This window comes from Enterobacter sp. ku-bf2, assembly GCF_001742765.1.
GTDB lineage: Bacteria > Pseudomonadota > Gammaproteobacteria > Enterobacterales > Enterobacteriaceae > Enterobacter > Enterobacter quasiroggenkampii.
Genome location: NZ_MDVW01000019.1, coordinates 57,672 through 172,178, shown reverse-complemented (window position 1 = coordinate 172,178; position 114,507 = coordinate 57,672). Strand labels below are relative to the sequence as shown.

108 protein-coding genes, 1 other RNA gene and 1 pseudogene (2 of these 110 running past the window's edge) are annotated in these 114,507 nt (G+C 56.4%); 38 read left to right on the top strand and 72 right to left on the bottom strand.

Annotation, left to right across the window (positions count from 1 at the left end; genetic code table 11):
• Positions 1-227, top strand: the final stretch of a protein-coding gene (locus BFG58_RS18125; RefSeq protein ID WP_069720245.1) for a GNAT family N-acetyltransferase. The gene continues 484 nt to the left of window position 1, outside the view; 227 of the gene's 711 nt are visible here — the last part of the coding sequence; its start codon lies off the left edge, out of view; the stop codon is at positions 225-227.
• Here BFG58_RS18125 and ykgO read toward each other — a convergent pair.
• On the bottom strand, positions 224-364 hold the full coding sequence (gene ykgO, locus BFG58_RS18120; RefSeq protein WP_003859006.1) for a type B 50S ribosomal protein L36: 141 nt from the start codon (positions 362-364) through the stop codon (positions 224-226). The genes BFG58_RS18125 and ykgO overlap by 4 nt on opposite strands.
• 2 nt (positions 365-366) lie before the next feature.
• Positions 367-627, bottom strand: coding sequence for a type B 50S ribosomal protein L31 (locus tag BFG58_RS18115; protein WP_006176933.1), 261 nt, complete (start codon positions 625-627; stop codon positions 367-369).
• A gap of 219 nt (positions 628-846) precedes the next feature.
• Here BFG58_RS18115 and BFG58_RS18110 point away from each other — a divergent pair, with 219 nt between their 5' ends.
• Entirely contained in the window at positions 847-2,412 is a 1,566-nt protein-coding gene (locus BFG58_RS18110; RefSeq protein WP_069720244.1) for an EAL domain-containing protein, read from the top strand.
• Here the strand turns inward: BFG58_RS18110 and BFG58_RS18105 are convergent.
• On the bottom strand, positions 2,405-2,677 hold the full coding sequence (locus tag BFG58_RS18105; RefSeq protein ID WP_024906840.1) for a metal/formaldehyde-sensitive transcriptional repressor: 273 nt from the start codon (positions 2,675-2,677) through the stop codon (positions 2,405-2,407). The genes BFG58_RS18110 and BFG58_RS18105 overlap by 8 nt on opposite strands.
• Before the next feature lie 133 nt (positions 2,678-2,810).
• On the opposite strand from BFG58_RS18105, the gene BFG58_RS18100 reads away from it, so the two are divergent.
• Positions 2,811-3,632: a nickel/cobalt efflux protein RcnA gene (locus BFG58_RS18100; protein WP_069720243.1), complete on the top strand. Its 822-nt coding sequence runs from the start codon at positions 2,811-2,813 to the stop codon at positions 3,630-3,632.
• Between the two features lie 39 nt (positions 3,633-3,671).
• Here BFG58_RS18100 and BFG58_RS18095 read toward each other — a convergent pair whose 3' ends face one another.
• The 3 genes from BFG58_RS18095 to BFG58_RS18085 all read right to left on the bottom strand — a co-directional run bounded on the left by BFG58_RS18095 (position 3,672) and on the right by BFG58_RS18085 (position 8,624).
• Entirely contained in the window at positions 3,672-6,761 is a 3,090-nt protein-coding gene (locus BFG58_RS18095) for a beta-galactosidase (protein WP_069720242.1), read from the bottom strand.
• A 102-nt stretch (positions 6,762-6,863) separates the two neighbouring features.
• Positions 6,864-7,934 (bottom strand): LacI family DNA-binding transcriptional regulator, encoded by a 1,071-nt coding sequence (locus BFG58_RS18090; protein ID WP_069720241.1) that lies wholly within the window; start codon positions 7,932-7,934, stop codon positions 6,864-6,866.
• A 78-nt stretch (positions 7,935-8,012) separates the two neighbouring features.
• Entirely contained in the window at positions 8,013-8,624 is a 612-nt protein-coding gene (locus BFG58_RS18085) for a YitT family protein (RefSeq protein WP_069720240.1), read from the bottom strand.
• Between the two features lie 85 nt (positions 8,625-8,709).
• Here BFG58_RS18085 and BFG58_RS18080 point away from each other — a divergent pair, with 85 nt between their 5' ends.
• Positions 8,710-10,131 carry a PLP-dependent aminotransferase family protein gene (locus BFG58_RS18080; RefSeq protein WP_069720239.1) on the top strand — a complete coding sequence of 474 codons (1,422 nt, stop codon included), beginning with the start codon at positions 8,710-8,712 and terminating at the stop codon, positions 10,129-10,131.
• Positions 10,132-10,215: 84 nt separating this feature from the next.
• Here the strand turns inward: BFG58_RS18080 and BFG58_RS18075 are convergent, their stop codons facing one another.
• From BFG58_RS18075 to ffs, 3 genes are all read right to left on the bottom strand, one after another.
• Positions 10,216-10,431: a hypothetical protein gene (locus BFG58_RS18075; RefSeq protein ID WP_008503298.1), complete on the bottom strand. Its 216-nt coding sequence runs from the start codon at positions 10,429-10,431 to the stop codon at positions 10,216-10,218.
• The gene (locus BFG58_RS18070; RefSeq protein ID WP_023310587.1) at positions 10,428-10,679 is read right to left on the bottom strand and encodes a hypothetical protein; all 252 of its coding nucleotides are present in this window, start codon (positions 10,677-10,679) and stop codon (positions 10,428-10,430) included. The genes BFG58_RS18075 and BFG58_RS18070 overlap by 4 nt, the downstream gene beginning before the upstream one ends.
• A gap of 262 nt (positions 10,680-10,941) precedes the next feature.
• Positions 10,942-11,038, bottom strand: an RNA gene (gene ffs / locus BFG58_RS18065) — signal recognition particle sRNA small type.
• An 84-nt stretch (positions 11,039-11,122) separates the two neighbouring features.
• Between ffs and BFG58_RS18060 the strand changes: the two are divergent.
• Positions 11,123-11,520: pseudogene (locus tag BFG58_RS18060) on the top strand (MGMT family protein).
• 30 nt (positions 11,521-11,550) lie between these two features.
• Here the strand turns inward: BFG58_RS18060 and BFG58_RS18055 are convergent.
• On the bottom strand, positions 11,551-12,078 hold the full coding sequence (locus tag BFG58_RS18055) for a YbaY family lipoprotein (RefSeq protein ID WP_045909766.1): 528 nt from the start codon (positions 12,076-12,078) through the stop codon (positions 11,551-11,553).
• Between the two features lie 203 nt (positions 12,079-12,281).
• Between BFG58_RS18055 and tesB the strand changes: the two genes are divergently transcribed.
• Positions 12,282-13,142 carry an acyl-CoA thioesterase II gene (gene tesB / locus BFG58_RS18050; protein ID WP_023293157.1) on the top strand — a complete coding sequence of 287 codons (861 nt, stop codon included), beginning with the start codon at positions 12,282-12,284 and terminating at the stop codon, positions 13,140-13,142.
• A 95-nt stretch (positions 13,143-13,237) separates the two neighbouring features.
• Here the strand turns inward: tesB and amtB are convergent, their stop codons facing one another.
• The 5 genes from amtB to BFG58_RS18025 all read right to left on the bottom strand — a co-directional run bounded on the left by amtB (position 13,238) and on the right by BFG58_RS18025 (position 19,158).
• Positions 13,238-14,527, bottom strand: coding sequence for an ammonium transporter AmtB (amtB, locus tag BFG58_RS18045; RefSeq protein WP_047074530.1), 1,290 nt, complete (start codon positions 14,525-14,527; stop codon positions 13,238-13,240).
• A gap of 35 nt (positions 14,528-14,562) precedes the next feature.
• Complete coding sequence (glnK, locus tag BFG58_RS18040; RefSeq protein WP_008503304.1) at positions 14,563-14,901, bottom strand: P-II family nitrogen regulator; 339 nt, start codon at positions 14,899-14,901, stop codon at positions 14,563-14,565.
• Between the two features lie 221 nt (positions 14,902-15,122).
• Positions 15,123-16,904 (bottom strand): SmdB family multidrug efflux ABC transporter permease/ATP-binding protein, encoded by a 1,782-nt coding sequence (locus BFG58_RS18035; protein WP_069720238.1) that lies wholly within the window; start codon positions 16,902-16,904, stop codon positions 15,123-15,125.
• Positions 16,897-18,669 (bottom strand): SmdA family multidrug ABC transporter permease/ATP-binding protein, encoded by a 1,773-nt coding sequence (locus BFG58_RS18030; protein WP_069720237.1) that lies wholly within the window; start codon positions 18,667-18,669, stop codon positions 16,897-16,899. Before BFG58_RS18030 ends, BFG58_RS18035 begins: the two co-directional genes overlap by 8 nt.
• Positions 18,670-18,699: 30 nt before the next feature.
• Positions 18,700-19,158 (bottom strand): Lrp/AsnC family transcriptional regulator, encoded by a 459-nt coding sequence (locus BFG58_RS18025; protein ID WP_008503307.1) that lies wholly within the window; start codon positions 19,156-19,158, stop codon positions 18,700-18,702.
• 115 nt (positions 19,159-19,273) lie between these two features.
• Here BFG58_RS18025 and BFG58_RS18020 point away from each other — a divergent pair, with 115 nt between their 5' ends.
• Positions 19,274-20,320 carry a PLP-dependent cysteine synthase family protein gene (locus BFG58_RS18020; RefSeq protein ID WP_048030096.1) on the top strand — a complete coding sequence of 349 codons (1,047 nt, stop codon included), beginning with the start codon at positions 19,274-19,276 and terminating at the stop codon, positions 20,318-20,320.
• A gap of 42 nt (positions 20,321-20,362) precedes the next feature.
• Here the strand turns inward: BFG58_RS18020 and cof are convergent, their stop codons facing one another.
• On the bottom strand, positions 20,363-21,181 hold the full coding sequence (cof, locus tag BFG58_RS18015; protein ID WP_024906827.1) for an HMP-PP phosphatase: 819 nt from the start codon (positions 21,179-21,181) through the stop codon (positions 20,363-20,365).
• A gap of 101 nt (positions 21,182-21,282) precedes the next feature.
• Here cof and BFG58_RS18010 point away from each other — a divergent pair, with 101 nt between their 5' ends.
• Together BFG58_RS18010 and queC are read left to right on the top strand one after the other, a co-directional pair.
• On the top strand, positions 21,283-22,983 hold the full coding sequence (locus BFG58_RS18010; protein WP_069720236.1) for an SgrR family transcriptional regulator: 1,701 nt from the start codon (positions 21,283-21,285) through the stop codon (positions 22,981-22,983).
• 66 nt (positions 22,984-23,049) lie between these two features.
• A complete protein-coding gene (gene queC, locus BFG58_RS18005; RefSeq protein ID WP_008503311.1) occupies positions 23,050-23,745 on the top strand; it encodes a 7-cyano-7-deazaguanine synthase QueC in 696 nt (231 codons plus the stop codon).
• 2 nt (positions 23,746-23,747) lie between these two features.
• On the opposite strand, the gene BFG58_RS18000 is transcribed toward queC, so the two are convergent.
• The 11 genes from BFG58_RS18000 to bolA all read right to left on the bottom strand — a co-directional run bounded on the left by BFG58_RS18000 (position 23,748) and on the right by bolA (position 34,827).
• Positions 23,748-24,077 carry an addiction module antidote protein gene (locus tag BFG58_RS18000; protein WP_028012165.1) on the bottom strand — a complete coding sequence of 110 codons (330 nt, stop codon included), beginning with the start codon at positions 24,075-24,077 and terminating at the stop codon, positions 23,748-23,750.
• Positions 24,064-24,417, bottom strand: a complete 354-nt coding sequence (locus BFG58_RS17995; protein WP_069720235.1) for a type II toxin-antitoxin system RelE/ParE family toxin — start codon at positions 24,415-24,417, stop codon at positions 24,064-24,066. The genes BFG58_RS18000 and BFG58_RS17995 overlap by 14 nt, the downstream gene beginning before the upstream one ends.
• Before the next feature lie 47 nt (positions 24,418-24,464).
• The gene (locus BFG58_RS17990; RefSeq protein ID WP_069720234.1) at positions 24,465-24,863 is read right to left on the bottom strand and encodes a YbgC/FadM family acyl-CoA thioesterase; all 399 of its coding nucleotides are present in this window, start codon (positions 24,861-24,863) and stop codon (positions 24,465-24,467) included.
• A 99-nt stretch (positions 24,864-24,962) separates the two neighbouring features.
• On the bottom strand, positions 24,963-25,343 hold the full coding sequence (locus BFG58_RS17985) for a helix-hairpin-helix domain-containing protein (RefSeq protein WP_069720233.1): 381 nt from the start codon (positions 25,341-25,343) through the stop codon (positions 24,963-24,965).
• A 148-nt stretch (positions 25,344-25,491) separates the two neighbouring features.
• Positions 25,492-27,363 carry a peptidylprolyl isomerase gene (ppiD, locus tag BFG58_RS17980; RefSeq protein WP_069720232.1) on the bottom strand — a complete coding sequence of 624 codons (1,872 nt, stop codon included), beginning with the start codon at positions 27,361-27,363 and terminating at the stop codon, positions 25,492-25,494.
• Positions 27,364-27,575: 212 nt separating this feature from the next.
• Positions 27,576-27,848, bottom strand: coding sequence for a nucleoid-associated protein HU-beta (gene hupB / locus BFG58_RS17975; protein ID WP_002444653.1), 273 nt, complete (start codon positions 27,846-27,848; stop codon positions 27,576-27,578).
• A 210-nt stretch (positions 27,849-28,058) separates the two neighbouring features.
• Positions 28,059-30,413, bottom strand: a complete 2,355-nt coding sequence (lon, locus tag BFG58_RS17970) for an endopeptidase La (RefSeq protein WP_023334706.1) — start codon at positions 30,411-30,413, stop codon at positions 28,059-28,061.
• A gap of 182 nt (positions 30,414-30,595) precedes the next feature.
• The gene (gene clpX / locus BFG58_RS17965; protein WP_045909778.1) at positions 30,596-31,870 is read right to left on the bottom strand and encodes an ATP-dependent protease ATP-binding subunit ClpX; all 1,275 of its coding nucleotides are present in this window, start codon (positions 31,868-31,870) and stop codon (positions 30,596-30,598) included.
• A gap of 126 nt (positions 31,871-31,996) precedes the next feature.
• Entirely contained in the window at positions 31,997-32,620 is a 624-nt protein-coding gene (clpP, locus tag BFG58_RS17960) for an ATP-dependent Clp endopeptidase proteolytic subunit ClpP (RefSeq protein ID WP_008503317.1), read from the bottom strand.
• A gap of 260 nt (positions 32,621-32,880) precedes the next feature.
• Positions 32,881-34,179: a trigger factor gene (gene tig / locus BFG58_RS17955; protein ID WP_008503318.1), complete on the bottom strand. Its 1,299-nt coding sequence runs from the start codon at positions 34,177-34,179 to the stop codon at positions 32,881-32,883.
• A gap of 330 nt (positions 34,180-34,509) precedes the next feature.
• Positions 34,510-34,827: a transcriptional regulator BolA gene (gene bolA / locus BFG58_RS17950; RefSeq protein ID WP_021241655.1), complete on the bottom strand. Its 318-nt coding sequence runs from the start codon at positions 34,825-34,827 to the stop codon at positions 34,510-34,512.
• A gap of 305 nt (positions 34,828-35,132) precedes the next feature.
• Here bolA and BFG58_RS17945 point away from each other — a divergent pair, with 305 nt between their 5' ends.
• The 8 genes from BFG58_RS17945 to BFG58_RS17910 all read left to right on the top strand — a co-directional run bounded on the left by BFG58_RS17945 (position 35,133) and on the right by BFG58_RS17910 (position 44,008).
• The gene (locus BFG58_RS17945) at positions 35,133-35,711 is read left to right on the top strand and encodes a lipoprotein (protein ID WP_028017643.1); all 579 of its coding nucleotides are present in this window, start codon (positions 35,133-35,135) and stop codon (positions 35,709-35,711) included.
• 46 nt (positions 35,712-35,757) lie between these two features.
• Complete coding sequence (ampG, locus tag BFG58_RS17940; protein ID WP_048030090.1) at positions 35,758-37,233, top strand: muropeptide MFS transporter AmpG; 1,476 nt, start codon at positions 35,758-35,760, stop codon at positions 37,231-37,233.
• A 479-nt stretch (positions 37,234-37,712) separates the two neighbouring features.
• Entirely contained in the window at positions 37,713-38,660 is a 948-nt protein-coding gene (cyoA, locus tag BFG58_RS17935; protein WP_008503322.1) for a cytochrome o ubiquinol oxidase subunit II, read from the top strand.
• A gap of 16 nt (positions 38,661-38,676) precedes the next feature.
• Entirely contained in the window at positions 38,677-40,668 is a 1,992-nt protein-coding gene (gene cyoB / locus BFG58_RS17930) for a cytochrome o ubiquinol oxidase subunit I (RefSeq protein WP_014168864.1), read from the top strand.
• Positions 40,658-41,272: a cytochrome o ubiquinol oxidase subunit III gene (locus BFG58_RS17925; RefSeq protein ID WP_008503324.1), complete on the top strand. Its 615-nt coding sequence runs from the start codon at positions 40,658-40,660 to the stop codon at positions 41,270-41,272. The genes cyoB and BFG58_RS17925 overlap by 11 nt, the downstream gene beginning before the upstream one ends.
• A complete protein-coding gene (locus BFG58_RS17920) occupies positions 41,272-41,598 on the top strand; it encodes a cytochrome o ubiquinol oxidase subunit IV (protein WP_006176899.1) in 327 nt (108 codons plus the stop codon). The genes BFG58_RS17925 and BFG58_RS17920 overlap by 1 nt, the downstream gene beginning before the upstream one ends.
• An 11-nt stretch (positions 41,599-41,609) precedes the next feature.
• A complete protein-coding gene (cyoE, locus tag BFG58_RS17915) occupies positions 41,610-42,497 on the top strand; it encodes a heme o synthase (RefSeq protein WP_013095848.1) in 888 nt (295 codons plus the stop codon).
• A 149-nt stretch (positions 42,498-42,646) separates the two neighbouring features.
• A complete protein-coding gene (locus tag BFG58_RS17910; RefSeq protein WP_069720231.1) occupies positions 42,647-44,008 on the top strand; it encodes an MFS transporter in 1,362 nt (453 codons plus the stop codon).
• Between the two features lie 31 nt (positions 44,009-44,039).
• Here the strand turns inward: BFG58_RS17910 and BFG58_RS17905 are convergent, their stop codons facing one another.
• Entirely contained in the window at positions 44,040-44,531 is a 492-nt protein-coding gene (locus BFG58_RS17905; protein ID WP_023334701.1) for a YajQ family cyclic di-GMP-binding protein, read from the bottom strand.
• A 121-nt stretch (positions 44,532-44,652) separates the two neighbouring features.
• Here BFG58_RS17905 and panE point away from each other — a divergent pair, with 121 nt between their 5' ends.
• Positions 44,653-45,564, top strand: coding sequence for a 2-dehydropantoate 2-reductase (gene panE / locus BFG58_RS17900; protein WP_023616113.1), 912 nt, complete (start codon positions 44,653-44,655; stop codon positions 45,562-45,564).
• Positions 45,527-46,120, top strand: coding sequence for a protein deglycase YajL (yajL, locus tag BFG58_RS17895; protein ID WP_069720230.1), 594 nt, complete (start codon positions 45,527-45,529; stop codon positions 46,118-46,120). Before panE ends, yajL begins: the two co-directional genes overlap by 38 nt.
• A gap of 120 nt (positions 46,121-46,240) precedes the next feature.
• On the opposite strand, the gene thiI is transcribed toward yajL, so the two are convergent.
• Positions 46,241-47,689: a tRNA uracil 4-sulfurtransferase ThiI gene (gene thiI, locus BFG58_RS17890; protein WP_048030084.1), complete on the bottom strand. Its 1,449-nt coding sequence runs from the start codon at positions 47,687-47,689 to the stop codon at positions 46,241-46,243.
• Positions 47,690-47,880: 191 nt separating this feature from the next.
• Between thiI and xseB the strand changes: the two genes are divergently transcribed.
• From xseB to BFG58_RS17870, 4 genes are all read left to right on the top strand, one after another.
• Positions 47,881-48,123 (top strand): exodeoxyribonuclease VII small subunit, encoded by a 243-nt coding sequence (xseB, locus tag BFG58_RS17885; protein WP_045909783.1) that lies wholly within the window; start codon positions 47,881-47,883, stop codon positions 48,121-48,123.
• On the top strand, positions 48,124-49,023 hold the full coding sequence (ispA, locus tag BFG58_RS17880; protein WP_045909784.1) for a (2E,6E)-farnesyl diphosphate synthase: 900 nt from the start codon (positions 48,124-48,126) through the stop codon (positions 49,021-49,023).
• Positions 49,024-49,047: 24 nt separating this feature from the next.
• Positions 49,048-50,910 (top strand): 1-deoxy-D-xylulose-5-phosphate synthase, encoded by a 1,863-nt coding sequence (gene dxs, locus BFG58_RS17875; protein ID WP_048030083.1) that lies wholly within the window; start codon positions 49,048-49,050, stop codon positions 50,908-50,910.
• Between the two features lie 61 nt (positions 50,911-50,971).
• Positions 50,972-51,946 (top strand): aldo/keto reductase, encoded by a 975-nt coding sequence (locus BFG58_RS17870; protein ID WP_045909786.1) that lies wholly within the window; start codon positions 50,972-50,974, stop codon positions 51,944-51,946.
• Between the two features lie 62 nt (positions 51,947-52,008).
• Here the strand turns inward: BFG58_RS17870 and thiL are convergent, their stop codons facing one another.
• From thiL to nrdR, 5 genes are all read right to left on the bottom strand, one after another.
• Complete coding sequence (gene thiL / locus BFG58_RS17865) at positions 52,009-52,980, bottom strand: thiamine-phosphate kinase (RefSeq protein ID WP_069720229.1); 972 nt, start codon at positions 52,978-52,980, stop codon at positions 52,009-52,011.
• Positions 52,981-53,057: 77 nt separating this feature from the next.
• Complete coding sequence (gene nusB, locus BFG58_RS17860) at positions 53,058-53,477, bottom strand: transcription antitermination factor NusB (RefSeq protein WP_006809908.1); 420 nt, start codon at positions 53,475-53,477, stop codon at positions 53,058-53,060.
• Positions 53,478-53,498: 21 nt separating this feature from the next.
• Positions 53,499-53,969: a 6,7-dimethyl-8-ribityllumazine synthase gene (ribE, locus tag BFG58_RS17855; RefSeq protein ID WP_069720228.1), complete on the bottom strand. Its 471-nt coding sequence runs from the start codon at positions 53,967-53,969 to the stop codon at positions 53,499-53,501.
• Positions 53,970-54,056: 87 nt separating this feature from the next.
• Positions 54,057-55,160, bottom strand: coding sequence for a bifunctional diaminohydroxyphosphoribosylaminopyrimidine deaminase/5-amino-6-(5-phosphoribosylamino)uracil reductase RibD (gene ribD, locus BFG58_RS17850; RefSeq protein WP_069720227.1), 1,104 nt, complete (start codon positions 55,158-55,160; stop codon positions 54,057-54,059).
• 4 nt (positions 55,161-55,164) lie between these two features.
• A complete protein-coding gene (gene nrdR / locus BFG58_RS17845; RefSeq protein WP_008503337.1) occupies positions 55,165-55,614 on the bottom strand; it encodes a transcriptional regulator NrdR in 450 nt (149 codons plus the stop codon).
• Positions 55,615-55,766: 152 nt separating this feature from the next.
• Between nrdR and BFG58_RS17840 the strand changes: the two genes are divergently transcribed.
• Positions 55,767-56,306, top strand: coding sequence for a DUF3251 domain-containing protein (locus tag BFG58_RS17840; RefSeq protein WP_045909789.1), 540 nt, complete (start codon positions 55,767-55,769; stop codon positions 56,304-56,306).
• 270 nt (positions 56,307-56,576) lie between these two features.
• Positions 56,577-57,455, top strand: coding sequence for a nucleoside-specific channel-forming protein Tsx (locus tag BFG58_RS17835; protein WP_025912622.1), 879 nt, complete (start codon positions 56,577-56,579; stop codon positions 57,453-57,455).
• 88 nt (positions 57,456-57,543) lie between these two features.
• Here the strand turns inward: BFG58_RS17835 and BFG58_RS17830 are convergent, their stop codons facing one another.
• The 7 genes from BFG58_RS17830 to queA form a co-directional block, all read right to left on the bottom strand.
• Complete coding sequence (locus BFG58_RS17830) at positions 57,544-58,224, bottom strand: YafY family protein (protein ID WP_032646151.1); 681 nt, start codon at positions 58,222-58,224, stop codon at positions 57,544-57,546.
• A gap of 14 nt (positions 58,225-58,238) precedes the next feature.
• The gene (locus BFG58_RS17825) at positions 58,239-58,604 is read right to left on the bottom strand and encodes a VOC family protein (protein WP_008503341.1); all 366 of its coding nucleotides are present in this window, start codon (positions 58,602-58,604) and stop codon (positions 58,239-58,241) included.
• Between the two features lie 142 nt (positions 58,605-58,746).
• Entirely contained in the window at positions 58,747-59,718 is a 972-nt protein-coding gene (gene secF, locus BFG58_RS17820; RefSeq protein WP_008503342.1) for a protein translocase subunit SecF, read from the bottom strand.
• A 10-nt stretch (positions 59,719-59,728) separates the two neighbouring features.
• Positions 59,729-61,576 carry a protein translocase subunit SecD gene (gene secD / locus BFG58_RS17815; RefSeq protein WP_021241665.1) on the bottom strand — a complete coding sequence of 616 codons (1,848 nt, stop codon included), beginning with the start codon at positions 61,574-61,576 and terminating at the stop codon, positions 59,729-59,731.
• A 27-nt stretch (positions 61,577-61,603) separates the two neighbouring features.
• Positions 61,604-61,936 carry a preprotein translocase subunit YajC gene (gene yajC, locus BFG58_RS17810; protein ID WP_003859109.1) on the bottom strand — a complete coding sequence of 111 codons (333 nt, stop codon included), beginning with the start codon at positions 61,934-61,936 and terminating at the stop codon, positions 61,604-61,606.
• 22 nt (positions 61,937-61,958) lie between these two features.
• On the bottom strand, positions 61,959-63,086 hold the full coding sequence (tgt, locus tag BFG58_RS17805) for a tRNA guanosine(34) transglycosylase Tgt (RefSeq protein WP_003859110.1): 1,128 nt from the start codon (positions 63,084-63,086) through the stop codon (positions 61,959-61,961).
• Positions 63,087-63,139: 53 nt separating this feature from the next.
• Positions 63,140-64,210: a tRNA preQ1(34) S-adenosylmethionine ribosyltransferase-isomerase QueA gene (queA, locus tag BFG58_RS17800; RefSeq protein WP_069720226.1), complete on the bottom strand. Its 1,071-nt coding sequence runs from the start codon at positions 64,208-64,210 to the stop codon at positions 63,140-63,142.
• A gap of 92 nt (positions 64,211-64,302) precedes the next feature.
• Between queA and acpH the strand changes: the two genes are divergently transcribed.
• Positions 64,303-64,884, top strand: a complete 582-nt coding sequence (gene acpH, locus BFG58_RS17795; protein ID WP_069720225.1) for an ACP phosphodiesterase — start codon at positions 64,303-64,305, stop codon at positions 64,882-64,884.
• 127 nt (positions 64,885-65,011) lie between these two features.
• A complete protein-coding gene (locus BFG58_RS17790; protein WP_008503347.1) occupies positions 65,012-65,614 on the top strand; it encodes a peroxiredoxin in 603 nt (200 codons plus the stop codon).
• Between the two features lie 43 nt (positions 65,615-65,657).
• On the opposite strand, the gene BFG58_RS17785 is transcribed toward BFG58_RS17790, so the two are convergent.
• From BFG58_RS17785 to phoB, 7 genes are all read right to left on the bottom strand, one after another.
• Positions 65,658-67,043: a DUF3999 domain-containing protein gene (locus BFG58_RS17785; RefSeq protein ID WP_069720224.1), complete on the bottom strand. Its 1,386-nt coding sequence runs from the start codon at positions 67,041-67,043 to the stop codon at positions 65,658-65,660.
• Complete coding sequence (locus tag BFG58_RS17780; RefSeq protein WP_069720223.1) at positions 67,040-69,655, bottom strand: DUF2339 domain-containing protein; 2,616 nt, start codon at positions 69,653-69,655, stop codon at positions 67,040-67,042. Before BFG58_RS17780 ends, BFG58_RS17785 begins: the two co-directional genes overlap by 4 nt.
• Positions 69,656-69,741: 86 nt before the next feature.
• On the bottom strand, positions 69,742-71,559 hold the full coding sequence (malZ, locus tag BFG58_RS17775) for a maltodextrin glucosidase (protein WP_069720222.1): 1,818 nt from the start codon (positions 71,557-71,559) through the stop codon (positions 69,742-69,744).
• A 162-nt stretch (positions 71,560-71,721) separates the two neighbouring features.
• Positions 71,722-73,095 (bottom strand): proline-specific permease ProY, encoded by a 1,374-nt coding sequence (gene proY, locus BFG58_RS17770; RefSeq protein WP_008503261.1) that lies wholly within the window; start codon positions 73,093-73,095, stop codon positions 71,722-71,724.
• Between the two features lie 80 nt (positions 73,096-73,175).
• A complete protein-coding gene (brnQ, locus tag BFG58_RS17765) occupies positions 73,176-74,495 on the bottom strand; it encodes a branched-chain amino acid transporter carrier protein BrnQ (protein ID WP_045909798.1) in 1,320 nt (439 codons plus the stop codon).
• Between the two features lie 409 nt (positions 74,496-74,904).
• Positions 74,905-76,200, bottom strand: coding sequence for a phosphate regulon sensor histidine kinase PhoR (gene phoR / locus BFG58_RS17760; RefSeq protein WP_045909799.1), 1,296 nt, complete (start codon positions 76,198-76,200; stop codon positions 74,905-74,907).
• A 21-nt stretch (positions 76,201-76,221) separates the two neighbouring features.
• Complete coding sequence (gene phoB, locus BFG58_RS17755; RefSeq protein WP_008503265.1) at positions 76,222-76,911, bottom strand: phosphate response regulator transcription factor PhoB; 690 nt, start codon at positions 76,909-76,911, stop codon at positions 76,222-76,224.
• A gap of 187 nt (positions 76,912-77,098) precedes the next feature.
• On the opposite strand from phoB, the gene sbcD reads away from it, so the two are divergent.
• A complete protein-coding gene (sbcD, locus tag BFG58_RS17750) occupies positions 77,099-78,304 on the top strand; it encodes an exonuclease subunit SbcD (protein WP_048225858.1) in 1,206 nt (401 codons plus the stop codon).
• The gene (gene sbcC / locus BFG58_RS17745; RefSeq protein ID WP_069720221.1) at positions 78,301-81,432 is read left to right on the top strand and encodes an exonuclease subunit SbcC; all 3,132 of its coding nucleotides are present in this window, start codon (positions 78,301-78,303) and stop codon (positions 81,430-81,432) included. The genes sbcD and sbcC overlap by 4 nt, the downstream gene beginning before the upstream one ends.
• Positions 81,433-81,530: 98 nt before the next feature.
• On the opposite strand, the gene mak is transcribed toward sbcC, so the two are convergent.
• Complete coding sequence (gene mak, locus BFG58_RS17740) at positions 81,531-82,436, bottom strand: fructokinase (protein WP_069720220.1); 906 nt, start codon at positions 82,434-82,436, stop codon at positions 81,531-81,533.
• A gap of 123 nt (positions 82,437-82,559) precedes the next feature.
• Between mak and rdgC the strand changes: the two genes are divergently transcribed.
• Complete coding sequence (gene rdgC / locus BFG58_RS17735; protein ID WP_023310540.1) at positions 82,560-83,474, top strand: recombination-associated protein RdgC; 915 nt, start codon at positions 82,560-82,562, stop codon at positions 83,472-83,474.
• Positions 83,475-83,522: 48 nt separating this feature from the next.
• Here rdgC and ppnP read toward each other — a convergent pair whose 3' ends face one another.
• From ppnP to BFG58_RS17710, 5 genes are all read right to left on the bottom strand, one after another.
• Positions 83,523-83,810: a pyrimidine/purine nucleoside phosphorylase gene (ppnP, locus tag BFG58_RS17730; protein WP_008503270.1), complete on the bottom strand. Its 288-nt coding sequence runs from the start codon at positions 83,808-83,810 to the stop codon at positions 83,523-83,525.
• Between the two features lie 71 nt (positions 83,811-83,881).
• Positions 83,882-84,559, bottom strand: a complete 678-nt coding sequence (locus BFG58_RS17725) for an AroM family protein (RefSeq protein WP_008503271.1) — start codon at positions 84,557-84,559, stop codon at positions 83,882-83,884.
• Between the two features lie 237 nt (positions 84,560-84,796).
• Positions 84,797-84,988, bottom strand: coding sequence for a protein YaiA (yaiA, locus tag BFG58_RS17720; RefSeq protein WP_023334675.1), 192 nt, complete (start codon positions 84,986-84,988; stop codon positions 84,797-84,799).
• A gap of 44 nt (positions 84,989-85,032) precedes the next feature.
• Positions 85,033-85,557 (bottom strand): shikimate kinase AroL, encoded by a 525-nt coding sequence (gene aroL, locus BFG58_RS17715; RefSeq protein ID WP_048225851.1) that lies wholly within the window; start codon positions 85,555-85,557, stop codon positions 85,033-85,035.
• A gap of 144 nt (positions 85,558-85,701) precedes the next feature.
• A complete protein-coding gene (locus BFG58_RS17710) occupies positions 85,702-86,160 on the bottom strand; it encodes a YaiI/YqxD family protein (RefSeq protein WP_069720219.1) in 459 nt (152 codons plus the stop codon).
• Between the two features lie 97 nt (positions 86,161-86,257).
• Between BFG58_RS17710 and proC the strand changes: the two genes are divergently transcribed.
• A complete protein-coding gene (gene proC / locus BFG58_RS17705) occupies positions 86,258-87,067 on the top strand; it encodes a pyrroline-5-carboxylate reductase (protein ID WP_032656527.1) in 810 nt (269 codons plus the stop codon).
• Between the two features lie 16 nt (positions 87,068-87,083).
• Here proC and adrA read toward each other — a convergent pair whose 3' ends face one another.
• The 6 genes from adrA to BFG58_RS17675 all read right to left on the bottom strand — a co-directional run bounded on the left by adrA (position 87,084) and on the right by BFG58_RS17675 (position 92,752).
• Positions 87,084-88,187 carry a diguanylate cyclase AdrA gene (adrA, locus tag BFG58_RS17700; protein ID WP_069720218.1) on the bottom strand — a complete coding sequence of 368 codons (1,104 nt, stop codon included), beginning with the start codon at positions 88,185-88,187 and terminating at the stop codon, positions 87,084-87,086.
• Positions 88,188-88,289: 102 nt separating this feature from the next.
• A complete protein-coding gene (gene psiF / locus BFG58_RS17695) occupies positions 88,290-88,610 on the bottom strand; it encodes a phosphate starvation-inducible protein PsiF (protein WP_047347312.1) in 321 nt (106 codons plus the stop codon).
• Between the two features lie 90 nt (positions 88,611-88,700).
• The gene (gene phoA, locus BFG58_RS17690; protein WP_045909807.1) at positions 88,701-90,116 is read right to left on the bottom strand and encodes an alkaline phosphatase; all 1,416 of its coding nucleotides are present in this window, start codon (positions 90,114-90,116) and stop codon (positions 88,701-88,703) included.
• A 99-nt stretch (positions 90,117-90,215) separates the two neighbouring features.
• Positions 90,216-90,476 (bottom strand): anti-adapter protein IraP, encoded by a 261-nt coding sequence (iraP, locus tag BFG58_RS17685; RefSeq protein ID WP_023293178.1) that lies wholly within the window; start codon positions 90,474-90,476, stop codon positions 90,216-90,218.
• A 209-nt stretch (positions 90,477-90,685) separates the two neighbouring features.
• Complete coding sequence (locus BFG58_RS17680) at positions 90,686-91,900, bottom strand: multidrug efflux MFS transporter (protein ID WP_039263891.1); 1,215 nt, start codon at positions 91,898-91,900, stop codon at positions 90,686-90,688.
• A gap of 168 nt (positions 91,901-92,068) precedes the next feature.
• Positions 92,069-92,752, bottom strand: a complete 684-nt coding sequence (locus BFG58_RS17675) for an extensin family protein (protein WP_069720217.1) — start codon at positions 92,750-92,752, stop codon at positions 92,069-92,071.
• Positions 92,753-92,855: 103 nt separating this feature from the next.
• On the opposite strand from BFG58_RS17675, the gene ddlA reads away from it, so the two are divergent.
• On the top strand, positions 92,856-93,956 hold the full coding sequence (gene ddlA / locus BFG58_RS17670) for a D-alanine--D-alanine ligase (RefSeq protein ID WP_032674239.1): 1,101 nt from the start codon (positions 92,856-92,858) through the stop codon (positions 93,954-93,956).
• On the opposite strand, the gene BFG58_RS17665 is transcribed toward ddlA, so the two are convergent.
• Positions 93,953-94,189: a DUF2754 domain-containing protein gene (locus BFG58_RS17665; RefSeq protein WP_032656524.1), complete on the bottom strand. Its 237-nt coding sequence runs from the start codon at positions 94,187-94,189 to the stop codon at positions 93,953-93,955. The two genes, ddlA and BFG58_RS17665, sit on opposite strands and share 4 nt — an antisense overlap.
• A 247-nt stretch (positions 94,190-94,436) precedes the next feature.
• Between BFG58_RS17665 and BFG58_RS17660 the strand changes: the two genes are divergently transcribed.
• Positions 94,437-94,736, top strand: a complete 300-nt coding sequence (locus BFG58_RS17660) for a DUF2755 family protein (protein ID WP_008503287.1) — start codon at positions 94,437-94,439, stop codon at positions 94,734-94,736.
• Here BFG58_RS17660 and BFG58_RS17655 read toward each other — a convergent pair.
• The 3 genes from BFG58_RS17655 to BFG58_RS17645 all read right to left on the bottom strand — a co-directional run bounded on the left by BFG58_RS17655 (position 94,733) and on the right by BFG58_RS17645 (position 97,713).
• Entirely contained in the window at positions 94,733-95,830 is a 1,098-nt protein-coding gene (locus BFG58_RS17655; protein ID WP_045909811.1) for a DUF1615 domain-containing protein, read from the bottom strand. The two genes, BFG58_RS17660 and BFG58_RS17655, sit on opposite strands and share 4 nt — an antisense overlap.
• Positions 95,831-95,844: 14 nt before the next feature.
• Positions 95,845-97,065 (bottom strand): peptide antibiotic transporter SbmA, encoded by a 1,221-nt coding sequence (gene sbmA, locus BFG58_RS17650; RefSeq protein ID WP_025912609.1) that lies wholly within the window; start codon positions 97,063-97,065, stop codon positions 95,845-95,847.
• Positions 97,066-97,179: 114 nt separating this feature from the next.
• Entirely contained in the window at positions 97,180-97,713 is a 534-nt protein-coding gene (locus BFG58_RS17645; protein ID WP_069720216.1) for an isochorismatase family protein, read from the bottom strand.
• A gap of 204 nt (positions 97,714-97,917) precedes the next feature.
• Between BFG58_RS17645 and ampH the strand changes: the two genes are divergently transcribed.
• Positions 97,918-99,078 (top strand): D-alanyl-D-alanine-carboxypeptidase/endopeptidase AmpH, encoded by a 1,161-nt coding sequence (gene ampH, locus BFG58_RS17640; protein WP_032638396.1) that lies wholly within the window; start codon positions 97,918-97,920, stop codon positions 99,076-99,078.
• A gap of 2 nt (positions 99,079-99,080) precedes the next feature.
• On the opposite strand, the gene BFG58_RS17635 is transcribed toward ampH, so the two are convergent.
• Together BFG58_RS17635 and BFG58_RS17630 are read right to left on the bottom strand one after the other, a co-directional pair.
• The gene (locus tag BFG58_RS17635) at positions 99,081-99,704 is read right to left on the bottom strand and encodes a helix-turn-helix domain-containing protein (RefSeq protein WP_045909814.1); all 624 of its coding nucleotides are present in this window, start codon (positions 99,702-99,704) and stop codon (positions 99,081-99,083) included.
• Between the two features lie 95 nt (positions 99,705-99,799).
• Positions 99,800-102,574 (bottom strand): autotransporter outer membrane beta-barrel domain-containing protein, encoded by a 2,775-nt coding sequence (locus BFG58_RS17630; protein ID WP_069720215.1) that lies wholly within the window; start codon positions 102,572-102,574, stop codon positions 99,800-99,802.
• A gap of 452 nt (positions 102,575-103,026) precedes the next feature.
• Here BFG58_RS17630 and hemB point away from each other — a divergent pair, with 452 nt between their 5' ends.
• On the top strand, positions 103,027-104,001 hold the full coding sequence (gene hemB, locus BFG58_RS17625) for a porphobilinogen synthase (protein WP_045909816.1): 975 nt from the start codon (positions 103,027-103,029) through the stop codon (positions 103,999-104,001).
• A 127-nt stretch (positions 104,002-104,128) separates the two neighbouring features.
• Positions 104,129-105,829, top strand: coding sequence for a lysophospholipid acyltransferase family protein (locus tag BFG58_RS17620; protein WP_069720214.1), 1,701 nt, complete (start codon positions 104,129-104,131; stop codon positions 105,827-105,829).
• A 105-nt stretch (positions 105,830-105,934) separates the two neighbouring features.
• Here the strand turns inward: BFG58_RS17620 and tauD are convergent, their stop codons facing one another.
• The 6 genes from tauD to mmuP all read right to left on the bottom strand — a co-directional run bounded on the left by tauD (position 105,935) and on the right by mmuP (position 111,870).
• Positions 105,935-106,783, bottom strand: a complete 849-nt coding sequence (tauD, locus tag BFG58_RS17615; RefSeq protein ID WP_045909818.1) for a taurine dioxygenase — start codon at positions 106,781-106,783, stop codon at positions 105,935-105,937.
• Positions 106,780-107,607 carry a taurine ABC transporter permease TauC gene (gene tauC, locus BFG58_RS17610; RefSeq protein WP_048225831.1) on the bottom strand — a complete coding sequence of 276 codons (828 nt, stop codon included), beginning with the start codon at positions 107,605-107,607 and terminating at the stop codon, positions 106,780-106,782. The genes tauD and tauC overlap by 4 nt, the downstream gene beginning before the upstream one ends.
• On the bottom strand, positions 107,604-108,371 hold the full coding sequence (tauB, locus tag BFG58_RS17605) for a taurine ABC transporter ATP-binding subunit (RefSeq protein ID WP_069720213.1): 768 nt from the start codon (positions 108,369-108,371) through the stop codon (positions 107,604-107,606). The genes tauC and tauB overlap by 4 nt, the downstream gene beginning before the upstream one ends.
• Positions 108,372-108,381: 10 nt before the next feature.
• Positions 108,382-109,344: a taurine ABC transporter substrate-binding protein gene (tauA, locus tag BFG58_RS17600; RefSeq protein ID WP_001018397.1), complete on the bottom strand. Its 963-nt coding sequence runs from the start codon at positions 109,342-109,344 to the stop codon at positions 108,382-108,384.
• A 206-nt stretch (positions 109,345-109,550) separates the two neighbouring features.
• Entirely contained in the window at positions 109,551-110,483 is a 933-nt protein-coding gene (mmuM, locus tag BFG58_RS17595) for a homocysteine S-methyltransferase (RefSeq protein ID WP_069720212.1), read from the bottom strand.
• A complete protein-coding gene (gene mmuP / locus BFG58_RS17590; RefSeq protein ID WP_008503244.1) occupies positions 110,470-111,870 on the bottom strand; it encodes an S-methylmethionine permease in 1,401 nt (466 codons plus the stop codon). The genes mmuM and mmuP overlap by 14 nt, the downstream gene beginning before the upstream one ends.
• Before the next feature lie 363 nt (positions 111,871-112,233).
• On the opposite strand from mmuP, the gene BFG58_RS17585 reads away from it, so the two are divergent.
• Positions 112,234-113,343 (top strand): AI-2E family transporter, encoded by a 1,110-nt coding sequence (locus tag BFG58_RS17585; RefSeq protein ID WP_048030055.1) that lies wholly within the window; start codon positions 112,234-112,236, stop codon positions 113,341-113,343.
• A 119-nt stretch (positions 113,344-113,462) separates the two neighbouring features.
• Positions 113,463-114,507: the 5' portion of a diguanylate cyclase gene (locus BFG58_RS17580; RefSeq protein WP_069720211.1), read on the top strand. It continues 740 nt past the right edge of the window; the window shows 1,045 of its 1,785 coding nt (coding positions 1-1,045); its start codon is at positions 113,463-113,465; the stop codon falls past the right edge of the window.

Sequence of the window (114,507 nt, the reverse complement as noted above, 5' to 3'; positions counted from 1 at the left end):
AACCTTCCCGCAAGGCCGCCCTGCGTCTGGGTTTTCAGTTTGAGGGGCGTTTTCGTCAGGCGCTGGTGATAAAAGGCCATAACCGGGATACCGACTGGTTTTCGATTCTCGATAAAGAGTGGCCGACGCTGGCGAACGCCTTTGAAAGCTGGCTTGCCACCGACAATTTTACTGCCGATGGCAAACAGAAAAGATCCCTGGAAAGCTGGCGAGAAACGCGCGTTTAGCGTCTTTTTTTACGTCCCTGAACCGCCTTAAAGCGCGGATTGGATTTGCAAATCACGTACAAGCGTCCCTTGCGTTTGACTATCTGGCAATCCGGGTGACGCTGTTTTGCACTGCGCAATGAGTTAAGTACCTGCATGGTTAGCCCCGCTTCGCATTGAGAAATCCACCAAAACGCTTGCGGAAGCGCGCTGCGCTACCGTCCGTGGAGAACGTTTTCTGCTTACCGGTATAAAACGGGTGCGATTTTGAAGAAACCTCGATGGTGATATACGGATACGTTTCACCGTCGAGTTCAATTTCGCGGTCGGTCTTAATGGTTGAGCCCACTTTGAAGTATTCATTCGCGCTGGTGTCATGGAAGACCACGGTGCGATAGGCGGGATGGATATTGGGTTTCATCGTCAATCCTTTATGTTTTGTTATAACATAACAAAATAATATCCAGGCCAGATTCAAAAAACAACCCCTCCCCTCTGACGATATTTTCTGGTTTACCTGAGATAAAATGAAAACCAGGCCACCCACGTGCTATAACTATATCATTTCGCGGTAAAATCTTTCTCTTCAGGCAGGGAACTCAGTGCTCAGGAACGGGTATACGAGGAAGGACACGACAGCATGAAAACCCGACATCTGGTCAGTCTGGTGACTGGCGTACTCATCTTTTCCGTGCTGGTCCCCATTTGCCTGAGCATCTGGCTGGCCCATCGCCAGGCGGAAGATAAATTTGTCGATGCGCTGGAAAACTATGCCTCACGCGTGCTGATACGCACCGACAAGGTCGTGGATCAGGCGAAAGAAGCGCTTAATCATCTGCAGGCCTTTGAGGGCGTGCCGTGCAGCCCGTTGCAGTTAAGAGAGATGCGACGGGTCGCTTTCTCGTGGCGATACGTTCAGGAAGTGATTTATATCGACAACCTCAGGCCGCTCTGCTCCTCTCTTGAGCAAACCAGCCATGCCGCCCCTTTCCCCCCGCCGATGCGCATTACCGAAGACGGTTACAGCGCATGGCTGACCACGCAAAACGATCTTGGGTTTCATCGCTACATGGCCGTGCTGGGGCAAGGTCATTACCTTGTCCTGGTCGATCCGGCCTCACTGGTGGATGTCATCCCTTTCGGCGAGATAGCGATTGATGCTGCCCTGGTAGGAAGCACAACACACCGTATCTTCGCCAGCAGCAATACACTCGATCCGCATATCCGTGACATGATCAAAGGTCAGGAGATGACCAGCATACAGTACGACGGTTCAATGTACGTTATGAAGCCTGTACCTGAACTGGGGTTTACCGTTGTCGCATGGGCTACGCTCAAACCGCTGGCGGAAACCTGGCACCGGCAGCTGCTTTTATGGCTGCCCTTCGGCGTCCTGATAAGCCTGCTTGCCGCGCTCTTTGTCCTGCGGATACTGCGTCGCATCCAGTCGCCGCGCAACCGCCTGCTTGACGCCATTAACAGCCGCGATTTTGTGGTTCACTATCAGCCCATCGTGGCGCTGTGTAGCGGAAAAATTGTCGGCGCAGAAGCGTTGACGCGCTGGCCGCAGCCGGACGGAAGCAGCCTCTCGCCTGATATTTTTATTCCCCTTGCTGAGCAAACCGGGCTTATCTCCCAGCTGACGCAGCTCGTTATCGAAAAAGTGTTCGAGGATATGGGCAACTGGCTGCACCTTCACCCCGATCAGCATATCTCCATCAACCTCGCGCCCGCCGATTTGACCTCCGGCACGCTGCCGCCGCTGCTGAGTCACTTGCTGAACAAATGGAAGGTCCATCCGGGCCAAATCGCCCTTGAGGTCACCGAGCGCGGCTTTGCCGATCCCAAAATCAGCGCGCCGGCTATCGCCGCATTCCGCCGTTCGGGGCACCCTGTCTATATAGATGATTTTGGTACGGGCTATTCCAGCCTGAGCTATCTGCAGGATCTGGATGTCGACACGCTAAAAATTGATAAATCGTTCGTGGATGCGCTGGAGTACAAAAACGTGACGCCACACATTATTGAAATGGCGAAGTCGCTGAAGCTGGCGATGGTTGCGGAAGGCGTCGAGACCGCCGGGCAGCTCGCCTGGCTGCACCAGCACGGCGTGCAGTACGGACAGGGCTGGTACTACAGCAAAGCGCTGCCGAAAATGGAATTTATCCTTTGGGCAGAGAACAACCTCGGCACGCACGCTACTTAAGATAGGATTTGATCACCTGCAGCACCACGCCAAGATCGGCTTCACGCTGCGCTTCTTCAGGTTCTTTCACCACATGATCGGTTAAATGCCCTTCGATCACCTGCATCATCATGCCGTTGACCGCCCCGCGGATCGCCGCCAGCTGCTGTAACACCTCGGCGCATTCGTGATCGCTGTTCAGCATTTTCTCCAGAGCGTTGCTCTGCCCCTGAATTTTCTTCAGCCGAGTCAGTAACATTTTCTTGTCGCGAACGGTATGTGACATCTCTCTATCCCTTATTTTTGGCTTTTAAAGCATAACACGCTCTACTCCCCCTGAGTATTTTTCTACTGGGGGGTAGTATTACCCTACTGGGGGGGAGTAGTATTTGCAGACATTTTCCACGCCGGAATCCCCCATGACCGATTTTGCTTCACTTCTGCAGCAGGGTAATGCCTGGCTGTTTGTTCCCAGCGCCATCCTGCTTGGCGCGCTGCATGGCCTGGAACCGGGCCACTCAAAGACCATGATGGCCGCCTTTATCGTGGCTATCCGCGGTACGCTGAAACAGGCGGTCCTGCTCGGCCTGGCGGCCACGCTTTCCCATACGGCAGTGGTCTGGATCATCGCTATGGCGGGTTTATGGTTTGGGCGGGGATGGGATGCGCATACGTCTGAACCCTGGTTCCAGCTGATCTCAGGGGTATTGATCGTTGCGATCGCCCTGTGGATGGCATGGCGAACCTGGAAAGAGAGCCAGCCACACGATCATCATCACGACCATGATCATCACCACCACCATGATCATGACCATCATCATGAACATCACCACCACGAACACCCGCTGGTTGAAGAAGAGTGGCAGGACACCCACCAGCGCGCGCACGCGCAGGATATCAACCGCCGCTTTAGCGGACAAAACGTCACCACCGGACAGATCGTCATGTTTGGCCTGACCGGCGGGCTTATCCCCTGCCCGGCATCCATCACCGTTCTGCTGATCTGCCTGCAGCTGAAGCATTTTGCCCTCGGCGCGACGCTGGTGTTCAGCTTCAGTATTGGTCTGGCGTTAACCCTGGTGGCTTCCGGTGCGATTGCCGCCTTAAGCCTCAAGCACGCGACAAAACGCTGGCCCGGGTTTAACGAGCTTTCCCGTAAAGCGCCGTGGATTTCCGCTGCGCTGATTACCGTAGTAGGAATTTATATGAGCCTGCACGGTCTGAGCGGCATTCTGGCGTAAGCCTGCGGCCACGCCCTGTGGCCGCATCTCAATGATCCGTTAAGGATTTTGCTGCCAGCTAAAGGTGTAGCGAAGCTGGCGCGTCTGCAGAATGAATTCCGGTGAAACGCTGGGGCTCCAGGAGTCGTCGCCGCCCACGCCCATATGGAAAGCATCGAGGTTGAGCCAGCACCCCGGCTCTTCCCGCAGCAGATGGTGATGGGTTGTCTCGCGCAGCTGCTGCTGGCTGTAGCGGCTCACCGAGAAATGGAACCGGCCATGTACCTGATGCGTTCCCAGCACCAGCTCCCGCGTATCACAGCGCAAACCATTTTCCGTCGGGAAGATATACGGCGTGTGCATCTCCGCCAGGGGTAATGTCCAGCGTCCCTGCTGTGCCGCCAGCGTTCTGTCCGGGTAGTTTTCATGCGGCCCCAGCCCCAGCCAGGACACGTTTTCCGGCGTTTCGGCGAGATGAACGCTCAGGCCAATACGTGCGGGTTCCGGGATATCGGACGCAATATCCACCTGAATATCGCCGTGCAGCCTCCCGTGGTCATCCACCCGCCAGACTTTACGGCTCAGGAACAGCGTTTTGCCATGATACTCCCCGACGTGAAGGGTATTGACCACGACTTCGCCCGCATGCTGCTCTGCCTCACAGTACAGAACGCGTGAGGTGAAATTGTACATGCCCGCCGCTTTCCAGCGTTCAACCCAGGCATTCGGATCGATCCTCGTCGCTTCACTCACGCCAATATCATTGTCCAGCGGCGCACGGCTGACGTTATCCGTCAGAGGTGACATCAGCGTTTCCACGCCATTTCGCCACCATTGGGTCAGGTTTCCGGATGCACGATCGAACTGCCAGCGCTGTTGACCATGCGCGATCGCCAGGATGCGGTCGTTTTGCGTCAAAACCGGCGGCTCGCCCGCAGAGGCTGGCGGTGCGACAAACAGCGGAGACGGAAGCGGCCACTGCTCCCACGCGCAGCGATGGTCAGCCGGTGACCACGGCGTTGCACGCGGCTGGCGCACTTCAACATTCAGCCAGACTTCCCCCGGTTCGGCTTTCAATTCCGGCAGAGCGATCTCCAGACGCTGAGCGCCTTCAGGGGCTATCGCCAGCATCACCTCGCCCGAAGCCAGTACCTTCCCATCCCGGGCAACCGTCCAGCTCAGCACTTCGTTATCGGTGTGGCGGAACAGGTAGCCGCTTTGCACCTCAATCACCAGCGGAGAGGTGCTGACCCGCGTAAAGGTGAAGAACTGCTGCGCGCGCTGCGCCTCGTACAGCGCCGGGTGCGGCGTGCGATCGGGGAAGACCAGCCCATTCAGGCAGAACTGTCGGTCGTTTGGCTTATCGCCAAAGTCCCCGCCGTATGCCCAGAACGAATTGCCCTCTTCATCTTGCTTCGTCAGAGCCTGATCGACCCAGTCCCAGACAAATCCCCCCTGCAGGCGAGGGTGGCTGCGAAACGCCTGCCAGTATTTCGCGAACCCGCCGAAGCTGTTCCCCATCGCGTGGGCGTATTCGCAGAGGATCAGCGGGCGTGTTTCATCCGGCATGCCGATCCATTTCTTGATTGACCATTTAGGCACCGCCGGGAAGGGTTGATCCTGATCGACCCGGGCATACATCGGACAGACAATATCAGTCGCCGCCGTGTTCGCGCCGCCACCTTCATACTGCACCGGACGCGTCGGATCCGTGGATTTCACCCAGCGGTACAGCGCGTCGTGGTTTGCACCGTGCCCGGACTCATTGCCCAGCGACCAGATGATAATTGAGGGATGATTACGATCGCGCTGCACCATACGGGTCACGCGCTCGCTCATGGCGGGCAGCCAGCGCGGATCGTCAGCAAGGCGGCTCATCGGCACCATGCCGTGGGTTTCGATATTGGCTTCGTCAACAACGTACAGCCCATAGCGGTCGCAAAGCCGGTACCACAGCGGATGATTCGGGTAATGCGAGCAGCGCACGGCGTTGAAGTTGTGCTGCTTCATGATCTCGATATCGCGACGCATCGTCGCTTCGTCCATCACCTGGCCGTTTTCCGGATGATGCTCGTGCCGGTTAACCCCGCGGATCAACAGCGGTTTACCGTTGAGCTTCAGCAGGCCGTTGCTGATTTCAATCCGGCGGAAGCCGACATCGCAGGCCTCCGTCTCCAGCACGTTGCCCTGCGCATCCAAAAGCGCGATCGTCAGGCGATAGAGTTCCGGGGTTTCTGCACTCCATAACGCCGGGGCTGTAACCGGGATCGCCGCCGTTAACCGCTCGGCCCAGTTGCCGCGCTCGTCCACAATGGCAGAGCCTGGCCGTTGGGTAGTGCTGCCACAGCGTTCACCGTTGCGCCACAGCGTTATCGCCACGTCGCACTCCGCGTAGTCAGCGCCTGTCAACGCGACCTCAACTTTCAGCACCGCGCGGTCCAGCTCCGCATTCAGATCGGTGACCACATGATAATCCGCAATGTGCGTCTCCGGCTTATGCAGCAGGGAGACATCACGGAAAATGCCGCTCATGCGCCACATGTCCTGATCTTCCAGATAGCTGCCGTCGCACCAGCGCAAGACCATGACCGCCAGGCGGTTCTGCCCTGGGCGTAATGCCGCCGAGAGGTCAAACTCGGCGGGCAATCGACTGTCCTGGGAATAGCCTATCCACTGCCCGTTGCACCACAGATGGAACGCCGAGTTCACGCCATCAAAAATAATTCGGGTTTGCCCGCTCTGAAGCCAGGCGTCATCCACGTCGAATGTGAGCGAGTAACAACATGTCGGGTTTTCCTGCGGTACAAAAGGCGGGTTAACGGGGATCGGATAGGTGACATTGGTATAGATGGGCGTATCGAACCCCTGCATCTGCCAGTTCGACGGCACGGGCATCGCGACGACATCAGCGCAATCTTCGGTGACCCATGCCTGAGGAACCCGCTCGGGAGCAGAAAAGTAGCTAAACCGCCAGATCCCGTTGAGGGAGCGCCTGCTGAGGGATCCAGCGTCATCCCTGGCGGAAGATTCATTACGCCAACTGTGCAACGGCGCGTGTGCGGGCAGGCGGTTCCACTGGGTAACGCCGGGGTTTTCCCAGTCCCGACGGGCCAGGATGTCGCTGAGGGTCAGCGAAGGTGTATGAGACATATCAACCTCTTTGCGAAGCGCTCACAATTTTGGTTAACATGCCCTGGCACTCTGCGACGGTAAAGCGTTCGATCGCAGGGTAGCGAGTCCGATCACAAAGTTTTATTTGCGGGCAAGCTGCTCGGCCAGAAGTGCCAGACTTCTGAGCTGCTGCGCCAGATCCTCGCGTTCGGCCTGCTGCGGCGCGCGGCGCGCGCTGGAATGCCGGGTAACCAGCGCCACCGGCAGCTGAACCTGCCAGCACGTCTCGCCTTCGGTGGGGGCCAGCAGCCACTCCACGCTGCGCTCACCCGCCTCGCGAAATGCCTGGCGAATGGTCGTCAGCGGCGGGGAAAACCAGGCGCTGTCAGCCGTATCGTCGAACCCGACCACCGACATCTGACCTGGAATCGCGATCCCCTTTTCAGCACAGGCGCGCATCACCCCGAGCGCCATTTGATCGTTCGCCACCAGAATGGCATCCGGCACTGCGCTACCCGACAGCAGCACATGCCCTTTCTCATAACCGCTGGCCGCGCTCCAGTCTCCATAAGCCACCGCAGCGGCGTCATGCCCCGCGCGGGCCAGAGCCGCTTTCCATCCTGCCAGACGCGCCCGAGCAGAGACCGAGCTTTCCGGCCCGCTCAGCAGGGCAATATGCTGATGCCCCAGCGAAAGCAGGTGCTCAACGCCCAGATGCGCCCCCTGCCCGGCGTTAAACACGAGGCTGTTTACCTGTGCTGAAGGCGAGACATCAAGGAACAGCACCGGAACAGGTGATGCCAGCGCCCTGAGCGCTTCGGCGTCAGGATCGTCGAGCGGCACATTCACCAGCAGCGCGTCCACCCGCTGCGCCAGTAGCGCCTGAAGCGCGGCCTGACACTGCTGCGGTTGCTCGACCATGGAGATAAGGACGCTCGCCCCCTGTTCCGCCGCGCGGGATTTTACCGCCGACACAATTTGCGAGGGCGCATGCAGGGCCAGATCGGTGGTGATGAGTCCCAGCGTGCGGGTGCGTTTACCCGCCAGCTGCTGTGCCCGCAGGTTAGGCACGTAGTGCAGCTCCGCCATCGCCTGCTGCACCTTTTCCCGCGTGCGGGCAGAGACATGCTCCGCGTCGTTAATGACGCGGGAGACGGTCTGATAAGAAACCCCCGCAAGGAGGGCGACATCATAGAGAGTGATCGCTTTCATGCATTGTGGCATCGCGTGAGTCGTGGCCCATTATTGTGGCACAGCGACGCCGTTAAAGCATGTGAGCGCTTCGCAAAATTAGACAACCCGCTCCGGCTGCGCGATTTCAGCAACGCGCGGCTTCTGTCGGAACCAGGGCAGACAGAGCTGGATAAGTGGGCCAATGGTCAGGGCATACACGACCGTTCCCACCCCAAACGTGCCGCCAAGCACGCACCCAATCAGCAGGACGGACACCTCAATGGAGGTACGCACGCTGCGAATGGACCACCCCAGCGGGGCATGAATGCCGGTCATCAGGCCGTCGCGTGGGCCAGGACCAAAACCTGCGCCAATGTACATGCTGGTCGCAATCGCGTTCATCACGATGCCCGACACCAGGAAAGCGATGCGAACAGGTAACGAATCCAGTTCCGGAATAAGCGCCATGCTGGCGTCCGCCGCCAGACCGATACAAATCACGTTGCTGATGGTGCCCAGGCCCGGCATCTGGCGCAGGGGGATCCACAGCAGCAGCACCGCAGCACCGGTTAAAATGATCACCGTCCCGATGGTCATCCCCAGCTGTAACCCCACCCCAAGGTGAAAAACATCCCAGGGATCGACACCCAAATCGGAACGAATAAACATCGCGGTGGACAGGCCATACAGTCCTAAACCGACATAGAGTTGTAGCAGACGACGTACCATTTTTATCTTCTCCAGTGAACCAGCTTTCATCCTGACCTAAAATGGCACTATGATTAATGTCCAGTTTTCAAATAGTGGACTGCATATGTCGTCACGTCGCTTCGGAAGCCAGTCGCTGGTACGCCTTTTAGGCCACTGGCAGCAAACCTCATCCCGCACGCCGCTCTGGCGACAGCTGGCCGATGCGCTGCGCCTGTTAATTCTTGATGGACGTCTGGCACTGAATACACGGCTACCGGGAGAGCGCGAGCTGGCCACGGCGCTGGACGTAAGCCGGACTACCATCAGCAGCGCCCTCGCCCATCTGCGCGAGGAGGGATATCTTGAGAGCCGCCACGGCAGCGGGTCACGCGTGATCCTCCCGGATACGCGCGCCGTTCCCACGCTTTCCGCAGCGAGTGCCGCACTGGATCTCTCCACTGCCGCTCTCAATGCCGGGCCGGAGATCCACCAGGCGTATACCCATGCGCTCACGGCCATTGCGCAGCACCTCTCGCTGACGGGCTACGATCAGCTAGGACTGCCAACGCTGCGGGAGGCCATCGCTGCGCGTTATACCGCGCGGGGCCTTCCCACCCGCGCGGACGAAGTGATGGTGGTCAATGGCGCCGTCAGCGGCTTCGCGCTGGTCCTGCGGATGATGACCGGGCCCGGGGATCGCGTCGTGGTCGATCACCCCACCTATCCGCTGGCGATTGCCGCCATTCAGGGCGCGCAGTGTCGGCCCGTGGGGGTGTCGCTGCCGGAAACGGGCTGGGATACGGATGGCTTCGCCGCCACGCTTGCCCAAACCGCGCCGCGCCTGGCGTATCTGATGCCTGATTTTCATAACCCCACCGGGCGCTGTATGGATATTGCGACGCGCCAGGCCATTACCGATATTGCTGCGCAAACCCGTACGGCGCTGGTGGTGGATGAAACGATGGTGGATCTCTGGTTTGACGCTCCTCCTCCGCCCCCGCTGGCCTCCTTTAACCCGCAGGCCACCGTCATCACCTTAGGCTCCGCCGGAAAAAGTTTCTGGGGCGGGCTGCGTCTCGGCTGGATCCGCGCCTCCTCGCGCACGATCGCCACGCTTGCCCAAACGCGAGATACCCTCGATTTAGGTTCGCCACTGCTGGAACAGCTGGCGGCGCTGTGGCTCATCAACAACAGCGAGAGGTTTCTACCCGCCCGCCGCAAAATGCTGGCGGAACGACGCAATCGATGCGGTGAACTGCTGCGTGAACATTTCCCGGACTGGAAATTCCATGAAGCGGAAGGCGGGCTCTCTTACTGGATCGAGCTACCGGGCATGCTGGCGACACAGCTTGCCGCGCGGGCTGAGATTCTGGGGATTAATCTGGGAACCGGTACGCGGTTTGGCTTAACGGGCGCGTTTGACCGCTATTTGCGGATGCCCTTCTCGCTCGAACCAACAGAGCTTGAACAGGCGCTGCTGAGGATTAAACCGTTATGGCTCGCCCTGAATAAAAACGTGCCAGCCGTTAAACGCAGCGTGATTTAATATTAAAAGTTTGAAGCCGATCATAAAAAAAATAAAAACTGCTGACTGTCACGGATACAGTCAGCAGTTTTCACCCATCCGGAATTAATGCTGAGCAGGAATAGGAAAACCTTTCAGTGAAATAACGAAATTTTCACCGTCTTTCTTTATTTTTGCGCCAGTATCACACCAGTCAGACGCAATACGAAAGAACTCATCACTTCCGACATTCCAGCCAAGACGTACATGCTTCACGTAGCCTGAACGCAACAGATCGCAGGCCTCTTTGTAGTCACTGGCAGTTGACAGTTGTTGTTTCATTTTCTCTTCTTCAGAAGTTTACGTAGAGCCTTGATTTCTTTAGGAGTAAATGGAGAAACACTCTCTTCTTCCGTATGCTGATTATCAATATCCTCTTCCGATACTCCCGCCTCTTCTACTGCTTCGAACGCCAGCAGCAGCAGTTTCTCTGTCGTCACGCTTAAGTTCTCGTTATTCACTTCCGCATAGTGGCGAAGCCTTTCTTTTAGCGCGTCATCAATCTTAACGTTTAATACCGCTGTAGCCATGTTTGTCACTTCCCTTCGGAATAAGTACTTTATTTAATACACGAAGTTAACAATGTTATCCAGATATATATTTTTTTGAGTTATGCCAGAAAATAGACGGCCAATGATAAAATGCCCGACTATTATTACAGGTTTATGACAATAATATTTCAGCACGATGAAATATATATTACACGATATAGGCATAATATTATTGTGGGATAGCCGTCAAAAGTGAGAGGTGAAAGCAGGAAGATTTTATGAGGGCGGAAATGGGTGGGGGCCCTGCCAGCTACATCCCGGCACACACGTCGTCTGCCCTGGCTGCTTCCTTCCGGACCTGACCTGGTGAACAGAGTAGCGTTGCGGGAGAACCAACAGAGCCCCCATTGAGAGCGTTGATAACCAACGCGCTGGCGCATTATCCCTGTGCGAAGGCCCAATTGCAAGCCGCCAGGAACCGGATGCTGGTTTCTTGCGCAAACAGGCGCAGCAATCATGACGATCTTCGTTTACCATGGCTCTCCAGAAACTCCCCACAGGTGAAGGTATGGACGAGCACGACTCCTTTCCACAGCGCGTATGGCAAATCGTGGCTTCAATCCCGGAGGGCTATGTCACCACCTATGGTGATGTGGCGCGCCTGGCCGGTTCCCCGCGCGCGGCGCGACAGGTTGGAGGCGTCCTGAAACGGCTGCCGGAAGGCAGTACGTTGCCCTGGCATCGGGTAGTGAACCGTCATGGCGTCATCTCACTCACAGGGCCGGATCTCCAGCGTCAGCGTCAGGCGTTACTTTCAGAGGGGGTGCAGGTGTCAGGGTCGGGTCAGATCGATTTGCAGAAGTACCGATGGGTGTATTAACCCCCCTCCCGAAGGAGAGGGGGATACCCATTACATCTGAGTGGGTGGGGTTGGCAGGGACGGCTGATTGGTCTGCGGTGCGATCGGCACTTCGGTCTGCTGCACAGGCACCAGGTTCAGGTCGATTTTGGTCCCACCGTTATTAATCGCTTCCTGGACCGTATCGGTAATAAACACCAGCTTACCGTTGATGGTGACCGCTGCGCTCAGCAGAATACGGGCATTAGGCTGCACGTCCGACGGGTTATACGGCAACACGAAGCTAAACGGCGCCTGCTTGCCTTCAGTACGGACGGCACGCTGAGCCACGACTTTCGACGGCGCGTCGGCCAGGGAAGCATCAGACAGCGTCACCGTTAATACCGCATCCGGCGGCAACGCAACTTTCTGTTTAATCCAGATGGTACCGGAAACGTTAGGCTGCTGAATGGACTGCTGCGAAAGGGTATTAATCCCGTTCGGGTCAGCTGCTGGCACTGGCACCTGGGCGCTCTTACCGGCACAGGCGGACAACGCCACCGCAATCGCTACACCACTTAGCATAGGCACGAGTTTCATTGAAGTCTCCTTATCATCAATGCACCAGCGGGATCGATCCCATCCGATGTCGTTTCAATCACATAACGTAGTTAAGTGTGGCACAACTCACTGATTAATGCCTGAAATCATCCCGATATTCAGATTATTCTACCCATCGGACCACTTTCATTTCTGCGTTATACTCTGCCTATCTTTCGCTACGGCGTTTATTGAGGACAACTATGAGTCAGGCACTGAACAATCTGCTGACATTACTGAATCTGGAAAAAATTGAGGAAGGACTCTTTCGCGGACAGAGCGAAGATTTAGGCTTACGCCAGGTCTTCGGTGGGCAAGTCGTTGGACAAGCGCTGTACGCTGCAAAGGAGACTGTCCCGGCAGACCGTCTGGTGCATTCATTCCACAGCTACTTCTTACGCCCTGGCGATAGCGCGAAACCCATCGTGTATGACGTTGAAGTTCTGCGAGACGGTAACAGCTTCAGCGCGCGCCGCGTCGCGGCCATTCAGAACGGTAAGCCGATCTTTTACATGACCGCCTCCTTCCAGGCGCCAGAGCCGGGTTATGAGCATCAGAAAGTCATGCCCCCTGCCCCCTCGCCGGACGATCTCAAATCGGAAACGGATATCGCTCGCGCCCTGGCGCATCTGCTGCCGCCGCAGGTCAAAGAGAAGTTTCTCTGCGATAAGCCGCTTGAGATCCGCCCCGTCGAATTCCACAACCCAATGAAGGGCCACACCGCCGAGCCAAAGCGTCAGGTGTGGATCCGTGCCAACGGCACCGTGCCGGAAGATTTCCGCGTCCATCAGTATCTGCTGGGCTATGCGTCTGACTTCAACTTCCTGCCGGTGGCGCTGCAGCCGCACGGCGTCGGCTTCCTCGAAAAAGGGATGCAGGTCGCGACGATCGATCACTCGATGTGGTTCCACCGTCCCTTCAACATGAATGAGTGGCTGCTCTACAGCGTGGAGAGTACGTCGGCATCCAGCGCCCGCGGGTTTGTGCGTGGGGAGTTTTATACTCAGGACGGCGTGCTGGTCGCTTCAACGGTGCAGGAAGGGGTGATGCGTAACAGAGGTTGATGTAAAAAGCCCGGTGGCGCGACGCTTACCGGGCCTACGTTTTGTGCTGTTGTAGGCCGGGTAAGGCGAAGCCGCCACCCGGCAAGACACTCAGATCATGCGTTATACGCATTCTCGCCGTGGCTGTTCACATCCAGACCTTCGCGTTCCTGCTCTTCCGGTACGCGCAGACCGACCGTCATGTCCGCCAGCTTGTAGCCGATGAATGCGACAACCGCAGACCACACCACGGTGATAGCAATACTTTCCAGCTGCACCAGCACCTGATGAACCATAGTGACGCCTTCTGCGTAGCCCACACCACCGAGCGATTTCGCCGCGAAGATACCGGTCATGATACAGCCGACAATCCCGCACACGCCGTGAACGCCAAATACATCGCAAGGGTCATCCACGCGCAGCAGACGTTTCAGTGCGGTCACGCCCCACAGACCCGCCAGACCGGACACCAGACCGACCAGCAGCGCACCGCCTACGCCGACATAACCACACGCAGGTGTAATACCGACCAGACCCGCAATCGCCCCCGAGCAGGCACCCAGCAGGGAAGGTTTACCGCGCACCGCCCACTCGCCAAATACCCAGGAGAGGATTGCACCCGCCGTGGCCACCACGGTGTTCACGAAGGCCAGCGCGGCAATTTCGTTCGCGGCACTGGCTGAGCCGGCGTTGAAGCCAAACCAGCCAAAGTAGAGGATCGCGGTACCGGTAAAGACCATCGGCAGGTTGTGCGGTTTGAACGCTTCTTTACCGAAGCCCACGCGTTTGCCAATCAGGTATGCGCCCACCAGACCCGCGACCGCGGCGTTAATGTGAACAACGGTACCGCCCGCGAAGTCCAGCGCGCCGTGCGTCGCCAGCAGACCGCCACCCCAGACCATGTGCGCAATCGGCACATAGGAGAGCGTCAGCCAGACCACCACGAAGATCAGGACCGCAGAGAAACGAATACGCTCAGCGAGCGCGCCCACAATCAGCCCGACGGTAATGCAGGCGAAGGAGCCCTGGAACGCCACGTGAATATACTGATAGAAGCTGCCCATCAGCGCGGTCAGTTCAATGTTTTTCAGCATCACCCAGTCGAAGTTACCAAAGAACGCGTTGCCCGTGCCGAACGCCAGCGAGTATCCGTAAACCACCCACAGCACGCAGACCAGTGCGAACGTCACGGCAACCTGCGTCAGCATGGAGAGAACGTTTTTGCCACGGATCAGGCCGCCGTAGAACAGCGCAATGCCCGGAATGGACATGAACAGCACCAGCGCGGTGCTGATCATCATAAAGGCGTTATCGGCTTTGTCGGCCACCGCAGGGGCAGCAGCCAGCGCCAGGCCCGGCAGCAGCGCCAGCGAACCCAGACCCGTTTTAAGTGTTGCTATCTTCATTTTCTCGATCCCTATCACTGTGTGCCAGGCGTTAATTACAGAGCCGCTTCGTCAGATTCGCCGGTACGGATGCGAATGACGCGCTGCAGTTCGGCAACGAAAATTTTGCCGTCGCCAATTTTGCCGGTGTAGGCCGCTTTGCTAATGACATCAATGACTTCATCAAGCTGATCGTCAGCAATCGCGACATCAATTTTTACTTTTGGCAGAAAGTTAACGCTGTATTCCGCCCCGCGATAAAGCTCGGCATGACCCTTCTGACGACCAAAGCCTTTCACTTCGGTGACAGTCAGTCCCTGAATACCCATTGAAGACAATGCTTCACGCACGTCTTCGAGTTTGAATGGTTTGATTACAACCGTAACCAGCTTCATAGATCCCCTCCAGTCAGAATTCGGTAATGGCCGCAGCTTACGCGGAAGGTATTGCAAGGGATGTGCCAGAAATGAAAACGGGAGGGAATCGCGGTGTGATGTGCGTTACACGGTCCTGATAAATGAACCGGTAAAAAAAAAACGCACCATGCCGGTGCAGGGTGCGTTTCAGTTTTGCACCAACAGGAATGACTGTTAGCGCGGCGCCTCATTTTAGTGCATCAGGCGCTAAGCGACTCTTCATCACGCACGCTGGCGGCCAGCTCTTCGCCCGCCAGCTGCAGCTGGTACATCTGCCAGTAGCGCCCTTTTGCTTCCAGCAGCTCGCGGTGCGTACCGCGCTCCACGGCCTGTCCGCGATGCAGCACCAGAATAGTGTCCGCGTCGACGATGGTGGAAAGACGGTGGGCAATAACCACCAGCGTCGTATGGTCGCGTACGGCGGCCAGCGCCTGCTGAATCGCCTGCTCGGTACCGGAATCTATGCTGGCCGTGGCTTCGTCAAGAATCAGCACCTGCGGCGTTTCAATCAGGACGCGCGCCAGCGCCAGGAGCTGTTTTTGCCCCACGGAGAGATTGTTGCCCTGCTCGCCCAGCTTCGTGTTGATCCCGTCGCTGAACCCACGCGCCAGCTCTGCCAGCTGCACCGTTTCCAGTACCGCCCAAACCTGCTCCTCCGAATAGTCCCGTCCCAGGGTTACGTTGGCAAAGATGGTATCGGCCAGTACGACCGGATCCTGCTGCACCATCGCAACGCCTTTGCGTAACACCGTGTGGCTAAGAGACGCGAGCGGGCGTCCATCGAGGCGGATTTCGCCTTGCGTGACCGGGTAGTAGCCCATCAACAGGCTGGCGAGCGTGCTTTTACCGCTGCCGGTATGACCCACCAGCGCGACGAAACCGCGCGACGGAACGTCAAGCGTGATGTCCTGCAACACCAGACGGTCTTCACGATAGGCAAACGAGACGTTATCAAAGGCGATAGTCCCGCTTTGCAGAGGTCGCTCATCATTGCCGTAGGCCTGACGCGGCCTGTCCATCAGCTCAAAGACGCGCTCACCGGCGACGACCGCCTGTTGCAGCATCGATTGCTGCGTAGTGAGCTCGATCAGCGGCTCGTTGAGGCGTCCCAGATAGCTAATAAAAGCGTACAGCACGCCCACCTCAATCGTACCGTTTGAGCTCAGGCCAAAGAGCATCAGCAGCCCACACAGCACCAGCGCTGAGAACAGGCTCAGCAGCGGTCGCAGCAGGAAACCGTCCAGGCGCAGCGTCTGCATACGCGCCATATAGTGTGAACGGCTGGCTTCGCCCATGCGCTCGCCAAAGCGCGCCTGCTGGCGGAACTGCTGGATGACGCTCATGCCGTTAATCACTTCGTTGAAGCCATCGTTGATGTCGGCCAGATAGGCGCGAACCCGACGCACAATCGGCGTGCTGTAACGCTGGTAAATCACCATGACGATCAGCACCGCCGGGAAGATGGTGATCGCCACCAGCGCCATGCGCCAGTCGAGGCTGAACATCGCCACCAGCATCGCGCCAATCAGCGCCGCGCTGCGTAATACCGTCGCAACCACGGTGACGTACAGATCGCGGATCACCTCGGTATCGTTGGTTACGCGCGAAATCACCTGCCCGACCGGCTGGATATCAAACTCGCTGAGCGGCTGGCGAAGCGCCGCGTCCATGACATCGGTACGCAGCTGCTGAACGACGCCCACGGCGGCCCGGTTAAACAGCAGCGACTGAGCATAATGCAATCCTGCCGCCGTCAGCTGTAAGCCAACGTAGGCCACGCCTAACCCCGCCACCAGCCCGAGCGGCAGGTAGCTTTTTGCGACCATATTATCGATGAAGTAGCTGATGAGCAGCGGACCGCTCACCTCAGCAATTGCCGCAATCCAGAGCAAAAGCACGGCAACCGAGAGCGGTTTACGCCACGGTGAGCCGTAGGCCAGCAGACGTTTAAGCGTCGGCCACATCGTTCCGAGCTTACGCATTGGCGGCCTCCTGATCCTGTTCCGGCGCATCGTCAAGCGCTGCTTCAAGCTGTTGATAGCGGTACATATCGCGATACCAGCCCGGCTGCTCGGCCAGCGCGTCATGCTGCCCACGCTGGGCAATATGGCCGTGCTGCAATACCAGAATTTCGCTGGCTTCGGTAAGCGCTGACAAACGGTGGGCACTGATGATTATCGTGCGTCCGTCGCCCCACTGGCGCAGGTTATGCAGGATCTGATGCTCGGTACGGCCATCCACGGCGGAGAGCGCATCATCCAGGATCAGGATTTCCGCATTCAGCAGCAGCGCGCGGGCAATGGAGATACGCTGTTTTTGCCCGCCGGACAGCATGACGCCGCGTTCCCCGACTTCGGTGTCGTAGCCCTGCGGCAGGCGCAAAATGTCATCATGCACGCTGGCCAAACGTGCCACATGCTCGATCTCTTCCTGCGTTGCTGCCGGGCACCCAAGCGCGATGTTGTTCGCCACGGTGTCAGAAAAAAGAAACGGCGTCTGGCTGACAACCGCCAGGCGACCACGCCACTTATCCAGCAGCAGGCTGGTGAGCGGAATATCATGGAAGCGAATATCGCCCTGCGTGACGTCAAAGTGGCGCTGGAGCAGCGACAGCACGGTACTTTTACCGGATCCCGTCGGGCCACAGATGCCCAGCATCTGGCCAGGCTGCAGCGTAAAGCTGACGTTCTCCAGCACCGGATGCTCCGTATGCGGATAGACAAACTTGCGGACGTCGACATGCATGACGCCGCGCCCTTCCGGTACGGCTTCGCTACCGTCGATGACCACCGGCGCTTCGGCCAGCATGGCGCGAATGCGGCTATAGGCGGCACTGCCGCGCTCCACAATGTTAAACATCCAGGCCAGCGCCAGCATCGGCCAGATCATCAGCCCCAGATACATGGCAAAGCTGGTCAATTGCCCCAGGGTGAGCGTGCCCTGTACCACCATCCAGCTGCCGCCGCCAATGGCCAGCAGGTTTGCCATGCCAATCGCGATATAGATCGTCGGGTCAAAGCGGGCGTCAATACGCGCGACGCGCATGTTCTTCGCTCCCGTGTCCGCGGCATCGGCCGCAAACAGCGCTGATTGCCGGTCCTCCAGGCCAAACGCCTTGATCATGCGGATGCTGGTCATGCTCTCCTGGGTGCGATCGTTCAGCGACGAAAACGCCGCCTGCGCCAGCTTGAAGCGCTCGTGCAATTGTTCGCCATAGCGATTGATCGCCAGCGCCATGAGCGGCATCGGCAGCAGGGCCAGCAGGGTCAATTGCCAGCTGATCTGCGTGGACATGACGATCAGCACCGCACAGCCCATCACCAGCGAGTCCACCAGCGTCAACACCCCTTCCCCGGCGGCAAAGACCACGCGGTCAACGTCGTTAGTGGCGCGCGCGATAAGATCCCCGGTGCGGTGGCGCAGATAGAATTCGGGATGCTGTCGGCTCAGCTGGTGATAAAAATCTTCGCGCAGCTCAACGGCCAGCTGATAGGACGCACCAAACAGCAGCACGCGCCAGACGTAGCGCAGCAGATAAACAATGACCGCCGTCAGCACCAGCGTGCCAACCCACATCAACACCCGTGCGGTGGTGTAATGCTGTTCGGTGACGCCATCCACGACGTAGCCCACCACTTTCGGCGGGATCAGCTGCAGGATGGCAATGATAATAAGCAGGGCGACTGCACCGAGGTAGCGTTGCCACTCCCGACGAAAGTACCAGCTTAATTGGGCAAATAATCGCACGCGGTTTGTTCCTGAAGGTATTTTACGAAGTTATTCAATAGGTAATGCTGTGGTGTATTTAATCTGTTCCATGGCGAAGCTTGAGGTGACGTCCGATAACCCCGGCACGCTGTTCACCAGCCGCTTGTAGAAGTCATCATAGCGCTTCATGTCGGCCACCTGGACGCGCATCAGGTAATCGTACTCGCCGGCCATGCGCCAGAAACCGAGCACTTCGGGCATCTCAGACACCTGGGTGACGAAGCGGCAATACCACTCGCTGCTGTGATGCTGGGTTTTTATCAGCACAAATGCCGTCAACCCAAGCCCCAGTTTTTCAGGATCTAACAGCGCGACGCGCCCCAGAAGAATGCCGTCATCTTCCAGCTTCTTAAGACGCTTCCAGCACGGGGTCGTGGTCAGATTAACGGCATCTGCCAGCGCCTGCAAAGAGAGGGTACAGTCACTTTGCAGCAATGAAAGGAGCTTGCGGTCAATTTTATCTAGCATACCCACCTCACAGAGAAAATTTTTCTCCCTTCATTCTATTTTAAAGGCCAGATAGCAACAATTTTTTCTGTGCTTTTCGCTATGCTAGGCACAAAATGACAAACGGATAACGACGATGAATAGCACTTGGGTTAAACATGCGATCAGCGAAATCAATGCCGACTATCAGCGCTCGGCGGATACGCACCTGATTCGCCTTTCCCTGCCGGGATTTGACGGCATTCAGCTCTATCTGAAAGATGAAAGCACCCATCCTACCGGCAGCCTGAAGCATCGCCTGGCGCGCTCGCTGTTTTTATACGGTTTATGTAACGGCTGGATTAAAGAGGGTACCACCATTATTGAATCCTCTTCCGGTTCAACGGCAGTATCCGAAGCCTATTTCGCCCGCCTGCTGGGTCTGCCGTTTATCGCGGTGATGCCCTCCTGCACCGCAAAACGCAAAATCGAGCAGATCGAATTTTACGGCGGCCGCTGCCACTTTGTGGAAAGCGCCTGCGAAATCTACGCCGCCTCCGAAATGCTGGCCCGTGAGCTGAACGGCCACTATATGGACCAGTTCACTTTCGCCGAGCGCGCGACGGACTGGCGCGGGAATAACAACATTGCCGACAGTATCTTCCGCCAGATGACCCACGAACCGCATCCGGTTCCGTCGTACATTGTCATGAGCGCCGGTACCGGCGGCACGTCAGCCACGATCGGACGCTACATCCGCTGTCAGGGCTACGATACCCAGCTGATGGTGGTTGACCCGCAGAACTCCGTGTTCCTCGACTACTGGCAAAACCGCGATGCCGACCTGCGCAGCCCGGTAGGCAGCAAAATTGAAGGCATTGGTCGTCCGCGCGTCGAGCCCTCTTTCATCCCCGACGTGGTGGACGAGATGATGCGCGTGCCGGATGCCGCCAGCGTGGCCACTGCTCACTGGCTGGAGACGCAGCTGGGCCGCAAAGTGGGTGCCTCGACGGGCACCAATATGTGGGGCGCGCTGCAGCTTGCCGCACGCATGCGCGAAGCGGGCCGCAGCGGTTCCATCGTCACGCTGCTGTGCGACAGCGGCGAGCGTTACCTTGATACCTACTACAATGCGGAGTGGGTGCAGGCTAACATCGGTGATATCGCCCCCTGGAAAGCGCAGATTGCGCAGCTGCTGAAATAAAAAAAAAGCCAGACCGAAGTCTGGCTTGCTGGAAGGGTCTCACTATTCGGGGGAATAGGGGAGGTTGTTATTGTCCAGCCAATGCGTCAAAAAATGGGACACCGCTTCATTACGGCAGTGACCAATAACCGGCAGATGAGGAAGTTCTGCTTTCAGCTGCGCCATCGCATTCCCCATGATCAGACCCCGACCTACGCTACCCAGCATTTCGCGGTCGTTCATGGCGTCGCCGAACGCCATACACTCCTGCAGCGTTAATCCCAGGTGGTCGCTCAGCACCGCCAGAGCGGAACCTTTGTTACAGCCCACCGGCAGCACTTCCAGGCAATCCACCGCCGAGAAGGTCAGGTGTGCCCGGTCACCCAGCGCCTCATTCAGTTGAATCCTTAAGCGACAGAGATCGTCATGATCGCCACAGAAGCAGATCTTGGTCACCGCATGGGCAGGGATCCGACGCAGATCGATAAGCTGGTATTTAAAGCCGCTGTATACATGCGCGTGCAATAATTCCGGGATGTCGCTTCCGGTAAACCAGCCCCGATCGTTGAACACGTGAATACTGGCCTGCGTGTCCCAGGTACTGTGCAGCACGATGTCCGCCACTTCCGGGTTGAGATCCTGTCGGTGCAGCACATCGCCTTCTACAGAATGAATTCGCGTCCCGTTGCCGGTGATCAGAAAGGCGTCGAGGGAAAACGCGCCCAGCAGGTGGCGCATCTCCAGCACATGGCGGCCAGTGGCAAACGTCAGGGTGACATTACGCTCGTGCAGACGCTTCAGCGTGTTCAGGGTTTTCTCTCCTAAACGGTGATCCGGCATTAACAGCGTACCGTCCATATCAAATGCAGCGAGCCGAGCCATGATTACTCCCGAAATGTGATGCGGTTAACTTGTGCAACAGTATCGTGTGAGATATACGGAAGTAATAGTGAAAAGATGATAATTATTGTTCCGGGTTTAGCATGCGCCAGCTCAATCGACTTAACCAGTATCACCGGCTCTGGCAGCCTTCCGAGGGTGCAACGCAACAGGTCGCCATCAGCGAGCTGGCCGCCCGCTGTTTTTGCAGCGAGCGGCATGTCCGAACGCTGCTGCGTCAGGCACAGGAGGCGGGCTGGCTGAGCTGGCGAGCGCAGTCTGGCCGCGGTAAACGGGGTGAACTGACGTTCCATGTCGCGCCTGAATCTCTGCGCAATACCATGATGGAGGAGGCGCTGAGGCGGGGAGAACAGCACAACGTGCTTGAGCTGGCCCAGCTCGCCCCCGACGCATTGCGATCATTGCTGCATCCCTTTTTAGGCGGGCAGTGGCAAAACGATACGCCAACGCTGCGCATCCCCTATTACCGCTCGCTGGATCCGCTTCATCCGGGTTTTTTACCCGGTCGGGCGGAACAGCATCTGGCAGGACAGATCTTTTCCGGACTGACGCGCTTTCACGGCAACAGCAGTGAACCGACTGGCGACCTCGCCCATCACTGGGAGGTGTCGGCGGACGGTTTGCGCTGGCATTTTTATATTCGTTCCACCTTACACTGGCATAACGGCGATAAGGTCGAAACCGGACAGCTTCAGCAAAGCCTGAATGCGCTTTTTGCCTTGCCCGCCCTGCGTAAACTGTTCCAGAGCGTCCTGCGCATTGACGTCACTCACCCTCAGTGTCTGACGTTCACGCTGCACCAGCCGGATTACTGGCTGGCACACCGCCTGGCCACCTACTGTAGCCGGCTTGCACATCCCGAACAGCCCATGACGGGCTGCGGCCCCTTCAGGCTAAGCGTATATGAGCCCGATCTTGTCCGTCTGGAAAGCCACGAGCAGTACCATCTCAACCACCCGCTGCTTAAGGCTATCGAATATTGGATCACACCGACGCTGTTTGACTATGGGCTGGGTACCAGCTGTCGCCATCCGGTGCAGATCGCCATTGGCGAGCCGGATGAACTTGAAAGCCTGCGCCTGGTGACGAACAGTACCAGTCTTGGCTTTTGCTATCTTACCCTGAAGCAAAGCCCGCGGCTGAGTGAAATGCAGGCACGACGGCTCATCAACATCATTCATCTCTCATCGCTTCTGCATACGCTGCCGCTCAACGAGGGGCTGATTACCCCAACAGAGGAGCTGCTGCCCGGATGGGCGATCCCTCAGTGGTCGGATCTGGCACATGTCCCCCTGCCGGAGACCTTAACCCTGATTTACCATTTGCCAGTTGAGTTGCACACGATGGCGCGTCAGCTAAAACAGTACCTTGCACAGCAGGGCTGCGAGCTAACGGTTATCTTTCACGACGCAAAAACTTGGGACGGATGCCAGCAACTGGCGGACGCGGATCTCATGATGGGTGACAGGCTGATTGGCGAAGCGCCGGAATATACGCTTGAGCAGTGGCTACGCTGTGATGCCCTCTGGCCACACCTGCTGAGCGCGCCGCAATATGCCCATCTGCAGGCCACGCTGGATGCGGTACAGACTCAGTCCGATGAGCAGGCCAGACATGCCGGGCTCAGGGCCATTTTCTCCGGACTCATGGAAAAGGCGGTGATCACCCCACTGTTCAATTATCAATACCAGATCAGCGCCCCGCCGGGTGTCAACGGCATACGCCTCAACACTCGCGGCTGGTTTGACTTTACCGAAGCCTGGCTGCCCGCCCCCAAAGCGTGAAGAAGCTGGTCGCCGTCGTGGTCAGACGGTAACATAACGTTTTTACCGTAACAGTCGAGATGATTTATGAAACGTGCCGTCGTCGTGTTCAGCGGAGGACAAGATTCTACTACCTGCCTGGTTCAGGCTCTTCATCAGTACGATGAAGTTCACTGTGTGACTTTCGATTATGGTCAGCGTCATCGCGCTGAGATCGACGTTGCCCGTGAACTGGCCCTGAAACTGGGCGCACGCGCGCACAAGGTGCTGGACGTTACGCTGTTAAATGAACTGGCCGTGAGTAGCCTCACCCGGGACAGTATTCCCGTCCCGGACTACGAACCCGATGCCAGCGGCATTCCGAATACCTTCGTGCCGGGCCGTAATATCCTCTTCCTGACCCTGACGGCGATCTACGCCTACCAGGTGAAAGCCGAAGCGGTGATCACGGGCGTGTGTGAAACAGATTTCTCCGGCTACCCGGACTGTCGTGATGAGTTCGTGAAGGCGTTAAACCACGCCGTCAATCTGGGGATGGCAAAAGAGACGCGCTTTGAAACCCCGCTGATGTGGCTGGATAAAGCCGAAACCTGGGCGCTGGCGGACTACTGGGGCAAGCTGGACCTGGTTCGCAGCGAAACCCTCACCTGCTATAACGGCATCAAAGGCGACGGTTGCGGCCAGTGCGCCGCCTGTAATCTGCGCGCGAATGGGCTGAATCACTATCTGGCCGATAAAGCTGGCGTGATGGCCGCTATGCAGAAGAAAACCGGGCTTAAATAGGGCTACTTAACCGTGCTGTCGAACAGTTTCACGCCGGCAGCACGGGTGACTTTCATCAGCGTTGTCAGCGTTGGGTTGCCATTGTCTGATAAGGTTCGGTATAGCTGCTGACGAGACAGGCCTGATTTAGCAGAAATTTCTCCGATGCCACCTCGTGCTTCGATAACCTGGCGGAGTGCAATGAGATAGGCAGGGATCCCCTGGTCTTCATAGATTTCTTCCAGGGCTGTTTGCAAATAACGCTGAGCGTAGGAAGGATTCTCTCGTAGCATTTTCACAACAGCATCATGATGGCTAACAGAACTCGAATATTTTCGTTCAGTGGCGCTCATTCGATTGTCCTTTTATTTGATGATCTTTCCAGTAATCTATTGCCAGTTTGATATCCGCTTTTTGGCTCTTTTTGTCACCACCGATAAGTAACAATAAAACCTGCCGATTCTCTACTGCAAAATAGATTCTGTAGCCGGGGCCACTGTCGACTCGCATCTCCCAAACACCTTCCCTGAGGTATCTGTAATCGCCAAAATTACGTTTTATTGCACGGTTGATCCGCATAAGGATCCGGAAAACTGTATCCGGATCCCTTCGATTCATTCTGGCTACCCACTCCTCAAACGGCACTTTCCCGTCACGGGTCCGGTAACGTTCAACAACGTAGTCCCTGTCCATTATTCTATCCCTGAAAAACCCCTTTGTCTTTTATAAAAGACAAATTCCTACGCGATCATCAGCTCCAGCTTTTCGCGCAATTCCCCTTCCAGCGGCAACGCTTTCTGCGTTTTCAGATCGATACAGACAAAAGTAATCAGCGCATCAGCGACCACCTGCCCTTCGGGATCGAGCGTCACCACCTGGCTTAACACGCCGCTTTTGCCATTGATCTTCTGCACCTGGCTGGTCACCGTGAGTACATCGCCCAGCACGGCCGGACGACGGTAGTTGATGTTGATATTGACGACCACGAACGCGATGTTGTGCGCGGTCAGCCACTGAAAGCTTTCGCTGTTTTCCAGCCCGTCCCAGCGCGCTTCCTCAAGAAACTCCAGGTAGCGGGCATTGTTCACATGCTGGTAAACGTCGAGGTGAAAACCGCGTACTTTAATTTTTGTCTGCATAGCGCAATAGCCTTTACTGTTATTGTAGGATGAGAGGTCATAACTGGTATGACCTCTTTATCCTGGCAAATTTTTGCCGCTGTGCAAGTAATTGTGAGATTACAACGTCAGGTGTGAGAGGTTGCGCTCAACCAGCGCGCTCCCCATGCCCGGAACCTGTTTGAGATCGTCGACCGTTTTGAAAGGACCATACTCTTCACGATAGCTGACGATAGCCTGCGCTTTTTTCAGTCCGACGCCATTCATCACGCGGGCGAGATCCTCGGCAGAGGCTGAATTGATGCTGACCCGCGTACCATCATCGTCCGCATTTTTACCGGCTTCGGTCGCTTTAGTCTGCCCTTGCGCCATCGTCGCTGCGTCGGATTTGCTCTGTGTCGTCTGTTGTTTGGCGGCAGGCGTCGCCGCCAGCGCCCCCGCGCTCATCCCGGTGGTGGCAATAGCCAGCGTAATTAACAGTGCTTTGATTCCACATTTCATGCTGTTATCTCCTTGTTTGTTGACAGCCCCGTCACGATAGCCGCCCGAGAAAACCGGCACAAACAGCAGAGTGCAGAAATGGAAAAGGCCGCGAAAGCGGCCTTTAGTTATTGCAGAGCGTTACGAAAATCTGCGAGCAGATACGTAATTATTGCTGCTGAGTGATGATGTCGCCCAGCTTAATTTTGGCATCTTTACGCAGGTTGCTCATCATGGCTTCGAAGGCAATCTGAGCATTGTTCTGGGTAATCCCCTGGACCATCGCCTTCTTCTGCGCGTCTGGCAGGGTACCGGCTTTCACTTCATCCAGCGCCAGCAGAACGACGTTACCCTGCGCATCGGTGGTAGTACCGAAGCTTGGCTTGTCCTTCGCAGGCAGAGTCAGGCCAAACGCGGCCTGGCTGATTGGATCCTGACCGGTACGGCTCAGCGTTTTCGCCTCACCGAAGCTCAGGCCAGCCGCTTTCAGCGCATCCTCTTTACCCGCTTTCAGATCGGCCAGAATCTTCTCAGCATCCAGCTTCGCCTGCTGTTCCGCTTTGTTGTGCTTAACCTGAGCGACGACCTGATCCTTCACTTCCGCCAGCGGTTTGACCGCTTCTGGCTTGTGCTCGCTGACGCGCAGCACAAACGCACGATCGCCATCGACGGTAATGATGTCAGAGTTACTGCCCGGCGTGCCGTTCTCGCCGACCAGACCACCGTTGAAGATGGCATCAGAAACCGGTTTGAAGTTCAGCTCTTCCGGCAGGTTGTCACGGCCAAACCAGCCCGTCTCAACCGCTTTCACCCCAGCCGCCTGCTCGGCACCCGCCAGAGATTCGTTGTCGTTGCTGGCAGCATCGCTCACCTTCTGCTGCAGCGCATAGTAGGCATCCAGCGCTTTTTCCTGTTTCACTTTCGCCGCGATATCGTCGCGAACCTCAGCCAGCGGCTTGGTTTTCGCCGCGGTGATATCGTCCAGACGCACGACCAGGAAACCTACGGAAGATTTAATGACGCCAGACAGCTGGCCTTTCTCTTTCAGGCCGGCATTTTTCAGCTCGTCCGGCGTGGTCGCGTCTTCCAGCCAGCCCATATCGCCGCCGTTTTTCGCAGAGATAATGTCGGTGGATTTCGCTTTCGCGACGGTCGCGAAATCAGCGCCTTTGTTCAGCTCATCCAGTACCGCTTTGGCATCCGCCTCGGTTTTGGTCTGAATCACGCTGTAGCGGTTACGCTGCGGCTGTGTGAACTGATCCTGATGCTGGTCGTAGTAAGACTGGATTTCCGCGTCAGACGCGGTTTCCTGCAACGCAGCCGCATCCAGCTTGATGTAGCTCACACGGAACTGCTCTGGAGAAACAAAGGAATTCTTGTTCTGCTCGTAATAAGCGTTAACGTCAGCGTCGCTCACCTGCTGTTTCGCGGCAAGGGCGTTCACATCAATGGTCGCTTCACGCACAACGCGCTGCTGTGCCACCAGCGCGGCCAGTTCATCCGTTTCACCTTTGAGCATGAAATCAGTGCCGACAACGGCATTGATGAGCTGCTGAGTGGTCAGCTGGTTACGCAGCGCCTGCGCGTACTGATCGGCCGTCATCCCCATCTGGTTGACGATGCTGTTGTAACGTGCGTTGTCGAATTTACCGTTAGACTGGAAGGCTTGTGTGGAGAAAATGGCTTTTTTCACCTGCTCATCGCTGATGCCAAGGCCCAGTTTTTTGGCATACTGATCCAGCAGCGCTTCGTCGATAAGACGGTTCAGAGTCTGTTGGCGCAGGGTTTTCATATACCCTTCGTTCGCTGCCAGTTCAGAGAATTGGTCGCCCAGCTGTTGCTGCATACGGTTACGTTCACCGGCAAAAGCATTCTCGAACTGACCGCGGCTGATCTCCTGGCCATTCACTTTTGCGGCATAGTTCGCGCCACCGCCAATAAGGTAACTGCTCACGCCGGTCAATATGAACGACACGATAATGATACCGAAAATAATCTTGAGCACGAGACTGTTAGCAGCCGTGCGTAAGCTGTCCATCATGGTGTAACAACACTCCGCTGTAGGTGACTGGTTACCTGACGCTGACGGAAAATCCTGCCCGTCGCGCGTAAAGTCGTATTGTGACAAGAAAACGGGGCGATTGTCAGCCCACAACTCGCATAAACTCGCACAAATCAGGTCTGGACAAACAAAAAAGGCACATCAAACGATGCGCCCTTGTACTATCCGGCTTCCCTGAAACGGGAAAGCAATCAGTTTACTGCGTCTTTCAGCGCTTTACCTGCACGGAAACCCGGCACTTTAGCGGCAGCAATGGTGATCTCTTTACCGGTCTGAGGGTTGCGGCCAGTACGGGCAGCACGCTCTTTAACAGCAAAAGTACCGAAGCCTACCAGTGCAACGTCGTCCCCAGCCTGCAGAGATTCAGTAACAGAAGCAATTAATGCATCTAACGCACGTCCAGCTGCAGCTTTAGAAATATCAGCACCAGCAGCAATTTTGTCAATCAGTTGAGATTTATTCACTGTTCTCTTCCTCTCTTTATAATTTATATCGCGCCTGAATCCTTCACAACGCGACCGCGCAGCAGTTATATCAGGCCTGCCATGACCTTACAACACCCGTTGTTGATGGCTGACCTAATCAGCAATCTAAATTAGCTATACAAAAAAAGGCTGGCAAGTGCGAAATGACTTACCAGCCTTGTTTTTATTGACGCTCTTTGCGCGAGGTCACTATTTTGCGGTTACAACCTGCATTCCTGACGGTTCATTCTGCAATGCGAGACTAAGAACTTCCTCAATTCGCTTAACAGGATGAATCTGCAGGTCGGCAATCACGTTGTCCGGAATCTCTTCCAGATCGCGTTTATTTTCGTAAGGGATCAATACGGTTTTGATCCCACCGCGGTGTGCCGCCAGCAGTTTTTCTTTTAAGCCGCCAATCGGCAGAACCTGGCCACGCAGCGTAATCTCACCGGTCATCGCCACATCGGCACGCACCGGGTTCCCTGTCAGGCAAGAAACCAGAGCGGTACACATGGCAATACCCGCGCTTGGACCATCTTTCGGCGTCGCCCCTTCAGGTACGTGCACGTGGATGTCGCGTTTTTCGTAGAAATCAGGGTTGATCCCCAGTTTCTCCGCACGCGCGCGCACCACGGTCAGCGCCGCCTGAATGGACTCCTGCATCACTTCACCCAGCGAGCCGGTGTAGGTCAGTTTGCCTTTACCCGGTACACAGGCGGTTTCGATGGTCAGCAGATCGCCGCCCACTTCCGTCCATGCCAGACCGGTTACCTGGCCAACGCGGTTTTCGTTATCCGCGCGACCGTAGTCGAAGCGCTGAACACCGAGATAGGCATGCAGATTATCGCCGTTAATCACAATGTGTTTCAGGCTCTTATCCAGCAGCAACTGTTTCACCGCCTTACGGCACAGTTTAGAGATTTCACGCTCAAGGCTACGCACGCCCGCTTCACGGGTGTAGTAGCGAATGATGCCAATAATCGCGCTGTCCTCGACGGTCAGCTCGTTGGCTTTCAGCGCGTTACGCTCAATCTGTTTCGGCAGCAGGTGCTGTTTAGCAATGTTCAGCTTCTCGTCTTCGGTGTAACCGGAGAGACGGATCACTTCCATACGGTCCAGCAGCGGAGCCGGAATGTTCATGGAGTTCGACGTCGCCACGAACATGACGTCGCTCAGGTCGTAGTCCACTTCCAGATAGTGATCGCTGAACGCCACGTTCTGTTCTGGATCAAGTACTTCCAGCAGGGCAGACGCCGGATCGCCACGCATGTCCGACGACATCTTGTCGATCTCATCCAGCAGGAACAGCGGGTTTTTAACGCCCACTTTCGCCATCTTCTGGATCAATTTACCCGGCATAGAACCGATGTAGGTACGGCGGTGACCGCGGATTTCCGCTTCATCGCGCACGCCACCCAGCGCCATACGGATATACTTACGTCCGGTCGCTTTAGCGATGGACTGACCCAGAGAGGTTTTACCCACCCCTGGCGGTCCTACCAGGCACAGAATTGGGCCTTTGATTTTGTTTACACGGCTTTGTACCGCGAGGTACTCAAGAATGCGGTCTTTCACGCGTTCCAGGCCGTAGTGGTCGGTATCGAGGATTTCCTGCGCCTGACGCAGGTCTTTTTTGACCTTGCTGCGGGCGTTCCACGGAACCTGCACCATCCACTCAATGTAGCCGCGTACAACGGTCGCTTCAGCCGACATTGGAGACATCATTTTCAGCTTCTGCAACTCGGCTTCGGCTTTCTCTTTCGCCTCTTTCGGCATCTTCGCCGCGTCGATCTTACGCTTCAGCGCTTCGTTTTCGTCCGGCGCATCGTCCATCTCGCCCAGTTCTTTCTGAATGGCCTTCATTTGCTCATTCAGATAGTACTCACGCTGAGATTTTTCCATCTGCTTTTTCACGCGGTTGCGAATACGCTTCTCAACCTGCAGCAGATCGATTTCGGACTCCATCATCGCCATCAGGTATTCCAGACGTTCGTTAACGTCGGACATTTCCAGCACAGACTGTTTGTCAGCCAGCTTCAGCGGCATATGTGCAGCGATGGTGTCCGCCAGACGTGCAGGATCGTCGATGCTGTTCAGCGACGTCAGCACTTCTGGTGGGATTTTCTTGTTCAGCTTGATGTAGCCTTCAAACTGGCTAATCGCGGTGCGAACCAGTACTTCCTGCTCGCGCTCATCAAGTTCAGGCGAATCAAGGTACTCTGCCTTGGCAGAGAAATGTTCGCCGTCGTCTGACAGAGTGGTAATACGCGCACGCTGCAGGCCTTCTACCAGCACCTTCACGGTGCCGTCAGGCAGCTTCAGCATCTGCAAAATAGAGGCCACGGTCCCGACGGTGAAAAGATCGTTTACACCCGGCTCATCCGTTGATGCTTCTTTCTGTGCCACCAGCATGATTTTTTTATCATGATCCATAGCGGCTTCGAGGCAACGGATAGATTTTTCCCGCCCTACAAATAAGGGTATGACCATGTGCGGATAAACCACCACATCGCGCAACGGCAATACGGGGATTTCAATGCGTTCAGAACGCTCAGGATTCATAGAGCTCTCTCTTAGTTAGTGTCCGCCAGGTAAGCTGGTCATGTCACTGTGCTTCACATAACCATTAACATGTATCCAGTATATGGGGATGTTTCCCACACATTCAACGCTATGAATACGGAAAAAGTAAAGGGGAGATAAAATCCCCCCTTTTTGATTAACTGCTTGTATGATTTGGTGAATTATTCGCCAGATGCCTGCTGGGCTTCCGGTTTACCGTAAATCAGCAGCGGCTTGGTTTGACCGCTGATGACGGACTCGTCAATCACCACTTTCTCAACGTCTTCCATCGACGGCAGATCGTACATAGTGTCGAGCAGTGCCGCTTCAACGATAGAACGCAGACCACGAGCACCGGTTTTACGGACCATCGCTTTCTTGGCAATGGCATCCAGCGCTTCGTCGCGGAATTCCAGGTCAACGCCTTCCAGATTGAACAGCGCCTGATACTGCTTGGTCAGCGCATTTTTTGGCTCTTTCAGGATCTGGATCAGCGCGTCTTCACTCAGCTCATTCAGCGTTGCCACAACCGGCAGACGACCGATGAACTCAGGGATCAGACCGAATTTGATCAGATCTTCCGGTTCAACCTGAGACAGCAGCTCGCCTTCGTTCGGTTTTTCAGCCGTCGATTTCACCGTTGCGCCAAAACCAATGCCGGAGCCGGTTTCAACACGGTGGGAGATGACTTTATCCAGACCGGCAAACGCACCGCCACAGATGAACAGGATCTTGGAGGTATCAACCTGCAGGAACTCCTGCTGAGGATGTTTACGACCACCCTGTGGTGGAACGGCGGCTACCGTACCTTCGATCAGCTTCAGCAGTGCCTGCTGTACGCCTTCACCCGATACGTCACGGGTGATGGACGGGTTGTCGGATTTACGGGAGATCTTGTCGATCTCATCGATGTAAACAATCCCGCGCTGGGCTTTCTGTACGTCGTAATCGCACTTCTGCAGCAGTTTCTGGATGATGTTTTCGACGTCCTCACCCACGTAACCGGCCTCGGTCAGGGTGGTGGCATCCGCCATGGTGAACGGAACATCAAGCAGACGCGCCAGGGTTTCAGCCAGCAGCGTTTTACCGGAACCGGTTGGGCCGATCAGCAGAATGTTACTTTTACCCAGTTCCACGCCATTGCTGGTGTCGCCGTTACGCAGGCGTTTGTAGTGGTTATAGACCGCTACCGCCAGCACTTTCTTGGCCTGCTCCTGACCGATGACGTAGTCGTCAAGGTGATGACGAATTTCATGCGGCGTTGGCAGCGCGCTGCGCTCACGGTGCGGTGCGACTTCTTTAATCTCTTCGCGAATGATGTCGTTACATAAATCGACACATTCGTCGCAGATATACACGGACGGCCCGGCAATCAGTTTACGCACTTCATGCTGGCTTTTGCCGCAAAAAGAGCAGTACAGCAGTTTGCCCGAACCATCTTTGCGTTTATCTGTCATGAGTCCAAACCTCTTTTTAAGTTCTTTGTGCCGCACATGACGACGCAAATGCCATTCTAAGACGCAAGCTGCATCAAGCAGCGTGCCGCCCTACCTTAGTATAGCGGCACACTCGCGTCGCGGGCATCAATTACGATGGGTCAACACGGAGTCGACTAAGCCGTACTCAACTGCCTCTGAAGCAGAGAGGAAGCGATCGCGCTCGGTATCGCGCTCGATCTGCTCGAGAGGTTGACCCGTATGCTGCGCCATAAGTTCATTCATGCGCGCTTTTACTTTCAGAATTTCGCGGGCGTGGATTTCGATATCCGTCGCCTGCCCCTGGTAACCGCCCAGCGGCTGGTGAATCATCACGCGGGAATTTGGCAAGCAGAAACGCTTACCCTTCGCCCCTGCGGTTAACAGGAACGCGCCCATAGATGCTGCCTGACCCATACAGATCGTGCTGACATCCGGTTTGATGAATTGCATGGTGTCATAAATGGACATCCCTGCTGTAATCACGCCACCCGGGGAGTTAATGTACAGGTAAATGTCTTTTTCCGGGTTTTCCGCTTCCAGAAACAGCATCTGCGCCACGATCAGGTTAGCCATGTGGTCTTCCACCTGGCCGGTCAGAAAGATAACGCGTTCCTTGAGCAGACGGGAATAGATATCAAAAGAACGCTCACCACGTGAGGTCTGTTCAATAACCATTGGCACCAGAGCCATATGGGGTGCAAAGTTATCTCGTTCGCCACTGTATGACATTTCCGTCTCCTGGATCAAAATTGAAAACACCTGCTGTACTGATTGTAACCTTACGGACGGATTATCAGCCAGTCTCATTCATCATGATTACGTACTTATGGGGTTCACAGTGCCCTATTTCAAGCATAACAACCTTTTGTTGTTACGCTAACACCGAAAGGGCGTTTTAGCACTCTTCCTGGGCTCTGGCTGCGATAAAAAAAACCCGCTGCCGCAAGGCAACGGGTTTTCTGTTCAAACTTTAAACCGTTGGGGCGAAATTACGCCTGCTGGTTCATCAGTTCGTTGAAAGAGGTCGCTTTTTCGGTCACTTTCGCTTTCGCCAGTACCGCTTCAACCGCCTGCTCTTCCAGGGCTACGTTGCGCATGTTGTCCATCAGCTCTTTGTTCTTACCGTAGAACTCGATCACTTCTGATGGATCTTCGTATGCAGAAGCCATCTCTTCGATCAGGCCTTTCACACGCTCTTCGTCAGCTTTCAGCTCGTGGGTACGAATCACTTCGCCCAGCAGCAGGCCAACCACAACGCGACGTTTCGCTTGCTCTTCGAACAGCTCGCGTGGCAGTTCCATCGCTTGCTGCTGGTTGCCACCGAAACGCTGTGCAGCCTGACGGCGCAGAACGTCGATTTCGCTGTCGATCAGGGCAGCAGGAACGTCGATTTCGTTGGCTTTCACCAGACCTTCGATCGCCTGAGACTTCACGCGGTTGCGCACAGCGCCGTTCAGCTCGCGCTCCATGTTTTTACGCACTTCGGTACGCAGGCCAGCAACAGAACCGTCTTCCACGCCGAAACGTTTGATGAACTCTTCAGTCAGTTCTGGCAGTTCGCGCTCTTCCACTTTCTTCAGGTTGATCACGAACTTCGCTGCTTTACCCTTCAGGTTTTCAGCGTGGTACTCTTCAGGGAAGGTCACGTCGATGGTGAACTCTTCGCCCGCTTTGTGGCCTTTGATACCGTCTTCGAAGCCTGGGATCATACGACCCTGGCCCATTGCCAGTACGAAGTCAGACGCTTTGCCGCCTTCGAACTCTTCGCCGTCTACAGAACCGGTGAAGTCGATGGTCACACGGTCTTCCGCGTCAACAGCGCCTTCTTTCTCTTTCCAGTTCGCCTGCTGCTTACGCAGGGTGTCCAGCATGCCGTCAACGTCTTCGTCAGTCACGGAGACAATCGGTTTTTCAACTTCGATAGATTCCAGACCTTTCAGCTCAACTTCCGGGTACACTTCGAACTCTACGGAGTAGGTGAAGTCTTCGCCCAGTTTGTATTCGCCTGGAACGTAGTTTGGCGCACCGGCCGGATTGATTTTTTCTTTGATGATCGCATCGATAAAGTTGCGGCTCATCAGTTCACCCAGCACATCCTGACGCACGGAAGCGCCATAACGCTGAGCAACAACATTCATTGGTACTTTGCCCTTACGGAAGCCGTCAATACGTACTTTTTTTGCTACGTTGACCAGCTCGCTTTTCACAGCAGTTTCGATGCTGTCAGCAGCGATAGTAATCGTTACACGGCGGCCAAGGCCTTGAGTGGTTTCAACTGAAACTTGCATCTTGTTACCTCAAAAAAATCACAGTGCTCGGTCAACTCTGAATCTGTCTGTTATACCGGGATGCTCTCTTAGTGCAGATTCACATTCCCTGTCGCCAGAATCATCCCGAAGACATTCAATAAGACGCGGCATTATAGCGGCATCACTTAGGTGAGTCGAGAACGGTTGGGGCATGTTGCTGCGGCTTTTTTCACACTTTAAGGCTATTTTTAGCCTTAAAATCGCACCATCCGCTCAAAACTCAGACAAAACAAAACGGCCCGGAGGCCGTTTTGAGGAAATCTGTAAGCAACATACTGGAAAAGCTCCAGCCGTTGCAAATCCGATTTATCAGGCGATAGTGCCTGCACCGCGACAGGGCGGCGATGCGAAAACCGTATCCTGCAAGCCTTCCCATTCCTTAATGGTGTAGGTATGCAGTGCCAGCGCATGCACGGTCGTGGAGAGCTCTTCCGTCAAGGTGCTGTAGATCAAGCGATGTCGGTTCAGGAAACGTTCTCCCGTGAAGCGATCGCTAACCAGAACCACTTTAAAGTGGCTTTCAGAACCTGCCGGTACGTTATGACGATAGCTTTCGTCGACGACTTCGAGGAACACAGGGTTGAACGCTGCCCTTAATTTATCTTCTATATGCTCACGTATCATCATGAAATTACTCCTCCGACAACGCCAGGATGTCACCCATCCCTTTAAATATTAGCCGCTTTTACCGTTTCCATTACACCTTGACAACAAATATTTAGCTTTCGTCTGATTTTCTCATTCAAACGAATGAAGTTCACTGTGAGGCTCATACCTTTTGTCATCCGTGGAAGGAGAAAATGGGTGAGCTGGTCAGTTTTCGGACAAGACGATGAATTTACATGCGTTGACCACTTCCCCTGACCGTTGGCGATGTTATGATGGCGGCAATTTTTCTCTCTATTATGCTTACGATTCGTGAGAACCTTAAAATGTTAAAAAAACTCTTCTTTCCATTGGTAGCCCTTTTTATGCTGGCAGGCTGCGCTACCCCGCCGACCACCATTGATGTCTCACCGAAAATCACCCTGCCTCAGCAGGACCCAAGCCTGATGGGCGTCACCGTGAGCATTAACGGCGCCGATCAGCGTCAGGATCAGGCTCTGGCTAAAGTGACCCGCGATAACCAGCAGGTGACGCTTACCGCCTCCCGCGACCTGCGCTTCCTGCTGCAGGAAGTTCTGGAGAAACAGATGACCTCCCGTGGCTATATGGTTGGCCCAAGCGGCGCGGTGGATCTGCAGATCATCGTGAACAACCTGTACGCTGATGTGTCTCAGGGCAATGTGCGCTACAACATCGCCACCAAAGCGGATATCGCCATCATCGCGACCGCGAAGAACGGTAACAAGATGACCAAGAACTATCGTGCGAGCTACTCTGTAGAAGGCGCGTTCCAGGCATCGAATAAAAATATTGCTGATGCGGTTAACAGCGTGCTGACGGATACCATTTCCGACATGGCGCAGGACACCAGCATTCACGACTTCATCAAGCAGAACGCGCGTTAATCCTGCCCGCTGACCCGGTCTATCGCCGGGTCAGTTTTATAAGAACATGTCCAGCCATTACTTACGCATTTTCCAGCAACCGAAATCAGCGATTCTGCTGATCCTCGGCTTTGCCTCGGGTTTACCCCTCGCGCTCACCTCCGGCACGCTTCAGGCGTGGATGACAGTCGAGAACATCGATCTGAAAACCATTGGCTTCTTCTCGCTTGTGGGTCAGGCCTATGTATTCAAGTTTCTGTGGTCTCCGGTCATGGATCGTTACACGCCGCCTTTCCTCGGGCGTCGTCGCGGCTGGCTGGTGATGACGCAGCTCCTGCTGCTGCTGGCCATTGCGGCGATGGGTTTTCTTGAACCCGCCACGCAGCTGCGCTGGATGGCCGCGCTTGCGGTGGTGATTGCCTTCTGTTCCGCCTCTCAGGATATCGTGTTCGACGCCTGGAAGACGGACGTGTTACCAGCGGAAGAACGCGGTGCTGGTGCGGCCATCAGCGTGCTGGGCTATCGCCTCGGGATGCTGGTCTCCGGCGGGCTGGCGCTGTGGCTGGCAGACCGTTACTTAGGCTGGCAGGGGATGTACTGGCTGATGGCTGCTCTGCTGATCCCCTGCATTATCGCGACGCTATTGGCGCCCGAACCGAGTGACGTTATCCCGGTTCCCCGCTCGCTGGAGCAGGCCGTCGCCGAACCGCTGCGTGACTTCTTTGGCCGCAACAACGCCTGGCTGATCCTGCTGCTTATCGTCCTTTATAAGCTGGGTGACGCTTTTGCCATGAGCCTGACCACCACCTTCCTGATCAGGGGTGTCGGCTTTGACGCCGGTGAAGTGGGCGTGGTGAATAAAACGCTGGGGCTGTTTGCGACCATTGTCGGGGCACTGTATGGCGGCGTGCTGATGCAGCGCCTGACGCTGTTCCGCGCGCTGCTGATCTTCGGCATTCTGCAAGGCGCCTCTAACGCAGGCTATTGGCTGCTGTCGATTACCGACAAACATATGATCAGCATGGCTGCGGCGGTATTTTTTGAAAATCTCTGTGGCGGTATGGGGACAGCGGCCTTTGTCGCCCTGCTGATGACCCTGTGCAACAAGTCATTTTCCGCTACGCAGTTCGCACTGCTCTCGGCGCTCTCTGCCGTAGGCCGCGTTTATGTAGGCCCAATTGCCGGCTGGTTCGTGGAAGCCCACGGTTGGCCAACATTTTATCTCTTCTCGGTCGTGGCTGCCGTGCCGGGGATTTTATTGTTGCTGGTGTGTCGCCAGACGCTGGAATATACCCAGCGGACCGAACACTTTATGCCGCGCACCGAATATCACCGCGCCTACCGTTTTGCGTTACGGCTGTTAATGGTGGGCTGCATTGCGCTGGCACTCTGGCTTGTGGTGCTCATTATTAATGCCAGCACGTCTCTGGCACTCCCCTTCGGGGCCCTTCTGCTGGACGCCGGTGCCCTGCTGGCCATCGTTGGGATCCTGACCGGGGGTCTGCTCGATTTCATGGCGTTGCGTAAAACGCAGCTGACCTGAAGAAAAATACGAAAGGTTATTTCCCGTTGTAATCACTAACCGAAATTATAACGGTGAAATAGCCACCAGCGACGAAAAAAAATATTTGTTGTTTTGTGCGGGATAGGATTTGGAAATTATTGGCTCCGGTTCCAAAACGCTATTTTTCATTAAACGATTCAGCATGTGATAGTTTGATTTTTCGTTTTTTAGATGTCTTTTTATTGATAATTAATTGTTAATTTTTTGTTTATTTTTAACAATGGTTATACCAATTGCCCCTTTTAGGGTATGCTTGGGGGTCCTTTCGTTATAAAGCCCATCTCATGCGGCTTCGGTCATAAAAACCGACATAATTTGCAACACTTGTGACACGTGCGGCAGAACCCGGTAACACCTTCCTGACACAGGCCTAATGATGTTTACAGTAATGTAACCTTCCCGTAAAATGCCCGCACACTTTAAACGCCACCAGACTCCCGTGGAATTGAGGTCGTTAAATGAGACTCAGGAAATACAATAAAAGTTTGGGATGGTTGTCATTATTCGCAGGCACTGTATTACTCAGTGGCTGTGATTCTGCACTACTAGACCCCAAAGGACAGATTGGACTGGAACAACGTTCACTGATATTGACGGCTTTTGGCCTGATGTTGATTGTGGTTATTCCAGCCATTTTGATGGCTGTTGGTTTCGCCTGGAAGTATCGTGCGAGCAATAAAGATGCGAAGTATAGCCCGAACTGGTCACACTCCAATAAAGTGGAAGCTGTGGTCTGGACGGTACCTATCCTGATCATCCTGTTCCTTGCCGTACTGACCTGGAAAACCACTCACGCACTTGAGCCGAGCAAGCCGCTGGTTCACGATGAAAAACCTATTACCATCGAAGTGGTCTCCATGGACTGGAAATGGTTCTTCATCTATCCAGAGCAGGGTATTGCTACCGTGAATGAAATCGCCTTCCCGGCGAACACTCCGGTTCAGTTCAAAGTGACCTCCAACTCCGTAATGAACTCCTTCTTCATCCCGCGTCTGGGTAGCCAGATTTACGCGATGGCCGGTATGCAGACTAACCTGCACCTGATCGCGAATGAAGCAGGCACCTATGATGGTATCTCCGCCAGCTATAGCGGCCCGGGCTTCTCAGGTATGAAGTTCAAAGCTATTGCAACGCCAGACCGTGCCGCTTTCGACCAGTGGGTTGAAAAAGCGAAGCAGTCTCCAAACACCATGTCTGACATGGCGGCGTTCGAAAAAGTGGCTGCACCTAGCGAATACAACAAGGTGGAGTACTTCTCTAACGTGAAACCCGATTTGTTCAAAGATGTGATTGGCAAATTTATGGATCACGGCAAGAGCATGGACATGACCCAGCCTGAAGGCGAGCACAGCGCGCACGAAGGTATGGAAGGCATGGACATGAGCCACGCGGAAACCGCTCACTAAGGGGCCGAGGAAGAAAATGTTCGGAAAATTGACACTGGATGCAGTGCCCTACCATGAACCGATTATCGTGGTTACGGTGGCTGCAATTATCATTGGTGGCGCGGCCTTACTGGCCTTAATCACTTACTTCGGTAAGTGGAGCTACCTGTGGAACGAGTGGCTGACTTCGGTTGACCACAAAAAACTCGGTATCATGTACTGCATCGTCGGTATCGTCATGTTAATTCGTGGCTTTGCGGATGCAATCATGATGCGTAGCCAGCAGGCACTCGCCTCTGCGGGTGAAGCCGGCTTCCTGCCACCGCACCACTACGATCAGATCTTTACCGCCCACGGCGTTATCATGATCTTCTTCGTGGCGATGCCGCTGGTTATCGGTCTGATGAACGTGGTCGTTCCGCTGCAAATCGGCGCGCGCGACGTGGCGTTCCCGTTCCTGAACAACCTGAGCTTCTGGTTCACGGTTGTCGGCGTTATCCTGGTTAACCTGTCACTGGGTGTGGGCGAATTCGCGCAGACCGGCTGGCTGGCTTACCCACCGCTGTCAGGAATTGAGTACAGTCCGGGCGTTGGCGTCGACTACTGGATTTGGGCGCTTCAGCTCTCCGGTGTCGGTACAACCCTGACCGGTATCAACTTCTTCGTGACCATTATCAAGATGCGTGCCCCTGGCATGACCATGTTCAAGATGCCGGTATTTACCTGGGCATCTCTGTGCGCCAACATCCTGATTATTGCCTCCTTCCCAATCCTGACCGTCACCATCGCGCTGCTGACCCTGGACCGCTACCTGGGCACCCATTTCTTCACGAATGATATGGGTGGCAACATGATGATGTACATCAACCTGATTTGGGCCTGGGGTCACCCGGAAGTGTACATCCTGGTTCTGCCTGTGTTCGGTGTTTTCTCCGAAATCGCAGCAACCTTCTCGCGTAAACGTCTGTTTGGTTACACCTCTCTGGTGTGGGCAACCGTGTGTATTACCGTTCTGTCGTTCATCGTTTGGCTGCACCACTTCTTCACCATGGGTGCGGGCGCGAACGTAAACGCCTTCTTCGGTATTACCACCATGATTATCGCCATCCCGACCGGGGTGAAGATCTTCAACTGGCTGTTCACCATGTACCAGGGCCGTATCGTGTTCCACTCAGCAATGCTGTGGACCATCGGCTTCATCGTGACCTTCTCCGTAGGTGGGATGACCGGCGTACTGCTGGCGGTACCGGGTGCTGACTTCGTTCTGCACAACAGTCTGTTCCTGATTGCGCACTTCCATAACGTTATCATCGGTGGCGTGGTCTTCGGCTGCTTCGCTGGCGTAACCTACTGGTGGCCAAAAGCGTTCGGCTTCACGCTGAACGAGAAATGGGGTAAACGCGCGTTCTGGTTCTGGATCATCGGCTTCTTCGTGGCATTTATGCCGCTGTACGTGCTGGGCTTCATGGGTATGACCCGTCGTCTGAGCCAGCAGATCGATCCGCAGTTCCACCCAATGCTGATGGTTGCAGCGGGCGGTGCCGTGCTGATTGCCTGTGGTATCGCATCTCAGCTGATTCAGTTCTACGTGTCTATTCGCGACCGCGACCAGAACCGTGACCTGACCGGTGACCCATGGGGTGGCCGTACGCTGGAGTGGGCGACCTCTTCTCCACCGCCTTTCTATAACTTTGCCATCGTGCCGCAGGTTCATGAACGCGACGCATTCTGGGAAATGAAAGAAAAAGGTGAAGCGTACAAGCAACCTGCTCATTACGAAGAGATCCACATGCCGAAAAACAGCGGTGCGGGCATCGTGATTGCCGCTTTCGCGACGGTATTTGGTTTCGCAATGATCTGGCACATCTGGTGGATGGCGATTGTTGGCTTCGCTGGCATCGTAATCAGCTGGATTGTGAAGAGCTTTGACGAGGACGTGGACTACTACGTACCAGTCCGTGAAGTTGAGAAGCTGGAAAATCAGCATTTCGACGAGATTTCTAAAGCGGGGCTGAAAAATGGCAACTGATACTCTGGCGCACTCAACTGCCCACGCGCATGAGCATGCGCACCACGATACAGGACCGACCAAAGTCTTCGGTTTCTGGATCTACCTGATGAGCGACTGCATTCTGTTCTGCTGTCTGTTCGCGACCTATGCCGTTCTGGTGAACGGCACAGCGGGCGGCCCGACCGGCAAGGACATCTTTGAACTGCCGTTCGTTCTGGTTGAAACCGCACTGCTGTTATTCAGCTCCATCACCTACGGCATGGCGGCTATCGCCATGTACAAAAACAACAAGAGCCAGGTTGTGTCCTGGCTGGCGTTGACCTGGCTGTTTGGTGCTGGATTTATCGGGATGGAAATCTATGAATTCCATCACCTGATCATGGAAGGCTTCGGCCCGGATCGCAGTGGCTTCCTGTCCGCGTTCTTCGCGCTGGTCGGCACCCACGGTCTGCACGTGACCTCCGGTCTGATCTGGATGGCAGTACTGATGTTCCAGATCTCCCGTCGCGGCCTGACCAGTACTAACCGTACCCGTATCCTGTGCCTGAGCCTGTTCTGGCACTTCCTGGACGTGGTGTGGATCTGTGTGTTCTCTGTTGTCTATCTGATGGGGGCGATGTAATGAGTCATTCTAACGATCATGGCGCTTCCCACGGCAGCGTAAAAACCTACATGACAGGTTTCATCCTGTCGATCATCCTGACGGTGATCCCGTTCTGGATGGTGATGAGCGGTTCTGCGTCTAAGCCGGTTATCCTGGGTGCAATCCTGGTGACCGCGGTGATTCAGATTCTGGTGCATCTGGTTTGCTTCCTGCACATGAACACCAAGTCCGATGAAGGCTGGAACATGACCGCCTTTATCTTTACCGTGATTATCATCGCTATCCTGGTAGTCGGTTCCATCTGGATTATGTGGAACCTCAACTACAACATGATGGTTCACTAAGAGCGGCGAGTATGTTTAAGCAATACCTGCAAGTAACGAAACCAGGCATCATCTTTGGCAACCTGATCTCCGTGATCGGAGGGTTCCTGCTGGCCTCCAAAGGCAGCATTGATTACACCCTCTTTATCTACACGCTGGTCGGTGTGTCACTGGTTGTTGCGTCCGGTTGTGTATTTAACAACTACATCGACATGGATATCGACAAGAAGATGGAAAGGACCAAAAATCGGGTGCTGGTGAAAGGCCTGATCGCCCCTTCCGTCTCGCTGGTGTACGCCACCTTGCTGGGTATTGCTGGCTTTATGCTGCTGTGGTTTGGTGCTAACCCGCTGGCCTGCTGGCTGGGGGTGATGGGGTTCGTGGTGTATGTGGGCGTCTACAGCCTGTATATGAAGCGTCACTCCGTCTACGGCACGCTGATTGGTTCTCTCTCCGGCGCTGCGCCGCCGGTGATTGGCTACTGCGCGGTCACGAATGAGTTCGACAGCGGTGCGCTGATCCTGCTGGCTATCTTTAGCCTGTGGCAGATGCCGCACTCCTATGCCATCGCGATTTTCCGCTTTAAGGATTATCAGGCAGCGAACATCCCGGTTCTGCCGGTCGTGAAAGGCATCTCCGTTGCCAAGAACCACATCACGCTGTACATCATCGCCTTTGCCGTGGCAACGCTGATGCTCTCTCTGGGTGGTTACGCTGGATACAAATATCTGGCGGTAGCGGCTGCGGTGAGCGTCTGGTGGCTCGGCATGGCGCTGCGCGGTTACAAAGTGGAAGATGACAAAGTCTGGGCGCGCAAGCTGTTTGTGTTCTCGATTGTGGCCATTACTTCACTGTCCGTGATGATGTCCGTGGACTTTATGGTGCCGGATTCACATAACCTGCTGACTTACGTCTGGTAAGCCACAACAGGTGAATAAAGGGGTGCTTCGGCACCCTTTTTTATTCACTGAATCTATTAATAACGCATGTAATATTTGTTAAATAACCCTTTATTTACCCCGCCCCTTCCCCGCACTACACTATGGCCTGCTTTTGAACTGAGGTGGTAATGAACGATTATAAAATGACGCCAGGCGAGCTACGCGCGACCTGGGGCTTAGGGACTGTCTTCTCGCTACGGATGCTTGGCATGTTTATGGTCCTGCCTGTTCTGACCACGTACGGTATGGCGCTGCAGGGGGCCAGCGAGGCGCTGATTGGCCTCGCCATTGGCATTTATGGTCTGGCGCAGGCGGTGTTCCAGATCCCGTTTGGCCTGCTCTCTGACCGGGTGGGCCGCAAGCCGCTGATTGTCGGCGGGCTGCTGGTCTTTGTGCTCGGGAGCGTTATTGCCGCCCTCTCCCACTCCATCTGGGGGATTATTCTTGGCCGCGCGCTGCAGGGCTCCGGTGCGATTGCCGCCGCGGTGATGGCGCTGCTGTCAGACTTAACCCGCGAGCAAAACCGTACCAAAGCGATGGCGTTCATCGGCGTGAGCTTTGGCGTGACGTTTGCGATTGCGATGGTGCTCGGCCCCATCATTACGCACACATTGGGTCTGCACGCCCTGTTCTGGATGATTGCCGTGCTGGCGACCATCGGTATTGCCTTAACCCTGTGGGTGGTTCCGGACAGCAAAAACCACGTCCTCAACCGTGAGTCGGGGATGGTAAAAGGCTGCTTCAGCAAAGTGATTGTCGAGCCGCGCCTGCTTAAGCTGAATTTTGGCATTATGTGTCTGCACATTCTGCTGATGTCGACCTTTGTTGCCCTACCCGGCCAGCTTGCCGCAGCGGGTTTCCCGGCGGCTGAGCACTGGAAAATCTATCTGGTTACGATGCTGATTTCGTTTGTCTCCGTCGTGCCGTTCATCATCTACGCCGAAGTGAAGCGCAAAATGAAGCGCGTCTTCGTGGGCTGCGTGGCAGTCCTGCTGATTGCCGAGATCGTGCTCTGGGGTGCCGGCCCGCACTTCTGGGAGCTGATTGCCGGCGTGCAGCTGTTCTTCCTGGCATTTAACCTGATGGAAGCCCTGCTGCCGTCGCTTATCAGCAAAGAGTCTCCCGCCGGTTACAAAGGCACGGCAATGGGCATTTACTCCACCAGCCAGTTTCTCGGCGTGGCGATCGGCGGCTCGCTTGGCGGCTGGGTGGACGGACTCTTTGATTCACAAACCGTGTTTCTCGCGGGGGCGCTGCTGGCGACAGTCTGGCTGCTGGTCGCCGGTACCATGAAAGAGCCGCGCTACGTGAGCAGTCTGCGCGTAGAAATTCCGGATGATGTGGAGATTAGCGATGTGCTGAAACAGCGTCTGGAAGCTAAAGACGGGGTCACAGAGGTGCTGATTGTTCCCGAAGAGCGCAGCGCTTACGTCAAAATTGACAGTAAGGTGACCAACCGTTTCGAGGTCGAGCAGGCGCTCAAGGCGTGAAAAAAAGCCCGGTTAAACCGGGCTTTTTATATTAATCGCGGAAGTTTTTAAACTGGAACGGCTGCCCCAGATCGCCGCCGCGCACCAGCGCCATCACCGACTGGAGGTCATCGCGGGACTTACCGGTCACGCGAATCTCTTCGCCCTGGATCTGCGCCTGCACCTTCAGCTTGCTGTCTTTGATGAGCTTCACAATCTTCTTCTGCACCGCGCTCTCGATGCCCTGCTTCAACTTGGCTTCCACAAACCAGTTCTTACCGCTGTGCACAAACTCTTCTGGCACATCCAGAGACGTCCCTTCGATGCCGCGCTTTAACAGCTTGGCGCGCAGAATGTCGAGCAACTGATTTACCTGGAAATCAGACTCGCTCAGCACCTTAATGGTCTTATTTGCGTCGTTCAGCTCAAACGACGCCTCAACGCCACGAAAATCGAAACGTGACTCAACTTCGCGGGTTGCGTTCTCAACGCCGTTGCGAACTTCCTGGATATCAACTTCGGAAACAATATCGAAAGATGGCATCTTTTCTTCTCCCTTCACTTTTGTTGCGTTGCATAATACCCGCTACGAGGCATAACTCAACAGAAGCTTAGCTGTATAATTAAGCTGTAACACCTGGCGCAGTTGCAGGTGAGGAGGAACAATGAAAATTACAGTGCTCGGATGTGGAGCCCTTGGTCAGCTATGGCTGACCGCGCTGTGCAAGCACGGACATGAGGTTCAGGGCTGGCTGCGCGTGCCCCAGCCCTATTGCAGTGTAAACCTGATTGGTGAAGACGGAAGCATTTTTAACGAATCCCTCACCGCGAACGATCCTGATTTCCTGGCGCAAAGCGACCTTTTACTGGTGACGCTCAAAGCGTGGCAGGTTTCAGACGCGGTCAAGACACTGGCCGCCCAGCTCCCCCCCACTTCGCCCATACTGCTGCTGCATAACGGCATGGGGACCCTTGACGAGCTGAAAAGCGTTCCGCAGCCCCTGCTGATGGCGACAACCACGCACGCTGCCCGTCGCGACGGCAACATCATCGTGCATGTCGCCAGCGGCGTGACCCACATCGGGCCTGCCAGAACGCAGGATGGGGACTACAGCTATCTTGCCGATGTGTTGCAGAAGGTGCTGCCAGACGTGGCCTGGCATAACCATATTCGTCCACAACTCTGGCGCAAGCTGGCCGTCAACTGCGTGATCAATCCGCTGACGGCGCTGTGGAACTGTCCGAACGGAGAGCTGAAAAATCATCCTCAGGAGGTTGCACTGCTCTGTGCAGAAGTCGCGGCGGTCGTTGAGCGGGAAGGCCTGCATACCTCGGCAGACGATTTGCGCTGTTATGTCGAGCAGGTTATTGAGAGTACGGCTGAGAACATCTCCTCGATGCTGCAGGATGTTCGGGCATTACGCCACACGGAGATCGACTACATCACCGGATATCTGCTAAAACGCGCCCGCGCGCACGGCATCGCGGTGCCGGAAAACGCACGTCTGTATGACCTGGTTAAACGTAAGGAGAGTGAATATGAGCGCGTCGGCACTGATCTGCCTCGCCCCTGGTAGCGAAGAGATGGAAGCGGTCACCACCATTGATCTGATGGTGCGCGGCGGTATTAACGTGACAACCGCCAGCGTCGCCAGCGACGGCAGCCTGGCGATTACCTGCTCGCGCGGCGTGAAGCTGCTGGCCGATGCCCCGCTCGTGCAGGTGGCCGACGGGGATTACGACATCATTGTCCTGCCCGGAGGCCTGAAGGGCGCGGAGTATTTTCGCGACAGCCCGCTGCTGGTTGAGACCGTGCGTCAGTTTCATTTATCCGGGCGCATTGTCGCGGCAATCTGCGCCGCCGCCGGCACGGTGCTGGTTCCGCACGAAATTTTCCCCATCGGCAATATGACCGGCTTCCCGGGGCTGAAAGACACCATTCCGGAAGATCAGTGGGTGGACAAACGCGTCGTCTGGGATCCGCGCGTCAACCTGCTGACCAGCCAGGGCCCGGGCACCGCGATTGATTTTGGCTTAAAGATTATCGACCTACTGGTCGGGCGCGAGAAGGCGTACGAAGTGGCGTCATCGCTGGTGATGCCAGCGGGGATTTATAATTACTATGAAGAGTAGCGCATAAAAAAAGCCGGGTGGCGCGAGGTAAAAGCAAAACGGCAACCAAAGGTTGCCGTTTTTAATGTTTGCGCCCTCTCCCCGTGGGAGAGGGTCGGGGTGAGGGCATCAGGCCGCACGCTACGGACGATACACCTTCACATTCGCGAAGCCCTGCTCGCGCAGATACAGCGCCTGAAGGCGACTCATCACCCCACGCTCACACCACAGCAGGTACGTTTTGCTCTGGTCGAGGTCGCCAAACTTCGTGCTCAGCTTATAGAACGGCAGAGAAACCACTTCCACGCCATCCACCTGCAGCGGTTTGTCATCCTGCTCGTCAATGGAGCGGATATCCAGAATCGCGTCGTTCGCGCCGAAACCGCTCACGGTCTCCACTTCAACCACGTCCTGCTCGGTCTGCTGGGCAATCTCGCGAATATCAATGTTGGACGCTTCTTCCACCACTTTATCCAGAATGCTGAAATCGAAGTTCTCTTCTTCCGCTTCGATCTTCGCCTTCACCGCTTTCACCGTTGGGCTTTTTGAGATCACGCCGCAGTATTCCGGCATGGTGCGGGCAAAATCTTCGGTGCCGATTTCGCGCGCCAGATCGATGATGTGTTCTTTATCGTGAGAGATCAGCGGACGCAGGATCAGCGTATCAGACACGTTGTCGATCAGGCGCAGGTTGGTCAGCGTCTGGCTGGAGACCTGGCCCAGCGCTTCGCCGGTGACAAGCGCCTGCACGCCGTAGCGTTCAGCCACTTTGGACGCCGCACGCACCATCATGCGCTTCAGGATGACGCCCATCTGGCCGTCGTCCACTTTCTCCAGAATCTCGCCGACCACCGGTTCGAAATTAATTGCCACGAAACGCACGCGGTGGGAGCTGCCGAAGCGGTTCCACAGGTAATGCGCCACCTGACGAACGCCGATCTCGTGCGCCGCGCCGCCCAGGTTGAAGAAGCAGTAGTGTACGCGGCAGCCGCGGCGCATCAGCATATAGCTGGAGACGCCAGAGTCAAAGCCGCCGGAGATCAGGGACAGGACGTCTTCCTGGGTGCCGATCGGGAAGCCGCCGATGCCTTCATAGCGGCCTTTCACCAGCAGCAGGCGATCGTTTTCGATCTCCAGATTGACGGTCACGTCCGGGTTGGTCAGACGCACGCGCGCAGACTCGACGTGCTGGTTCAGACCGCCGCCAACGTAACGTTCCACTTCAATGGAGCTGAACTCGTGCTTGCCGCGACGCTTCACGCGCACGCAGAAGGTTTTGCCTTCGATCTGGTCGCGGTACTGGACCAGCGCTTTCTCGAAGATGTCGTGCATATCGCTGAACGGGACATCTTCCACTTCCAGGATATGGTGGATACCTGGAATACGGGTCAGGGCGTCGCGAATATCCTGACGTTTGTTTTCGTCTTTGGCACGGACCTCAACGTGGTCCCAGTGGCGCACCACGGCGAGGGTTTCGTCGTAGTGCTTTAATACGTTACGAATGTTCCCGGTGAGAATTTTAATAAAGCGCAAACGCACAGATTGGCTTTTGATGGTGATTTCAGGGAACAATTTAATGATAAACTTCATGGCGGCAATGTTTCTTAGGCAAGCCTGTTAAGGCTTGTAATGGAAAAGAGTACAGCAGCCCACACCCGTGGCTGCATCCAGGCGCGCAAGTATACCACCATCGCGCCGCTCCTGTGCACATTGCGCGTTATTTGCTTATCCGCCCGAGTCCGTTACCATGTCGGGGCGAAGAATATAAGAGTCAATTCACTATGCCGAAGAAGAACGACGCACCGGCCAGTTTCGAAACTGCGCTGAGTGAACTGGAGCAAATTGTTACCCGCCTCGAGAGCGGCGATCTCCCGCTGGAAGAGGCGCTCAACGAATTCGAGCGCGGCGTCCAGCTGGCGCGCCAGGGTCAGGTTAAGCTGCAGCAGGCCGAACAGCGCGTGCAGATCCTGCTGTCCGACAGCGAAGAGGCGAAAACCACGCCTTTCACACCGGACGCCGAGTAAATGGATTTTGCCAACGAGCTTCAGGCGCGTGTCGTGCGCGCCAACGACGCCCTGCGCCGTTTTATTGCGCCACAGCCTTTTCAGAACACTCCACTGGTTGAAGCCATGCACTATGGCGCACTCTTGGGTGGAAAGCGACTGCGCCCGTTCCTGGTGTACGCCACAGGCAACATGTTTGGCATCAGTGATAACACGCTGGACGCCCCGGCAGCCGCCGTTGAGTGCATCCATGCCTACTCGCTGATCCACGACGATCTCCCGGCCATGGACGACGACGACTTGCGTCGGGGTCAACCCACCTGCCATATCAAGTTTGGCGAAGCGAATGCCATTCTGGCGGGTGATGCCCTGCAGACGCTGGCGTTCTCGATTCTGAGCGACGCGCCAATGGCCGAAGTGGCTGACCGTGACCGTCTGGCAATGATTTCCGAACTGGCCATGGCCAGCGGCGTGGCGGGCATGTGCGGCGGACAGGCTCTGGATCTTGAAGCCGAAGGACGTCAGGTTAATCTGGAACAGCTGGAGCGTATTCATCGCCATAAAACCGGGGCATTGATTCGTTCAGCCGTTCGTCTTGGCGCGCTGAGCGCGGGTGAGCAAGGGCGCAAAGCCCTGCCGATTCTGGACAGATACGCAGAAAGTATCGGTCTGGCATTCCAGGTTCAGGATGACATTCTGGATGTGGTGGGCGATACTGCAACATTGGGTAAACGTCAGGGTGCGGACCAGCAGCTTGGCAAAAGTACCTACCCCGCCCTGCTGGGTCTTGAGCAAGCCCAACGTAAAGCCCGGGATCTGATTGACGATGCCCGCCAGTCGCTGAATCAGCTGGCCGCGCAATCGCTGGATACCTCGGCACTGGAAGCGCTAGCGGACTATATAATCCAGCGTGATAAATAAACTATATATCTCGATGAGCCTTTGATGAGTTTTGATATTGCCAAATACCCGACACTGGCGTTAGTTGACTCCACCCAGGAGTTACGTCTGTTGCCGAAAGAGAGCCTGCCGAAGCTATGCGACGAACTGCGTCGCTACCTGCTCGACAGCGTAAGCCGCTCCAGCGGCCATTTCGCCTCCGGGCTTGGCACGGTAGAGCTGACCGTGGCGCTGCACTACGTCTATAACACGCCGTTCGATCAGCTGATCTGGGACGTGGGTCACCAGGCTTATCCGCACAAAATTCTGACCGGACGTCGCGATAAAATTGGCACCATTCGTCAGAAAGGCGGTCTGCACCCGTTCCCGTGGCGCGGGGAGAGCGAGTACGACGTATTGAGCGTCGGGCACTCCTCCACCTCTATTTCTGCGGGCATCGGGATTGCCGTTGCCGCCGAAAAAGAGAACAAGCAGCGCCGCACCGTCTGCGTGATTGGCGACGGTGCCATCACTGCCGGTATGGCCTTTGAGGCCATGAACCACGCGGGCGACATCAAGCCGGACATGCTGGTTGTGCTTAACGATAACGAAATGTCGATTTCTGAAAACGTTGGCGCGCTGAACAACCATCTGGCGCAGCTGCTCTCCGGCAAGCTTTACTCCTCGCTGCGTGAAGGCGGCAAGAAAGTCTTCTCCGGCGTACCGCCGATCAAAGAGCTGCTCAAGCGTACCGAAGAGCACATCAAAGGCATGGTCGTGCCGGGCACCCTGTTTGAAGAGCTGGGCTTTAACTATATCGGCCCGGTTGACGGCCATGACGTGCTGGGACTGGTGACCACGCTCAAGAACATGCGTGACCTGAAAGGCCCGCAGTTCCTGCACATCATGACCAAAAAAGGCCGTGGTTACGAGCCGGCGGAAAAAGATCCGATTACCTTCCACGCGGTACCGAAATTTGACCCGTCCAGCGGCTGTCTGCCAAAAAGCAGCGGCGGCATGCCGAGCTATTCAAAAATCTTCGGCGACTGGCTGTGCGAAACCGCCGCAAAAGACAATAAGCTGATGGCGATCACCCCGGCCATGCGCGAAGGCTCCGGCATGGTGGAGTTCTCCAGAAAATACCCTGACCAGTATTTCGACGTGGCCATTGCCGAGCAGCACGCGGTGACGTTTGCCGCGGGCCTGGCGATCGGCGGCTACAAACCGGTTGTGGCTATCTATTCCACCTTCCTGCAGCGCGCCTACGATCAGGTGATCCACGACGTGGCGATCCAGAAGCTGCCGGTGCTGTTTGCTATCGATCGTGCGGGCATCGTCGGTGCCGACGGCCAGACGCACCAGGGCGCGTTTGACCTGTCGTTCCTGCGCTGCATTCCGGATATGGTGATTATGACGCCAAGCGACGAGAACGAATGTCGTCAGATGCTGTTTACCGGCTACCACTATCAGGATGGCCCTAGCGCCGTTCGCTACCCGCGCGGCAATGCGGTGGGCGTTGAGCTGCAGCCGCTGGAGAAGCTGGCGATCGGTAAAGGTCTGGTCAAACGTCGCGGTGAAAAAGTGGCGATTCTGAACTTCGGCACGCTGATGCCTGAGGCGGCGAAAGTGGCTGAAACGCTGAACGCCACCCTGGTCGATATGCGCTTTGTGAAACCGCTCGACGAATCCCTGATCCTGAGTATGGCTGAGGCGCATGACGTGCTGGTCACGCTGGAAGAGAACGCGATTATGGGCGGTGCGGGCAGCGGCGTGAACGAGGTGCTGATGGCAAACCGTAAAGCCGTTCCGGTGCTGAACCTCGGCCTGCCGGACCATTTCATTCCGCAAGGTACCCAGGACGAAGCCCGCGCGGCGATTGGCCTGGACGCTGCCGGTATCGAAGCAAAAATCCGCGCCTGGCTGGACTGAACCCTCCCCTTTTCCGCTCCTGCTATGCTTAAACGTATTGTTTAAACAGCAGGAGCGGACCGTGCAATACACAACATTAGGAAAAACAGATCTTAAGGTATCCCGGCTTTGTTTGGGATGCATGACCTTTGGCGAACCCGATCGGGGAAACCACGCCTGGACGCTGCCGGAAGAGAGCAGCCGTCCGATTATCAAACGCGCCATCGAGGGCGGCATTAACTTCTTTGACACCGCCAACAGCTATTCCGACGGCAGCAGCGAGGAGATTGTCGGCCGCGCCCTGCGTGATTTTGCCCGTCGGGAAGACATCGTGGTTGCCACCAAGGTGTACTATCCGGTGGGCGACCTGGCTCAGGGCCTTTCTCGCGCGCAAATCCTGCGTTCCATTGATGATAGCCTCAGGCGTCTGAACATGGATTACGTCGACCTGCTGCAAATTCACCGCTGGGATTACAACACGCCCATTGAGGAGACGCTGGAAGCACTCAACGACGTCGTCAAAGCCGGTAAAGCGCGCTATATCGGCGCGTCATCTATGCATGCCTCGCAGTTTGCTCAGGCGCTGGATCTGCAGGCACAGCACGGCTGGGCGCGCTTCGTCACCATGCAGGACCACTACAATCTGATCTACCGTGAAGAAGAACGTGAGATGCTGCCGCTGTGCCATCAGGAGGGCGTGGCGGTGATCCCGTGGAGCCCGCTCGCGCGCGGCCGCCTGACCCGTCCGTGGGGAGAAACCACGGCCCGTCTGGTCTCGGATGAAGTGGGAAAAAATCTCTACGAAGGAACAGAGGCCAGCGATGCCCTGATCGCTGAACGCTTAGCCGGAATTGCCGACGATACCGGCGCAACCCGCGCCCAGGTAGCGCTGGCGTGGCTGCTGGGTAAACGCGGCGTCGCGGCGCCGATTATCGGCACATCCCGGGAAGAGCAGCTTGATGAACTCCTGAATGCAGTGGATATCACGCTAACGCCGGAGCAGGTTGCCGAGCTGGAGACGCCGTATCAGCAGCATCCGGTGGTGGGGTTTAAGTAAGCCCCATCTTTTGTAGGCCGGGTAAGGCGGAACCGCCCCCCGGCAATACAGAGCGCACAAACTCACGCGAAGTGATCGTACCCTTTCCAGTCCAGCGTAACCGGCTCACCGTCTTTCACAAACTTCAGCCCTTCACTCTCCGGCATGATCTGCCCAATACAGGTGAATTTCGCGCCGAGGTGCGCTAATGCCACGTCGAGCGTTCCGCGGTTCAGCTCCGGAACGGTAAAGCACAGCTCATAATCTTCGCCACCGGACAGCGCCCAGCGCAGTGCCTGCTCAGGTTCGACATGACGAAGCAGTTCCTCTGACAGCGGGAACAGATCCAGGTCAACGCGCGCGCCGACACCGCTGGCCTTCAGAATATGGCCAAGATCTGAGATCAGCCCGTCAGAGAGATCGATAGCCGAGCTTGCCCGCTCGCGCAGCGCCTGACCGTGCAGAATACGCGGCGTCGGGCGCAGATGGCGTTTCACCAGATACGCCGCATCGTCAGCGTTCTTCACGGTTAAGCGATCCTGAAGAATCGCCAGGCCCGCGGCGCTGTCGCCCGGTGTACCGGTCACGTAGATCCAGTCGCCGGGTTTTGCACCCGAACGCTTCAGCGCGCGACCAAGCGGTACATAGCCATGGATCGCCAGCGTCATAGACAGCGGCCCGGCAGTGGTATCACCGCCAATCAGCTGCATATCGTAGTAGTTAAGCTGCTCAAACAGCGCATCGCTGAAAGCTTCAAGCCAGGCTTCGTCTACCTCAGGCAGCGTCAGCGCCAGGGTTAACCACGCGGGATCGGCCCCCATCGCCGCCAGATCGCTGACGTTAACCGCCAGTGCCTTATACGCCAGATCGGCAGGATCGATATCCGGTAAAAAATGACGTCCGCACACTAAGGTGTCGGTGCTGATTGCCAGCGTCTGTTTTTCGGGAATATTGAGAAGTGCACAGTCATCGCCGATGCCGGTTTCAACATCAAGACGAGAGGTTCTGACACGGTCGAAATAACGGGCAATCAGGGAGAATTCGCCGCATGCCATACGTTATGCCTCAGCAAATAAAAGAAAAAACCGGAGCCGCACTGCCCGTCAGGCAATGCAGAACTCCGGTTTGCGGATCACTTTTTGTGGGGACGGATCGCAGGTGCTGCTTTATCAAGTACGCCGTTTACAAACTTATGGCTGTCTTCAGCGCCGAAGGTTTTCGCCAGTTCGATCGCTTCGTTGATGGCCACTTTGTACGGCACATCATCACGTTTAGACAGCTCAAACAACGCAATGCGCAACACTGCTTTTTCTACCTGACCCAGCTCTTCGAGCAGACGGGACAGGTAAGGTTTCATCAGACCATCGAGATACGCGCTATTAGTCGCCACTCCCGACAGCAGTTCACGGAAGTACAGAACGTCAACGTCTTTCACGTCCTGTTCTGACAGGAACTGGTATTCAACATCAGCGATGTCGTTCTGGGACAACTGCCAGGAGTAAAGTGCCTGGACGGCACATTCACGGGCGCGGCGACGAGCAGCAGGTTTCACGGAATTCCCCTTACAAAAAAATCAGGCCTTGATGGCTTTCAATACATTGATCATTTCAAGCGCGGTCAGTGCAGCTTCTGCACCTTTGTTACCGGCTTTGGTGCCAGCACGTTCGATGGCTTGTTCAATACTTTCGGTGGTCAGCACGCCGAACGCGACAGGAATTTCAGCATCCTGCGCAACGTGTGCCAGACCGTTGCTTGCACCGCCCGCAACGTATTCGAAGTGCGCAGTGCCGCCACGAATTACGGTACCCAGCGCAATCACCGCGTCGTATTTACCGATTTTCGCCAGCGCGCCCGCCGCCAGTGGCAGTTCGTAAGCGCCTGGAACCCAAACAACGGTAATGTTGTCATCTTTAACCTGGCCGATACGTTTCAGGGCGTCAATGGCACCTTCCAGCAGGCTGTCGTTGATGAAGTTGTTGAAACGCGCAATGGTGATGGCGACGCGAGCGTCCGGGGTAGCTACAGCAGCTTCAATAATGTTCATACTCTTCCTTTACGGGTTCATTTGGCCCCGCAGGGGGGCGGATTTTATCATAATACTTTGCGCACTGCTTCCCTATTTCGGGAGCAATTACGCTGTCGTTAAGTGGAGGCAGACATCCGGACCTACCGGACGAATCTCGCTGAATTTGAGTTGTGGTGCATCGGCCAGTTTTTCAAGGCCGGGCAGCACAAACAGGCCGCGCGCGTCGTGACCTAACAGTTTAGGCGCAACGTAAACAAGCAGTTCATCCACCAGTCCGGCCTGTAAGAGCGCACCGGCGAGCGTTGGCCCCGCTTCCACCCAGATACTGTTCACCTGTTGCTTGCCGAGCAGCATCATCAGCACCACGAGATCCAGATGGCCGTTATGCTCCGGCACCATGATGCTGCGCACGCCTTCCGGCCATGCGCGCGTATCGTCCTTCGTGCGGGCAATCCAGGTTTCACCCGGCTGCTGGACGATGCGGTGCTCCGGCGTCACGCGGTTCTGACTATCAATGATAATACGCAGCGGCTGACGCAGGTTCTCCTGCGGGTACAGGGCCTGGGTATCGGCATTCAGCTCGTCCCAGCGCACGGTCATGGCCGGATCGTCAGTCAGAACGGTTTCACTGCTGGTGAGAATAGCATGGCTTTGCGCGCGCAGACGTTGCACATCGCGCCTTGCCTGTGGCGAGGTGATCCACTGACTCTCGCCGTTTGCCATTGCCGTACGACCGTCCAGCGAGGCGCCCAGCTTAAGCTGGATATACGGGAACCCGGTACGCATGCGCTTCAGGAAACCTTTGTTGAGCGCTTCCGCGTCCTGCATCATCAGGCCATGGCTGACGTCAATGCCTTCCTGCTGCAGGCGATACAGACCCCGTCCGGCCACCTGCGGATTCGGATCCTGCATCGATGCGACCACGCGCGAAACCCCCGCGGCAATCAACGCGTCGCAGCACGGCGGCGTACGCCCGTGATGGCTGCAGGGCTCCAGCGTAACGTAGGCTGTAGCGCCGCGCGCCTTCTCGCCGGCCATGCGCAGCGCATGAACCTCAGCATGCGGTTCGCCTGCGCGATAGTGAAAGCCCTCCCCCACGATCTCGCCATCTTTAACGATAACGCACCCGACGTTCGGGTTGGGATGGGTCGTAAAACGACCGCGCTGCGCCAGCTTCATGGCTCGCGCCATGTACATCTCATCGTGCATGAGCTTAATCCTGTAAGCGGGCGATCTCTTCGCCAAACTCTTTGATATCTTCGAAGCTGCGGTAGACCGAAGCAAAGCGGATATAGGCGACCTTATCGAGCTTTTTCAGCTGCTCCATCACCAGGTTACCGATCATTTTGCTCGGCACTTCACGCTCACCCAAACCACGAAGGTAAGATTTTATGTGGTTTAACGCCATCTCCACGTCGTCCGCGCTGACAGGACGTTTTTCAAGGGCCTTCAGCATTCCGCTGCGCAGTTTCTCTTCGTTAAACGGCTCACGCACGTCGTTACTTTTTACCACGCGCGGCATGACCAGCTCTGCCACCTCAAAGGTCGTAAAACGCTCGTTGCACACCAGACACTGCCGACGACGGCGTACGGATGACCCTTCGCCCACCAGGCGAGAGTCGATGACTTTGGTATCCACAGCGGAGCAGAATGGGCAATGCATACGGTATCCCTGTTATCTGGTTAACTGATTTTCATTTTACCCTGATCTGGCCTGACAACAAAGGAAGAGCTTTTTGAGACAAAGGATCTATGTCTGACACAATGATGCTGGCTACCATTAGGACGATCCGTTATTTCAAGGAAATAAACGCAATGACAAGACGTTACCTGAAAATATTGCTGGTGGGGAGCCTCTTCACCCTTAGCGCCTGTGCACAGCAAACCGAAGTCCGTCAGTTGAAACAGAGCGTCAATACGCTCAATACGGCGATGGACAAGCTGAACAAAGAAACGGTGAAAATCACCCAGCAAAACGCGCTGAATGCCAAATCCAGCAGCGGGGTTTATCTGCTGCCGGGCGCGAATACGCCTGCGCGGCTCAATAGTCAGATCGGCACGCTAAAAATGTCTCTGGTGAATGTGGCGGCGAATGCAGATGGTACTCGCGCAACATTACGTATACAGGGAGAGTCCAACGATCCGCTTCCGGCCTTCAGCGGCACTGTCGAGTGGGGCCAGATCCAGGGCACCACGGAGAATTACCAGGAGGTGAACGTGAAGAATCAACTCTTCACCGCCCCGGCCAGTGTTTTAGCACCAAGCGATGTGGATATCCCGCTTCAGTTAAGCGGTCTTACGCCGGAACAGTTAGGCTTTATCCGCATTCACGACATTCAACCCGCCGCGCACTAATCCCCTCCTTTTTAGCGGAGTGAAATGTCACTCCGCTAACATTTACATTTCGTATGGATTGGCAACATAAATGATTGCCGCTACAATCCCGGCCGTTTAAAGTACGCAAACGTGAACGCAATCGATTACGCGTGTGAGAGATATGTGAAACAACACATATTTTTGTGAGCAGGGATTCCTATAATAGGCACCGCAGAAACACGAAATATTTAGAAACGCAATTCGCGCATTTTTCACTCCCGGAAGGGAATTTCAATCAGTGGCATGATTATGAAAAAAACATTACTCGCAGCTGGCGCCGTGCTGGCACTGTCCTCTTCTTTCACTGTTAACGCAGCGGAAAACGACAAACCACAATACCTCTCCGACTGGTGGCACCAGAGCGTTAACGTGGTGGGCAGCTACCACACGCGTTTCGGACCACAGATTCGTAACGATACCTACCTGGAATATGAAGCCTTCGCCAAGAAAGACTGGTTTGATTTCTACGGCTACATGGATGCACCGGTCTTCTTCGGTGGTAACTCTCAGGCTAAAGGTATCTGGAACCACGGCTCCCCTCTGTTCATGGAAATCGAACCACGCTTCTCCATCGACAAGCTGACCGGCACCGATCTGAGCTTCGGCCCGTTCAAAGAGTGGTACTTCGCGAACAACTACATTTACGACATGGGCCGCAACGAGTCCGGTCGTCAGAGCACCTGGTATATGGGTCTGGGTACGGACATCGACACCGGCCTGCCAATGAGCCTGTCTCTGAACGTCTATGCCAAATATCAGTGGCAGAACTATGGCGCTGAAAACCAGAACGAATGGGATGGCTATCGTTTCAAAGTGAAATACTTTGTGCCAATCACCCAGCTGTGGGGCGGTAACCTGAGCTATATCGGCTTCACCAACTTCGACTGGGGTTCAGATCTGGGCGATAAGAGCGGTTACGCAGAGAACGGTATTAAGCAGCGTACCAATGACTCCATCGCCTCCAGCCACATCCTGGCGCTGAACTACGATCACTGGCATTACTCTGTTGTGGCACGTTACTGGCACAACGGCGGCCAGTGGAACGACGACGCGAAACTGGTATGGATGAACGAACACGTCCGTTCTACCGGTTGGGGTGGTTACCTGGTTGTCGGTTACAACTTCTAATCAGTGCATGTTTCGCCCGGTGGCGCTACGCTTACCGGGCCTACGACCCAAATGTAGGCCGGGTAAGGCGTAGCCGCCACCCGGCTTTTTACTGCCTCACCTTGCGCAAAAAATCCGCCAAAGACCTGTCCGCACTCTCGCTAAACCGCCTTTCCGTAGTCACAATATTGAGGCATCTGTCGAGCCGGAAACAGCGATAGTCATCGCGCCGTTCACACCACGCGGCCAGCAGCCAGCGCTCTCCCCAGAAGAACAGCCCCAGCGGCTGAACCTCACGATTAGACAGCTGTCCTGCTTCATCACGGTAATGCAATGCCAGCACCTGCTGGGCGGAAATTGCCTGATGAATCCTGTCAAAGTCGCTGCGGGAGTGGCTTTGCATGCAAAAATCCGGGGCGTAGATCCGCGTCTGCTCCGCCTTTCGACGACTTTCCTCGGGCAGAATCGCCAGCACCTTTTCCTGAGCCGACTCCAGCTCGCGCGACAGCGATTCCCCTCCCCAGGTTTTGAGCAGGCGAATCGCGACGATCAGCGCCTCAGATTCCTTATTTGTCAGCATCAGCGGCGGCAGGTCGAAGCCCGACATGAGGCGATATCCGCTTCCCGCCTCACCTTCCACCGGCACGCCGGAAAGCGACAGGTCGCGGATATCGCGATAGACCGTACGCTCAGACACGCCAAGCCGGTCCGCCAGATGCGCTGCCGTTGTCAGACGCCTGCCCCGCAGGATCTGCACAATCTGAAACAAACGGTCAGCGCGTCGGGTCATATCTTTGTCCGCTCTCAGGCAGGTTGATGGAGCCCGACGCGGTTGCCCTCGCTGTCGGTAAATAAGGCGATAGTGCCAATGCCATGCGGCAGTTCCAGCGGACCAAACACGCACTCGCCGCCCGCAGAGGCGATGCGATCGAGCGTGGCCGCCAGATTGTCAGTATGCAGGTAAATAATAGCGCCCTGCAAAGACGGTGTAACGCCGTCAAATTTTGCCAGTGCGCCTCCGGTGGCGGGATCCTCATGCGGGAAAACCGCCAGCTCCGCACAGTCCATTTTCTCGCGACGCAGCGCAAGCTGCATCACCGGCTCATAAAATTTAATCGCGCGATCCATATCCGAGACCGGAATTTCAAACCAGTTAATAACGCTTTTCATACATCCTCCTGCCTGTTGTTTGGGTTCAGAAGGAGTCTACGACAGGGCTCCTGACAGCATACTGTCAGGAGTGTTTGTCAGGAGGAGATAAAAAAAATCCCGGTCAACCGACCGGGATTTCGATAACGCGCTAAACGTCGCCTTACGGCAGAATGGACGGCTGATCCGCCCCTTCTTTCTCGACTTTCTGCTGGAGCAGGTGCTCGCGCTTCATGCCGAGTTTCAGTGCCAGGGCAGACGCGACGTAGATAGACGACGCCGTACCGATGGTGACACCAATCAACATGGTCAGCGAGAAGCCTTCCAGTACCGGACCACCGAAGAGGAACAGCATCAGGATCACCATCAGGGTAGTACCGGAGGTGATCAAGGTACGGTGCAGCGTCTGGGTCAACGACACGTTAAAGATTTCGTACGGCGTACCGCGACGGATCTTACGGAAGTTTTCACGAATACGGTCAGATACCACGATACTGTCGTTCAGTGAGTAACCGATAACGGACATCAGGGATGCCACAATCGTCAGGTCAATCTCAATGTGGAACAGAGACAGTATGCCCATGGTGATCACCACGTCGTGCGCCAGGGCGATAACCACACCGGCCGCCAGTCGCCATTCAAAGCGGAAACCGACGTACACCAGGATGGAAATCAGCGCCACCAGCAGCGCCATCGCGCCGGTCTGCGCCAGGTCAGCACCCACGCTTGGGCCGACGAACTCAATACGCTTAACCGCTGCGTTCTGGCTGGTTGTTTCGTTAATCACGCTAACAACCTTACTGCCCAGCTCCTGGCTGCCGTTGGCATCGTGCACCGGCGGCATACGCACCATGATGTCGCGGCTGCTGCCGAAGTTCTGCAGCAGCGGCTCTTCAAAGCCCGCTTTCTGCAGCGATTCGCGCATCTGGTCCATATCGACCGGTTTTTCCAGGGAGATTTCAATTACCGTACCACCGGTAAAATCAAGCCCCCAGTTAAAGCCTTTCACGCCCATAATGACGATGGACAGAATCAGCAGGAAACCTGAAATGCCGAAGGCCCAGTAGTCCCAGCGCATAAAGTCCCAGACTTTACGGCCGTGGTTCAATTGTTCAACAGTATATTCCTGTGCCACAACGCACTCCTCAGATAGACAGCTTTTTGACGCGCTTGCCGCCGTACAGCAGGTTCACGATGGCACGGGTGCCGACAATAGCGGTAAACATTGACGTTGCGACACCGATACCGGTTGTAATCGCAAAGCCTTTGATCGCGCCAGTACCCACTGCATACAGGATAAGAACCTTAATCAGTGTTGTTACGTTCGCATCGAAGATAGAGCTGAACGCGCCTTTATAACCTTCATCAATCGCCTGCTGAACAGAGCGACCGTTGCTCAACTCTTCTTTGATACGTTCGTTAATCAGTACGTTGGCGTCGACCGCCACCGCAAGGGTCAGAACGATACCCGCAATCCCCGGCATGGTCAGCGTCGCTCCCGGCAGCAGGGACATGATGCCGATAATCAGCACCAGGTTCGCGATCAGCGCGGAGGTCGCAATCAGACCAAACTTCTTATAGAAGAAGATCATGAACAGGATAGAGACCACCAGACCGGCCAGACACGCTTCCAGGCCCTGCTGGATGTTTTGCATACCCAGAGTTGGACCAATGGTACGTTCTTCAACAATCTGAATTGGCGCTATCAGCGCACCGGCACGCAGCAGCAGGGAGAGCTGACGCGCTTCGTTCGGGTTGTTAATACCGGTAATACGGAAGCTGTTACCCAGACGAGACTGGATATTGGCGATGTTAATCACCTCTTCCTCTTTCACCAGCACAGCACGGCCGTTTGCATCTTTCTTACCGCTGTCTTTGTACTCCACGAACAGGGTCGCCATCGGTTTACCGATGTTGTCCTTGGTGAAGTTAGACATGATGTTACCACCCGCGCTATCCAGCGAGATGTTAACCTGCGGCTGGTTGTATTCATCCTGGCTCGACGTGGAGTCGGTGATGTGGTCACCGGTCAGAATCACGCGTTTGTACAGCACAACCGGTTGACCTTCGCGGGTCTGTTTCACTTCGGAGTCACCCGGAATACGGCCAGAAGCGGCAGCAGACTGGTCAACGTTGGTATTCACCAGACGGAATTCCAGCGTTGCGGTCGCACCGAGAATCTCTTTCGCACGCGCGGTGTCCTGGATACCCGGCAGTTCAACCACGATACGGTCAGCCCCCTGACGCTGTACCAGCGGCTCGGCCACGCCCAGTTGGTTTACACGGTTACGCAGAATGTTGATGTTCTGCTGAACGGCATATTCACGCGCTTCTTTCAGGCGCGCATCGGTCATCACCGCGCGCAGCTGGTTGCTGCCCTGCGAGGAGATCACCAGGTCACGGTGACGTTGGGTCAGGTAATCTACAGCCTGATCGCGCGCCGCGCTGTCGCGGAACGTGATGCTCATGCCGTAGTTATCTTCTTTACGCACGGTGGTGTAAGCGATGCCTTTATCACGCAGATCGCTGCGCAGGCTGTCGATATTCTGTTCCTGCAGCTTGCCGAGCGCGGTATCCATATCCACTTCCATCAGGAAGTGAACGCCACCACGCAGGTCAAGACCGAGTTTCATTGGCTCTGCATTCATCGCAGCCAGCCAACGCGGGGTTGCAGGGGCAAGGTTAAGCGCCACGACGTATTTATCACCCAGCACGCCCATCAGCGCTTCACGTGCGCGGAGCTGCGTGTCGGTGGTGTCGAAGCGAGCAAGAATTGCGCCCTCTTCCAGTGCCACAGACTTAGCGGTAATTTTTTCTTCTTGTAACGTTTTCTGGACCTGGATCAGCGTTTGCTCACTGGCGGCGACACCGCGCGCGCCAGTGATTTGAACAGCCGGATCCTCACCATACAGGTTGGGAAGCGCGTACAGCAGGCCGACGAGAATCACGACGACCAGCATGATGTACTTCCACAAAGGATAACGGTTTAACACGGCAGTTCCCTTTGGGAAAAGTTGGGATTACAGCGCCTTCATGGTGCCTTTCGGCAGAACGGCAGCTACGAAGTCACGTTTGATGACCACTTCAGTGGTGTCGTTCAGGGCGATAGCAATGTAGCCGTTTTCAGCCACTTTGGTTACGCGACCGACCAGACCACCGTTAGTCAGCACTTCATCGCCTTTCGCAATGGAGTTCATCAGGTTTTTGTGCTCTTTGGTGCGCTTCTGCTGTGGACGCAGGATCATGAAGTAGAAGATCAGACCGAACACAACCAGCATCAGAATCAGAGACATCGGGCTGCCCTGCGCTGGAGCACCTGTTGCCGCTACCGCATCAGAAATAAAAAAGCTCATTCAAATTCCCTCATTATTAAAATTAATCAACGTTCAACGGTGGAACATCCCGCCCCTGACGTTGGTAGAAATCGGTCACGAAGCTCTCTAATTTACCCTCTTCGATAGCCTTACGTAAACCAGCCATTAAGCGCTGATAATAACGAAGATTATGAATGGTATTGAGACGCGCGCCCAAAATCTCATTGCAACGATCGAGATGATGCAGGTACGCGCGGGAATAATTGCGACAGGTATAGCAATCGCACTCGGAATCGAGCGGGCTGGTGTCACTCTTATGCTTCGCGTTACGGATTTTCACCACGCCATCGGTAACGAACAAATGGCCGTTACGCGCGTTGCGGGTTGGCATGACGCAGTCGAACATATCAATGCCGCGGCGTACGCCTTCAACCAGATCTTCCGGTTTACCCACGCCCATCAGGTATCGTGGTTTATCCGCCGGGATTTGCGGGCAGACATGTTCCAGAATACGGTGCATGTCTTCCTTCGGCTCACCCACAGCCAAACCGCCGACAGCGTAGCCATCAAAACCTATCTCTACCAGACCTTTAACCGAGATATCGCGTAAATCTTCGTAAACGCTGCCCTGGATAATGCCGAACAGCGCATTTTTGTTCTGCAGGGAGTCAAAACGGTCACGGCTTCGCTTCGCCCAGCGCAGAGACATTTCCATAGAACGCTTGGCGTAGTCCCAGTCGGCCGGATACGGCGTGCATTCGTCGAAGATCATCACGATGTCAGAGCCGAGATCGTACTGAATCTCCATTGATTTTTCGGGATCGAGGAAAATCGGATCGCCGTTGATCGGGTTACGGAAGTGAACGCCCTGCTCGGTGATCTTGCGGATATCGCCCAGGCTGAAGACCTGGAAGCCGCCGGAGTCGGTCAGAATGGGGCCTTTCCACTGCATGAAGTCGTGCAGGTCGCCGTGGAGCTTCATGATCTCCTGACCCGGACGCAGCCAGAGGTGGAAGGTGTTGCCGAGGATAATCTGCGCGCCAGTGGCTTCAACTTCTTCCGGCGTCATCCCTTTTACGGTGCCGTACGTACCCACAGGCATAAACGCGGGGGTTTCCACCACGCCGCGATCAAACACCAGGCGACCGCGACGCGCGCGACCGTCGGTGGTATCGAGTTCAAATTTCATTTTTTCTCCGACGTCAGAAAAACAGTCCAACGTTGTAACACGGTGCCGCGGACTTATTCCCCGACACGCTCATTCAAAGCCTGCGGATTGTACGTGATAAACATCGCGTCACCGTAGCTAAAAAAGCGATATTTTTGTTCTACCGCAGACTTGTAGGCATTCATCGTATGCTGATAACCCGCGAATGCGGAGACCAGCATAATCAGCGTCGATTCAGGCAGATGGAAGTTGGTCACCAGCGCGTCAATCACCTTGTACTGGTAGCCCGGGTAGATAAAGATCTGCGTATCGCCAAAGAATGGCTCAATAAGATCGTTCTTCGCTGCCTGCGCGGCGCTCTCAAGTGAGCGCACAGACGTCGTACCGACCGCCACGACGCGGCTGCCGCGCGCTTTCGCCGCCAGCACCGCGTCCACCACGTCCTGAGGCACTTCAGCATACTCAGAGTGCATGATGTGATCTTCAATGCTGTCCACGCGCACCGGCTGGAAGGTACCCGCGCCGACGTGCAGCGTCACGAACGCCATCTCAATGCCTTTCGCGCGCAGTTTTTCCAGCAGCGGCTCATCAAAGTGCAGACCTGCCGTTGGGGCCGCGACCGCGCCAGGCTTCTGGCTGTAGACGGTCTGATACAGCTCGCGGTCGGCCTCTTCGTCCGGACGCTCAATATACGGCGGCAGCGGCATGTGGCCGATGGCGTTCAGGATATCAAGCACCGTGCGCTCGTCGTTAAACTCCACTTCGAACAGCGCGTCGTGGCGCGCGATCATGGTCGCCTTGATGCTCTCATCATCGCCCAGCAGCAGCTCCGCGCCCGGCTTCGGGGCTTTGGAGGCGCGAATATGTGCCAGAATACGTTTATCATCGAGCATACGTTCGACCAGCACTTCAATCTTGCCGCCGCTGGCTTTACGGCCGAACAGGCGCGCCGGGATCACGCGGGTATTGTTAAAGACCAGCAGATCGCCAGGGTTGAGCTTGTCGAGCAAATCGGTGAAAGTACCGTGCGTCAGCTCGCCCGTTGGCCCATCCAGTGACAGTAAGCGACAGCTGCTGCGCTCAGGCATGGGATAGTGAGCAATCAGGGATTCAGGTAGTTCAAAGGAGAAATCGGCGACGCGCATGACGTATACTCGTGACTTAAAAACAGGCGGCATAGTCTAGTGCTCACACCCATTTGCTGCAACAACTAGCCACCCCCGGACAAATAAAACGCATGAATTTTCTCGCTCACCTGCATCTCGCGCACCTTGCTGACAGTTCCCTCTCGGGCAATTTGCTGGCCGATTTCGTACGCGGTAATCCCGCAGAAGACTACGCCCCTGAGGTTGTCGACGGGATTTTTATGCACCGCCGCATCGACGTGCTGACGGATAAACTGCCGGAAGTGACGGAAGCCAAAGCGTGGTTCCGCCCTGAAACGCGCCGCGTTGCGCCGATCACGCTCGACGTGATGTGGGATCACTTCCTGTCGCGCCACTGGGAGCAGCTGTCGCCGGAGCTACCCCTGCCCGAATTTGTGCGCTATGCCCACCAGCAGGTGTCGATCATTCTGCCCGACTCGCCGCCGCGCTTTGTCAATCTGAACAACTATCTGTGGTCGGAACGCTGGCTGGAGCGCTATCGCGAGATGGACTTCATCCAGAACGTGCTGAACGGGATGGCGAGCCGTCGCCCGCGCCTGGATGCGCTGCGGGATTCCTGGTATGACCTGGATGAACATTACGACGCGCTGGAGGCCCGATTCTGGCAATTCTATCCGCGCATGATGGCGCAGGCGAAAAACAAACAGCTGTAACAGAATTCGCATTGATAGGTAAAAGCTGGCGGAACGATTGTCACCACCTCTTTGTCTTATCCATGAACACTCTCTATACTGGCTCGCGTTGCGTTCCAAATAACCTTAGTATCTACAGGAGAATCATATGGTTCTGGTAACTCGTCCGGCTCCGGATTTTACAGCTGCAGCAGTTCTGGGCAACGGTGAAATCGTTGAAAACTTCAACTTCAAACAGCACACCAACGGTAAAGCGACCGTTCTGTTCTTCTGGCCAATGGACTTCACTTTCGTTTGCCCGTCTGAGCTGATCGCGTTCGACAAACGTTATGAAGAATTCCAGAAGCGTGGCGTAGAAGTGGTTGGCGTCTCCTTCGACTCTGAGTTTGTACACAACGCATGGCGTAACACCCCTGTCGACAAAGGCGGCATCGGTGCGGTGAAATACGCAATGGTTGCGGACATCAAACGCGAAATCCAGCAGGCTTACGGTATCGAACATCCGGACGCTGGCGTTGCGCTGCGCGGTTCCTTCCTGATCGACGCGAACGGCATCGTTCGTCACCAGGTTGTGAACGATCTGCCGCTGGGTCGTAACATCGACGAAATGCTGCGTATGGTTGACGCGCTGCAGTTCCACGAAGAGCACGGCGAAGTGTGCCCGGCTCAGTGGGAAAAAGGTAAAGAAGGTATGGCTGCTTCCCCAGACGGCGTGGCTAAATACCTGTCTGAGAACGTATCCAGCCTGTAATCGGCACGGTTTACGAGAAAGGCCCGCTTATGCGGGCCTTTTTTTATGCCTTACGCTGCGTTTCCCGCCAGATGCGCCAGGCCATGCCCGCCAGCAGGAGCACGCCCGCAATCAGCACGCCCCACACCAGCAGGGCGTTCATCCAGCTCGCCCGATCGGCCGCAGAGGTAGCGGTCAGACGCTCCTCGCCGCCTAACGCAACGTCATCCACTATGTCGGCCTGCGGCAGGTTCGCCATAGCATAGGTCTTACGCAGGTCGGCGGGGATCAGCATGTCGGGCTCTACGCTGGCAGGCTTTGCGGCGCCGTTGCCCCAGGCAAGCACGTACGGCGCTTTCCCCTGCGCGTTGAACACCAGGTCATAGCGGTCGCGATGCCCCGTGACGCTCGGCAGGTATTCTGGCAGACGCGCATTCAGCGTCGTGATTTTCACGGCCTGCACCAGGCCCCCGCTAAGCGAAACCGGTCCGGACGTTTTTCCCTCCAGACGGTAAATCACCTCTTTTTTCAGGGGGTGCCATGCGTCTTTTTCCGTACTGCGCCACGCGATCTCCACGGGAAGGACACCATCACCGTTCAGCGAAATGCTGACAGCACTCAGCGGCTGCGGGCGCACCCAGCGCCACTGCGCTTCGCTTGTCGATAGCGGCTCCCCTTCTCCCTCAAGATTGATCTCTTCCGGGGCCGCCTGCGCAGGTGCGCTGATTGCGTTTACGCCAGTCAACGTTATCCCCTTGCTCTGCGTATTCAGCACCACCATGAGATAGCGATTCGCCTCGGGAGATAAAACCGTATCGGTATCGATCCGATCGAGCTTAAGACGATCCTGACCACTGGCGACGTCCAGCAGCGGCATATCTTCGCGCAGGGTATACCAGCGCTTAAGATCCTCGCTGTAATAGACCGACGCCGTTCCCTGCCACGGCGTCTGCGGGGTATTCCAGAGCAGCTGCAGCTGGGATATGGCCAGCTCACCCGTCGTCTGCTCCGGCAAGGTCAGCAGGTAATGTTGTCCGGCTGCGGCGGCTTTTTGCCCCTCCAGCACAATCTCAACGCCGTTTCGGGAACGGAGCAGGATCTTATCGCTGTCACCGGCGTCTGAGCCAGCCGCGAGCGGCGAGGCGTCCAGCGGAAAGAGACGCAGCGCCGTGGAGTACGCTGTGTCCTGCGGGCGCGTTGCGGCGATCAGGCTAAAGGGAACCGGTTCGCCCGACTGGTTAAAGACGCGAACATCATGCAGATCCGCTGACGTGCTCTGCTCATAGACGGCAAGCGGCAGCATCACCCGATACCACCGGGAAGGAACGGACGTGTCGAGTGAACGACCAAAGGCATAGTCCCGGGGCGATTCCGAGGGTACCTCGTCGCAGAACGCCGGGCCGGAAAGCGCCAGCAGCGCGGTACACGCTACCGCTTTCATCCATTTCATTTTTCATCTCCTGTTTTTGGCGGTAGCGGCGAGAAATAGCCCACTATCAGCACCAGTATCGCCACGCCGATAAACGCCACCGCGCGCGACAGACCGCCTCCGCCCGCGCTGTCCACCAGCATCAGCTTAATCATCACCACACCCAGCAGCGCGGCACCGCAGAGCCACTCCTGCCGGGAAGCCTGACGGGTGGCATGGATCATGACCACCAGCGCGCTCAACATCCAGAACAGGGCAAAGCTGGTCTGGATAAGCCGCGAATCCCATAGCGATGCCATATTCCAGGCCACGTCACCGTACCAGGCCAGGGCGCGCATCAGCGCACCGTTTAGCCACCAGAAGCCAAACGCCATGAGCGCGACGGCAGGCCACGGGCGCGCTTGCGCAAGCCACGCCGGGTAGTAGCGATCCACCGCCCGATAAAAGACCACCAGACCCAGCAACGCGAACGCGGCACCTTCCTCAAGCGGGTTCACCAGCGGCAGCCAGGTCTGACGATAGACCACGCCGTCCTGGAAATTAGTCACCACCAGCAATACCAGCAGCGCCACGACTACGGGAATCGGTGCCAGGCAGGCGTAGAGCGCAGGCCACTCCCGGAACGGCCACACGCGACGCCGTACCGCAGCAGAGAGCACCATAATCACCCCGCCGCCTGCGGCCATCGCCAGTCCGCTACCCCAGGCCGCCATGCCCCACGGCAGGGACCGGGCAAACCAGTAAAGCTCGGCGGCCAGCGCCAGTAAAATCATCCAGAACAGCGACAGATGCAGCCCCATCGCGATGCGCGGCAGGAGTCTTTCGCCGTCGCGCCGCAGCAGCATTAGCGCGGCAGGAAGGGCAACGCACCAGGCCAGGTTTGACCAGCCGGCGGAGACGATCTGCTGGTGCCAGAGCTGATAACCCACCATCAGCAGCATAACCGGCCAGAGCAGCCATTTGCTGGCGTCCAGCTCTCGCCACGCCAGACGAGCGGCCACCTGCCGCCAGCCCCAGGCCGACGCCGCCGTCAGCGCCAGCACGCCCGCCAGAATCGGTAATTCCTTCGTCAATGCCAGCCGCGATGCGCCCAATAGCGCCACGAGCCAGAACAGCAGACCACCTGCCAGCAGCGCCCAGCTGACCGGCAGGAAGAGAGTCCGCCACAGCCAGGCAGCAGCCAGCCAGCAAAGGCTAAGGATGGCGAAGATAAGGAGCAGGCTCAGCGGCGTAACGCCGTTTGTTTGCGCCCACAGCGCGCTGCCGAGCGCCAGCACCAGCAGCGCCGTCCCGCTATAGCTCATCCGCCGCTGCTGCTGTTGCACGCCCAGCCAGAGGATACCCAGCCCCTCCAGCGCCCAGGCCATTGCCGTCCAGCGCGCCGACAGCGCCAGCGGAATGGCGAGCGTGGCAAACCCGCCGCCGATCGCCAGCGCCGCCATGACCAGCGGCCGTCCGAGGAAGGGATAGCGCCGCAGCGCGAGGTACGCAAGGGTGAGATAAAATGCGCCATATCCCAGCGCGCTCAGCGCCGGGCCATATTCCCAGTGTCGGGTCATGCCGTACTGCATCCCGAAGCCGATCAGCGGCGGGGCAAACAGCAGCACACCGTCAACGATCTGCTTCCCTTTCTCCTGCGCCCGCAGAGACAACGCCACGCTCAGCACGCCGAATATCAGCGTATTGGCAATCAGGAACAGCTGGCAAATCCAATAGTCTTCAGGCTGGTAGTCATTCAGCCCCCACAGGCCGCCCACGCCGAACGTGAACAGCAGCCCGAGCAGGTTCAGCTCGCGCCAGTGCTGCCAGATGCTAATAGCAAGAATGCCGATGGACAGCAGGAGATAGAAAGAGAACAGCGCGACAAAGCTGCCGCCCCCGGTAGACAAGAGGAGCGGGGCAAGATAGCCGCCGAGGCTCGCCAGCATGGCAAGGCTTAGCGCCTTCTGCAGCACCGCCAGCCCGACGCTCGCCGCGCAAATCACCACCAGCAGCGCAAAAGCCAGCGTCATCGGCAACATTTGCCAGAGCCGGAAGGCGCCAAACACCGTCAGGTAGAGCACGCCGGTCGCCCCGCCCTGGAGGATCAACGCATAGACGCGCTGCCTGTGCCGCAGTCGCCACCCGACAGCCAGCAGAACAATGGCAAACAGCGCGGTTGCCACGAGGCGCAGCTCAAGCGGGAACAGGGAATGTTCGACGGTATAGCGCAGCAGGAAAGAGAGGCCGAGGAAGAGCAGCAGGATCCCCAGCTTCGCCAGCGGATTACCCTGCATGAACCAGCGCGCCAGCGACGTCAGGATGCCGCCAAAGGCTGAAGGCTGTTTTGCCACTGGCGCAGGAACCTGAGCGGGTTCTGCCACCGCAGCGGGAATATCGGGGCGCCAGGGGTCGACAGACGCGGGAGCGTCCTCCACCACCGGCGCGGTCATAGCCACCGGCGCGGCGGTCTGCACCGGCTCCGGCGCGTTCTCAGGCATGCCGCGCTGCTCAAGCGCCTCTATGCGCTGGCGTAGCCGGGCGATCTCCTGCTGCGCCGCCGTACTGCGATTAAACCCGATAACCGCAAGCACGGGCGCAACCAGCAGCGCAAAAACCAGGAATAAACAGCCAAGGATGTAAAGCTCGTCCATGTTTCCACCTTCACCGTAAACGATCTGTTAAGATTGACACAAATCGTTGCATTTGCGCCATCTTAAAAGGTGGAAACATTAGCGCATTAGCTGCCGAACCAGATCGTCGCGGATACCGCAGGCAGCGCCAGCACGCCGTCCTGTATCGTCGCCTTGCCCTCTTTGCTCTTCCACGCTGCCACCTTCAGCAGCGGTGAATCATCCAGCACCACTTCGCAGGCCTCGCCCCGGTTGATCGCCACCAGCACGCGCTGCTGGTTATAGACGCGAGCAAACACCACCACGTTATCGTGGGCGTACACCACCTGACAGCCGCCGTAGCGCAGGGCGAGACTCTGCTTACGCAACTTCGCCAGGCGCTGATACAGGCTGAACAGCACCTTGTCCTGTTTCTCCGGCGCCCACGGGAAGGTTTTGCGACAGAACGGATCGTTGTTGCCGTCCAGCCCCACCTCGTCTCCGTAGTAGATGCACGGTACGCCCGGCCAGGTGAAGAGCCAGGTCACCGCCAGCGGCAGACGCGCGACATCCTTGCCGAGCAGGGATTTAAAGCGCGCGGTGTCGTGGCTATCGAGCTGGTTAAACATCCGCAGCTGCTGCTGATGCGACAGACCGGCGCGGTAGTTCTCCATCCACGCCATGCAGGTTTCAGCGTCGATATGATTCGGATCGTAGGAGATATCGGTGTTGGCGAGGAATCCCCACAGCGGGAAGGTAAAGCCGCGATAGTTCATCGCCGCATCTTCCGCATCGTTCTGCAGCCACTGGCGCGCGTCGCCAAAGTGCTCGCCAAAGACGAACGCCTCCGGCTGGGCCGCTTTTGCCGAGCGCGTAATCCCGGCGACGTGCTGAAGGTTATTCCGCGCCCCGCCCGCTTCGCCGAGCATATGCACTACGTCCAGACGCCAGCCGTCCATATTCCACGGCGCCTTCAGCCAGTGGCGCACGATGCTGTCTTCCCCGCCGTAAATCTCGTTCACAAGCGTTGGCGACTGGAAATCCAGCTTCGGCAGGCTCGGGTAGCCCAGCCAGTCCAGCGCACGCCCCTCCTCATTAAAGCTATACCAGTCGCGCTGCGGCGAATCCGGGTTATGACATGCCCCGCCCATCGACTGGTTATGCCGATCAAACCACGCATGCGAATCTCCGCTGTGGTTGAACACGCCGTCCAGAATGAGGCGCATACCTGCGTTTTGGGTGTTCTTACGCAGGCGCAGCAGCGCCTCGTCACCGCCAAACTGCGCGTCAACGTGGCGATAATCTTCGGTATCGTATTTATGTACGCTCGGGGCCTTGAACACCGGGTTGAGATACAGCGCCGTCACGCCCAGTTTTTTCAGGTACGGCAGCTTTTCGCTGATGCCGTCGAGATCGCCCCCGTAGAAGGTCGATCCGCCCGCCTGCGCGGTTAACGGCTCATCCCACGCTTTCAGGATAATGTCGTGGCCCGCTGCATGGTGGTAATAGATCTTATCCTGGTCGGCAGTGCGTTTTTCGCTGCGCGCAAAACGGTCCGGGAAAATCTGGTAAAAGACCTGATCGTTAACCCACTGCGGGCCGTTATCCGGGTAATCCACAGCAAACTGCTCCAGCCGTGCGGGCGGGAAACGGCTAAACCCCTGCGGGGTAAACCACAGCTGACGGTTGTTCCACAAAAGCTTAAAGCTGTAGCGGCGGCGCGGCTGTCCGCTACGCAGGTCGATATTCGCCCGCCAGGCGGTGATCCCCGGCTGCGGCTGGCTGCGCAGCTTGTGCATTTTCAGCCCGGTCTCTTCGTTATCGATTTCGGCGCGGAGCGTCACGCGTTCAGGCTGATTTTCACCCGCCAGCCAGAGCGTAATCACCAGGTTGTCTTTGTTTTGCTTAACAAATGGGGCAACCGGAAGGTGCCAGGCGTTTAACATCACGAATCCCCTTTGATGAAATTGACGTCACCTTGCCACAGGGTGGTTAAGGATAGCTCACCATGATGGGATTTATTGGGGGAGGAGGACGGGGGATGAGGCATCAGTGCGGCCTGATGCCCTCACCCTAACCCTCTCCCACGGGGAGAGGGGAAAAGGATGTTACTGCGCTTCCGCCAACTGACGGTCGCGGCGGCATTTAAACACCCAGCCCACCAGCAGCAGCACGATCCACGCGCAGCCCACGTAGAGCGAAATGCGGGTGTCCGGATGGTAGCCAATCAGGCCAATGATAAACACCAGGAAGATCAGCCCCACGACGGTGGTCGCAACGCCGCCCGGTACTTTGAACTTCAGCGCTTTCGCCTCATCCGGTGACAGGCGACGGCGGAAGGCAATCTGCGACAGCAGAATCATGATCCACACCCACACCGTCGCGAAGGTTGCCAGGGACGCAATCACCAGGAAGACGTTCTCCGGCATGATGTAGTTCAGGTAAACCGAGAACAGCAGCGCCACGGTCATCACCACGACGGTCACCCACGGCGTGCCGCGGCGTGAGGTTTTGGCGAACACCTTCGGCGCACTGCCCTGCTCCGCCATGCCGTGCAGCATACGGCCCACGCCAAAGACGTCGCTGTTGATCGCCGAAAGCGACGCGGTCAGCACCACAAAGTTGAGAATGCTGGCCGCAAACGCAATGCCCATATGCTGGAAGGTCAGGACAAACGGGCTACCGTTGGTGCCTACCTGGTTCCACGGGTAAATGGACATGATCACGAACAGCGTACCCACATAAAACACCAGAATACGCATCGGCACTGAGTTGATCGCGCGCGGAATGGATTTCTCCGGGTCTTTCGCTTCCCCGGCGGTGATACCGATAATCTCGATACCGCCGTAGGCGAACATCACCATCTGCAGCGACATCACCATCCCGAGCCAGCCGTTGCTGAAGAAGCCACCGTTGCTCCAGAGGTTGTGGATCCCGGTCGGCTGCCCGCCGTTGCCAATCCCCCAGATGATAATCCCGAAACCGGCCACAATCATGATGATGATGGTGGCGACCTTGAAGAAGGAGAACCAGAACTCCAGCTCGCCAAACACCTTCACGCTCATCAGGTTGACGGCGCAAATGATCAGCACCACGCTCAGCACCCAAATCCAGTGCGGTACCGCCGGGAACCAGACGCCCATGTAGATGCCAAATGCCGTCACGTCGGCAATCGCCACAATCAGGATTTCGAAGCAGTAGGTCCAGCCGGTGATAAACCCGGCCAGCGGGCCGAGGTTTTCCTGCGCGTAGCGGGAGAATGAGCTGGCGGAGGGGTTGTGAACCGACATTTCGCCGAGGGCGCGCATGATGATATACGCCGCCACGCCGCCGATGATGTATGCCAGCAGCACGCTGGGACCGGCCATTTTGATGGCATCTGCCGAGCCATAAAAAAGACCGGTGCCGATAGCCGAGCCCAGCGCCATAAAGCGGATGTGGCGCGTGCTCAATCCACGTTTAAGTTTGTTAGTGCTTTCCATTTAAATCTTGCCATTCAACACGAAAAAACAAAAAACCACGGGGCCTTAAGCCCCGTGGTTAAACAGTTTGTTGCCGTTGATTAATGGGCGTTCGATGCGACCTGACGCCCTGCGGCACGGTCCCAGATAATCGCCAGAACCAGCGCAACAACGGTAGGCATCAGCCAGGCCAGACCCTGCTCGGACAGCGGCAGACGCTGTGTCCAGGCTGGCAGAACTTCAGCGAACGCTGATGCTTTAATCCCGTCAAGGATACCAAAAATCAGGCTGATAAACATGGCTGGCGCAATAATTCGTGAGGAGTTGTTCCACCACGGGCGGGTGAAGCTCAGCACCACCAGCACGATGCACGGCGGATAAATCGCCGTCAGTACCGGAATAGAGACCTGAATCAGGTGGCTCAGACCGAGGTTGGACACCGCCATGGAGAAGATACCAAGGATAAACACCAGGGTACGGTAAGAGAGCGGCAGATACTGCGCAAAGAACTCAGCACAGGCGCAGGTCAAGCCAACCGCAGTAACCAGACAGGCCAGGAAGATGAGCGCCGCCAGCAGCATACTGCCCGCACCACCGAAGGTGTGCTGAACGTAGGCGTGCAGGATAGCCGCACCGTTGGCGTTCTGATCGACCAGCATGGCACTATCGGAGCCCAGACGGAACAGCGCCAGATACAGCAGCGTCAGCCCTACGCCAGCCATCAGACCGGCCCAGATGGTATAGCGGGTCAGGAGACGCGCTTCAGTCACACCGCGGGAACGCGCGGCGTTAACGATAACGATACCAAACACCATCGCGCCCAGCGTATCCATCGTCAGGTAGCCGTTCACGAAGCCGTTAGAAAACGCGGCGTTTTTGTAGGCGTCCATCGCGTCGCTAATCGGGCCGGCGGGCCAGACGATGGCGGCTACCGCCAGGACAATCAGCGCCACAATTTTCAGCGGAGCCAGGAAGTTACCCACGGTATCCAGCAGCTTGCCAGGATAGAGGGAAACCAGAATCACGATAGCGAAGTAGATCAGGCTGTAGATGAACAGCGGCATCGCGCCGTCACCGGTCAGGGGAGCAATCCCCACTTCAAAGGAAACGGTCGCGGTACGCGGGGTGGCAAACAGCGGCCCCACGGCCAGATAGCAGACGGTTGCCAGCAGAACGCCTGCCACTTTGCCGATCGGGGAGCTGAGGCTATCCACACCGCCGCCGACTTTCGCCAGCGCGATGACGGTCAGTACCGGCAGACCCACGGCAGTAATCAGGAAACCAAACGCGGCGGTCCAGACGTGTTCACCCGCCTGTAAGCCAACCATTGGAGGGAAAATGATGTTGCCTGCGCCAACGAACAGCGCAAATGTCATAAAGCCCAGCGCGATGATGTCACGCGATTTTAAGTGATGGGTCATAAAACCTTACTGCCTGTGGATGTGGTGTTGAAAACATTGAGATTTTCGATATCCCTGACGGGACGATACAGCCGAAAATTTGCTCAATTTCAGCGGGAAATGCTCCCGTCCTGGCGTGGAGAAGAATAGTTTTTCGATTTACCACGCAAATACAGTCGGTCTGACAGTATCTGGGGCGCAATTTAAACGCTTATAACGTTTAAAGGCAAGGTGGGATCGTAAAACCAGAACAATATGCCAGCATGAAAATACGCACCAGCACAATACGCTGTTTATAAGAAAAACCCATGGCTAATCATGCGAACAAAAAACAGCCAGCCGTATAAAATTCATCCGCGTTTCGCTTGACTGCAAAGCAAACGGGCCAGCGATGGCTGACCCGTGGAAAGGTAAAATGACACGCCCGCCGTCAGGCGATCTTTTTGGCAATTAATCGTTCCGGGATAACGAAGCTGAAGCGGGTTCCTTTGCCCAGGGTACTCTGAATATCGAGACGGCTTTCATGGTGGTTGACCGCGTGTTTCACAATCGCCAGCCCGAGGCCGCTTCCGCCCGTCTGGCGCGATCGCGCTTTATCCACACGGTAGAAACGCTCGGTCAGACGCGGAATATGCTCCGGCGCAATCCCCGGCCCGTTGTCCTCCACGCTAAACTCGGCCCCCGTTGGGGTATGGTGCCAGCGCACCACGATATCCGTCCCCTCCGGCGTATGATTCACCGCGTTATACACCAGGTTGGAAATGGCGCTGCGCAGCTCATCTTCGCTGCCCAGCACCTTCAGCGTGTTGTCGACGTCAAAGGTCAGGTGGTGCTTTTTGTGGCTTAACGTCTGCGCTTCACGCTCCACGACCCGCAGCATCATCGGGACATCAATGGTGTCATTCAGCGCGAGCGTTGGCGCCGCTTCAATCTTCGAGAGCGTCAGCAGCTGCTTCACCAGGCCTTCCATCCGGTGCGTTTGCTCGCGCATGGTGTGCAGCGCTTTTTCACGCGGCGCACCTTCCAGCGTTTGCTCCTGCATCATCTCCAGGTAGCCCTGCAGCACGGTCAACGGGGTTCGCAGTTCGTGGCTGACGTTGGCGAAGAAGTTACGACGCGCCCCTTCCAGTTGGTGCATCTGGGTGACATCGCGCGCCACCATCAGCCACTGCTTATCGCTGTAGGGCATCACGCGGATCTCCAGATGGCGACCATTATTGAGCTTGAGATTGTGCGGACGGGTGAAATCACGCTTTTTCAGGTACAGCGTGAACTCGGGATAACGCAGAAGGTTGAGGATATTCTGTCCATTGTCATCCGGCCAGCGCAGGCCCAGCAGCTGCTGCGCCAGGCCGTTACACCAGAAGATCGTCCCTTCTTCGGTCGTCAGGATCACGGCATCCGGCAGCGACTCTGCACCGCTGCGAAAACGCTTAATCAGGCTTCCCAGCTCGCGGCGGCGCTTTTTATTACGCATCTGCATCTGATGCAGACCGTACAGCAGCGGCTCCCAGCTGCCGCTTCCCGGCGGCGGCGTCATGCTTCGGTCAACCCACAGCCACCAGGAGAGGCGCAGCAGGTTCCAGAAATGCCAGATGAGCAGCCCGGTGACCGACGCCAGCAGAAACCACGGCAGGTGTCCAAGAAAGGCCCCCAGAATGAAGGCCGGAATACAGCATAAGATCAGTTCAAAGACGAGCCTTTTCCATGACAGACGTTCCAGCACGCGTCACACTCCTGTCATTGTTCAGAAACGGGTAGAAAAACGATAACCCGTGCCGCGGACCGTCTGCACCATGCGATCGTGGCCGCTCAGTTCCAGTGCTTTTCGCAGGCGGCGGATATGTACGTCAACCGTCCGGTCTTCGACATACACGTTAGTTCCCCAGACGTTATTCAGCAACTGCTCGCGGCTGTACACGCGTTCCGGGTGGGTCATAAAGAAGTGCAGGAGTTTAAATTCGGTAGGCCCCATGTCGAGGGGATTTTCACCGGTCATCACGCGGTGAGACGTCGGATCAAGGCTCAGCCCCTGCATTTCGATCACCTCTTCCACCGCCATCGGCGAAATACGGCGCATTACGGCTTTAATGCGGGCCACCAGCTCTTTGGGGGAGAACGGTTTGGTAATGTAATCGTCCGCGCCGGTCTCCAGACCGCGCACACGATCCTCTTCTTCTCCGCGCGCCGTGAGCATCACAACCGGTATATCGCGGGTCAGCGCTTCACGCTTCAGGTGTTTGATAAACTGCAGTCCGGAGCCGCCGGGCAGCATCCAGTCCAGCAGAATCAGATCGGGCCAGGGTTCATTCAGCTGGTTCACTGCACTGTCATAATCTTCTGCTTCAACCGGCTGGAAGCCATTTTGTTCGAGCACGAAGCACACCATTTCACGAATTGGAGCTTCATCTTCTACGACCAGAATACGTCTCGCCATACTTTGCCCTGTCTTATCTTATTTACGTTACAAGTTTGTAATTCGGCGCCATTATGCGTCAGATTTATGACAGATTTATGAAAAACAGTACCACGTTAGCGGGCAAACCGTTGTTTTATTACAGCGGTTATTTTCCCTTCTCTGAACGTTTATAATCCTGCTTTCTCTTTTTTGCCACGGATCAGCTATGCGCATACTTCACACCTCGGACTGGCATCTGGGTCAAAATTTTTACAGCAAAAGCCGTGCGGCTGAACATGAAGCGTTCCTGGGCTGGCTGCTGGAAACGGCCCGGACGCACGAGGTGGACGCGATTATTGTGGCGGGAGACATCTTTGATACCGGCTCGCCGCCGAGCTATGCGCGCGAGTTGTATAACCGCTTCGTGGTGAATCTGCAGCAAACCGGCTGTCATCTGGTGATCGTCGCCGGCAACCATGATTCCGTCGCAACGCTGAATGAATCCCGCGACATCCTGGCGTTTCTCAATACCACCGTCGTCGCCAGCGCCGGGCACGCCCCGCAGATCCTGAAAAAGCGCGACGGGTCGCCGGGGGCGGTGCTGTGTCCGATACCGTTTTTACGTCCGCGCGACATCGTGCAAAGCCAGGCGGGGCTGTCGGGCGCGGAAAAGCAGCAACATTTATTGCAGGCCATCACCGACTATTACCACCAGCAGCACGCCGAAGCCTGTGCCCTGCGCGGTGACCAGTCGATTCCGGTGATTGCGACCGGGCACCTTACCACCGTCGGGGCCAGTAAAAGTGACGCCGTGCGTGACATCTATATCGGCACGCTGGATGCCTTTCCGGCGCAGCACTTCCCGCCCGCCGACTACATTGCGCTCGGGCACATTCACCGGGCGCAGATCGTCGGCGGCTGCGAGCACATCCGCTACTGCGGCTCCCCCCTTTCGCTCAGCTTTGACGAAACGGGCAAAGCCAAATCCGTACATCTGGTGACCTTCTCCGACGGAAAACTCAGCGCCGTCGACACGCTGGAGGTGCCCGTTACTCAACCGCTGGCCGTGCTGAAAGGCGATCTCGATGCCATCACCGCACAACTGGAGCAGTGGCGCGGCGTCGAGCAAGATCCCCCCATCTGGCTGGACATCGAAATCACCACCGACGACTACCTGCACGATATGCAGCGAAAAATCCAGGCGCTGACCGAAGATTTGCCGGTTGAGGTCTTGCTGGTGCGCCGCAGCCGCGAGCAGCGCGAAAAAATCCTGTTAAGCGCTCAACGTGAAACGCTCAGTGAACTGGGGGTCGAAGAGGTGTTTGAACGCAGACTCTCGCAGGAGGAAATCGACGAGGCGAAGCGCGCAAGGCTCAGCGAACTGTTCAGCCATACCCTGCATGCGCTCAATGATGAGGAAGAAAACGCGTGAAAATTTTGAGCCTGCGACTGAAAAATCTTAACTCCCTCAAGGGCGAGTGGAAAATTGATTTTACCGCTGAGCCGTTTGCCAGCAACGGGCTGTTTGCCATCACCGGCGCGACCGGGGCAGGTAAAACCACCCTGCTCGACGCCATCTGTCTGGCGCTTTATCACGAAACGCCGCGACTGCAGAAGGTCTCCCAGGCGCAAAACGACCTGATGACGCGCGACACCGCCGAGTGCCTGGCGGAAGTGGAGTTCGAGGTAAAAGGCACCGCCTACCGCGCCTTCTGGAGCCAGAACCGCGCGCGCAACCAGCCGGACGGGAACCTTCAGGCGCCGCGCGTGGAGCTGGCGCGCTGCGAAGATGGCAAAATCCTGGCCGACAAAGTGACGGATAAGCTGGAGCAAACCGCCGCGCTCACCGGGCTGGACTACGGGCGCTTTACCCGCTCCATGCTGCTTTCTCAGGGGCAGTTTGCTGCCTTTCTCAACGCCAAACCGAGCGATCGCGCCGAGCTGCTGGAAGAGCTGACCGGCACCGAAATCTATGGTCAGATTTCCGCCATGGTGTTTGAGAAACACAAAGCCGCCCGCAGCGTGCTTGAAAAGTGCGAGGCGCAGGCGGCGGGCGTCGTGCTGTTGAGCGAAGAACAACAGCAGCAGTTACAGCAAAGTTTGCAGGCACTTACTGACGAAGAGAAAACCCTGCTGGAACAGCAGCAAAACCAACAGAAAGATTTTCAGTGGCTTACGCGCCATGATGAGCTCGTGCGCGAGCAACAGCGCGTCACCGCGATGCAGCAGCTGGCGCAACAGGCGCTGACGGACGCTGCGCCTGAACTGGCAAAATTGCAGCTTGCTCTCCCCGCCGCCCAGCTTCGGCCGCTTTGGGATCATCAGCAGGAGCAAACCACGCGCCTGACGCAAACCCAGCAGCGAATTATCGAAGTAAATACTCGCTTACAGGCCAGAACCGCGCTGCGTTCGCGTATCCGCAATACCGCCCTGCGTGACCACGAGCAGCGACAGGCCGAACTGTCGGCGCTGGCGCAGTGGCTGGCGGAGCACGAGCGCTATCGTCTGTTAGGCCAGGAGATTGCAGGCTGGCGTGCCCAGTTCTCGCAGCTTAACCGCGATAAAACGCAGTTAGCCTCGCTTGCTGCGCGGATAGGTGAATTACGCAACAGGCTGGCTGCGATGCCGGAAAATGCGCTGACGATGACGGCGGATGAGGTCAGCGCGGCCATGGAGCAGCAGTCCCGGTTACGCACGCTGCGCCAGCAGCTGACGTCGCTGCATGCCCGCTATCAGCCGCTGCAAAAGCGCCTGCGCCAGAGCAGTGAAAGCGTGCAGAAGGCGCAGGCTGAACAAAGTAAGCTTAATGAAACGCTGACGCTGCGCCGCCAGCAGTACAAAGAGAAACATCAGCACTATCTGGATCTGAAGGCCCTGTGCGAAACCGAAGCAACAATTAAGAAGCTGGAGCATTACCGTTCCCAGCTTGAGGCGGGCAAACCCTGTCCGCTGTGCGGTTCCTGTGAACATCCGGCCGTTGAGCAATATCAGTCGCTTGAGCTGACGGATAACCAGCGCCGCCGTGATGCCCTGGAAAAAGAGGTCGCCGCCCTTAAAGAGGAAGGCCTGCTGGTGCTGGGACAGGTCAATGCCCTGACTCAGCAGATCCAGCGCGAGACAGACGACGCGCAGACGCTTTCTCAGGAAGAGCAAGCGCTCACTAAAGAGTGGGTGGCGGCCTGCACGTCCCTGAACATTACCTTGAATATTCAGGACGATATCGCGCCATGGTTGAACGAACAGGAACATTACGAGCGCCAGCTTTATCAGCTCAGTCAGCGTCTCACCCTGCAGAACCAGCTGAGCGAACAGGAAGCGCAGGAGCGGCAGTATCAGCAGCAGCTGGCGGCTACGCGGCAGGCGCTGGAGCATGCCCTGCTCGCGCTCTCACTTAACGCACCTGAAGAGAGTCAGGAAGCCGCCTGGCTTCAGGCCCGTGAAGCTGAATTCGCGCAGTGGCAGGAGAAACAAACGCAGCACGGCGTGCTTCAGGAACGTATAAACGCCCTGAAGCCACTGCTCGACGCGCTTCCGGCAACGAACAGCGAAGACGCTGAACCGGTTATTCCTGATAACTGGCGCGCCATCCACGACGAGTGCGTGTCGCTGCAAAGCCAGCTGACCGCGCAACAGCAGCAGGAAGCGCTGGAGCGAGAGCGCCTGCAGCAGTCGCAGACGCAGTTCACCACAGCGCTCTCGGCGAGCTGCTTTGCCGACCAGGACGCGTTTCTTGCCGCCCTGCTGGATGACGATGCCATTCGCCATCTCGAACAGCGAAAGCAGTCGCTGGAAAACCAGATACAGCAGGCCGCGGCGCTGTGCGGGCAAGCGAACCAACAGCTACAGTCTCATCTGGCGCAGAGGCCGCAAGGGCTCGACGCCGATGTACCCACGCTGCAAAGCCAGCTGCAGCAGCTGGCGCAACAGCTGCGCGAGAACACCACGCATCAGGGCGAGATCCGTCAGCAGCTTAAGCAGGACAGCGATAACCGGCAGCACCAGCTGGCGTTGATGCAGCAAATTGAAGAGGCCGCGCGCCAGGCGGATGACTGGGGGTACCTGAACGCGCTGATCGGCTCCAGCACCGGCGACAAGTTCCGTAAGTTCGCCCAGGGGCTGACGCTGGACAATCTTGTCTGGCTTGCTAACCAGCAGCTTAACCGTCTGCACGGGCGTTATTTATTGCAGCGTAAGGCCAGCGACGCGCTGGAGCTGGAAGTAGTGGATACGTGGCAGGCAGACGCAGTCCGCGATACCCGCACCCTCTCCGGCGGCGAGAGCTTCCTGGTCAGCCTGGCGCTGGCGCTGGCGCTTTCCGATCTGGTGAGTCATAAAACGCGGATCGATTCGCTGTTCCTGGATGAAGGGTTCGGCACGCTCGACAGTGAGACGCTGGATACGGCGCTGGATGCGCTCGACGCGCTGAACGCTACCGGGAAAACCATCGGCGTGATCAGCCACGTAGAGGCGATGAAAGAGCGTATTCCAGTGCAGATCAAAGTGAAGAAGATTAACGGGCTGGGGTATAGCAAGCTGGATAAGGTATTTGCGGTGGAATGAATGGGGGGAGCGTGCGGTCTGATGCCCTCACCCTGGCCCTCTCCCACAGGGAGAGGGTACAAACATTAAAAACGGCAACGCAAGTTGCCGTTTCGCGTTTATTCGGGCCACAGCCACGCCGCGCCGCGCACGCCGCTGGAGTCCCCGTGCAGCGCTTTGCGGATCGGGGTTTCACACTCGCCGCCGAAGACCCACTGCTTCACCAGGTTCGGCACCGTGGCGTACAGCCGATCGACGTTGCTCATACCGCCGCCGAGCACTATCACGTCAGGATCGAGAATATTCACCACGTGGGCCAGCGATTTCGCCAGCCGCATTTCGTAGCGGCTAAGCGCCAGCTCCGCCACCGGGTCCTGCGCTTCGACCAGACGCATGATCTCGTTACCCTTGAGCGGCTGGCCGCTCAGGCGATGGTAGTCGGTCGCAAAACCGGTACCGGAGATAAACGTCTCAATACAGCCCTGTTTTCCGCAGTAGCACGGGACTTCAGTGCGGTATTTGAGTTCGTCTTCATCCATCCACGGCAGCGGGTTGTGTCCCCACTCGCCCGCCGTGCCGTTACCGCCGATATGGGCACGCCCGCCAAACGCCACGCCCGCGCCGCAGCCGGTACCGATGATCACCGCAAACACGGTCTGGGCACCGGCCGCCGCACCGTCGATGGCCTCAGAGACGGCGAGGCAGTTGGCATCGTTGGCCAGACGCACTTCCCGGTTCAGGCGCGCGCTTAAATCTTTATCAAACGGCTGACCGTTGAGCCAGGTGGAGTTAGCATTTTTAACCACGCCGGTATACGGCGAGATCGACCCCGGGATCCCCATCCCGACGCTGCCGGTTTGTCCTGTGGCCTGCTCGGCCATCTCAACCAGCCTGGCAATGGTCTCGATAGTCTGGTGATAATCATCGCGCGGCGTAGGCAGACGGTGGCGGAACAGCTGTTCCCCCTGCTCGCTCAGTGCGATAACTTCTGTTTTGGTGCCGCCCAAATCAATGCCAATAAGCACAAGACTCTCCTCATTATTTTGATTATCAACAGAGTAGAAGCACGCATCCCGATTAGCAATGCAAGCGATGCGACAATTCGTTATCATGCCCGCTGATTTAACGACAAGGCCGTGGAAATTATCATGCTGTGGTTCAAAAATTTGATGGTTTACCGTCTCAGCCGCGACGTTTCGCTGCGTGCAGAAGAGATGGAAAAACAGTTAGCCGCTTATACCTTTTCCCCTTGCGGTAGCCAGGATATGGCAAAAACCGGTTGGGTTCCGCCAATGGGTTCACAAAGCGATGCACTGACCCACGCCAGCAGCACGGGTCAAATCATCGTCTGCGCCCGTAAAGAAGAGAAGATTCTGCCCACGCCGGTGGTTAAGCAGGCGCTCGAGGCGAAAATTTTCAAGCTGGAAGCCGAGCAGGGCCGCAAGCTGAAAAAGACCGAAAAAGATTCACTGAAAGACGAAGTGCTGCACTCTCTGCTGCCGCGCGCCTTCAGCCGCTTCAGCCAGACCATGATGTGGATCGACACCGTTAACGGGCTGATCATGGTGGACTGCGCCAGCGCCAAGAAAGCAGAAGATACGCTGGCCCTGCTGCGTAAGAGCATCGGCTCGTTACCGGTCGTTCCGCTGGCGCTGGAAACGCCAATTGAGTTAACGCTGACCGAATGGGTACGCAGCGGTGCTGCGGCACAGGGTTTCCAGATCCTTGATGAAGCCGAGCTGAAAGCCCTGCTGGAAGATGGCGGCGTGATCCGCGCGAAGAAGCAGGATCTGGTCAGCGACGAGATCGCCGTACACATTGAAGCGGGTAAAGTGGTCACTAAACTGGCGCTCGACTGGCAGCAGCGTATTCAGTTCGTGATGTGCGACGATGGCTCCGTGAAGCGTCTTAAGTTCTGCGACGAGCTGCGCGATCAGAACGAAGATATCGACCGGGAAGATTACGCCCAGCGTTTTGACGCGGACTTCATCCTGATGACCGGCGAGCTGGCCGCGTTGATTCAGAATCTGGTGGAAGGTCTCGGCGGCGAAGCGCAGAGATAACGGGTAAAACGTAGGCCGGGTAAGCGTTAACGCCACCCGGCTAATTTTTTATTTCAGGTAGCGGCACAAATAAGAGGTAGGCTCAGCCACCTGCAAATGAAATTCGCTGTGGCCAGGGACGTTGAAAACTTGCCCGGCAGCGTAAACTTTCCATTCCGTTTCACCCGGCAGCAGGACGTTCAGCGCGCCGCTGACCACCGTCATCTCTTCCGCTTCCGCCGTGCCAAAGGTGTATTCCCCTTCCGCCATTACGCCAACGCTGGCGCGGCCAGTGCTGCTGCTGGTAAAACCAATGGATTTCACTTTACCGGAAAAGTATTCGTTACTCTGAAGCATGAACTGGCCCTTATATTTTTAGATAAAAATTCACTATAGGGGCCATGCTCATCACCTGTCACGCAAAATCATTACATGAGCAGTTCCGAGGCCAGGCGAGCCATCAGAACGTTGGATAACAGCACCGGCACATCCAGCGCTTTTTGTAGCAAATCACGATGATGCTGGTGGAAACCCAGGCAGTCCAGAATAAGGACATCGGCCCCTCTTTCCAGCAGTTCCTTCCCGGCAGCAATGAGTTTGGCCTCACTGTCCCAGAACGGATTGGCCAGCGCGTACAAGGGCACTTTTTCCAGCACGTGCCATTTTGCCTCCTGGTTATCCATGAGCTCCTCAATGGGGACAATCACCCCCACCTGATGACCATCCACGATGGAGGCCACCAGCGGCGGAATGATGCGCATCGGTTCCAGCAGAATCGCATTGCGCGCCGTGAGCCCCTTAATGGGGGCCGTGCTCATCAGCAAAATAACGTCATAACCCTGATTATCGAGCACTTCTATTACGCCCTGCAGCGAGCGCTCGATTTTCTGGCGTGAAACGTGCGCCAGTTTACCGTCACTTAATAACGTCGCCAGGGGATCCTCCCCCGCCTCGACAGCGTAGTCCTCCATGACCTCTTCCCGACTCATCTTGCCCAGCAGGCTCAGATGCGTTATCTGTTGTTCAGATACATGCTCGGTTAAGAGCGGTAACACTTCGCTTACAGGGACCACACCAATGGTGAGGATCGCCAACGTTGCCTTCATCTTTATCGCCTTCCATTACTCCAACATCGTGCACACAGGTACAGGCTCACTACGCTGCACAGTTCATTTTTTCAACAAAACAGCACCAAGCGTAGCAGGTGATCCCGACATCGAAATGTAAAGATCGCCTGCCGATACCAGAGTTACTTGTAATAACTAAATATTAACTCCTGCTTAACTTTCACGATGAGTAAAAAGTGTGATTCAGGCACGATCCTGGAGCGTTTAGGAAAACATTCAGGTTATGTCGGGATCTTCGTAGCGCCGTTTCGCATCCAGCGCTTCCTGTTCAGTCTCGTGTTCACTGATCAGCGAGTCCGGTTTTGGGTGATCGGCACGCAGTTGATACCAGGTCACGGTATGACCCGTATGGCCTTTTTCAACGGTAACAATGCGCGCTTCACGCGGATAGGGAGGTCTGGTTGGCATAGCTCATCCTTTTTTTATGTCTGAGCTATAAGTATAGACGCCGCTTAGCTGGCACAAGCCAAACGCAGGGCGGTAATAATCTGAATCACAACGTCTTCGGGAGAGGCGGACGCATCCACCACGTGGTGAGCCGCTTCGCGGTATAACGCATCGCGTTCCGCCAGCACTTCACTCACCTCTTCGTTCAGCGGCCTGGAGGTTAGCGCAGGGCGTTGCCCCTCTTCCGGAAAGGCTTCCAGACGCCCAACCAGGGCCGACACCGGCGCGCTGAGGTAAATCACAATCCCCTTTTCGCGCATAAACTGACGATTACACTCCGCCAGAACAATGCCACCCCCGGTCGCAATCACCGCAGACGGGGTGGTGACCGCTTTCAGCGTGGCCGTTTCGCGCGCGCGAAAGCTTTCCCATCCCTCTTGTTCAACAATCTCAGCGATGGTTTTTCCAACCTCGGTTTGCAGCCAGTGGTCGGTATCCACAAACTGGCGATGACACACGCGTGCCAGCTCCAGGCCAACGGTGGTTTTCCCACAGCCGCGGGGGCCAACTAAAAAGATGGGTTGGGTCATAGCCAGGTGTTCCCCTTGATGCCGGATGGCTGAAGAGTGTAAAGAAATAATTGCAGAAGATGTTGCGATTACTTTACTGCAAAGCGGTACGGGATGACAACCCTGTGGAGGCCACACTGTACCACAAATTGACAATAATTATCATTACGCTGTGCGGCGCTTCACTTCCAGCAGCCATTTATCCAGTTCGGCAGCAAACTGCTGGCGATCGCGCTGTGACAGGCTATCCGGCCCACCGGTCTGCACGCCGCTGGCCCGCATCGTATCCATAAAATCGCGCATAGTGAGCTTCTCGCGAATGGTCGACGGCGAGTATCGCTCTCCGCGCGGATTGAGCACCGCCGCCCCTTTCTCCAGCACTTCGGCAGCCAGCGGAATATCCGCCGTGATCACCAGATCCTCCGCGCTGCACAGGCGGACAATTTCGTTATCCGCTACGTCAAACCCGGCCGGCACGCGTAAAGAGCGGATGAAGCGCGAAGGTGGTACGCGAATATTCTGGTTCGCCACCAGCGTCAGCGGCATCTGAACGCGCTCGGCGGCACGAAATAAAATCTCTTTAATCACATTCGGACACGCGTCCGCATCAACCCAAATCGCCATATTGTCTCCCCTTAATAACTCTGCCGACTATTGTCGCCTGCATTTCGTTGTTAAGCTATCAATCAGAGAAAACAACGCATAATGACGGAGAATCGTGATGGACAAGAAAATCGGGTTTATCGGCTGCGGTAACATGGGCAAAGCCATCCTTGGCGGTCTGATCGCCAGCGGGCAGGTGTTGCCGGGTCAGATTTGGGTCTATACCCCGTCACCGGACAAGGTCGCCGCGTTGCGCGATCAGTACGGGATCAACGCCGCCGAAAGCGCGCAGGAAGTGGCCCAGGTCGCCGATATCGTCTTTGGCGCCGTCAAGCCGAACATCATGATCAAAGTGCTGAGCGACATTACCTCCAGCCTGAATAAAGAGACGCTGGTGGTGTCGATTGCCGCGGGCGTCACGCTCGATCAGCTGGCGCGCGCGCTCGGCCACGACCGCAAAATCGTCCGTGCGATGCCAAACACCCCTTCACTGGTCAACGCCGGCATGACCTCCGTCACGCCTAACGCCCTGGTGACCTCAGAAGACGTGGCGGATGTACTGAACATTTTCCGCTGCTTCGGTGAAGCAGAAGTGATTGCCGAATCGATGATCCATCCGGTAGTCGGCGTCAGTGGTTCTGCGCCTGCGTATGTCTTCATGTTTTTAGAAGCGATGGCCGATGCCGCCGTGCTTGGCGGAATGCCGCGCGCCCAGGCGTATAAGTTCGCCGCGCAGGCCGTCATGGGCTCCGCCAAAATGGTGCTGGAGACCGGCAAACACCCGGGTGAGTTGAAAGATATGGTCTGCTCCCCTGGGGGTACCACCATCGAAGCAGTGCGGGTGCTGGAAGAGCGCGGATTCCGCTCGGCCGTCATTGAGGCCATGACAAAATGCATGGAAAAATCAGAGAAGCTGAGTAAATCCTGATCGTTTCAGTCGGGCGTCAGGCGGCCACTTCGGTGCGGCTGCGCCCGGCATTTTTCGCTCTGTACAGCGCCACGTCAGCCGCCTTTAACCATTCCCGATAATGTCCAAACTGCGGTCCCCAGGGGGCAACGCCTACGCTGATGCGCAGCGCCTCTTTTGGCGCGCACGGTAGCGACAGCGTTTCCAGCCGCTCATGCACCCGGGACATCACGGCGATCGCGCTTTCCGCCGCGGTCTGCGACATAATCACCGCAAACTCATCCCCGCCAAACCGGCCGATGGCATCACCTGACCGCACCGACATCTGGAGCTGGCGCGTAATGGCAATGATCGCCTCATCCCCCACAGCGTGCCCCCAGGTATCGTTGATATTTTTAAAGTGGTCGATATCAATCAGCAAAATCGTGGCGGTGCAGTGGTCACGGCGGCAATGCTCAAATTCATTTCGCAGCAGCATTTCCCAGTGGCGTCGATTAAAGACCCCGGTCATGCCGTCGCGGGTGCTCATCATTTCCAGCCGCTGCTTGTGCTCAGCAAGCCTGACGGCGGTGCGGTGGCTGAGCCAGGCAAACAGCATGGGATAAAGCACCAGCACCGGCAGCGTTAAGCCCCACTCCACCGGGTCGGGGTTAAAGACGGTCACGCGGCCGACAAGCGGCAGCGTCACCAGCGCGGAGAGCAGGGTCAACAGGATCCCCGGAATAAACAGACGACAGCCCCCGGAGCCCATCATATTCATCCCTACCATCATCACCAGCGCCGCCGTGGGTAACGCGCTCATCCCCATCACGCCGATCCAGAGTCCGGCAATGATGGCATCGATCTTAAGATTGAATACTTCCTGCTGATGAGGTGACGCGGCCCGGCAGGATAACTGCCAGGCGAAATGGGGCCAGACGAACGCCCAACCGACCAGTAAAAGCCACCAGCCGCCGGGTAAAAAATGGGTGACCAGCATTCCTGCAACCGGGAAAAACATCGCTGCCAGCCCCACGGCGCGCGCCAGCCGAACCCGCCGGGCAAACTGAATGCCGGCGCGGTGAGGGTCATCCTGAGAAAGGGTTAAATTCCACTCTTCCCGAATGCGCTTTTTGTTGTAATACGTTTCATCATTCATCATTTTTGGGAATATTCTGAAACATTTTCCCAAATTATAGAGAGGGGGTCTGCGGGGAAAGTATGAAATTTCGGGTGAGCCGCCGGAGCCGCTCACCCGTTCGAACTACACTTTTTTCTTCAGGCAGGCACTCATGAACTTGCTGCGGTCATCCCCTTTCAGAGACTGTTCGGTGGCCTTAGCATTACACTCGCGCATCTTTTGCTGCTGAGGCGTCAGGCTTTTTTCAGCTGGCTTCGAGGCGCCGTTTTTGAGGCAGTCGCTCATGTAGGTCTTGCGAGCATCGCCCTTCAGACTCTGAGACGTCGCCTGTTGATTACAGGTGGTCATACGCTGCTGCTGCGGCGTTAACGTTTTCTCTTCCGCGTTCGCCGAGGCGACCATGAACAGGCCGGAGAGCAGAGTAACCAGTAATGTTGTTTTCATTGCACCATCCTTTTGTGAACATTCCCTGTAAGTCTGGTTCGTGACAGGAAAAAAACCACCCGGCAGATGTGATTTCCGCCGGGATTTTTATCATTTCAGACCCAGCGCCGCCTTCATGGTGTAGAACAGATCCGTTTGATCCGTCAGGCCTACCACGTTTGCCGCGTGCGGGCCGTAGGCGGCAATGCGCAGCTGGGTGCCCGTGTGCTCCATGGACTCTTCTTCAGAGTTACCGTAGCTCATCACCATGACGGCACCATCTTTGGTGTTCAGCGCCTGCGTCAGGCCAGGGGCTTTGGTATCTGGCGGAATGATCTGGCTGGCGTGCGCGTGGTCCGCGGTGACGATCACCAGGGTGTTACCATCTTTTTTCGCGAACGCGAGCGCCTTCTGCACCGCTTCGTCCAGATCGACGGTTTCGCCAATCTGACCGCACGGATTCGCCGCATGATCCTGCTTATCGATTGACGCGCCTTCTACCTGCAGGAAGAACCCTTTTTCGCTCTTGCTCAGCAGAGAGATCGCTTTATCGGTCATCGCCGCCAGCGTCGGTACGCTGTCCGTGCGTTTCGGGTTTGGCGTACAGGTCACTGCAGGCTTATCAATATTGCCGTGATACGAGGCTTTTGGACCTTCCCAGCGCACGGGCATGTTGCCGTCGGAGAACAGCCCCAGCAGCGGCTTGTCCTGGTTCGCCTCGCTTATCGCCGCCAGAGCATTTGCGTCACTCACCAGCTGATAGCCGCGAGCCTGCGCCTGCTCGCGCAGCGTTTTGCCCTGCCATTCGCCCGCTGTCGCGGTTTCCGCGAAGGTTTTCGCGCCGCCGCCCAGCGTCACGTCAGGACGTGCGTTCAGCAGTTGTTCCGTAATCGAGCCTTTCCCGCCTTTTTCCAGCGCATTTGTAGGGCATTTTTCGCTGGTCACTGACGGGCCGTAGCACTTACGCGAGGTGACGTGTGCCACCAGCGCCGCAGGCGTCGCATCCTGAAGTTCAGCGGTGGAGACGTTGCCGGTCGCCAGGCCCGCCGCTTTTGCCATCTCCAGAAGGGTTTGATGATCGTGTTCGTGAATATCCACGCCCAGCGCACCATTATAGGTTTTCACGCCGGTGGACCACGCCGTGGCAGAGGCCGCGGAATCCGTTACGTAATCCGGTTTACCGGTTTTTTTATCCAGCGCGTAGTGGGTATATTGTCCGGTCAGCGGTAAGGCATCGATACCTTTAAAAAAGCCGCCCGCTCCCTCGGCATAATTTCGCGCCGCCGTGATTTCGGAATCGCCCATTCCATCGCCAATCAGCAGAATAATATTTTTTGCCGGCTTCTCATTCAGCGAAGCGCGAATAGCGGCGGTTTGATCTTCTGATAAACGGCGCGCGCCGCCAGGCTGGGTGATATCCCCTTTTGCCGCACGATTATCCAGCACGCTGGTTTGCGTCGTATCTGCATAAATGGCAGGGGTAATTAACAGGGGAAGTAATGCAATGAAAAGTGCGCTCTGTTTCAATTTATTTTCTCCATGTACAAATACATAAAAATAAAAACAGAGCGACTATAGGCATCCTGCATGACAATTCTATGACACGTCGTTACGTCCTGTGACGGTTTAGCTGCGCGGATGCCTTAACAGCTTCTTTACGTACTGGTGGAGCATCTCCGCATCCTCAACCGGTACCTGCGATTCAGGCCTGACGCTCTCCAGCGCGCCTTCCACACTCTCAATCAACGCCTGCTGATCGGTTTTCGCCATTTGTCGCAGCAACGCGGTGACCACAATCTCAAGCGCTTCGACCTGAGCCACCAGCTCTTTTGACTCTTCTTCCTTTTGTGCCAGCTTGACCAGCAATTCAGCAATGAGGTTTTTCATCGTGCCAGTTCCTTTTCAGTTTTGTCTGACGTTATCACTCTGAATCCCTATTGCAAAGAGAAGAAATTAATTATGGTATGCAAAAGTGACACAGGAACGGAAATAAAGAGGTAGCGCCGTGAGCGAAACGTTTTTCTATAAAAAGACGCCGCATTTTGTTATATAAAAATGCGGCTACCATAAGAATATATAATACATCTACTAAAGTGTTATCTCGCCGATTTGGCCTCCGCCATTTGTCTGCGGCGTCGCAGCGCAATAGCCAGCTGGATAATATTGATTAAAACAACAATCGCTGTCGCCGCAAATACCCAACGAAAACCGGCCATTGCGGAAACGGATGCGCCAATAAGCGGACCGGCAACATTCCCCAGATACATAAATGACTGGTTATATCCAAAAATTCGCCCCGTCACCTGGTCGCTGGAATATTTGACCAGCAGGGTCTGTACCGCAGGCAACATGGCGCCGTCAGCAAAGCCGAGCAGAAATCGCAATACGCCAAGCTGAAGCGGAGAAGTGACAAACGACATCGCGAAGAAGAGCACCACCGCAAAGATCAGCGTCGCCATCAGGATGCGCGCCGTGCCGATTCTGTCCCCCAGTTTACCCAGACGCGGCGCGGAAATCAGGGCGGATACGCCCGGCACGGCGGCAATCATGCCGCTCAGAAAAGCGATATTCGTGCTCTCCGGCTCCATCGACTTGATAAACAGCGCCAGAATCGGACCGACCGAACCGTTGCAGAGCTGGATCACCATGGTGGTCACAAACAGGCTAATCATCAGCCCCGGATAAGGCAGCGAGGCGAAAACGGCCTTGCCGCTGAGGCGTTCAGATTTACTGATAACCGGGCGGCCCCCTTCTTTAATCAGAAAGAGCGTGACCAGAAAACTGACCACCAGCAGGATCGCGGTGATAATAAATACCGCGCGCAGCCCGACGTGGTCCGCCAGAAAGCCCCCCAGCAGCGGCCCGCCGATGACGCCGCTGATCTGTGCCGTGGAGAGCGTACTCAGCGCCCAGCCGCTACGCTCGCGCGGCACCTGAGAGGCGACCAGCGCCATGGCGTTTGGAATATACCCGGACGTCAACCCCATCACCGCCCGCAGGAAAAACAGCTGCCAGACGTTGGTGGCGAAGGCCTGCAGCAGAATGGCAATCGCCATCCCGAGCGAGGCGCGCAGCAGCATCAGTTTACGGCCTTTTCGATCTGCCAGGCTGCCCCACATCGGTGACACAATGGCGGAGACCAGAAACGTGACGCTGAACGTCAGACCGGACCACATGGAAAGCGCTTCATGCGAGGTCACCCCCAGCTGCGACACGTACAGCGGCAGGAACGGTAAAATCTGGCTGATGGCCAGCCCGGTAAAGAAGCAACCGAACCAGACCGAGATAAGATTAACTTTCCAGGATTCCATAACGAAATAGTCTTCATTTTTAGGCGAATTCGCCGACAGATTAGCAAGTTACGCATGTCAACGTCGCACCAGAGATGCGGCCCGACAGACTTTGGTGTTTTATCTTCCCAGTCATCATATTTGTGAAATAAGTCACAATTCATCCATTTTCTGGCGGAATATTATGCTTTACCGGCAGAGGCCAAAACCGCGCATTCCCAGATGAAAATGGTTAGCATGCGCCGCGTTATACTCCGGTCCCAGGCCGTTCCCGTAGTAGCCACAGCTCGCCGCCAGCATGGCCTTCAGCCAGGGCTGCGTTGTTGTCGCCTTCCAGCCATTCAGCACCGTGACGCGTTCACCGTTCGCCAGACGAAAAGCGGCAATATCCAGCGCCTCCGCCGTGGCATGTTCACTGCGGCGCGCGTCAGGGCGGTGATAAATATTGCGGCAGGCAAAGCTGCCAAGGTGGTCGATACGCGCGAGCTCACTGCCCGTATAGCGTTTTGTCAGCGGCCGGGCCTGCTGGCTGATAAAGAGGGCTGAGCTGAGCGCCAGCGGGCAGCTGGCAAGAAAGCTGCTGTTCAGGCCGACAGGGCCGAAGTCACGCACGCGCACGACGTTGTGAAGGGGACACGCGCCGCCGCTGTCCGCTACCGGCTGGGTGCGGATGAGATCGCGTTGGTTAGCCTGTAACAGCAGGCTCGCGCACGCCTCGGGAGTTAAACGCCGAAGCTTATACTGAGTGATTCGGCCTGGCGGATCGTCAAGCGTCAGCGGCGTGAAAGGGTTGTAGTGAGGCGGCAACCAGCGGTAACCCAGCGTTGCGATGGTCAAAATGATAAATCCGGTCAGCAGCGTTTTTCCTCTCACTCTCCCCCCTCTACATTCCCCAAAACATTATGGCAGAAGGCCGCGAAACCCGCCGGGCATCGTGGTATGTTATTGGCTTTTCGTCAGACTGGAAGAGAGTGAGATGGCTAAGCAGCGCGTAGGTATTGTCTTTGGGGGAAAATCAGCGGAGCACGAAGTGTCATTGCAATCGGCTAAAAATATCGTTGATGCGATCGATAAAAGCCGTTTCGACGTGGTGCTGCTGGGCATTGATAAACAGGGCCAGTGGCACGTTAACGATGCCAGCCAGTATCTGCTGAATGCTCACGATCCGGCACACATCGCCCTGAATCCTTCGGAAGTGAGCGTCGCCACCGTACCCGGCGTCGTGAAGGGGCAGCTTATCGACGCCGGCAATGCACAGGCTCTCGCCCAGATCGACGTCGTCTTCCCTATCGTTCACGGCACACTGGGGGAAGATGGTTCCCTGCAGGGAATGCTGCGCATGGCCAACCTGCCGTTCGTCGGCTCGGATGTCCTCGGCTCTGCCGCCTGCATGGACAAAGACGTGACCAAACGCCTGCTGCGCGATGCCGGGCTGAATATTGCCCCGTTCGTTACGCTCACCCGCGCCAACCGCGACAAACACACCTTCGCGCAAATTAGCGGAGAGCTGGGTCTGCCGCTGTTTGTGAAGCCTGCAAACCAGGGCTCCTCCGTAGGCGTCAGCAAAGTGACCAGCGAAGCTGAGTTCACGCAAGCCGTCCGCCTGGCGTTTGAGTTCGACCATAAAGTGGTGGTTGAGCAGGGCATCAAAGGCCGTGAAATTGAGTGCGCCGTGCTGGGCAACGATTTTCCACAGGCGAGCACCTGCGGCGAAGTGGTGTTAAACAGCGACTTCTACTCGTACGACACCAAATACATTGATGATAAAGGCGCGCAGGTTGTCGTGCCTGCGGATCTCGATCCGGCGGTTAACGATAAGATCCGGGCGATCGCCATTCGCGCTTATCAGACGCTCGGTTGCTGCGGCATGGCGCGCGTGGATGTGTTCCTGACGGCGGAAAACGAGGTGGTGATCAATGAAATTAACACGCTGCCGGGGTTCACTAACATCAGCATGTATCCGAAGCTGTGGCAGGCGAGCGGCCTGAGCTACCCGGAATTGATCACCCGCCTGATCGAACTCGCGCTGGAGCGTCACGCCGCCGACAGCGCGCTTAAAAGTTCCGTAAACGGTTAATCGGCGCCCTTCGCCGACTCTGCCTCATCCGCTGTCGTCTCTTCAGGACGGCGGCGGATAATCAACCCCGCCAGCCAGAAACTGATAACCCAGGTCACCAGCCCAACGGCATAGGTTTGCCAGCCTTTTGCCTCAAACCCCAGCAGACCCACGACACCGTTAAGAATAAAGATCAGCCCGATAGCGAAGGCGTAGTAGTGCCAGTCACGGCGTAGTTTGGACGTGAGCTTCATAACAACTCCGGCAGGAAAAAAAGACATCCTCTCACAGTTTTACGACCAGGTCTGTGGCAGATACGGAAATTCTGAAACGCGACGCAATTTCACTTAAGTTAATAAATTGTGACGTGCTGCAGAAATCAACAATCCAGGAGGATTCCGGCGCGTAAATTACCACGATTCTGATATTGACAAATGCGATGACCTGTCAAACTCACCCTGTACGAAGCGTATTAACAGAGCGATTTATCCGGAGGTCATCATGGCTGACTTTACATTGTCGAAACCGATTTTTGGCGGAAAACCAAAAACCTCCACGGCGGGTAATATCGCGTATGCCCTGTTTGTCCTGTTCTGCTTCTGGGCTGGCTCGCAGCTTCTCAATATGCTGGTCCATGCGCCTGGCGTTTACGAACACCTGATGCAGGTGCAGGATAACGGACGCCCGCGAGTTGAGATTGGTTTTGGCGTCAGCACCTTGTTCGGCCTGATTCCCTTCCTCGCGGGATGTATGATTCTGGGCGTTGTGGCATTAGTGCTGCGCTTTCGCCGCCGCCGTTAAAGCCCCATACAGCGAGCCCGGCGATCGTCCACGCGTTTTGCGAACCACGCGGTGGTCAGGTTACGCGTGATCTTCGGGCTTTCCAGCTGAATACCCGGCAGGATAGCCCTCGGTAACGTTTTCCCGCTTTTCTGCTCTGCAAGCGCAAACACCTTCTTGTACAGATCCGTTTTCTCAAAGGCCAGGCTGTCGCCTTTCTCAAGCTGGCGGCGAATGTCGCTGTTGCTCAAGCCAAGCGTTGCCGATAATTTCCGTACGGCAAGCTCGGTGCTTCCCGCCTCGCTGCTGCCGTAAGCGATGAGATCGCCGTCAAGCGCCAGCTTAACGCCGCTTGCGCGGCTGACCGCACTCTGGAATGCCGCATTACGGCTGGCATACCAGCCAGCGTTAAAGTCGGCAAAGCGATACAGCGGCTCATCGTAGTTCGCCGGGTAGTTCAACAGGTGATACGTGCCGAACCACAGTCCGCCGCGCAGGGAGAAGACCTCCTGGCGCACCGTACCGTCGATTTTCCACGGATAGCCGTCGGTGTGTTTCTCCGCGAACGCGATGCTTACCTGCATTGGGCCACCGGTATGGACCGGATTCAGTGAGCCAAACAGCTTCTGCCCCATTGGGACCATGCTGATGAAATCATCAAAGATGGCGCTAAGCTGTTTTTCGGTTTTCACCGTATCCAGCCGTTCGCTGTAGCTTTTGCCGTTCGGCGAGGTGATTTTAAGCGCGGTATGCACGAGGAACACCGGGATATGCATGGACTCCGCGCGGCGGTCGATCTCTTTCCAGGCGATTTTATTCAGCCCCGGCACAGCCGGATCTGACTGGTACATCGACTCCTGCTGTGCCACCGCCAGCACCGAACAGATGTTCTCCTCGGTCGGCGCGATCTTTTGGCTTTCAAAGGTTTTTGCCAGCGCGTCTGCCCACGCATTGCGATCTTTCACGCTGGCAGGCATTTTCTGCCGCACAACGCTCGCCACATCAACGGGCTTCTCGCCCTTTTTGAGCGGAGCGGCTCCCTTTTCGGCACAGCCTGCCAGCACAAAAGCGGCCAGTATGGTCAACGGTAACGCGCGCGGTACGGCAAAAGGCATAGCAACGTCCTGTATTAGCTAAATGTGTTGGTGACTTCCTGCAGGTCACGATCGTCCAGCTCGCGTTCAAAGCTGCGCAGACGTTTGTAGATGGACATCAGTTCCACCAGCGTGGTCCAGGAGCTGATCAGGTACTGGAATGAACTTCTGACCTGATCAAACACGTTGGTAATTTGGGTCATCAGTCCCAGGGTAATTGTCCCTGCAACAATTGACGGGAACAACAGGACTATTCCAAAAACAGTATCGGCCTGAAGATATAAAATACGAGCTATGTTGAAATACATGTAGTGGAAGTAGAGCTTAAAGTAGTTAAAACGGACGTTCTGAAATAACTCTTTTACCGTTGGTGGCGCAGCTCGTGATGGGTCATCCTCACCGTAAACGAGTTCTTTACGGTAAGCCGCTTCCACGCGCTGATTTTTAAATTGTAACCCCGGCAATTTGATCCCCACCACAGCAAGAAGCCCCGTTCCCATAAGAGACCAGACCAGTGCCGCAATAACCAAACCATAGGGTAAATGACCAACAATTGGAAGTTCAGGCACATGGGGTGAAAGTGCAATCAGAATCGGTAAAAAAGCGATAAGTTTCATCACAGCATTAAGCAAGCTGACCCCCATGTCCTCCAGCGTTGAGGCAAAACGCATGGTGTCTTCCTGCACACGCTGTGCAGCACCTTCGATGTGCCGCAGTCGTTGCCAATTTGCCATGTAATATTCGTTCATAGCTGTACGCCAACGGAAAACGTAATGGCTAACGAAGAAATTGTTCAGCACTGCCACTGTTACTGCAATCATGGCAATGCCGGTAAAACTAACGAGACTGGCATAGAGTTCACCAATCGGAACCTTATTTGGGGCGCTTAGCGCTTTTTGGATCAAATCGTAGAAGGGTGCATACCATGCATTAATTGCAACGCTCACTTCCACCATGAACCAGGTAACGAAAATGATCAGTGCAGATCCCAAAATCGACCAAAACTGCCAACGATGCGGAGAATACTTGAACCAGAAGAGTGCAAACAGCCCCACACATACCGTGTAGTAGGCATAAAATACGATAAAGCTCAGCGACCAGAAGCGCGCTGCGCTAATCGGCACCTCGCCTGTCGCCCCCGTGATGCGCGTCAGCCATGCGCCGCCGCCCGCCTGCCAGAAAATGACAGCGATCAGTGCCCAAATAAATGCCGACAGGAAAAAAGGCCCCGGCTTTGGGAAAAAAGACTTAAACATAATGCTTCCTTCTTGTTGTTATGGCTGTTGCTGTGTACAACACGTCACCACACGAAAACCTGCCCGAGCCAGCCTCCCGACTCTGGCAAAAAGGTCAGACCCGAGCGTTAATTATTAGTTCGCTTTCCAGTTTTCAAGAATTGTTTCGGTGCGTTTCACTGCGAGAGGATTCGCCGGCGCAATGAAGTTACGCCAGACGTCGTTGTGATGGTTAATCAGAATCTGAGCTTCAGCAGCCGGGCGGTTGGATGTGGTATGGGCATCTTCCGCCACGGTGATGTGATAACCCCGGCTAACGCCGTTCTTGATCGTCGCATCGACGCAGTAATCGGTGGCGCAGCCGCAGATAACAAACTCGCGAATGCCCTGCTCCCGCAGCAGCGTCTCAAGCCCGGTGTTATAGAAGGCATCACAGGCCGTTTTGGTCACGTAAAGCGCGTCGGCAGGCTGATGGAGTTCAGGCAGTAGCGCAAACCCTGCACTCCCCTCTTCCAGCCCCCCGGCCTCGGTGTGCTGTATAAAAATCACCGTGTCGGCTGCCTGCGTAAGCTGGTTGATCAGAGAGACACACTTTTCGCGCTGATGACGCGGGGTTTCAAACACCCCGTTCTGCATATCGACAACCATAACCACACGCTTCTCAGACATACCGTTCTCCGTAAAATTGAGTGACACTGGTGCCTATCATAAGCCCGATGTCACAAAATGGGAGATGGCTCGCAAGTAAATTGTTCATATTTACCCATGGTTACGTTTTTCTCGCTATCGTTATGCAATTCGGGGCATTGCACGGTACCGATTAGTAGTATAAATACCCATTACTTTCCTCATTCACTTCATGGATGCTTTTCGTTGAAACGTTGTCTGCTCTCTTTTGCCGCGCTGTGTGCGGTGAGCTTCTCTACCGCCCAGGCAGCCCAACCGCTGACGGCTCCCGTTTTAGCTTCAGATATTGCCGATCGCTACGCGAACCTTATCTATTACGGCAGCGGCGCGACCGGAATGGCGATGGTCGTCATCGACGGAAACCAGCGTGTATTCCGCAGCTTTGGCGAAACGCGCCCGGGAAATAACATTCACCCGCAGCTGGATTCTGTCATCCGCATCGCATCCTTAACCAAGCTTATGACCAGCGAAATGCTGGTGAAACTGCTCGACCAGGGCGTGGTGAAGCTCGACGATCCGCTCAGCAAATACGCGCCGCCAGGTGCCCGGGTCCCCACGTATCAGGGGACCCCGATCCGGCTTGTGAACCTTGCTACCCACACCAGCGCCCTGCCGCGTGAGCAGCCAGGTGGAGCGGCGCATCGTGACGTGTTTGTCTGGCCAACGCGCGACCAGCGCTGGAGCTATCTGAGTACCGCCACGCTGAAAGCAGCACCGGGCTCGCAGGCCTCTTATTCAAACCTGGCGTTCGACCTGCTGGCGGATGCCCTCTCAACGGCGGCTGGCAAACCCTACACGCAGCTGTTTGAAGAGCAGATCACCCGTCCGCTCGGCATGAAAGACACCACGTTTACCCCGTCCCCGGACCAGTGCCGTCGCCTGATGGTGGCCGAGAAAGGTGCCAGCCCCTGTAATAACACGCTGGCGGCCGTGGGCAGCGGCGGGGTTTACTCCACGCCTGGCGACATGATGCGCTGGATGCAGCAGTTCCTTTCCTCGGATTTCTACTCGCGCAGCAGCCAGGCCGATCGTATGCAGACCCTGATTTATCAGCGTACTCAGCTGCATCGGGTCATCGGGATGGACGTACCGGGTAAAGCCGATGCGCTCGGTATGGGCTGGGTCTATATGGCACCGAAAAATGGCCGTCCGGGTATTATTCAGAAAACCGGCGGCGGCGGCGGGTTCATCACCTATATGGCGATGATCCCCCAGTCAAACGTGGGCGCGTTTGTGGTGGTGACCCGCTCTCCGCATACGCGTTTCGTCAATATGAGTGACGGTATTAATAACCTGGTGGCAGAACTGAGCGCCAATAAAGCCCAGGTGCTTACCGCGTCCAACTGATATTAATATTCCGTGGGCAAGCGGTTGATGCTGACCAGCTTGCCCCGGCTCATATTGATATAGTTTCCCTGTCGCAGGGCGGCCAGAACTTCGGCAACAACAGAACGTGAAATGCGTGTGCTTTGCTGAATATGATTCATCACACCGATTTTTGAACGCAGCGTTTCATCCCACTCGGCCATATTTAACAGCATCGCGCGGATCTGGTGATAGGAGTTATTGCCCACCAGCTGCATATCGCGTTTTTCAAGAATGTAATTTATCCAGGATAACCAGCAGAAGGCCTCTTTCCACAGCGAATACTGCTGGATCTGTTGACGGGTAGTTTCCGTGGATAAATAAAAACCGGTACAGGCCGTTTTAGCCATCACTCTGTATTCCTGAGAGTGATTAATGACCACCGTAGACAGACCGAAAATAAAAGGTGCCGTCGCAATCCCCACCAGCAACTCATCGGAAGGGCGATAGACCTCAATCACACCGGTTTGTAATACGATCGTGCGAGGCTCAATTGATTCGCCTGACGTAATTAATTGTTGAGGAGCACATGTAAAAGGGGTACTGGCTGCTATTAACCCCTGTTCGAGCCGGCGTAATTCAGAAAGTGGTTTCGCATTAACGTTCATGCAGACCTCAAGTCATCCGTATTTGTCGGTTCAATATTATTTTTATTGCTTCTGTAAAAAGCGGGGGAAGATAACCCCTCCCCCGCTTTTATTCATTACCAGGTATATTTCACACCCAGGTTTGCGCCCCAGTTCTGGTCAACGTCACCGCCGCCCAGATAAGTGGCATCCGTGTAAGCGCTGAAGTTCTTCGTGAAGCTGAACTGGGTGCCCAGCCCAACACGAACAGCGGATCCTTTCACGCCGTTATCAATGCTGTCACCGTTAATATCGGCATTGTTATCGGCGTCGTCATAGACCCAGGCCAGTTTGAAATAAGGCGTCAGAGCCTGATCGCCGCCGTAGTTGAAGGTATAACCCGTATCAACACCAAGTTCATAACGCAGGCTATCGTAAGATTGTCCATCAACGCGCATGTCATTGCTCAGACGATAGTCATCACCAGACTGGAACAGACCCGATACGGCTGCGTATGGGGTAACGTAGCCAGAGAGGTTTGGTTTCCAGTCATAGCCCAGCTTCAGCCCAAAACCAACAGCGTCGCTGGTGGTATTGCCGTCAACATACTGGCCGTTGCTCATGTTAGCGGAAAGATCGCTGTTGAAGCGGGTGTAGCTCAGGGAGCTGTCGAGGAACAGATCGTTCGTAAACTTCGCTGACGCGTAGATCATCGCCGTCTGGCTATCCTGATCGACCTGACCGGTACGATCGCTGATATCTCCCTTCGCGAAACCTGCCGCTCCACCGACGATCCACTTCGCGTTATTACCGTCAATCTGGGTATCCAGACCCACCATAATACCGCTCACGTCCTGATCGTAGCTGATAACGCCATTGTCACCGTCGAAATTGCCGCCGAAGTAGCTCACCCACGCTCCGCCATTATCCGCCAGGCCGTGACGGCTGTTGGTCAGACGCGCACCTACGGTATCCTGCTGCAGATTCCAGATATTGGTATTGGCAGAAGGAATGCTCAGCGCCATATTGGCGTAGTCGGTCAGCGCTTTCTGCTGGAGGACAACGGTGTCACCCTGCTGCTGCGCCTGGTAGGTATAGGCCCCTAAATCGGCTCTGTTTGCAGCAGTAAAGCTGGCTGCAGTATCCGCATTATTGTCATAGATGCGAACGATCTCTTTGTTTTTGTAATCAGCAACGGAACCCGCTCCGGTCGCGTCATCGATACGGACCTGATAGTTACCGGCGACGTCACCGTTCACCGCCAGATGGCCGTCAGAGTTAATGGCCACTACGCCGTAGTCATAATCAGCGCTGCGCTTATCGTTAGTGATATAGCGTGCGTTGTTCAGATCGCTGTTCAGCACATAATCACGGCTGGCAACGTTCAGCACGCCGCCATCGGTCAGTACCATATTGTGCGTATCAACCTGACCCAGCCCCAGCGCCAGCTCTGCACCGTTATCCACGGTGATGGTGTTGGCATAGAGCTCGGCCGTTTCTTCCGTCAGCGCCGCACGGCTATCGCTGTCCAGATACAGATGGTCGGTAGCCACGCCGCCGCTGTCGCCGATATTCAATGAGGACGCATTGGTCAGAGTGATGGCATCCGCCAGCAGGCCTGAGTTTTCAACGTTGACCTGAGACTGGTTGTTGACCGTCAGGGTGTCGATGTTAGATACCTTACGGGTATCCCACTCGGAACCGTTGTCCAGCGCGATGTTAAACAGACCGCTCTGATACACCGCTTCGCCCGCAACATGTCCGTTGTCGTCATAGGTGGAGTCCGGCCAAATGCTGTTAGGGGACAGAGCGTTCCAGTCTACGTTGCTGTAGCCCAGGCCATACATCTGCGCCGTGCCGATAGCCTCGACGCTGGACTGTGCTGCGCCGACCCATTTGCTGCCGTTGGTAAGCGTCACATCCAGCTTATCGGTGCCATCCCAGCCGTTGGTGGTTGGGTTATAGATGCCGTCTTCGGTGGTATCGGTTGCCGGATCGCCGTTCGGGTAGAAGTTGTTGTCGAAGGTGCTGGAGAACAGAATATCGCCAGTAACGGTGGAATGATCGAACGTGGCGGTGGTTTGCATCGCGTTATCAGACGCGCTGGCGGCCACAATCAGCGCCGCATCGTCTGCCGCTGTCGCGCTGGTTTCACCATAGTCGCTCGGCTTCGCGGTTTGACCGTAGAATCCGCTGGTACCTAAATCGCTGTACGCGCCGGAAGTCAGTACCGAATCTTTCACCAGTAGCGTGTCGGTAAAGACGTTGCTGCTGTTGGCTACGCCTTCAACGCCGTCGTATGGCGTATTATCCAGCTCCTGGTACCCCTGCGTCAGGGTAATCCCCGCGACGTGAGAATTATTCTGGATAACAATATCCGATTCCACATCCAGGGTAATCGCATTACCCAGATCGTACGTATCCAGATAGTGTCTTTCCGTATTTTCCCCATTCACGACATCATACGCATAATGCTCGTACGTATCGTTAAGGGTGGAATTATCAACGGTCAGGCTAAAACGATCGTATTGCGTATGATGGGTGCCGTCAGCATCCACGCCATCAGCACATGTGGTGGTCATACACTCAGAAGTAATCATGCCGTTAATGGTGCTATTGGAAATACTCAACGCATTCGCCCGGCCATTGATGCCATCATCCAGGTAGTACGTTGAAATAACACCATTCACGGTGGCTTTATTAATCACGGGATAAATATCACCATCATGGATGGCATCCGAGTAATCCCAGTCGGCATAACCATAATACCAGGGGGTGGACGCTGTATTATCGTATCCGAAGGTATTATATGTCGTACCGGAAATATCCTTCGCATTGGCCTGAGAAGCGATAGCCAGGGTGCAGGCTAATGCAAGTTGAGATACAACGAGTTTCTTTTTCCATGTTTGCATTGGGTCATCCCTCCTCAGGGACGTAAGCAAGTTTGTCCATCAATGAATTTGCAATATTTAATTGCGGAGGGAATTATGCAGTTTCATTTCGAAAAGGTTCAATGAATGTTTCCATTAAGTCCGTATTCAGACAAAAACACATTCAGACCACAAACCATAAGGCGTCATAAAATAAATATTATAAAAACAGAATGTTAATACACGGCTAAACCAATCGGAAAAACACACCGGAAAATAATAAATCATTTTTAATTATGCTTTCATTTCCATATAGAAATAACACGAATATTTCATTCTCCTCTCAGCGTTATACTGACCTGCATTATATATTATTTATGACAGGCAAACTCACCTGCCGCATTTCACAAAAGCAAAATGCCCACTTTAGTAAAACACCCGTCTTCACTTTGATGTACACTAGCCCTCTTTGTTCCACAAACATCAGGCATACCATGACCGATTTAATTGCACGCCCACGCCGCCTGCGCAAGTCACCTGCACTGCGCGCTATGTTTGAAGAGACAACCCTGAGCTTAAACGATCTGGTGTTGCCGATTTTTGTTGAAGAAGAGATCGATGACTACAAGGCCATCGAAGCCATGCCGGGCGTCATGCGCATTCCGGAGAAATATCTGGCGCGTGAGATCGAACGTATCGCCAACGCGGGGATCCGCTCGGTGATGACCTTCGGCATCTCCCACCATACTGACGCGACCGGCAGCGACGCGTGGAAAGAAGATGGCCTCGTCGCCCGCATGTCGCGCATCTGCAAAGAAACCGTGCCGGAAATGGTGGTGATGTCCGACACCTGCTTCTGTGAATACACCTCGCACGGCCACTGCGGCGTGCTGTGCGATCACGGCGTGGATAACGATGCTACCCTGCTTAACCTCGGCAAGCAGGCTGTTGTCGCGGCCGCGGCAGGCGCAGATTTCATCGCACCTTCTGCCGCGATGGACGGACAGGTTCAGGCGATTCGTCAGGCCCTGGACGCGGCCGGTTTCACTGACACCGCCATCATGTCCTACTCCACCAAATTTGCCTCCTCCTTCTACGGCCCGTTCCGTGAAGCAGCCGGTACGGCGCTGAAAGGCGATCGTAAAACCTATCAGATGAACCCGCTGAACCGCCGCGAAGCGATTCGTGAATCCCTGCTCGATGAAGCCCAGGGCGCAGATTGCCTGATGGTAAAACCGGCTGGCGCGTACCTGGATATCCTGCGCGACATCCGCGAGCGCACCGAGTTGCCGCTGGGCGCTTATCAGGTGAGTGGTGAGTACGCGATGATCAAATTCGCCGCCCTGGCGGGTGCCATTGATGAAGAGAAAGTGATCCTGGAAAGCCTGGGGGCGATCAAACGCGCGGGCGCGGATCTGATCTTCAGCTACTTCGCGCTGGATCTGGCCGAGAAGAAAATTCTGCGTTAATCCGCTTTAGCGCCGGGTGGCGGCTTCGCCTTACCCGGCCTACGCTCTGCTCAAATCTTCACCCAACTGCAATACAACCGACATCTGCGCCTTCTACTGTCTTCGCAAGACGGCAGGAGGAGTGACCATGTTTAGCCTCGATAGCGTTCTCGACGATCTTTGGCCTCAGGCGAGGCCCGCACCCTGGCAAAAAAGTCTGTTAAAAAGACTGTTCTACGAAGATGAATTTCAGCAATTTGCCGCAGCCCACCGCCACCTGAAAGGCCTGGATATGGTGGAGCAGGTTCTGGAACACCTGGATATTCTCTGCACCGTTTCCGCCCGCGATCTCGAACAAATCCCCGAACATGGCCCGCTGGTCATCATTGCCAACCACCCGACGGGTACGCTGGACGGACTGGCGCTGCTGTATGCCGTCTCCCGCGTGCGGCGCGATGTTAAAGTCGTAACCAACCGGATGCTGACCCACCTTGAGCCCCTCAGTTCGCTGTTTATTCCGGTGGACAATATGGGCGGCAGGACGGCGAAAACGTCTCTGGTGCAGATGGAACAGCATCTGCAAAACGCGGGCGTGCTGATCTTCTTCCCGGCAGGCGAAGTGTCCCGCCCCACGCGCAAAGGCATTCGCGATAAAAAATGGCACTCCGGCTTTATCAAACTTGCCGGCAAGCTGCGCGCCCCGCTGCTGCCGGTGCATATTCAGGCGCATAACAGCCTGCTCTTTTATGCCAGCACGCTGGTCTCCCCAACGCTGTCGATGCTGCTGTTGATGCAGCAGATGTTCCGCCGCCGCCACAGCCAGCTGCCGATCAAAATCGGCCAGCAGATTGCGTGGCATCACTGGCACAGCGCTACCCTTTCGTCGCGTGAGATGGCCGAGCAGTGCCGTCAGCACGTGATGCGTCTTGGCAAGGGAGTGCCCGGCGTCTTTAAAACCCAGTGCGCCATTGCCCGTCCGGAAGACCGGGCCACCCTGAAACGCGCGCTGGCGCAGGCCGAATGTCTGGGCAAAACCAGCGACGGTAAAACCATCTATCTTTGGCAGCGAAACGGTCAGGAAGACGCCCCGCTGCTGCGCGAGCTGGGCCGCCTGCGCGAGATTGCCTTTCGCGCGGTGGAGGAAGGGAGCGGCAAACGTCGGGACACCGACAGCTACGACGATGATTATCTGCACCTGATCCTGTGGGATGAGGACGATCTGGAGATCGTCGGGGCGTATCGCTTTATGCCGACGGCCATGCAGATCGAAAAGCGCGGCGTTGAGGGGTTGTACAGCTATAGCCTGTTTCACTACGACGACAAAATGCAGGACGTGCTGGAACAAGGCATTGAGCTGGGGCGCAGCTTTATTCAGCCGCGCTACTGGGGGCGCCGCGGCCTGGACTATTTATGGTCCGGCATTGGCGCTTATCTGGCGCGTTATCCGCACTACCGCTACCTGTTTGGCCCGGTCTCGATTTCCGGTGGCTTACCGCCTGCCGCGCGGGATCTGCTGGTCGCCTTTTACCGCCTGTGGTTCCCGGCGACGCATCCGCTCGCCGCCTCGCGCCAGCCGTATCCCGCGTCCCTGCCGGACGTGCTGGCGCAGTTTGGCGGCGTGGATTACGTGGACGATCTGACGAAGCTGAAATCCCTGCTCGGCAATCTTGGCTGCGGCATTCCGCCGCTCTACAAGCAATATTCCGAGCTGTGCGAGCCCGGCGGCGTGCAGTTTATTGATTTTGGCAGCGACCCCGCGTTCAACAACTGCGTTGACGGGCTAGTGCTGGTGGATTTGTGTTACCTGAAGGCGAACCGCTATCAGCGGTATATTGAGGCGCACCTTTAAATGTGCGGTATTCTGTAGGCCGGGTAAGGCGTAGCCGCCACCCGGCAATTGTGCACCGTTTTCGCCGGGTGGCGCTGCGCTTACCCGGCCTACGGGAGCGACGGGTTAAGGACGATAAAACGGCTTATCCCCCAAAATCGTCGCCCGCTGCATAATCCGGCGCTGCGGCAGATAGTCCGCATTGGCATAATGCTGCGTTACGCGGTTATCCCAGATCGCCAGATCGTTCTCCTGCCAGCGCCAGCGCACCTGGAACTCCGGTTTGGTGATATGCGCAAACAGGAAACCTAACAGCGCCTCACTCTCTTTTTCCGTCACGTCCACGATGCGCGTGGTGAACCCTTCGTTTACGAACAGCGCCTGTTTGCCCGTTACCGGATGGGTCCGCACCACCGGGTGCAGCAGCGGAGGATGCTTCGCCACAGCCTCCTGCCAGCGCTGATGTTCCTCTTCCGTTTTACGGTACTTGTACTCCGGGAAAGATTTTTTGAAGTCGTGCTCCGCCCGCAACCCGCTCAGCAGCGTCCGAAGCGGCGCGGAGAGCGCCTCATACGCCGCAATCCCGCTGGCCCACAGCGTATCGCCCCCCGTCTCCGGCAGCCGTTTCGCCGCCAGAATCGCCCCCGCAGGCGGTGTGTCGATAAAGGTCACATCGGTATGCCAGTTATCATTATCCGGCGGGTTATCATTGTGGGTGTCGAGGACGATAATCTCTTCCACCCCTTCCGCATGCGGATAGACCGGGTGGATATGCAGATCGCCAAAGCGCAGGGCCAGCGCGCGCTGCTGCTGCGGGGTGATCGCCTGCTCGCGCAGGAACACCACCTGATGGCGCAGCACCGCGTGGTACAGTTGCTCAAACTGGTTATCGCTCAGCGGACGGGTCACATCCAGGCCCGACACCTGTGCACCAATGTACGGCCCCAGCGGGGTGATAGTCAGACGTTCACTCATTGTATTTCTCCATGCCAGGGCGTCAGACGGCGCTGTAACGCGCGCAGCCCCAGTTCTAATCCGAAGGCGATCGCGGCGATCACCGCGATCCCTGCCAGCACCACGTCAGTCGCCAGGAACTCTCCCGCCGACTGCACCATAAACCCAAGGCCGCGCGTGGCCGCAATCAGCTCCGCCGCCACCAGCGTGGACCAGCCCACGCCAAGGCCGATGCGCAGCCCGGTTAAAATCTCCGGCAGTGCGCCCGGTAAAATCACGAACAGCAGCACCTGCGTACGGCTGGCTCCCAGCGACTGCGCCGCGCGGATCCGCACCTGCTGGGCGCTCTTCACGCCCGCCAGCGCAGACATGGCAACCGGGGCAAAAATCGCCAGATAGATCAGCAGGATTTTTGACGTTTCACCGATGCCGAACCAAATCACCATCAGCGGCAGATAGGCCAGCGGCGGGACTGGGCGGTAAAGCTCAATCAGCGGGTCGAGGATGCCGCGCACCGTCGGGCTCAGCCCCATCGCAATCCCCACGGGAATGCCGATAATCACCGCCGCCAGCAGCGCCACCAGAATACGCGCCAGGCTGGCACCTAAGTGCTGCCAGAGCGTGGCATCCATAAAGCCCTGCGGCCCGGCGATGGTAATGAGTTTGGCCAGCACCTGTCCCGGCGGCGGCAGAAACAGCGGGCTGACCCACTGCAGGGCAGCAACTGCCCACCACACCGCCAGCAGTACCAGCAGCGTGCCGACGCTCAACGTGATTTGACGTGAGAAAGGCCAGCGCAGCGCCAGACGCGTGCGGCGCGTTTTTTCACTGAAGACGATGCTCATGAGAAGGCCTCCCGCTGTTCAAACACGCGGCTTAAAACGTACTCACGCTGTTCGATAAACAGCGGATCGGATTTGATGCTGCGCACGGGTTCCCCCGCGACGTAGCGGCGGGCGAAATCCAGCGGCAAGCGCTCCAGCACACGGCCCGGTCCCGGCGAGAGCAGCACCAGCTCGGTGGCCATAAATACCGCCTCTTCGATATCGTGGGTAATCAACAGCACCTGCTTGCCCGTCTCATGCCAGAGGCGCAACAGCAGGGTTTGCATCTGCTCGCGGGTGAAGGCGTCGAGCGCCCCGAACGGCTCGTCCAGCAGCAACAGCTGCGGATTCGCTGCCAGCGCGCGGGCAATCCCGACACGCTGTCGCTGGCCGCCGGAAAGCTGCCAGATATAGCGTTTTTCCGCGCCCTCCAGCCCCACTTTTTTCAGCATCGCCCGCGCCGTTTCCAGCCGCTGTTCACGATTGATGCCCGCAAGCTGCAGCCCAAACGCCACGTTTTCCTGCACGTTGCGCCATGGGAGCAGGCCTTCATTCTGGAAGACCACGCCGCGCTCGGCGCCGGGGCCTTCCACCTTTTTGCCTTCCAGTTGAATGGAGCCATGCTGATAAGGGACAAACCCGGCGATCAGATTCAGCAGCGTGGTTTTTCCGCATCCGGACGGACCCAGCACCACCAGCAGTTCACCGCTGTCCAGCGTCAGGTTGATCTCCTCCAGCGCGGGTTTGCCACCGTAATCAGCAGACAGATTTGTAATATTCAGCATGGCGGACTCCTTATTTCACAAAACGATCGGTCACGTACTGGCTGTAATCCGTCGCTACCGCGGGCACTTTGCCCTGCTCTTTCAGGAAGGTGGCGGTATCAACAATCGCTTTGTTTACCGGCCCGGTCAGCTGCTGCACCTGCTGCGCGGGGGTCAGATAGGTATTGCCCTTCACCAGCCCCGGTACGTCCGCTTCCGGTACGCCGCTCAGGCGGGAGAGTTTTTCCAGGTTGGCGGGCTGCTTCAGCCATTCATCCGGGTTACTGATGTACGGCTGCTGGGCGTCAATCGCGCTTTTCGCGAAGGCTTTCACCACCTCAGGATGTTTCTCGGCGAAGTCTTTACGCACGACCCACACGTCGAGTGTTGGCGCGCCCCACTGGCCCACTTTTTCGGAGTCGGTCAGCACGGTGCCGTCTTTTTCCAGTTCGTTCACGGCCGGTGCCCACACATAGGCCCCGTCAATGTCGCCGCGCTGCCAGGCCGCGATAATCGCCGGCGGCTGGAGGTTAATAATTTGTACCTGCCCCGGCTTGATGCCCCAGTGTTTCAGCGCCGCCAGCAGGCTGTAGTGGGTGGTGGAGATAAACGGCACGGCGATGCGTTTGCCGATCAGGTCTTCCGGCTTGGTGATGTTTTTCTTCACCACCAGCGCTTCAGAGTTACCGAGCTGCGAGGCGAGCAGGAACACCTCAATCGGCACTTGCTGGCTGGCCGCGACCGCCAGCGGGCTGGAGCCGATATTGCCGATCTGCACGTCGCCGGAGGCTAACGCACGCACCACGGAGGCCCCGCTGTCGAACTTGCGCCAGTCGACTTTCGCGCCGCTCTCTTTGGCAAAGGTGTTGTCCGCCTGCGCGACTTTCGCCGGTTCCGCAGAAGTTTGATACGCGACGGTGACGTCCACCGCCTGCGCCTGAAATGCCCACAGCGCCAGTGCGCCGAGTAGTGTGATTCGCGATGAAATTGCCATAGTGCCTGCTCCCCTTGTTGTTATGAGGGCAGTATTTCCAACGCGGGAATTTTGATAAAGGAATAAAAATGAATCGCTCATAACGATTCGTTTTTAGATAAAAAGCGGGAAAGGATAGTTGGTTTTGTGCGTTTGTTTATGCCGGGTGGCGCTGCGCTGTGCGATCCGTAGGCCGGGTAAGGCGCAGCCGCCACCCGGCAAAAAACTCAGCGCTTCGCGTTAAGCTCAGCAATATCCTTCGGCGTAGTGCGACAGCAGCCGCCAATCAGCTTCGCTCCGGCGTCCAGCCACTGGGGCAGATACCCCGCCAGCGTCTCGCACGCTTCGCCGTGGTGGTGCCAGGTTTTGGTCACCGCATCATAATGCTCGCCCGAGTTCGGGTAGACCACCAGCGGCAACGGCGTCAGGCTTTGCAGGTGCTTCAGTGCCGCCGTGGTGTTTTCCAGCGCGATACAGTTAATGCCCAGCGCGACGATATGCGGAGAGTCGGCCAGCGCGCTGACTACGTCACGCAGCGGCGTGCCGTCGCTCAGGTGTTCACTGTCCCGCAGGGTAAAAGAGAACCACGCCCGGGCGCGGGGATACCCGGCCAGAAGGGTCGCCAGCGCCTTAATCTCGGCAAAAGACGGCAGCGTTTCGCAGGCCAGCAGGTCAGCGCCCGCATCCAGCAGCGCTTCCACGCGCGGGCGGTGGAAGTCGGTGAAGGCTTCCGCACTGCGCACGTAGTCGCCACGATACTCTGAGCCATCAGCCAGATAGGCTCCATACGGTCCAACGGATCCCGCCACCAGCAGCGTGCCCGCATGCGGATTTTCAGCCAGATACGCTTCACGCGCCTTACGCGCCAGCTCCACGCTTTTGCCAATCAGCGCCCGGGACTGCGCCTCGTCCAGGCCGCGCGCCGCAAAACCCGCAGGCGTGGCCTGATAGCTGGCGGTGATCGCCACCTGCGCACCTGCGCGGTAATAATCAAGATGCACTTCGCGGATAAGCTCCGGGTTTTCCATCAGCACTTTGGCAGACCAGAGGTTGTCTGCCAGGTTACAGCCGCGCGCTTCCAGCTCCGTCGCCATCGCGCCATCCAGCACCACAAACAGCTGCTTTTCAAGGAGGGCGGTAAGCGGATTATTCTGCGACATGTTCGGGCTCCTGCGATGTCATATTTCGGGTCAGATAGTAGGCACCATAGCACAGGGCGACAAACGGAATCCCGCAATAAAGGGCAATGCGCTGGCTTGGGTCAAACCACAGGCCGACACAAGCCACCACGCAGAGGATAAAACCGAGCACCGGTACCAGCGGATACCACGGCGCGCGGTACTGCAGCGCAGAGAGCGGCTGCCCGGACTGCAGATGGCGACGACGGAAAACGAAGTGCGACGCGCAGATGCTGATCCAGACGGCCACCACCGCAAAGCCAGAAATCGCCGAGAGCGCGACAAACACCGTGTCAGGCGCCACGACGCTTGAGAACAGCGCCAGCACGCCGCCGAGCATAGAAACCGACAGCGCCGTCAGCGGCACGCCGTTTTTATTTACGCGGGCAAAACAGCGCGGGAGCGTTTTCTCATTAGAGAGCGACCACAGCATGCGCCCGGAGGCGTACAGTCCGGAGTTTGCCGCCGAAAGGATCGCCGTCAGGATCACAAAGTTAAAAATATCCGCCGCGTAAGGAATACCGACCTTTTCAAACACCAGCACGAACGGGCTCTTTTCCACGCCCGCCTGCTGCATCGGGATCAGCGCCGCCAGCACAAACACGGTGCCGATAAAGAAGATGATCAGGCGCGCAATGGTGGTGCGGATCGCCACTGGGATGACCTTGTGCGGATTTTCCGTTTCCCCTGCGGCGATACCGATGAGTTCGGTCCCGGAGAAGGCAAAGTTCACCGCCACCATGGTCATCAGGATCGGCAGTCCGCCGTGCGGGAACCAGCCCTCGGCGGTGATGTTGCTTAAGCCCGGCGCGGGGGAACCGTCCTGCATCGGGATAAAGCCAAAGACCGCCGCGCCGCCAAGAATAATGAAGGCAATGATGGTGATGACTTTCACCAGGGAGAACCAGAATTCACCTTCCGCAAAAAAGCGCGTTGAGATGACATTCAGGCCAAAAATCACCACGCAGAAGACCACGCACCAAGCCCATACGGGCACCTGCGGGAACCAGTACTGCATGCAGAACCCGGCGGCGGTAAAGCTTGACCCGAGCGCCACCGTCCAGGTGAGCCAGTAGAGCCACGCCACGGTATAGCCCGTCGCCGGGCCAAGATAACGCGCGGCATAGACGTGGAACGCGCCGGTTTCCGGCATCGCCACGGAGAGTTCGCCCAGACACTGCATCACCAGCCAGACCACCAGCGCGCCGATCAGATAGGCCAGCAGCGTGCCCGCCGCCCCGGTCGTGGAAATGATGTAGCCGGTATTGAAGAATAACCCTGTCCCAATCACGCCACCCAGCGAGAGCATGATCAGGTGACGTGTTTTCATGGTGCGCTTAAGCTGCCCATTTTCTTGTTGTGTTTGCATATTACCTTCTATACGTATGGACATCTAAACATCCAAAGAAGGTGTGTTATACCGCGATTGTTAATAAAAAGCTAGATGACCAGACGCAAACGGGCGCGCCGCGCGCTGAGTCTGGGGTGGGTTGTGAGGATGACATAGAGAATCGGACGCCAGGCCATAAGCACCTCCGCAAGCAGATACTTACAGCATGGTGCGGGAAAAGGCGATCTTCGGTCAGTCGAAAGTGGTATCCGTAAAGCGCGAAGTCATACCGTAACACTGCCCGCAGGACGGGTAAGGCGCAGCCGCCACCCGGTGCAAGGTTGGTAATTCTCACAATCGGTTCTATAGTCGTCACAGTTTCTTAGTAACCAGGAATGACTGATGCGCTTTAACGGACTGACTAAAGGTTTCTTTATTTTCATTCTCGCCCTCGTGACCTGGGCCTTCTTCGACGTGCTGTCGCCCTACTTCTCCGCGATACTGTGGGCCGCCATTCTGACCGTTATCTTCAACCCGGTAAAAAATAAGCTGCGCACCGCGCTGGGGGAGCGCAACGGGCTGGCCTCGCTGTTGACCATCGGTATTATCTGCCTGATCGTCTTTATTCCGCTGATGGTGATCCTCTCCTCGCTCGCCATTGAGCTGAATGTGGTTTACACCAAACTGCAGGAGAACAACACCCAGTTCCCGGAAGTAGTGGCGAGCATCTTCAACCACCTGCCTGACTGGGCCAGCGGCTTCCTCGCGGATCACAACCTGACCAACGCGGCGCAGATCCAGAAAAAACTCTCCGATGTCGCCCTGCAGGGCGGACAGTATCTGGCGGGCAGCGCGTTCCTGATCGGCAAGGGGACGTTTGGCTTTGCGATTAGCTTCGGCATCATGCTGTATCTGCTGTTCTTCCTGCTGAAAGACGGCCCGTATCTGGTACGCCAGATCCTCGACTCCCTGCCCCTGTCCGATTTTGCCAAGCAGCATCTGTTCGCCAAATTCGTCGGCGTGTCACGCGCCACGGTAAAAGGGACGGCGGCGGTGGCCGTGGTTCAGGGCATCCTCGGCGGGATTGCCTTTGCCATTGCCGGTATCGACGGCAGCGTGCTCTGGGGCGCACTGATGGCGTTCCTTTCCCTCGTGCCCGCCATCGGCTCAGCGATTGTCTGGGTGCCCGCCGCTATCTTCCTCTTCGCCACGCACCAGATCTGGCAGGGGCTGTTTATTGTCGGCTTTTTCGTGATTATCGTCGGGTTGGTGGACAATATTCTGCGCCCGCTGCTGGTGGGGAAAGACACCAAAATGCCGGACTACCTGATTCTGATCTCCACCCTCGGTGGCATGGAGCTGTACGGCATTAACGGTTTTGTGATTGGGCCACTCATCGCCGCGCTGTTTATCGCCTGCTGGAACCTCTTCTCCGGACGCGATCACGAAGGTAACGCCGAAGAGCTGGACGCGGATTTCATCGAAGAAGGAAAAAATCCTCCAGATTTGTAAGGACGTGACGATAAAGACCACACCAGGCGGCGCTGTGCCGCCTTTTTTTTCGCCTTAAATCAGACGTTTTCTATAATTTGAAGAACGCCATCCTACTCATGTCGTAAAAGGATCATCTGGTGCGAATCGCGACGATAACAAACTGGGCCTATGGGGCCACGGTCTGCCTGACCATCGCCTCCGGCATCATCATGCTGATGGCGTCCAGTGCGGATACCCTCGAACGTCAGGCCGTTGAACAACGGCAGAAATTTGATCAGCTGACGGAAGATATCGAAACCGATATCTGGGCGCAGTCTGATTTAGCGCGGCTGTACGTCATTAAAAAAGATCCTCAGGTGCTCAAGGAATATAACCAGGCAGAAAACAGCCTGAAGCGCATCGAGCTTCGGCTGGAAAAGCTGCAGGATAACGGCGCATCGGATGAAGAACTGGCCCTGCTGCATGAAGGAATAAAGATCGTCGATGAGCTGCAGGACGAGCAGCAAACCGCCCTCGCCAGCCTGGAACGCGGTGAAGACGCCCAGGCCGTTGCCTTGCTCTATGGTCAGCCCTATGAGCAGGAGCTGGATCGCGCGCAGAATCAGATCGATCACTTTCGCCAGATACTCGACAAGCGCGTTATCGGCTCCGTAAAAGATGCGACAAAAAAATCGAAAGCGCTGCGTACCGCCTCTGAGCTGACGGTCGGCCTGACCGCCCTGCTGTTCCTGTTTGTGCTCGGCTTTATATTAAAGCGCCGCGTGCTGCGCCCCGTGGTGCGCCTGAGCGACGTGGTGCACCGTCTGGCATCCCAGGATTACGCGGTTGAAACGCCCAATTTCAACCAGATCGATGAGATAGGCGATATGGCTCAGGCCATTAGCATCTTCCGTGAAAACGGCCTGGCGCGGCAGCGTCTGGAAAAAGAGCGCGATGCCGACTGGGCCATCCGCGAGCTGCTGGCGCGCATGACCCAGCGGCTGCAGGGCTGTGAGAACTTTAACGATGTGATTAACGTGGCGGAGCTGTTTGCCCCCAATATCGCGCCGGGGATCGCGGGCCGACTCTACGTCCTTGACCGCGAGCCGTGGCAGATGCGCTGCGTCGCGCAATGGCTTTCGCCGGTTGGTGAAGAGACGACGTTCCACCCGGACGAGTGCTGGGCCGTGCGTCGCGGGCAGA

What these genes read in the sequence shown, in the direction of transcription:
- ykgO (WP_003859006.1), bottom strand. Translation starts at nt 364, where the DNA reads ATGCAGGTACTTAACTCATTGCGCAGTGCAAAACAGCGTCACCCGGAT.
- BFG58_RS18115 (WP_006176933.1), bottom strand. Translation starts at nt 627, where the DNA reads ATGAAACCCAATATCCATCCCGCCTATCGCACCGTGGTCTTCCATGAC.
- BFG58_RS18110 (WP_069720244.1), top strand. Translation starts at nt 847, where the DNA reads ATGAAAACCCGACATCTGGTCAGTCTGGTGACTGGCGTACTCATCTTT.
- BFG58_RS18105 (WP_024906840.1), bottom strand. Translation starts at nt 2,677, where the DNA reads ATGTCACATACCGTTCGCGACAAGAAAATGTTACTGACTCGGCTGAAG.
- BFG58_RS18100 (WP_069720243.1), top strand. Translation starts at nt 2,811, where the DNA reads ATGACCGATTTTGCTTCACTTCTGCAGCAGGGTAATGCCTGGCTGTTT.
- BFG58_RS18095 (WP_069720242.1), bottom strand. Translation starts at nt 6,761, where the DNA reads ATGTCTCATACACCTTCGCTGACCCTCAGCGACATCCTGGCCCGTCGG.
- BFG58_RS18090 (WP_069720241.1), bottom strand. Translation starts at nt 7,934, where the DNA reads ATGAAAGCGATCACTCTCTATGATGTCGCCCTCCTTGCGGGGGTTTCT.
- BFG58_RS18085 (WP_069720240.1), bottom strand. Translation starts at nt 8,624, where the DNA reads ATGGTACGTCGTCTGCTACAACTCTATGTCGGTTTAGGACTGTATGGC.
- BFG58_RS18080 (WP_069720239.1), top strand. Translation starts at nt 8,710, where the DNA reads ATGTCGTCACGTCGCTTCGGAAGCCAGTCGCTGGTACGCCTTTTAGGC.
- BFG58_RS18075 (WP_008503298.1), bottom strand. Translation starts at nt 10,431, where the DNA reads ATGAAACAACAACTGTCAACTGCCAGTGACTACAAAGAGGCCTGCGAT.
- BFG58_RS18070 (WP_023310587.1), bottom strand. Translation starts at nt 10,679, where the DNA reads ATGGCTACAGCGGTATTAAACGTTAAGATTGATGACGCGCTAAAAGAA.
- BFG58_RS18055 (WP_045909766.1), bottom strand. Translation starts at nt 12,078, where the DNA reads ATGAAACTCGTGCCTATGCTAAGTGGTGTAGCGATTGCGGTGGCGTTG.
- tesB (WP_023293157.1), top strand. Translation starts at nt 12,282, where the DNA reads ATGAGTCAGGCACTGAACAATCTGCTGACATTACTGAATCTGGAAAAA.
- amtB (WP_047074530.1), bottom strand. Translation starts at nt 14,527, where the DNA reads ATGAAGATAGCAACACTTAAAACGGGTCTGGGTTCGCTGGCGCTGCTG.
- glnK (WP_008503304.1), bottom strand. Translation starts at nt 14,901, where the DNA reads ATGAAGCTGGTTACGGTTGTAATCAAACCATTCAAACTCGAAGACGTG.
- BFG58_RS18035 (WP_069720238.1), bottom strand. Translation starts at nt 16,904, where the DNA reads ATGCGTAAGCTCGGAACGATGTGGCCGACGCTTAAACGTCTGCTGGCC.
- BFG58_RS18025 (WP_008503307.1), bottom strand. Translation starts at nt 19,158, where the DNA reads ATGCTAGATAAAATTGACCGCAAGCTCCTTTCATTGCTGCAAAGTGAC.
- BFG58_RS18020 (WP_048030096.1), top strand. Translation starts at nt 19,274, where the DNA reads ATGAATAGCACTTGGGTTAAACATGCGATCAGCGAAATCAATGCCGAC.
- cof (WP_024906827.1), bottom strand. Translation starts at nt 21,181, where the DNA reads ATGGCTCGGCTCGCTGCATTTGATATGGACGGTACGCTGTTAATGCCG.
- BFG58_RS18010 (WP_069720236.1), top strand. Translation starts at nt 21,283, where the DNA reads ATGCGCCAGCTCAATCGACTTAACCAGTATCACCGGCTCTGGCAGCCT.
- queC (WP_008503311.1), top strand. Translation starts at nt 23,050, where the DNA reads ATGAAACGTGCCGTCGTCGTGTTCAGCGGAGGACAAGATTCTACTACC.
- BFG58_RS18000 (WP_028012165.1), bottom strand. Translation starts at nt 24,077, where the DNA reads ATGAGCGCCACTGAACGAAAATATTCGAGTTCTGTTAGCCATCATGAT.
- BFG58_RS17995 (WP_069720235.1), bottom strand. Translation starts at nt 24,417, where the DNA reads ATGGACAGGGACTACGTTGTTGAACGTTACCGGACCCGTGACGGGAAA.
- BFG58_RS17990 (WP_069720234.1), bottom strand. Translation starts at nt 24,863, where the DNA reads ATGCAGACAAAAATTAAAGTACGCGGTTTTCACCTCGACGTTTACCAG.
- BFG58_RS17985 (WP_069720233.1), bottom strand. Translation starts at nt 25,343, where the DNA reads ATGAAATGTGGAATCAAAGCACTGTTAATTACGCTGGCTATTGCCACC.
- ppiD (WP_069720232.1), bottom strand. Translation starts at nt 27,363, where the DNA reads ATGATGGACAGCTTACGCACGGCTGCTAACAGTCTCGTGCTCAAGATT.
- lon (WP_023334706.1), bottom strand. Translation starts at nt 30,413, where the DNA reads ATGAATCCTGAGCGTTCTGAACGCATTGAAATCCCCGTATTGCCGTTG.
- clpX (WP_045909778.1), bottom strand. Translation starts at nt 31,870, where the DNA reads ATGACAGATAAACGCAAAGATGGTTCGGGCAAACTGCTGTACTGCTCT.
- clpP (WP_008503317.1), bottom strand. Translation starts at nt 32,620, where the DNA reads ATGTCATACAGTGGCGAACGAGATAACTTTGCACCCCATATGGCTCTG.
- tig (WP_008503318.1), bottom strand. Translation starts at nt 34,179, where the DNA reads ATGCAAGTTTCAGTTGAAACCACTCAAGGCCTTGGCCGCCGTGTAACG.
- bolA (WP_021241655.1), bottom strand. Translation starts at nt 34,827, where the DNA reads ATGATGATACGTGAGCATATAGAAGATAAATTAAGGGCAGCGTTCAAC.
- BFG58_RS17945 (WP_028017643.1), top strand. Translation starts at nt 35,133, where the DNA reads ATGTTAAAAAAACTCTTCTTTCCATTGGTAGCCCTTTTTATGCTGGCA.
- ampG (WP_048030090.1), top strand. Translation starts at nt 35,758, where the DNA reads ATGTCCAGCCATTACTTACGCATTTTCCAGCAACCGAAATCAGCGATT.
- cyoA (WP_008503322.1), top strand. Translation starts at nt 37,713, where the DNA reads ATGAGACTCAGGAAATACAATAAAAGTTTGGGATGGTTGTCATTATTC.
- cyoB (WP_014168864.1), top strand. Translation starts at nt 38,677, where the DNA reads ATGTTCGGAAAATTGACACTGGATGCAGTGCCCTACCATGAACCGATT.
- BFG58_RS17925 (WP_008503324.1), top strand. Translation starts at nt 40,658, where the DNA reads ATGGCAACTGATACTCTGGCGCACTCAACTGCCCACGCGCATGAGCAT.
- BFG58_RS17920 (WP_006176899.1), top strand. Translation starts at nt 41,272, where the DNA reads ATGAGTCATTCTAACGATCATGGCGCTTCCCACGGCAGCGTAAAAACC.
- cyoE (WP_013095848.1), top strand. Translation starts at nt 41,610, where the DNA reads ATGTTTAAGCAATACCTGCAAGTAACGAAACCAGGCATCATCTTTGGC.
- BFG58_RS17910 (WP_069720231.1), top strand. Translation starts at nt 42,647, where the DNA reads ATGAACGATTATAAAATGACGCCAGGCGAGCTACGCGCGACCTGGGGC.
- BFG58_RS17905 (WP_023334701.1), bottom strand. Translation starts at nt 44,531, where the DNA reads ATGCCATCTTTCGATATTGTTTCCGAAGTTGATATCCAGGAAGTTCGC.
- panE (WP_023616113.1), top strand. Translation starts at nt 44,653, where the DNA reads ATGAAAATTACAGTGCTCGGATGTGGAGCCCTTGGTCAGCTATGGCTG.
- yajL (WP_069720230.1), top strand. Translation starts at nt 45,527, where the DNA reads ATGAGCGCGTCGGCACTGATCTGCCTCGCCCCTGGTAGCGAAGAGATG.
- thiI (WP_048030084.1), bottom strand. Translation starts at nt 47,689, where the DNA reads ATGAAGTTTATCATTAAATTGTTCCCTGAAATCACCATCAAAAGCCAA.
- xseB (WP_045909783.1), top strand. Translation starts at nt 47,881, where the DNA reads ATGCCGAAGAAGAACGACGCACCGGCCAGTTTCGAAACTGCGCTGAGT.
- ispA (WP_045909784.1), top strand. Translation starts at nt 48,124, where the DNA reads ATGGATTTTGCCAACGAGCTTCAGGCGCGTGTCGTGCGCGCCAACGAC.
- dxs (WP_048030083.1), top strand. Translation starts at nt 49,048, where the DNA reads ATGAGTTTTGATATTGCCAAATACCCGACACTGGCGTTAGTTGACTCC.
- thiL (WP_069720229.1), bottom strand. Translation starts at nt 52,980, where the DNA reads ATGGCATGCGGCGAATTCTCCCTGATTGCCCGTTATTTCGACCGTGTC.
- ribE (WP_069720228.1), bottom strand. Translation starts at nt 53,969, where the DNA reads ATGAACATTATTGAAGCTGCTGTAGCTACCCCGGACGCTCGCGTCGCC.
- ribD (WP_069720227.1), bottom strand. Translation starts at nt 55,160, where the DNA reads ATGCACGATGAGATGTACATGGCGCGAGCCATGAAGCTGGCGCAGCGC.
- nrdR (WP_008503337.1), bottom strand. Translation starts at nt 55,614, where the DNA reads ATGCATTGCCCATTCTGCTCCGCTGTGGATACCAAAGTCATCGACTCT.
- BFG58_RS17840 (WP_045909789.1), top strand. Translation starts at nt 55,767, where the DNA reads ATGACAAGACGTTACCTGAAAATATTGCTGGTGGGGAGCCTCTTCACC.
- BFG58_RS17835 (WP_025912622.1), top strand. Translation starts at nt 56,577, where the DNA reads ATGAAAAAAACATTACTCGCAGCTGGCGCCGTGCTGGCACTGTCCTCT.
- BFG58_RS17830 (WP_032646151.1), bottom strand. Translation starts at nt 58,224, where the DNA reads ATGACCCGACGCGCTGACCGTTTGTTTCAGATTGTGCAGATCCTGCGG.
- BFG58_RS17825 (WP_008503341.1), bottom strand. Translation starts at nt 58,604, where the DNA reads ATGAAAAGCGTTATTAACTGGTTTGAAATTCCGGTCTCGGATATGGAT.
- yajC (WP_003859109.1), bottom strand. Translation starts at nt 61,936, where the DNA reads ATGAGCTTTTTTATTTCTGATGCGGTAGCGGCAACAGGTGCTCCAGCG.
- tgt (WP_003859110.1), bottom strand. Translation starts at nt 63,086, where the DNA reads ATGAAATTTGAACTCGATACCACCGACGGTCGCGCGCGTCGCGGTCGC.
- queA (WP_069720226.1), bottom strand. Translation starts at nt 64,210, where the DNA reads ATGCGCGTCGCCGATTTCTCCTTTGAACTACCTGAATCCCTGATTGCT.
- acpH (WP_069720225.1), top strand. Translation starts at nt 64,303, where the DNA reads ATGAATTTTCTCGCTCACCTGCATCTCGCGCACCTTGCTGACAGTTCC.
- BFG58_RS17790 (WP_008503347.1), top strand. Translation starts at nt 65,012, where the DNA reads ATGGTTCTGGTAACTCGTCCGGCTCCGGATTTTACAGCTGCAGCAGTT.
- BFG58_RS17785 (WP_069720224.1), bottom strand. Translation starts at nt 67,043, where the DNA reads ATGAAATGGATGAAAGCGGTAGCGTGTACCGCGCTGCTGGCGCTTTCC.
- BFG58_RS17780 (WP_069720223.1), bottom strand. Translation starts at nt 69,655, where the DNA reads ATGGACGAGCTTTACATCCTTGGCTGTTTATTCCTGGTTTTTGCGCTG.
- malZ (WP_069720222.1), bottom strand. Translation starts at nt 71,559, where the DNA reads ATGTTAAACGCCTGGCACCTTCCGGTTGCCCCATTTGTTAAGCAAAAC.
- proY (WP_008503261.1), bottom strand. Translation starts at nt 73,095, where the DNA reads ATGGAAAGCACTAACAAACTTAAACGTGGATTGAGCACGCGCCACATC.
- brnQ (WP_045909798.1), bottom strand. Translation starts at nt 74,495, where the DNA reads ATGACCCATCACTTAAAATCGCGTGACATCATCGCGCTGGGCTTTATG.
- phoB (WP_008503265.1), bottom strand. Translation starts at nt 76,911, where the DNA reads ATGGCGAGACGTATTCTGGTCGTAGAAGATGAAGCTCCAATTCGTGAA.
- sbcD (WP_048225858.1), top strand. Translation starts at nt 77,099, where the DNA reads ATGCGCATACTTCACACCTCGGACTGGCATCTGGGTCAAAATTTTTAC.
- rdgC (WP_023310540.1), top strand. Translation starts at nt 82,560, where the DNA reads ATGCTGTGGTTCAAAAATTTGATGGTTTACCGTCTCAGCCGCGACGTT.
- ppnP (WP_008503270.1), bottom strand. Translation starts at nt 83,810, where the DNA reads ATGCTTCAGAGTAACGAATACTTTTCCGGTAAAGTGAAATCCATTGGT.
- BFG58_RS17725 (WP_008503271.1), bottom strand. Translation starts at nt 84,559, where the DNA reads ATGAAGGCAACGTTGGCGATCCTCACCATTGGTGTGGTCCCTGTAAGC.
- yaiA (WP_023334675.1), bottom strand. Translation starts at nt 84,988, where the DNA reads ATGCCAACCAGACCTCCCTATCCGCGTGAAGCGCGCATTGTTACCGTT.
- aroL (WP_048225851.1), bottom strand. Translation starts at nt 85,557, where the DNA reads ATGACCCAACCCATCTTTTTAGTTGGCCCCCGCGGCTGTGGGAAAACC.
- BFG58_RS17710 (WP_069720219.1), bottom strand. Translation starts at nt 86,160, where the DNA reads ATGGCGATTTGGGTTGATGCGGACGCGTGTCCGAATGTGATTAAAGAG.
- proC (WP_032656527.1), top strand. Translation starts at nt 86,258, where the DNA reads ATGGACAAGAAAATCGGGTTTATCGGCTGCGGTAACATGGGCAAAGCC.
- adrA (WP_069720218.1), bottom strand. Translation starts at nt 88,187, where the DNA reads ATGATGAATGATGAAACGTATTACAACAAAAAGCGCATTCGGGAAGAG.
- psiF (WP_047347312.1), bottom strand. Translation starts at nt 88,610, where the DNA reads ATGAAAACAACATTACTGGTTACTCTGCTCTCCGGCCTGTTCATGGTC.
- iraP (WP_023293178.1), bottom strand. Translation starts at nt 90,476, where the DNA reads ATGAAAAACCTCATTGCTGAATTGCTGGTCAAGCTGGCACAAAAGGAA.
- BFG58_RS17680 (WP_039263891.1), bottom strand. Translation starts at nt 91,900, where the DNA reads ATGGAATCCTGGAAAGTTAATCTTATCTCGGTCTGGTTCGGTTGCTTC.
- ddlA (WP_032674239.1), top strand. Translation starts at nt 92,856, where the DNA reads ATGGCTAAGCAGCGCGTAGGTATTGTCTTTGGGGGAAAATCAGCGGAG.
- BFG58_RS17665 (WP_032656524.1), bottom strand. Translation starts at nt 94,189, where the DNA reads ATGAAGCTCACGTCCAAACTACGCCGTGACTGGCACTACTACGCCTTC.
- BFG58_RS17660 (WP_008503287.1), top strand. Translation starts at nt 94,437, where the DNA reads ATGGCTGACTTTACATTGTCGAAACCGATTTTTGGCGGAAAACCAAAA.
- BFG58_RS17655 (WP_045909811.1), bottom strand. Translation starts at nt 95,830, where the DNA reads ATGCCTTTTGCCGTACCGCGCGCGTTACCGTTGACCATACTGGCCGCT.
- sbmA (WP_025912609.1), bottom strand. Translation starts at nt 97,065, where the DNA reads ATGTTTAAGTCTTTTTTCCCAAAGCCGGGGCCTTTTTTCCTGTCGGCA.
- BFG58_RS17645 (WP_069720216.1), bottom strand. Translation starts at nt 97,713, where the DNA reads ATGTCTGAGAAGCGTGTGGTTATGGTTGTCGATATGCAGAACGGGGTG.
- BFG58_RS17635 (WP_045909814.1), bottom strand. Translation starts at nt 99,704, where the DNA reads ATGAACGTTAATGCGAAACCACTTTCTGAATTACGCCGGCTCGAACAG.
- BFG58_RS17630 (WP_069720215.1), bottom strand. Translation starts at nt 102,574, where the DNA reads ATGCAAACATGGAAAAAGAAACTCGTTGTATCTCAACTTGCATTAGCC.
- hemB (WP_045909816.1), top strand. Translation starts at nt 103,027, where the DNA reads ATGACCGATTTAATTGCACGCCCACGCCGCCTGCGCAAGTCACCTGCA.
- BFG58_RS17620 (WP_069720214.1), top strand. Translation starts at nt 104,129, where the DNA reads ATGTTTAGCCTCGATAGCGTTCTCGACGATCTTTGGCCTCAGGCGAGG.
- tauD (WP_045909818.1), bottom strand. Translation starts at nt 106,783, where the DNA reads ATGAGTGAACGTCTGACTATCACCCCGCTGGGGCCGTACATTGGTGCA.
- tauC (WP_048225831.1), bottom strand. Translation starts at nt 107,607, where the DNA reads ATGAGCATCGTCTTCAGTGAAAAAACGCGCCGCACGCGTCTGGCGCTG.
- tauB (WP_069720213.1), bottom strand. Translation starts at nt 108,371, where the DNA reads ATGCTGAATATTACAAATCTGTCTGCTGATTACGGTGGCAAACCCGCG.
- tauA (WP_001018397.1), bottom strand. Translation starts at nt 109,344, where the DNA reads ATGGCAATTTCATCGCGAATCACACTACTCGGCGCACTGGCGCTGTGG.
- mmuM (WP_069720212.1), bottom strand. Translation starts at nt 110,483, where the DNA reads ATGTCGCAGAATAATCCGCTTACCGCCCTCCTTGAAAAGCAGCTGTTT.
- mmuP (WP_008503244.1), bottom strand. Translation starts at nt 111,870, where the DNA reads ATGCAAACACAACAAGAAAATGGGCAGCTTAAGCGCACCATGAAAACA.
- BFG58_RS17585 (WP_048030055.1), top strand. Translation starts at nt 112,234, where the DNA reads ATGCGCTTTAACGGACTGACTAAAGGTTTCTTTATTTTCATTCTCGCC.